The organism is Streptomyces monticola, from assembly GCF_042665355.1.
In the GTDB taxonomy this organism is placed as follows: Bacteria; Actinomycetota; Actinomycetes; order Streptomycetales; family Streptomycetaceae; genus Streptomyces; species Streptomyces monticola.
The window spans coordinates 454644-566304 of record NZ_JBHTCF010000002.1 but is presented as its reverse complement, the minus strand read 5'-3'; the positions used below and the strand labels follow the sequence as shown (position 1 = coordinate 566304).

Below are 111661 nucleotides of genomic sequence, written 5' to 3'. Positions count from 1 at the left end.
GTAGATCGTCAGAGTGAGTCCGGGTTCGCAGCCATCTCCAGGCCCTCGTAGGCGAGGGTGAGGTCGCCGACGGCCTGGTGGTGGAAGCGCTTGGTGCCGGTGCCGTGATGGCGCACGTTGCGAGCGCCCCAGCGGGTACGGAAAGCGTCGCTGCGGGTGGACAGCTCGCCGACGAGGTCGTGCAGGTCCTTGTCGTGGGGGTTGCGGCCGGCTTCGGTACGCAGGATGGCGACAGCGATGTCGGCGGCCTGCTCCCAGTCGGGGTAGAAACGCCGGGAGGCGGGATCGAGGAAGTTGAACCGGGTGAGGTTGGCCTGGTTTGCGGGGGTCGCGTAGACGTCGGCGTAGAAGGCCCGCGCAAGCTGGTTGGCGGCGAGGATGTCCATGCGGCCGTTGCGGATGAAGGCGGGTCCTGCGGTGACCGCGTCCAGGGTCCACTGCAGGCTGGGGTGCGGACTCCACGGCCGGGCGGTACGGCGGCGGGGCCGGGCCAGGACGTCGGAGCCGTCGGCGGCCTGCGCCAGCCGAAGCAGATGCGCGCGCTCGGCGTCATCGAGCTGGAGGGCACAGGCGACGGCCTCCAGCACTGAGGGCGAGACACCGGCGAGGTTCCCGCGTTCGAGCTTGGCGTAGTACTCCACGCTCATGTCGGGGGTGCACCGCGCCGCTTCGACTACGACCTGTCGGGCGCCGCCACCCACCGCGACGCGCAGCTGCGCCACGCCCTGACCCGCCTGTTGCACTGGGCCAAAGCCACCGGCGTACAGGCCATCGCGATCGAAGACCTCGACTTCACCGACTCCAAAACCCGCGAGAAAGACGGCCGCAACAAGCGCTTCCGCAAGCTCACCTCGGGCCTGCCCACCGGCCAACTCCGCGCCCGCCTGCTGTCGATGTGCGCGGAGAGAGACCTCGGCGTGATCGCCGTCGATCCCGCCTACACCTCCCAGTGGGGCGCGCAGCACTGGCAGACTCCGCTGACCACCCCACATCACAAGACCAGCCGACACGCGGCCGCCTCGGTGGCCATCGGCAGGCGCTCCCGCGGACACCGGATCAGGCGACGGACGACACCGCCCCGCCGGCACCAGAGCGATGCCGGCGGGCATCGGACCATCCAGGCCCCATCCGGCATCCCAGGAAGCGAGGGAAACCGCCCCCGCGTCCCCGGACCACGGACACGATCCGCTGGCGCCGGACGCGGCAGGAACGCGGTCGACCAGAACACTCAACACCGTTCGGAGTGTTCGGCCGAGCACGAGTACTGGAAACAGGACTCACTACCGCTCAGCCCCTAGGAACGGTGTACCGGCAGTACACCCTTTGCTGGTGACTCGCTGCGAGTTGCTGCGTACCCTCGGCCGCCCGGGAGCGGGAGGCGCACGATCTCCCCAACTCCCGTGATGGTGGCTCCGGTTCAACGACTGTTCCTCGCCCCGGCCCGCACGCCGAGTACGCCGAGTGTCCCGAGTACGCAGAAAGCATCGCCCTGCCCGGCGGGACCTTCCGGATGGGCAGCGAGGACGAGGACGCCAACCCCGGTGACGGCGAAGGGCCCGTGCGCGCCGTGTCGGTATCACCCTTCGCCATCGACGCCTACGCGGTCACCAACGCCCGCTTCGCGGCCTTCGTCGAGCAGAGCGGATACCGCACCGAGACGGAGGAGTTCGGCTGGAGCTATGTATTCGCGAAGTTCCTTCCCGGCCCTCTGCGCAACACCGCACCACGCCCGCCGGGAACCCCCTGGTGGTGCGGCGTCCAAGGCGCCGCGTGGAACAGGCCGGAAGGGCCGGGCAGCGGGCTCGACGGCCGCTGGGAGCACCCCGTGGTGCATGTGACGTGGCGGGACGCGGCCGCTTTCTGCCGGTGGGCCGGTGGGCGCCTGCCCACCGAGACGGAATGGGAGTACGCCGCACGCGGGGGCCTCGACCAGGCCCGCTATCCCTGGGGGGACGACCTCACGCCGGGCGGGGAGCACCGGTGCAACATCTGGCAGGGCACCTTCCCGTTCCGCAACACGGAAGCGGATGGCTTTGCCGGTACCGCTCCGGTGCACGCCTTCGCCCCGAATGGCTTCGGTCTCCACAACGTCGCGGGAAACGTCTGGGAGTGGTCCGCCGACCGCTGGCAGGCCGACGATCCCGGCCGTCGCGTCATGCGTGGCGGCTCCTACCTGTGTCACGACTCGTACTGCAACCGGTATCGCGTCGCCGCCCGCACCGCGAACACCGTCGACAGCTCGACAGGCAACCTCGGCTTCCGTATGGCCCGGGACCTCGGCTGACAGCAGCAGCCCAGCCGGAACCCAGCCCCGGCCCGGACCGGCTCGGCCCGGATCGGATCGGATCGGAGGAGACCGGATGGCCACGCTCTGTCAGCCGGCGTGCAGGACCCGAAAGCGCCCGGGTTCCCCCGGATCCCGGTCGACGACCTGGATGGGCGCCGCCGCCCATTGCCACACGCTGATGCCCGGCGTGCGGGTGAACTGGATCCGCCCGCGAGTGCCTTCGACGTCGACGTGCGGCCAGGCCTCGGCGACGCGCGCCCGGTCCGTGCCACAGGTGCGCAGCACATCGGCGAGCACGGCGATCGTGTCGTAGCCCTCGAAGGCGACGAAGGAGGGTGCTTGGGCGAGGCGTGCGCGCAGGGCCGCCTCGACGCGGTCGCCGAGTGCGGTCAGACGCTCGGGCAGGTAGCGCAGGAACGGGACCGCCGCGCCGTCGGCGCCCAGGAGCGTGGCCCATTGGGCGAACTCCGGCTGCCCGGCCGGAGCGCCGATCAGGATCTCCGCGAGGCGCTGGTCGCGGCGGACCGCCTGGACGATCGGCACGGCCGGCTCGGGGTGCCCGGCCAGCAGGAGAAGGGCTGTCGCGCGATGGACGACGAGTGCGTCGCACAAGGCGGCCGGGGTGAGCGCGCTCGTGTCGAGTTCGGTGACGGTGGCGCCGCGCGGAGCGAGGTGGTCCCGCAGGATGCGGGTTCCCGTTGCCCAGTAGACGCTCGCCTGGGCTGCTACGGCGATACGGCTGTGGCCCGCGCTGAGGAGGTGGTCCGCGTAGAGCTGCCAGCCGCGTGACTGCGGCGGGGCGAGGCGCGCGACCCAGTCCGTCGGCTGCTCGGTGAGCGCGTCGAGCACCGCTGACGAGCAGAGGAACGGCAGGCCGAGGGCATCGGCCCTGGCGGCAGCGGCACGGCCGACGACGCTGTGGTACTCCCCCGCCAGAGCGGTCACACCCAGGCGGGCCAATTCCTCCACGGCCGCCTCGGCCCTCTGCGGATCGGCCGCGGTGTCGCGGACCACGAGCTCAAGGGGTGTTCCGGCGATCCCGTCGGCGCCGTTGACGTCACGGACGGCCAACTCGAGTCCGGCGAGCAGGTGTTGGCCTGCTTCGACCCAGCCGGGCCGAGTGAGCGGCACGAGAGCGCCGATCCGGACGGAAGGTCGGTCAGTCCGCTGCACTGCGGGCGGCGATGGCACTGCAGATGGCGATGGCGGCGTACTCATACGTGGGCGTCTCCCGAGTGACGATGCGGCTGCGGACTGCCGTGATCTTGCCGGACATTGCATCGACCACCATCGCCGGCGGGCAACCGATTATCCGTCCGCCGAGCTGCGCACCGTAGGGCACCTCCGATCACGTCGGGGCCAGTTGAGCAGCCCCCGGAAGAAGCCGCGGATGTCATCGACGAACAGTGCGGGAACTTCGAACGCGGGGAAATACCCGCCTTCGGTGTGCTCCCCGAAGAAGGCGGCGCTGTCGCCGGATACGATCCGATCATGGTGGACACGGCCCGGCCCGTCCGCGCGGCACGGAACATCAGCCGGCCCGCGGCATCGGCCCGCTCCCGGACAGCAGCCGCGACCCGGCCGGGCGCCGCCGCCTGGTCCAGGTCCGCCGTCTCGTCATGGCGCCCGTGCCTCGGTTGATTCGGCGACAGGAGAGTCCTCATGGCCACAGCCCTTCCGCAGCCCTCCCCGATCCATGTCCCCGACTCCGTCCTCGACGACCTCAACACCCGCCTTCAGCAGGTGCGTTGGCCGGATGACGTGGGCAACGACGACTGGTCCTACGGAGTCGGCCGCGGCTATCTCCAGGAACTTCTCGCGTACTGGCGCGACGGCTACGACTGGCGCCGGGCCGAGGCCGCGATCAACGCCTACGAGCACTACCGGGTGCGCGTGGACGGGGTGCCCGTGCACTTCCTGCGCAAGGCGGGCACCGGACCCGCGCCCACCCCGCTGATCCTCACCCACGGCTGGCCCTGGACGTTCTGGCACTGGGCCAGGGTCATCGACGCGCTCGCCGACCCCGCCGCCCACGGCGGCGATCCGGCCGACGCCTTCGACGTGATCGTGCCCTGCCTGCCCGGCTTCGGCTTCTCCACCCCGCTGCCCGACCATCCGGACATGAACTTCTGGAAGGCCGCCGACCTCTGGCACACCCTGATGACCGACACCCTCGGCCACGAGAAGTACGCCGCGGCGGGCTGTGACATCGGCGGGCTGATCTCCGGGCAGCTCGGCCACAAGTACGCCGACGCGCTGTACGGCATCCACATCGGCTCCGGTCTGCGCCTGGACTTCTTCAATGGCGAGCGGGCCTGGGACCTGACCCGCGGCAAGCCCCTGCCCGACCACGTCCCGGACGACATCCGGGCCGGCATCATCACCCAGGAACGCCGCAACGCCGTCCACTTGAGCGCGCACATGCTCGACTCCAGCACCCTCGCCTACGGCCTGACCGACTCCCCCGTCGGCCTGCTCGCCTGGCTCCTGGAGCGGTGGGCGAGCTGGAGCGACAGCCACGGCGACGTGGAGAGCGTCTTCACCAAGGACGATCTGCTCACCCACGCCATGATCTATTGGGTGAACAACGCCATCGGCACGTCCATCCGCTACTACGCGAACGCCAACCGCTACCCCTGGACGCCGTCCCACGACCGCTCCCCCGTCGTCGAGGCCCCGACCGGCATCACCTTCGTCGCCCACGAGAACCCGCCGGGCGTCACCACCGCGGGGCGCGTCGAGAGCTGGCTGGCCACCGACCGCGCCGCCTGGTACCGGCACACCAACCTCACCGCCCACGACCGCGGCGGCCACTTCATCCCCTGGGAAGTCCCCGACGCCTGGATCGACGACCTGCGCCGCACCTTCCGCGGCCGCACACCGGCCACCTCCAAGTAGCGGCGCCGCAGCACCCGTTGACGGCCGGAGCGGCGCGCCGCGTCACCACCTCACCGGCAGCGCGACGAGACCGCCGGTCAGCACATCGCCCCGGACGCGGAGTTCTTCCACAGGTACGGCAAGACGCATGCGGGGGAAGCGCGGGAGCAGCTGCGCGAAGGCGCTCCGGAGCTCGATGCGGGCCAAGGGTGCGCCGATGCAGTAGCGGGCGCCGTGCCCGAAGGCGAGATGTCCGCTCGCCTGTCTGGTGACGTCGAGTTCGTCGGGGGCGGGGAAGGCGGTCGGGTCGTGGTTGGCGGCGCCGGTGTCGAGCATGACGAGGTCGCCGGCCTTGATGGCGACTCCGGCGATCTCGAGGTCGGTCCGGGCGTAGCGGGGAATGCCTCCGCCGCCTTTGCCGGGGGCGCGCAGGATCTCTTCGACGGCGCCGGGGATGAGGGCCGGGTCGGCCAGCAGGGCCTTCCACTGGCCGGGGTGGGTGAGCAGGAGCAGGGCGCCCAGGCCGAGTTGAACGACGGTGGTCTCGTGGCCGGCGAACAGCAGGGCCATGGACAGCATGGCGATCTCGTCGTCCGCCGGGGTGTCGTCCTGGCAGAGGCGGGAGATGATGTCGTCTGCGGGTTCGGACCGCTTGCGGGCGACCAACTCCTTTCCGTAGCCGAAGAGTTCACCGATGCCGTTCTCCGATCGGGTGCGGTCGCGGATGTCGGCGGCGGCCCGGGTCCAGGCGCGGAAGCGGGTGCGGTCCGCGTACGGCACGCCGAGCAGTTCGCAGATCACCAGGATGGGCAGGGGTAAGGCAACCGCCGTGTGCAGGTCGGCGGGTTGGGCCTGCCGGGCGAGGTCGTCGAGCAGTTCGGCGGTCAGCGTCTCCACCCGGCGGCGCAGGGCGCGCATGCGGGCCGGCGAGAAGTGCGGCTGGAGCAGAGCGCGCATCCGGCGGTGGTCTGCCTTCTCCGTCGCGTAGTTGCCGAGCGGGCCGCCGAACAGCGCTGATGCGCCGGAGCGTGCAGCCGTCCCGGGATGCGCATGGGAGCGGCCGAGACGATCGTCGTCGAGGAGCCCGCGCACCTCTTCGTAACCGGTGACGAGCCAGGCGTCGTCGCCGACCTGGGTGCGAACCCGGTGAACGGGCGCTTGCGCTTGCAGTTGCCGTTGCAGGGGCGGGACTTGCAGGGGGTGCGATTGCGCGAAGGGCAGCCGGACGGTCATGGCGCCTCCTGGTGACTGCAACGTAACTGCACTTTGTATACTCGTACTTCTACAACGCTACTTGTACACTTCGGAGTTCACAAGGGATTGCGTCCGGGGCAACTTCGGGGAGGCTGGGACTCGATGACTCCAGCGGCGGCTTCCGGCGGCGCACCGCCGGTGACGAGGATGCGCAAGGCCGAGCGGCGGGAGCAGATTCTCGCCGCGGCCACACGGGCCTTCGCCGCTGCCGGGTACGCCGCCACGGGCCTCGACGACGTCGCGGTGGAGGCGGGCATCACCAAGGCGTTGCTCTATCGCCACTTCGAGTCCAAGGCCGACATGTACCGGGCGGCCCTGGAGCGGGCCTGCGCCCGGCTCGCAGAGAGCGTGGGAAGCGATGACTTCGACGAGGGGTCGATCCCTGCCCTGGTCCATGCGGCCTCAACCAACCCCGACGGCTTCCGGCTGATGTTCCAACATGCCGTCCGTGAACCGGAGTTCCGTGACCTCGTCGACGCCCTCGGCGCCGCATCCGCCGAGGTCGCCCACCGCAACCTCGCCAAGCTCATCCCCGCAGGCCCGTGGCTGGACTGGGCGGCACACGTCATTCCCGCCCTGACCACTGACGCGGTCATCGCATGGCTCGATGCCGGCCGGCCCGATCCGGAGCTGGCCGCCGAGCGCATCAGCCACGCCGTCCACGGGGTCATCCAGGCGGCTCAGATCTAGGATCCAGGACGCTCCGCGGGAAGTCCGGTGCGTTCACTGTGCCCCAAAGCGGCGCGGGCTGCGCCGATGCGGACGTGTCCGGACGGTTCGTCACCAGACGTACAGGGTACGGCAGTTACCCACGCAATCGACTTCCAGGTTGAGCCCGTGGCCGACTGGTTAGTATCGCTGGCGTGGGACGAACGGGGGCGTCTGCGCTCCCGGTTGAGGGACGACGGGAGCGGTGCGGTTTGCAGCACGGGGAGATCGACTTCCGGGAGAACCGGGCCGGTACGGTGCGTGTGCGTATAGGTGGTGACGAGTCGTCCGCATCCGATTGCGGCGACGAGGTCGCCGAGCTGACCGGCGGTTTCGCGGACTGGCTGGCGCAGGACCGCGGCGTGGGGCCCCACCTGAGCATGAGCCGTGTCCGTTCCGCCCCGGCCGACGGGGCGATGTCCGGGCAACTGCTCGAGTGGATCAGCCTGACCCTGGGCAGCGGATTCTCGGCCGCCGGCCTGATCTACGCGCACCTGAACTTTCGTGCTTCCCTCCCGCCGCGCCGGCGGCGTGCCGCCCGGATGGTGATCGAGCGCAACGGTGTCCGCCTGGTGATCGAGGACGGCACCGAGGAGGAGACCGCCCGCCTCGTCCGCCTCCTGGGAGGCCTCCCGGACAGTGACGGGGATACCGACGGTGACGGGGATACCGACGCCGAAGGCGAGGCAGCCGGGGACGGTGATGGTGGCGATTCCTGACCCGGGCAAGAGCCGCGCGGTACTGATCGGAATCGGCGACTACACACACCCCGCACTGTCAGCGATGCCGGCGGCACCGGCCGGAGCCCAGCACCTGGCCGGCCTGTTGCGCGATCCGTCGATATGGGGCCTGCCCGAGGAACACATCACGGTGATCGGCTCCACCACCTCGGTCGAACAGGTCCTTGGAGCGGTCAGGGATGCCGCGCTGGGCGCCCAGGACACCCTGTTGGTGTACTTCGCCGGACACGGGCTCCGGGACCGCGATGAGCAGCTCTACCTTGCCCTGGCAGCCGCCGACGTCGACTATCCACAGGTCGGTGCCCTGCCCTACGGACAGTTACGTGACGTGGTGCGGCGCAGCGGTTACCGCGCCAGGCACCGTGTCACGGTGCTGGACTGCTGCTACAGCGGCATAGCCGGCGGCATGTCCGGTACGGCTGCCCCCACCCGTACGGAACTGGCGCGCGCCCTGGGCGAATCCGAGGACGCCGGCGGCGCAAGCGACGATCAAGAGGGGGCCGAGGACCACCGTTACGGGGACTGTGTCCTGACCTCCGCCCCGCCGACGAGTCTCTCCTTCGTTCCCCAGGGCGCGCGGTTTCCGGAGTTCACGGGCGAGCTGATCGACGTCCTGGAAACCGGAATTCCCGGGGCGGACGTCACTGTAAGCCTGGAGACGACGTGGCGAAGAGTCCGTGACCGCCTGCGCCGACGAGGCAGCCCGGAACCACAGCAGTTCGCCCAGAACGCTGTCACCCGCCATCTCCACCTCCGCAATCGCGCCGTCCCGTTCGGCCCGGAACCGGAAGCCAAAGCCGAGCCGGATCCCTCGACCCAACAGGCCGCAGAGGCCCCCGACCCGTACTCCTGGAACAGCAGTGGCACCGACCAGACTCCGTTCGCCGCAGACGCGTTGCTGCCCCGGAGGTTCACCAACGACAGGGGCATCGAATTCGCCCGGGTGGCCGGGGGCCTGCATTCCTGCGTCGATGCGGGCGGCATGGACGTGGTCGCGGAACTCGCCGGCCGTGGCTGCCTGCGGGTGCTGACCGGGGTCTATCTGGAGCAACCCGGCCCGTACGCCACCCCCGAGAATCCGGTCCTGGTCTCCGTCCAGGTCTTCGCGTTCCCCGACGCGGTGACGGCCAACGACATGAACAACCTCCTGAGCGGCGACGCGCGATGGCGTCTCACCGTCTGGTGCACGCAGAGCGGGGTCGGCAACAATCCCTGCTCAGGTGACTTCGACGGCAGTCGCAGCTTCGAGCATCACCGGGCGTTCCACCGGTACGTGATCGCCGCGAGGTCGGTGCGCACCGACCTCGCTGACGACACCACCATCGACCCCTGGCTCAACTCGGCCGCCCACGAGGCCGTCATGTCCTGCGGCCCGCAGAATCACCGCGGCGACGCCCGCCGGACACCGCCCTTGCCGGAACCTGTGGCCTGGCGCGGTCCCTCCTGGGACAGCAGCAGCAGCGACCTCACCCCGTTCACCGCAGAGGCGTTGCTGTCCCGGAGGTTCACCGACAGCAAGGGCATCGAGTTCGCGCGGCTGGCCGGGGCGCCGCAGCCCTGCGACCAGGCGGGCGCCGTCGACGTGGTCACCAAGCTCATCGGTCGTGGCTGCCTGCGGGTGATGACCGGGGTCTTCCTGGAGCAACTCGCCCCGCACGGCGCTCCTCCCGCCCTGGTCTCCGTCCAGATCTTCCCGTTCCCCGACACGGCCACAGCCGTCGACATGGAGAGCTATCTCGGCGAAGCACGCTGGCGCCTGGCCATTTGGCACGCCCCCACCGGGGACGGTCACACCCCCCGCGCCGCCGGCGTCGAGTGGCATCAGTGTTCTCGCTGGCTGATCGTGCGGCGCAGACACCGCTACGTCATCACCGCGCTGGCCCTGCGTACCGACCTCGCCCTTGACGACGGAAGTGACCCCCAGGTCGTGCCTCGGCTCATCACAGCCGCCGAGGCGGCCTTGGATGCCTGTGGGCCGCACATCTACCGCGGCGACTGATCGATGACGGCGTCACCCAGCTGGTACAGCTCGGGCACCGACACCTTGATCGGCTCCTGTGTGGTCCGGGCGATCACGACGACCGCGGGCTCGTTCGGGTCGGGGTTCTCCTCGCGGTGCGGGACGAACGGCGGCACGAGAAAGAAGTCACCCGGGTTGCCGGCGAGCCGTACCTCCTGCGTGCCGTCGTGGTAGACGAACACCGGGTGTCCGCTGACCACGTAGATCCCCGCCTCCGAATCGCCGTGATGGTGGTTGTCCGTCGCACTCAGCGGCGGGTTCTCCACCATGCCCATCCACAGTCGCTTCGAGCCGACCGTGCTGCCGCTGATGGCGGCGAAACCGTCCAGCTGACCGGAGCCGACATGGTGGACGCGATTGTTCAGCGGCGCGTTGTCACTCGTACCCGGTGCGGTTCCGGCGCTTTCTTGAGTCGTCATCGTGCTGCCTCTCTGGTTCGGTTGCCTGCCGGACCAGACTGCAGCTCTCCTGTCAGTTACGGCAATCGATCTTGCCGTTACAGCAAATCGCGCGGTCACCCCTGGCGAGACGTAAGGGTTTGGTCATCTCGATCCCGGCGACAGACCCGCTCGCCGTCTCGTTGAATGGGGACGAAGCAGGTAGTACCGGGAACTGAAGGAGTGGGCGCATGCGAGGGCTGACGAAGAAGCCGGTGCTGGTGGGAGTGCTGGTGGCCGCGGTACTGGCCGTCGGTGTGGGCCTTTACTGGTTCCAGCCGTGGAAGCTGTGGCAGGACGAGACCGTGCACGACGCCCTGCCCACGGCCGATGCGGCGGCAAAGCCCTCGAAGGCGGCCCCTTCGGAAACCGCCCCCGACGAGCCCGCCGGCCCGAAGACCCTCGCCAGGGGGGACTTCATCAGCCATGAGCACACGACCACCGGCACGGTGAAGGTCATCCAACTCCCCGATGGCTCACGGACGTTGCGCCTTGAGGGACTCGACACGAGCAACGGGCCCGATCTTCGGGTGTGGGTGACCGACGCCCCGGTCAAGGAAGGCAAGGCGGGCTGGGGTGTGTTCGACGACGGCAAGTACCAGAGCCTCGGCAAGCTCAAGGGCAACAAGGGCGACCAGAACTACGCCCTGCCCGCGGACCTCGACCTCGGCACGTACACGAGCGTGAGCATCTGGTGCGACCGCTTCAACGTGTCCTTCGGCGCGGCCGAACTCGCCGCCGCCTGACCCCAGGCAGTCCAGCCGCCTGACCCCAGGCAGCCCGGGGTCAGGCGGCGGCGCGGCACCGTCAGGCCAGGGAGACCAGGTCCCGGTACTCCTCGCTCCACAGATCCTCGTCCGCGTCCGGCAGCAGCAGCACGCGCCCGGGGCGCAGGGCGTCGATGGCGCCCTCGTCGTGGGTGACCATCACGATCGCGCCCGGGTAGGAGTCGACCGCGGCCAGGACCTCGGTACGGGAGGCGGGGTCGAGGTTGTTGGTGGGCTCGTCCAGGAGCAGCACGTTCGCGCTGGAGTGGACGAGCCCGGCCAGCGCCAGACGGGTCTTCTCCCCGCCGGACAGCACTCCGGCCCGCTTCTCGGCGTCGTCCCCGGAGAACAGGAACGAGCCGAGGACTCTGCGGACCTCGCCGTCACTCAGGTGCGGGGCGGCCGCGGCCAGGTTCTCCCGGACCGTACGGTGCGTGGCGAGGGTGTCGTGTTCCTGGGCGAAGTAGCCCAGACGCAGCCCGTGTCCGTGCACCACCCGGCCCGTGTCCGGGCTCTCCTGGCCTGCCAGCAGACGCAACAGCGTGGTTTTTCCCGCCCCGTTGAGGCCGAGGACGACCAGGCGGCTGCCCCGGTCCACGGCCAGATCCACACCCTCCAGTACCTGGTGGCCGCCGTACCCCTTGGACAGGCTGATGGCGCCGAGCGGCATCCGTCCGCACGCGGCGGGCTCGGGCAGCCGGATCTTCGCGACCTTCTCCGTCCGGCGGGTCGGCTCCAGGTCCGCCAGCATCCGGTCCGCGCGGCGGGCCATGCTCTTGGCCATGACAGCGGTGGCGGAGCGGGCCTTCATCTTGTCGGCCTGGGTGTGCAGGGCCGCTGCCTTGCGTTCGGCGTTGGCCCGCTCGCGGGTGCGGCGCCGCTCGTCCGCGTCCCGCTGGGTGAGGTAGGTCCGCCAGCCGGTGTTGTGGATGTCGATGGTGGCGCGCTGCGGGTCGAGGTGGAAGACGCGGTTGACCACGTCGGCGAGCAGCGCGGTGTCATGGCTGATCACCACCAGGCCGCCTTGATGGCCTTGGAGGAAGGTGCGCAGCCAGGCGACGGAGTCGGCGTCCAGGTGGTTGGTCGGCTCGTCGAGCAGCAGCGTGCCGTCGTGTCCGGCGAACAGGATGCGGGCGAGCTCCACCCGGCGCTTCTGGCCGCCGGACAGGGCGCCGACCGGCTCGCCGAGGACACGTTCCGGCAGCCCGAGACCGGCGGCGACCCGGGCGGCATCGGCCTCGGCCGCGTACCCGCCGCCGGCCTGGAAGGCGGCCTCGGCGCGGGTGTAGGCGCTCATCGCCCGCTCCAGCGCGGCGGGCCCGGCCGCAGGGCACTGGGCGGCGTCGGCCATGGCGGCCTCGGCGGCGCGCAGCGTGTGCAGGGCCCGGTCCAGGCCGCGGGCCGACAGGATCCGGTCGGTCACGGTGACGTCCGGGTCGGCGGCGCGGGAGTCCTGGGCCAGGAGACGGACCTGACCGGTCCGCGTGATCGTCCCGGCGGCGGGTGCGGTCTGCCCGGCCAGGGCTGTCATCAGGGTGGTCTTGCCCGCGCCGTTGCGGCCGACCAGGCCGATGCGGTCGCCGGGGGAAACGGAGAAGGAGATGTCGGAGAGCAGCAGGCGGGCGCCCGCGCGCAGCTCGACACCACGAACGGTGATCATGGGGAAACGCTCCGAGAAAGCTAAAGGACACACTTCTGGCGTGGAAGCGGGTCCTCAGCTAGGAAACTCGGGGCGTAGACATGCCCCCACTTTAAACGACACCGCCGCCGGGGCCGACTCCTTATCGGATCCCGGGCAGCACGACGCCGGAGGCCCGGCCGGTGTCGCCGGTGACGTCGTCGTTGTTCTGCACCTGCGCCGTTCTGGAGGCGACATGGCCGACGAGGCCAAGGACCAGGAAGACCACGACGAGCACCTTGGCCCCGGTGCCGAGGAGCAGCGGACGGGTGGCGGAGCGTACCGGCTCCCGGCCGGCTGAGGATGCGGCCGAGACCTCGGCTGAGGACGCGGCCGGGACCTCGGCTGAGGATGCGGCCGGGATCCCGGCTGAGGACGCGGCTGCGGATTCGTCGCCGAACAGCCGCTTGGGGTAGGAGGGGGTGAGCATGGTGATGTACGCGGAGCAGCGCATCCGGAAGCGGGCGACCGCGGCACTGGCCGCGAAGACCGGCTCGGGCAGCCGGCCCAGGAACAGCGCGGCGAACCATCCCGCGACCATCACGAAGAACGCCGCGATGGCCAGCACGAACACCACCAGGTACTGCGGAGTGAGCAGCAGCCAGCGCAGCAGGATCGTCCAGCGGCGCTGGCGACCGGGCGCGGGCACATCGAGGCCCGGCAGCCACTCGCCGCTGTGAGCGGCGGCGGAAGGACGGTGATCCCAGCCTGCAGTCATGGTCGCTCCAGACGTCCTGGCCATTCCGGTTTTCCGGTTGTTCCGGACACGGCCATCGTCCTGGCCTACGGCCACGCACGCCCGGCCGGAGAGGGCCACACGGAGTTCCGCCGGCGCCCGTGCAGTGCCGGTATTTGCGTGAGCCTCAGTCAGGACATGCTGCCGGTCCGGTGACCAAGGTCCCCTTTGTCCCGTGACCATCGGGCGGGGGCTGAGGACTCTTGCAGGGCCGGGGTGCCGGTCCGGGCCGCATACGTTGATCGACGTAAAGCGGGCGTAAGGCGCGGAACGGGCTACCCCTCGGCGGCCCTCTCGATGGCCCCCTCCGCGGCCCCCTCTCCGTCTCCGCTCACTGCCACTGACATCCCGTATTTCCCCGGTTCACCGAAGGTTTTGTATGAAGCAGCGTGTCCTGATCGGCGCCATCGCCCTTGCCGGCATGGCCGGTTCGATGCTGGTGGGCGCCTCCGCCGCCCACTCCCACGGCTACATCACGAACACCGCGACAGAAGGCGAGCTCACCGCTCGTGTGGCGATGGACGAGAACAAGCCGCACCTGGGCGACATCCAGTACGAGCCGCAGTCCGTCGAGGGCCACGGCGACGAGGGCGGGGCGCCGCTCTCCGGCCTCACCGACGGCAAGATCGCCTCCGCGGGCGTCGCGATGGCCGCCGGCCTCGACAAGCAATCGGCGGACCTGTGGGCCAAGCAGGACGTGAAGACCGGCCCCGTCAAGGTCAACTGGAACTTCACCGCACCGCACAAGACCGACTACTACGCCTACTACATCACCAAGCAGGGCTGGGACCCGGACAAGCCGCTCAAGAAGAGCGACTTCGAAAAGGTCACCCACATCGAGAGGAACGGCGAGATCCCCGCGCTGGGCGGCGCCAACGCCCCGCAGACCCTCAACATCCCCGCCGACCGCTCGGGTTACCACGTCATCCTGGGCCAGTGGGAGATCGACGACACCCGCATGGCGTTCTACAACGTCATGGACGTGAACGTGCAGGGCAAGGGCGTCGAGGACACCGAGGCCCCCTCCGTCCCCGGTGACCTCGCCGCCTCCAACGTCACCCACAACTCGGCGCGCCTGGACTGGCGGCCCTCGAAGGACAACGTCGGCGTCACCGGCTACGACGTCTACCGCGACGGCACGAAGGTCTCCACCACCGAGGGCACCTCGTTCACCGACAAGGGCCTCAAGGCCGAGACCGCGTACACCTACCAGGTCGTCGCCCGCGACGCCGCCGGCAACACCTCGGACAAGTCCACGGTTCTCAAGGTCACGACCAAGGCCGTTCCGGCGGACACCGAGGCCCCCACCGCCCCGGGCCATCTGCACGCGCACCACACCACCTCGTCCGAGGTGATGCTGATGTGGTCCGAGTCCTCGGACGACGTCGCGGTGACCGGCTACGAGATCTTCCGCGACGGCAAGAAGACGGGCGCGGTGCAGGACGCGACGACGTACACCGACAAGAGCGTCGAGCCCGGCACCACGTACACGTACAAGGTCCGCGCCCTGGACGGCGCCGGCAACACCTCCGAGTTCTCGAAGAGCATCGAGGTGAAGGTGCCCGCGTCGGACGGCACGGAGATACCGGAGTGGGACCCGAAGGGTACGTACGAGAAGGGCGACAAGGTGACCCACAAGGGCACCACGTACGTCTGTGTCCAGAGCCACCAGGGCAACGGCGACCCGAACTGGATCACTGCCCTTTCCCTGTGGCAGCAGGCCTGACCGGATCCGGGCCGCGGCCCGACAACTGAACCCGGCTGCTGACCATTTCCAGCGCGGGGCTTCCCATCCCACGGGAAGCCCCGCGCTGTACTGCTGCCGCCGCCGTCATCGCCGCCGTCGCCGTAGTCAACATCTCGCGTTCAACACCGCGCGTCATACGTCCAGTTGCGCGCGGATGAGCATGTCGATGCGCCGCCATGCCGGGGACGCGGCGTTGACCGTGCCCTGGATGAGGTCCGGGATCTCGGAGGCCGCGTCCAGCTGGGGCAGTTCGGCGTCCGCGTAGCGTTCCCGGGTCGCGTCGGTGATCCGGCGGGCGAGGTCGTCGATACGGGAGTCGTCGGCGTCGAGGCCGTACGCCTGGTCGTAGTCGAGGAAGAGCCCGCGCAGCGCGGGGTCGGTCAGGCTCTCGGCCTGGTCCCGGAACAGGGCGCCCGCCCGGTCCGGGTGGGTGGCGAACACGAGGATCCACAGGTCGCGTTGGAGCTCCACCCACCGGGACGTGAATCCCCATCCGGCCAGGTCCTCCAGATGGGCGAGGACCTCGGCGGGCAGCGGTGTCAGATCACCGGCGGCGAGCCGCCGCAGGCGCGCTTGTGTGGCCTGCAGGCCGCGCACGCGCTCGGTGAGCTCGTCGTCGATCTCGCGCAGTGCCTGCCGGAAGTCTTCCTCGGGCGCCGATCTGAGGTCCCGGATACGGGCCAGCGGGACGCCGGCCTCCGCGAGCGTCCTGATCTTGATCAGGTCGATGGCGTCCGCGGCGTCGTAGCGCCGGTAGCCGGACGCGTCGCGGTCGGGCTCGGGGAGCAGTCCCTTGTCGTGATAGACGCGGATGGTCTTGGTCGACACTCCGACGTACCTGGCCAGCTGCCCGATGGTGATCACGACGTACATCGTTCCACTTGACCTTGCCCCAGGGGCAGGGCCGCACCATGGCGTCATGGCGAACACGAATATCGACCGGGACACCCTGCGCGAGCTGGCCGACGAGGGCAACGAGACGGCCCTGGACCGGCTGGCCGATCTCGCCGACGCGGCCGGAGAGGTCGAGGAGCTGAGCGAGCTCCTCGACGAGGGATGCATGCGCGCCGGGTTCCTGCTCACCCGGCGTGCGACCGCGTCCGGCGACCTGCGCGAGCTGCAGCGGATCAGCGACGCCGGCTACGAGGAGGCCGGCGGCGAGCTTGACCGGCTGCTCAAGGCGCCGGCAGCTGAGTACCCCGACTCATGACAGCTGCGGTCCGGGGCGGGAAACTCTGCCCATGCCTCTCAGACGTTCCGCCACGGCCGCCGCAGCCATCACATCCGCCGTACTGGTCGCGATCACGATGACCGGCTGCGGAAGCCAGCGGGGCGGACAGGCGCAGTCGGCCACTCCCCTGCCTTCCTCGACTCCCCGGCCTTCCTTCATTCCGCGGCCGAAGTGCGCGGAGCCTGCCGAGGTGCCCACGGAGCTGCCGTCGTCTTCCGGTCCGAGCGCGGGCGGCACGCGTCAGGGAGACGGCGACGGGGACGGGGACGGGGGCATCAACGAGGACCGTCCGCCGCACTATGCCGAGAACCACGCCTACCAGATGCAGTTGCCGATGACCGCGGGCCAGCGTGCTCGGGGCGAAGCGTCGGCGAAGCTCATTCGCAAGGAGCTGGAGCGGGTCCGGCGGGAAGGCGGCACCGGCCGGTACGGCGTCTTCGGTGCGGAGCGGATCGCGGCGGCGCTGAAGCGTCTTGGCTGCGGCGAGGAGCACGGGGTCTACATCGCGCAGGGGTTCTACAGCGTTGACACGGGCGGCGCGTGCGTGTCCGGTCGCGTGACGAAGGACGCCCTGACCAGCAAGGTGCATGGCGTCTACGCCGAGCCTCAGCCCGGAACGGGGCCCTGTGTCAAGAACCAGGGAGGTCATTGAAGTGGGCCTGCTGCAGGGGCCGTTGGGCCGGGCGGCGAAGCGCCGGTCTCACCACGTCAGGGTGAGTGAGCCGCCGGTCGGCAGCTGGTGCCAGCGCTCGGCGTAGTCGTCGAAGCGGGCCACGATGCGGTCGACCACGGCAGGGATCTCCCCCGCGGTCACATACGCGGGCAGCTCCTGCGCGTGGCCGTGGCGCACTTCCCATACGGGTACGCAGATGCCCGCCAGCTCCTCGGACCGGGCCATGTCCGCCTGGGCCTCGGGAGTGGGCTTCACCGGCTTGGACTTGCGGCGCCGGGCGGCCTTGGCGCGCTGGGCGGGGTCGGCGGGCCAGAACATGCCGTTGTCGCCGGTGGCCAGGCGTCCGTAGACCCCGAGCCTGATACCCGCCTCCGCCTCGACGAGGAAGTGCACCAGATCGTGCGGCAGATACGGATGGCCGCCGGGTCCGTTGCGCGGGGCGAGCGCGGCCCCGGTCTCGCGGTGCACCGCGATGTGGTAGCTCGTCCCGGGGCCCTTGGTGAAGACAACGTGCATGCCGGGAACGGTAGGAGACGGCCGCGGGTGGACGCACGCGGTTTTCGGGCGGGCGCGGGCACGTGTGGCGTCGTCTGTGCTCGACGCCTACGCGTTGGTCACTCGACGCCTACGCGTCGGTCAGTTGCGGGCCGCTGTCGCGCGGCCGGTGGAGCGTGGCGGCAGTTGCTGCGGTCGGCTTCGTCCTGCGCGAGGACGGAGAGCAGGGACGCGACGGTCAGGCCTGCCTCGGCCGGGTGGCGCAGGATCTTGCTGGGGTCTATCTCGTAGGTGTTGCCGCGTCCTTGGCGTGTGTGCGAGAGGTAACCGTCCTCCTCCAGGTCGGAGATGATCCGCTGGACGGCTCGTTCGGTGAGCTGGGAGTGCGCGGCGATGTCGCGGATGCGGGCCTGGGGGTTGCCGTCGATGGCCGCGAGAACGCGCGCGTGGTTGGTGAGGAATGTCCATCCGGTGTGTGTTTCAAGCTGTCCCTCCATGGCAGGATTCTACGACCGCACCTTCACGCATCGAAAGACACGTACTGAATTTCAGGTATTCGTTGACGTGTTGAGGGGTGGGACGCCACTCTGTTTCAGGAACCGGGGGCAGTGCCGGAGGGAAAGGCGGGTCATGCCAGAGTTCGCGCACAACTCACCCGCGGTCACCGCGCAGGTTGCGGACGAGGCGGAAACCAGTACGACGGTGGGACCGATGCGCACCGTACTGGCCGTGGAGTTCTTACCCGACAAGGATCGCGAAGTCGTCGTGGTGCGTGGGGAGGTGGACCTCGCCGCCGGCCCTCAGCTGCAGCACGTGCTGCGCATGGCCCTGTCCCGCTCGGCCCTGGGGATCGACCTCGACCTGAGCGGCGTCGGCTTCTTCGACTGCTCCGGGCTCAACATCCTGCTCGGCGTGCGCAAACGGGCCCTCGACGACGCCAAGACCGTCCGCATCCGCGCGGCAAGTCCCGCCGTCACACGGCTCCTTGCCCTGGCCGGGGCGGAATCCCTGTTCGACAGCGCCTCCCCCGACCGCCCCGCGGCACCGGCCGCGGACGGCGGCGATGGGGCGCAGGACGGGGCCACCGAGCAGGATCTGCGGATCGAGATGGTGCAGTTGCGGCGGGCTCTGCAGACCCGGCCCACCATCGACCTGGCCCGCGGCATCCTGATGGCCTCTTTCGAGCTGAGCTCCGACGAAGCCTGGCAGGCGCTGGTGTCGGTCTCCCAGAACACCAACACCAAGCTGCACGGCCTGGCCCAGGTCGTGGTCGACACCATCAAGGGCGACGCCCTGCCCGAGCACGTCATGCGCCATCTGTCCGCGGCCATCTCGACGGTCCAGACGGAGCCGCCGCCACCGCAGCCCCCGCCCGCCGCCGACGGCACGCCCGCGGCTTCCTGAGCTGTTCAGGACTGTGCGCGCAGCGCGGCGAGCGCACGGTCGGCGTGCACGCTCATCCGGATTTCGCTGCGGATCACCTCGATGACCGTGCGGTCCGTGCCGATGACGAAGGTGACACGCTTGGTGGGCGCCAGGGAGAAGCCCCGGGCCACGCCGAAGCGGCCTCGCACCACACCGTCGGCGTCGGACAGCAGGGGCATACCGAGGGTGTGCTGCTGCGCGAACTGCCGCTGGCGCTCGACCGGATCGGAGCTGACCCCCACGGGGCGGGCGCCGACGGCGGCGAACTCCGTGGCCAGATCACGGAAGTGGCAGGCTTCCGCGGTACAGCCGGGCGTCAGCGCGGCAGGGTAGAAGAACAGCACCACGGGCCCGTCGGCGAGCAGCTCCGAGAGGGTGCGCGCGGTGCCGGTCTCGTCGAAAAGGGTGAAGTCCTCGACGCTGTCGCCGACTTCGATACGACGACTCACGCCCGCCCCTCCTCGCTCTTCGCCACGCTCAGGGCCCAGCGCACAAGCGGCACCTGCAGCGGCAGCCGCGCCAGTGCGGCCGCCTTCAAAGGCGCGGGGCGATGCCACCAGTCGGCGGCCATCTGCACGTTGGCCGGGAACACCGCGACGAAGAAACCCGCCGTGGCCAGAGCGGCGGCACGGCGGGTGCGCGGCACCGCAAGACCTGCGGCCAGCGTCAGCTCGACGGCGCCGCTGGCGTAGGTCCACGCGCGCGGCGAGCCCGGCAGGGCCCGCGGGATGGTCGCGTCGAACTGCTTGGGGACGACGCAGTGCGCCACCGCTGCCCCGGCAAGAAGTCCGGCCAGATACAGCGGGGATCGAGACGATCGGCTTGACGGTGACATGGCGCCTCCTTCGGTGACGCCGCCACCTTACTCGACAGTAAGTCGCCGTCACCGCTCTGCACGATCAGCCGGACGGCCCCTGCTCCGACCGGCCCCCGTCAACTCTGCTCATGCGACGAGGCCGCCGTGCGGGTGATGTTGCGGGCCATGCCGCCGAAGAGGACGGCGTGGAAGGGCGCCACGCTCCACCAGTACAGGTGGCCGAGCAGCCCGTGCGGATGGAACAGCGCACGCTGGCGATAGCTGACCCGGCCCTCTTCGTCCTCATGCACCCACATCTCCAGCCAGGCGAGACCGGGCAGCCGCATCTCGGCACGCAGGCGAAGCAGCCGGCCACGGTCGATCTCCTCGACCCGCCAGAAGTCCAGGGTCTCCCCCACTCTCAGCCGATGGGCGTCGCGCCGTCCACGGCGCAGGCCGACCCCGCCGACGAGACGGTCGAGCCAGCCGCGCACGGCCCAGGCGTACGGCGACGAGTACCAGCCGTTCTCACCGCCGATACCCTCGATGACCCGCCACAGCTGCTGCGGCGTGGCCTCGACGTCCCGGCGGCGGCAGTCGGTGTAGAGGCTGCCGCCCGCCCAGTCGGGGTCGGTGGGCAACGGGTCACTGGGGGCGCCGGGGACGGCCGCGGAGGACCAACGGGTGGCGACCTGGGCGCATTTCACGCGCTGCAGCGCCAGGGACAGGGCCGTGGGAAAGTCGATGGGGCGGCCCGGCTCGTCGGGGGCGTAGCGGCTGATGTCGTGTTCCCCGCAGACCACTTCGTGGCGCAGCGATTCGGCCAGGGGCCGGGCGATCGACCGGGGTACGGGCGTCACCAGGGAGACCCACTGGCTCGACAGGCCGGGGGTGAGCATCGGGACGGGCAGGATCAGCCGGCGCGGCAGCCGGGCGACACGGGCATAGGTCCGCATCATGTCGCGGTACGTCATCACATCGGGGCCGCCCACGTCGAAGCCGCGGTTCACCTCCGCCGGCATCCGCGCGCCGGCCACGAGGTAGCGCAGGGCGTCGCGTACGGCCAGGGGCTGCAGCCGAGTGCGCACCCAGCTGGGGGTGACCATGACGGGGAGGCGTTCGGTGAGGTAGCGCAGCATCTCGAAGGACGCCGAGCCCGAGCCGATGATGACCGCGGCGCGCAGTACGGTCGCGGGCACGGCCGACTCCAGGAAGATCCGGGCGACTTCCGCGCGCGAGCGCAGATGCGGTGACAGGGAGCGTTCCGGGATGCCCGCGGGGGTCAGCGCCCCCAGATAGACGATCCGCCGCACGCCCGCGTCCTCGGCGGCGGCCGCGAACACCTGGGCGGCCTCGCGGTCCTTCCGCTCGAAGTCGCGGCCGCTGCCCAGGGAGTGCACCAGGTAATAGGCGACGTCGACGCCGCGCATCGCCGCCGCCGCGGAGTCCGGGTCGCAGACATCGCCCTGCACCACCTCGACGCGCTCCGACCAGGGATAGTCGCGCAGCTTGAGCGGCGTACGGGCCAGACACCGCACGCGGTGCCCGGCCTCGAGCAGTTCGGGCACGAGGCGCCCTCCGATGTAGCCGCTCGCTCCCGTCACCAGGCAGTGCAGCACCTCGGGAACGCCATCGTCTCCGTCTTCGCCGGCCATCACACGACTCCTCGGACCTGTCGACCTGCCTTGCGGGCCGCGTGCGATCCGCGCCGCCGGAGTGCGTACCGGACGCGCGCCGATCGTTCGCGTTCCCCCAGGTTTCGTCGTCCGCGCCCGCATCGGGGACAGCCACGCCGCAGATGGGGGTGGCTGCGAGGCATCCGGGCGTAGTCGTGGCCGAGCCGCATGAACAGCCCATGCGCCCGGTGCGTGAGGCGGCGGCGACCGTGCTGGTCGCGGCCATCAGCGGATGGCTGTGACTGACGGTGGTGGGGCACGAGGGTGAAACCGGGCGGGGCCGCGACGATGACGCAGGAAAGCTCCCTGCCTCTGGCTAGATTCGGCTGAATGTCTCCCACTTTGATGCGTACCGGAAGTGATCTGTTCCTCGGTGTTCCGGGCCTCCAGCGCGCGGTGCGCGCCGCCGCCCTGCAGGGACTGCTGCCCCGCCAGGTATGGGGTCGCCTGCACCCCACCGGGGGCTGGACCCTGCGGGCGCCGGACGGCCATCCGTTCCGGTACATCAGCAGCAAGGACGACATCCTGGCCCGCAGCCTGATCTGGACCAATATGCGGCACTGGGAGGAGACCACCATCCCGGTCTTCTACGCCCTGGCCCAACAGGTCCGCTGTTTCGCCGACTTCGGCGCCTTCTCCGGCATCTACACCCTGCTGGCCTGTCGGGCCAACCCCTCTCTGCGGGCCGTGGCCGTCGAACCCAACCCCGGCGCGGCCGCCATGCTGCGGCGCAACATCGAGGCCAACGACCTCACCGGCCGCGTCACCATCAGCGACCACGCCCTGTCGGACTCCCCGGGCCGCACCCACCTGGGCATCCCGGCCGACACCACCGCTGCCTCGCTGCTGGCCGCACCGAACGCCACGCATACCGTGGAAGTCGAGGTCACCACCGGGGACGAGCTATTGAAGGGCCTGCCCGTGGACCTCGTGAAGATCGACGTCGAGGGACTCGAGCCGCAGGTCCTGCGCGGCATGGCACGGACCATCGCAGCCCACCATCCCGCGATCATCGCCGAGTGCCTCAGCAAGCAGGCCCTGGACACCCTCTGCGAGACCGCCCGGGAGCTGGGCTACCACCACATCCACCATCTCAGCAGCACGGGCCCGGTCCCGGTCACCGACGATCTCGTACCACCCGACAGCTACGCCAACTTCCTGATCACCTACGAGCCGATGCGGCTCACGCACGTCCGCTGAGCGCTCCGCGGGGAAGTCCGGTAGAGCACCTGCGGGTGCGTCGTGGCTGGTCGCGCAGTTCCCCGCGCCCCTTTGGGGCACGACGAACCGCACCGCACTTCCCCCGAGCCGCTCAGAGGCCCTGGTCCAGTTCGCCGTGCAGGACCCCGAGCAATCGGGCCACCTCGGTGGCGACGGCGTCGCGGGCGGGGCCGAGGTATTTGCGGGGGTCGGCGGTTTCGGGGTGGGACTCCAGATAGGTGCGGGCGGCCTGGGTGAAGGCCTTGTTGAGGTGAGTGGAGACATTGACCTTCGTCATGCCGGACTTGACGGCCCTGGCGAGGCCCGCGTCCCCCACTCCTGACGAGCCGTGCAGGACGAGCGGCACGCTCACCGCGTCGCGCAGCCGGCTGATGAGGGCGAAGTCGAGGACCGCGTCCCGGGTGAGCATGGCGTGCGAGCTGCCCACGGCCACCGCGAGGGCGTCGACGGCGGTGGCGGCGACGAAGTCGCTCGCCTCGCCGGGGTCGGTGCGTACGCCGGGGGCGTGTGCACCGTCCTTGCCTCCGACCTCACCGAGTTCCGCCTCGACCCATATGTTCCTGGCGTGGCAGTGCTCCGTGATCTCCCGGGTGGCGGCCACGTTCTTCGCGTACGGGAGCTTCGAGGCGTCGAACATGACGGAGGTGAAGCCGAGTTGGACGGCCTCGTGCACCAGGTCGGGGGACTCGGCGTGGTCGAGGTGGACGGCGACGGGGGCGCGCGAGGCGCGGGCGACGGCGAGGGCGGCGACGCCGATCGGCTCCAGGGAGCCGTGGTAGCGGACGGTGTTCTCGCTGATCTGCAGGATCACGGGCCGCCCCGCGGCCTCGGCCCCCCGCACGATGGCGACGGCGTGTTCGAGCTGCACGACGTTGAACGCCCCGACGCCGACGCCGCCTCGGGTCGCGGAGCGCAGGATCTCGCCAGTGGGCGTGAGCGGCATGGACTTCCTCCACGGTTACGGCGATACAGGCGGTATGGGCGGTACGGAGACGGCGGTCGGCGGTAGGTGCCGGCGTCGGGGGCGATCACGCTGCGGTGCCCGCTGTGTTCCTCGGGCCGGGTGCTCGGATTGCTCAGGCGTGGTGTTCGAGGACGACGGACCGGGTCAGGTTGCGGGGCCGGTCGGGGTCGTGGCCGCGGGCTTCGGCGAGCAGGACCGCGAGCCGCTGGACGCGGATGAGGTCGGCGAGCGGGTCGAGGGCCGGGCCTGCGCCGGTGGAAGCCGGGACGGAAGCCGGGTCCGAGGCGGCGACCAGGGTGCCGCCGACGCGTGCCACGTCGTCGGCCAGGCCGGCCGGCAGGGGGCCGAACGCCCAGGTGACGCGGCCGGGTCCGGTGATGCTGATCGGTCCGTGGCGGTACTCCATGGCCGGGTACGCCTCGGTCCAGGCACCCGCGGCCTCGCGCATCTTCAGTCCGGCTTCCAGGGCCAGGCCGTACGTCCAGCCGGTGCCGAGGAAGGTGAACTGTTCCGCTCCGCGCACGGCGGCGTCCAGCGGCTCGGCGAGGGCCTGTTCGGCGTCGCGGATGGCGGCGTCGAGGGGTTCTACGTCGGCCGGCAGGGCGCCCTGCTCCTCCAAGTGGGCGCGCAGCAGGGCGAGGGTGGCGGTGGCGAAGCGGGTCTGGACGACGGACCCCTCGTCGGCGAAGTCCAGGACGACGGCGGCGTCGGCGGCATCCATGACGGGGGTCGCGCCGTCGGCGGTGATCACGGCGGTCGGTGTGCCGCCCTTCACCCGGTGCAGCAGGTCGAGGACTTCGGTGGTGGTGCCGGACCGGGTGATGGCCAGGACGCTGTCGTAGCGGCGGCCGTGCGGGAACTCGGAGGCGGCGAACGCGTGGGTCTCGCCGTGGCCGCCGCTCTCCCGCAGGGCGGCGTAGGACTGGGCCATGAACCACGACGTTCCGCAGCCGACGACGGCGACGCGCTCCCCCCGGCGGGGCAGGGCCTCGATGTGCCGGGGCAGCGACTGTGCGGCGCGCAGCCATACGGCGGGCTGCGAGGCGATCTCGGCCGAGGTGCGGGAGGAACTGTTGGCGGACAAAGCGGCGTACTCCTTCGGGAAGGACGGTCAGCGGCCGACTGCCGCCCCACCGTCATCCTCGGTTGCGTGAACTTGCGCTATCCAGCGGCATATTGAGCACTTGTGAGCACTCATTGTGGTGCGCAGTATTCAGCAGGAGGGAACGCCGAGTCCAGGGGTTGTTACGCGACCGTTGCCGAGAAGCCGACGCCCTGCATGGATACGTCTGCGCGGGCGGCGCGCCTTTCGATCAGTTCCGCGCACTCCGCCGCCCTCGTTCCCTGCTCGTTCACGCATCCCTTAACGTGTCGAGAGCGCAGGACCGATGCCCGAAGGAGCCCGACACATGTCCAAACATGAGCGGTGGAGCCGACTGCTGGAGTTGCTGGCCGCCGAGGGCAGGTTGGACGTCGAGGACGCGGCGACGACGCTCGAGGTGTCACCCGCGACCATCCGACGGGATCTCGACGAACTCGACGAACAGCAGATGCTGGTACGCACCCGGGGCGGCGCCGTCGCGCACGGTGTCTCCTACGAACTGCCCCTGCGCTACAAGTCCTCCCGGCACACCTCGGAGAAGCAGCGCATCGCCGCGGCCGCCGCCGAACTCATCGGCGAAGGCGACGTGGTGGGCCTCAACGGCGGCACCACGACCACCGAGGTGGCACGCGCACTCGCGCTGCGCGCGGGCAGCGGCCGCCGGGACACGTCGGACACAGCGGCCCCCTCGTTCACCGTGGTCACCAACGCGCTCAACATCGCCGGGGAACTCGCCGTACGCCCGCAGATCAAGATCGTGGTGACCGGCGGGGTCGCACGCCCCCAGACATACGAACTCGTCGGCCCCCTGACCGTGGGGGTGTTGAACGAGGTCTTCCTCGACGTGGCCGTCCTCGGGGTCGACGGCGTCGACCCGCAGCTGGGCGTGATGACCCACCAGGAGGACGAGGCCAGCATCAGCCGGCTCTTCGCCGAGCGGGCCCGCCGCGTCATCGTGGTCACCGACTCCTCGAAGATGGGCCGGCGCGCCTTCGCGAGGATCTGCGGCATGGACCGCATCGACGTCCTGGTGACCGATGCGGCCCTGCCCGCCGACATGGCCGCCCAGCTCACCGAGGCGGGCATCAAGGTCCACATCGTCTGACCCGCCTCCGGCCAGATTCCCTGCCGCGACCCTCAGGCCACCGGAGGCATCTCGGACTTACGCGAGTCCAGGCCCGGGCGCTGATTCACCCAGGAGCCGCGGGTGAAGTCCGGCATCTCGACCGGACGGCCGCCCGCAGCAAGGGACTTGACGCTCAGCGGCACCGGCGAGCACCAGGTTGCGGAGTCGTAGACGTCGATGTCGGGGACGAGCCCGGCGCGCATCAGCTGGACGGTGCGCCACTGCAGCACGTAGTCCATGCCCCCGTGGCCGCCGTTCTCGGCGTCGTCTCCGATCTCCTTCCAGATCCAGTGGTCGAACTCCTTGCCGTAGGTGTCGAACGGCTGCCAGGCATGGCCGCTGTGGTCGGGCTCGAGGTAGACGCGCCCGCCGTCGGTCGCGTTGACGCCCGCGTAGTCCTCGAAGATGCCCCGGCTGCCGGCGAGGGTGTTGATCCGGCTGTACGGCCGGGGCGAACTGACGTCGTGCTCGGCCCTGATGACCCGGCCCTTGTCCGTGTCGATCAGGCAGGTGACCAGGTCACCGTTGATGTAGGTCTCTTTCCACGAGGGGTGCGACTTCGGGATGAACCGCTCCCGGTAGTCGGCCAGGCCCCTGGGCTCGGTCGCGGTGGCCCGCAGCACCGTCATCCGGTCGCCGCGGTTGATGTCCATGGCCGCGGCGATCGGCGCGAGGCCGTGCATCGGGTAGAAGGAGGCGGTGCTGCGGGTGTGCCACAGGCGACGCCAGGAGTCGGTGTAGTACGTGTCGGAGAAGAGCAGTTCGCGCAGGTCGTGCAGATAGCCGCCGTGCCCGTTGGTGACGTCGCCGAACAGTCCCTCGTGCGCCATCCTCAGCATCGCCAGCTCGTTACGGCCGTAGGAGCAGTTCTCCGAGAGGATCAGATGGCGGCGGGTGCGCTCGGAGGTGTCGACCAGGTCCCACAGCTCGTCGAGCTCGGTGGCGATGGGCAGTTCGACGATGACGTGCTTGCCCGCCTCCAGTGCGTCCTTGGCCTGGCGGTAGTGGAACTCCCAGGGGGTGGCGATATAGACGAGGTCGATGTCGTCGCGCCGCAGCAGCTGCGCGTACGACTCGTCCGAACCGCCGAGCTCTGCGGGGCGCGGCTTGCCCTTCGCGACCAGCTGGTCCGCGGTGCGCTTGACGCGGTCCGCGCGTATGTCACAGACGGCGGTCACCGTACAGCCGGGAATGATGGACCAGCCCTCGCACATGGGACCGCCCCGGTTGCCGAGCCCGATCACGCCGACGCGGACGGTCTTGTGGACCTCGAAGGGCACGTTGACCATCGACTTCTGGCCGGTCCCGCGCCGGGGCGCTGGGGCCGGCACCGCCCCGGCCCGCTCCAGCGGCGCCGCCTGCGCGGAGCCGCCGCCGGCCGCCAGCGCCCCCGTCGTGGCCAGAGCGCCGCCCAGAAGCAAACGGCGTGAGACTGCGGGGAATTCGGGCATCAGGGAACGCTCCTCGGGTCCGCGATTCGGCATCACTGCGGCACGACTCTGGTGGGATCGACGCAGGCATGTCAATAGTTGCTTGCAGAGGCGCTGTTGCGAACAAGACCGAACATCAGGGTCGATTGGGCTCCGCTTCCGCCACCGGCCATCCGGGCCCCCGGCACGGCGGCTTCTCGGCAGCAGCTTGCTTGAAGCTGCTCTCAACTCCCCTCTTTCACGCACCCGTTGACACCTCATGCCGGGTGCGCTGCACTGTCAGCCATGCGTCGAGCAGCCCCCGTGGCCCCCCTGTCCGCCGCCGCCCTCCTGGCCGCCGCGCTCAGCACTACGCCCGTCGACGCCGGAGCGGCCGAGGCCCGCAATCCGGCGCCCGTGACCGTCCCGGAGATCCGCAACTGGCAGGGCAGCAGCGGCAGTTGGCAACTAGCCGCACAGAGCCGGATCGTCCTCTCCCCCACCGACAAGGCCGCCCTTGCCGAGACCGCGACCATGCTCGCCACCGAACTGCACCAGCAAGAGGGGGTCCGGCCACCCGTCGTCACCGGCACCCCGCGGACGTACGACATCGCGCTCACCCTGAGCCAGCCGCCCGGCGTCAACTCGAAGGAGGGCTACCAGCTCTCCTTCGACGAGACCGCCACAGTCCGGGCCGGCACCCGCCAGGGCGTCCTGTACGGCACCCGCACCCTGCTCCAGGCGCTGCGCACCGCCGCGACACCCCGCACCGTCGTCCGCGGCACCGCCACCGACTGGCCGACGCAGGGCTCACGCGGCCAGATGCTCGACGCGGGCCGCAAGTACTACCCCGTCGACTACCTCAGGCAGCAGATCCGCCAGACCGCCTGGTACAAGCTCAACACCTTCCATCTGCACCTGTCCGACTGGAACGGTTACCGGATCGAGAGCACGAAGCATCCGGAGATCGTCTCCGAACAGCACTACACCAAAGCGGAGTTGAGGGACCTCGACGCCTACGCGGCGCGCTACGGGGTGACGATCGTGCCCGAGATCGACCTGCCGGGCCACGCAGCCGCCATCGGCAAGGCCCGTCCCGACCTCGCCTTCGCCTGCGAGCCGATGTCCCGGCCCGACAACAACTGGGAGGGCTCGGACCAGGGCCACTGGACCCTCGACTACACCAAACCCGAGACCCGCGCCTTCGCCCGTGACCTCGTCGCGGAGGTCGCCGGCATCTTCAGCGGCCCGTACGTCCATGTCGGCACCGACGAGGTGCCGCTCACGCCCGCGCAGCAGGCCTGCCCCGAACTCGTCGCGTACCAGAAGCAGAAGGGCTACCCCCACCCCGGTGACGTCCTGGTGGAATTCATCAACGACCTCGACGCGGCGGTACGCGCCCAGGGCAAGACCACACAGATCTGGCAGTGGTGGGACTACGAACAGCAGACCAGCATCGACCCGGACCAGCGGATCGTCGTCAACGAGTGGCTCTCCAGCCCCGAGGGCCGCGCCGCCCAGGGCTACCCGGTGATCGGCACGCAGGACGGCCCGCTGTATGTCAGCCCCGGTCTCGGCTCCAAGCCCGGCAGTTACGGCTTCTTCGACGTCCGCACGACGTACAAGGACTATCCGTTCACGGCGCAGGAGGGCATTCTCGGCTACCGCGTGGCCCGCTGGTCGGACCGTACCCAGAAGCTCCCGGTCGGCTGGGTCGACTACTTCGCGCGCCGCCCCCTCGCCGTGGTCGCCGACCGCACCTGGGCCAAGCCGGCCGGTTCGGATGTACGCCCCTTCCTCAACCGCTACGACCAGGTGGGCGACGCCCCGCCGGTGGCCGCGGCCGACCCGGCCGACCTCGGCTCGCAGATCGGCGCCAACCCGGGGATGCTCGGCCAGGACGGCTGGACGGCAACCGCGAGCAGCGCCGAGACGGCGGCCGAGCCGGGCGCCGCGGGCCGGGCCGTGGACAACGACCCGTACACCCACTGGCACAGCGCCTATTCCGCGACGCTCCCGCAGCAGCTCTCCGTGGACCTGGGCGGCACGCGGCGCATCGCGGGCGTGCGCTACATGCCGCGCCAGGACGGCGGGGTGAACGGCGTGGTCAAGGGCTATGAGGTCCTCGTATCGGACGACGGGACCGGCTGGCGGAAGGTGGCCGAGGGCGGCTTCCCCGCCGACCGCACCGAATACGTCGTCCCCTTCAAGGCGGTTTCCGCGCGGCACATCGCGCTGCGGGTGCTGAGCGAGCACGGTCCCGAGGGCAGGTACGCGTCGGTGGCGGAGCTGGACGCGGTACGGGCGCGCTGAGGCTCACCCTCCGGGGCGCGGGACGGCGGTGTGCCGGCCGCCTCCGGCCGCCCCGCTCCTCAGCCCCTGGCCACCGCGATCGCCCCCGAAAGCCGCTCGCCCGCCTCGTACACCATGTACGGCACGCCATGGTCGGTGCCGAAGCTGGGTGAGGCGGCGCGACCGTTCTCGGGGGCGGTGGCGCGGGAGTTGTAGAAGACGCCGAGGTGGTCGCGGCGGGTGAAGTCGTTGCCGACTTCGGTGATGAGGATGTCGCCGCCGCTCTCCTTGTCCGTGTTGCAGACGACGTACGCGGAGCCGTCACGGGTCAGCAGGTGCGGGCCGCCGACGTTGACGGCGCCCACCGCGGCGTGGTCGATGAGCGGCTTGGGGTCGATGGTCCACTTCCGTCCGTCCGCCGACCAACCCCAGCCGATGTCACGGTGGTTGGCGGTGGTGTTGCGCATGAACAGAATGACGTAGGCCGCTGCGCGGGCCGGCAGGTCGTGCCGGAAGACCCGGGCGTAGGAGGTCTCGGTGGTGCCGGCCGGGAGCATGGCCGTGCTCAGCACCACGGAGTCGTAGGTGAAGTTGATGCCGTCGCGGGAGCGGGCCAGGCGGGTGGTGGTGTTCTCGCCGTGGAAGTACAGCCACAGCTCCCGCAGGCCCGCATGCCACATGACGTGCGGGGAGGAGACATGGCTGACGGAGTAGTGCGGCTGCCAGTTGTTCGACACGATCGGGTTGCCGGGGTGTTCGGTGAACGGCCCTTCCAGGGAGTCCCCGTAGGCGAGGCAGATTCCGCCGGGGGCGTCGTGCGGCGCGTAGTAGAGGTAGTAGCGTCCCAGCGGGTCGGGCAGCTTGTCGTAGACCCCGCGGATACAGGGGAAGATGATCTCCCCGGTGGGGTTGTACGCGAGGTCCTCGGGGCGCAGCAGGGTCCGCTGGTAGGTGTAGTCGGGGAAGCCGCCGGGGGCGGCGAGCGCGGGGCGGGCAGCCGCTTCGCCGAGGGCGAGTGCGGCGCCGGACGCGGTGGCGGTGCGCAGGAGAGCGCGGCGGTCCATGGCCATGGAAGGTCTCCTTACAGGTCGTTGTGGGGCTTGCAGGTTGGTGGAAGCGCTGGTCGTCACCGGCCCTACAGGTAAGTGGAAGCGCTGGTCGTCACCGGCCCTACAGGTAAGTGGCGGCCGTGACGCACATGCCGCCCAGGCACACGCACCACACGTACGGCATGGTGCGGAGCATCACTTGGTGCGGGCTGACGCCGGAGTACTGCGCGGCCCACACGGTCTGCGTGCTGGTCGGGTCGGCGACGCCGAAGACCTGGTTGTACGAGGTGGTCATGCCGAGGACCGCGACGGCCGGGTAGATACCGGCGGCGATCAGGACGCCGGCGATGCCCGCGCCCAGGCCGTAGACGTTCAGCGGCCCGCGGTACAGACACAGCGGCGCGAGGAGCGTGAAGACCAGGACGAAGACCACCGGGTGGTGCGGAGTGACGGCCTTGACCAGCGGCTCCAGGGCACTGATGGACTCGGGCAGTTTGACCGCGGCGAGCAGGATGCCGATCGCGAGGAAGAGCACGATGGGCGGCGCCGCGACATCGAAACCGGCGTAAAGGGTGCGCAGCATGCGCTTGTTCATCTGCCGGGGCCTGGTCGTGGTCACGAGGGCGTACAGCACACCTGCCAGCAGCGACGGGATGATCGCCAGCTCGAATCCGAGGGCCAGGATCAGCGGTACGGCGGGGGCGAGCAGCGCGTACCAGGGGGCGTCACCGAGCCGTGCGGCCCGGTTCCGCTTCGCCTTCGGCGCGGCGGCCGAGGTGAGTGACCAGGCGTGCTCGACGCCCTTGCGCCGGGTTTCGATCAGTACGTACGCCACGGCCGCGGCCAGGGCGAACGGGAACAGCTTCAGCATGAAGCTCTTCACGGTGGCGATCGGCAGATCGAGTGCGGTGGAGAAGAACTGCCAGGCCGGCAGCTCGAACGGCACACCCACGGCGATGCCCATGAGGATCGTGCCCGCCGCGGTCACCTTGGGCACACCGACCGCGATCATCGCGGGGATGCCGATGATGCCGGCGAGCATCGCGGCCGGCGCGGAGCCGGTGACGGTGCCGACGAGGGCGGAGACGGCGAGGACGCCGAGCGCGACGACCGTGGGCCGGTCGCCGCCGAATTCGACGATTTTGCGGACCAGGGTGCCGGCGATGCCTGTCTCCTCGAGGAGCTTGCCGAGCCAGGAGCCCATCAGCACGGCGAGCATGGTGGCCGCGAGCATCACCGAGCCCTCCTGGAGCACGGTGTCGATGATGCTGTTCTTTCCGGTGAGCGGGGCGCCGGTGACGGCCGCGACGGCGAGTGCCACCAGGACGAGCGCGAAGGCCGTGGGGAGCTTGCGAGCAAGGATGAGCCCGACCCCGGCCAGCATGAGCAGCAGGATGACGATTGCCATGACGGGCCTCAGTTCTCTCTCAGGGTCTCGGCGGCGCGGGCGAGCGCGGCGGTGAGCAGGAGGGGGGTGCGGGGCAGGCCGAGGGTGGCCTGGGCGGCGGCGTGGGCGACGAGTTCACCGGCGCCGGCGACGTGGGCGGGCAGCCGCCACACGGTGTGTCCCAGGCGGCACTTGAGCGCGGCGCGCGCTGCCTTGTCGTGATGCAGGAGGTCGTGTGCCTTCTCGTGCGCCACGGCTGCCGCGCGTGCGGTGCCGGGCGGGAACCAGGCCTGCCAGCCGAGGAGTTGGACGGCTGCTTCGGCGAGCGCGAGGGTGTCGGTGAACAGCTCGACCGTCGGGGTGGGGCGGGTGCGGTAGCGGGCGAGCAGCAGCCGGTCGGGGTGCAGCCCGCCGGTGCTCTCGCGAATGGTCACCGCGGCCGGGGAACGGCCGCGGTGCGGCCCGGGGCCGGAGGTGTGGTGGACGCGGTGCTGCCCGGGGCCGGGGCTGTTGTGGCCGTGGTGCTGCCCGGGACCGTGCGTGGCGGCGAGTTCCGCGCCGAACCCGGTGGCGGCCGCGGCCCATCGTCGTAGCACCGCGGGATCGCGTCCCTCATGCGTCGGTGTGTTCGCCAGCAGTCGTACGCCGAACTCGACGTCGTCCAGGGCCGCCAGGCCCTCGCCTTCGGCGCGCAGTGCGGCCCGCCGGTCCGCCGCGAGTTCGCTGAGGCCGCCCGTCCGGGCGACGGCCCTCATGTGCGTACCTCGACAACCGCCACCACCGGCTCGTCGGCCGCGCGTGCGCGCAGCTCGCTGCGGGCGAGGGCGAGCAGCGGATCCGCCTCCAGGACCCCGGACAGATCCGCGATCCGCGAACCGAGCAGGAGCCGCAGCGCGGGGGCGCGGACACCGCCGTCGCCGTACGAGGTGGCATGGCGCACCAGCTCCGCCAGCACCTCCGGGGCCTCCCCCACGGTGGTCACGGTGACGCGTGCGTCGGCCGCGTGCAGCCGGACCACGCCGTCCGCGTCTAGCACCCGCACCGGGTGCAGGGGTTTGCGGAAGCGGCGCCGGCGCTGCGCCCCGTACACGGTGTGCGCGGGCGTCGACGCCAGTACCTCCACCGCCGCTTCCGGGGACTTGAGGCTGGCCGCGGCTTCGGTCAGCCGCTCCGCGGCGTCCGCCCGGTGGGCCCGGTCCTGGGTGCGCAGTTCGGTGGCGCCGGTGGCGATGGCGCGGACGGTGTTGGTCTGCGGGTCGACGGTGACCTCCACCTCGACGGCCGCCGGTGCCGCGCCCTGCTCGACGACGGCCGCATCGGCCTCGTTGCGTACGCCGAGGATCTGCTCCTGTGTGGCGCCCGGGATGATCCGTTCGACCTGCTCACGGACGAGGGCGAGCGCGACACCGATCGGGCTGATCACCTCGGCGTTGGCGGCGATCCGGCCGGTGAGTCCGGCGGCCGCGGCGAGGTGCGGGGTGACCGCGGCCGCGCCGCCGCCACCGCCGACGAGCAGCGCCGCGTCCTTGTCGAGGCGGTAGTCGCGGATCATGGTGTCCACGGTCTTGTGCACTTCGCGTATGCCCGCGTCGAGGACCTGCGTGGCAGCTCCCGCGATGTCGGTGCCGAGTGCGTCGGCGAGCGGCTGCAGCGCGAGGCGTGCCGAGGCCGGGTCGCAGGCGGCGAAGTCGCCCTCGGGAACGCGGCCGAGGGCGTTCGCGGCGCAGGTCATCGTCACCGCGTAGCGGCCGCCCGCGGCGTCGAGGACCGCGTAGTCGGCGGGGTCGCCGTCCAGGGGGCTCACGGTGGTCAGTTCGGCGCCCGCCAGGTCCGCCGGGGTGGCGTAACAGGCGTACGGCAGCCCGGCGATGTGCGCGCTGCGCGGCCCCGCCGCGGTGACCTTGCCCGCGCCGACGCGCACCATCGAGCCGCCGCCGACGCCCACGGTCCGCACGTCGAGGGCGGACAGGTACGACGGCTTGCCGAGGATGGTGGCGTGCCGGACCGCGACCTTGCCGCGGCGGATGACACTGATGTCGGTGGACGTGCCGCCGGTCTCCAGGAACACCCCCTCGCTGACCCGCTCCTGCATCAGCGCCCCGGCGACTCCGGCCGCGGGGCCGGAGAGGACGGTGAGCAGCGGACGGCGCCGCATCTCGTCCAGGGACATCACGCCGCCGTCGCAGCGCATCACCATCAGCGGCGAACTCACCCCCGCCGAGGCGATGCTGGAGTCCACCAGATCGGCCGTGGCCAGCATCTTCGGCAGGATGGCGGCGTTGACGACGGCGGTACGGGTGCGCTTGCGCAGCCCGTACAGCGACGTGATCTGGTGCGCGGCCGTCATCGGAAGGCCGTACGCCGCGGCTTCCGCGAGCACCGCCTCCTCTCCCGCGGGCACGTCCACGCTGAAGGGCTCGCTGGCGACGAGCACCTCGGCGCCCTGCTTGCGCACCTGCTCCACGGCCGTGCGCACGGCCGCCGCATCGTCGGGCTCTGCGATGTGCGCGTAGTGCAGCGGCAGCCGCTTGCCCGGGGCGAGTTCGAGGTGCGCGAGGCCCGCGAGGCGGCGGGTGGGCACGGCGCCGGGCCCGGTGCCGATGCCGAGCAGTCCGACCGGGGCGACATCGCCCTCAAGCAGGGCGTTGGTCGCCTGGGTGGTGCCGTGCGCGAGGAAGGCGACGTCCTCGGCTGCGCGGCCGGTTTCCTTGAGGAGCCGGTCGAGCGCCTCCACGATGCCGTGCGCGACACCGTCCTCATGATGGTGGCTGGTGGGCACCTTGACCTGGCCGACGAGCTCCAGGGTGGCGGAGTCGACGGCGACGGCGTCGGTGAAGGTTCCGCCGACGTCGATGCCGACGCGGATGCGGTGCGTGGTCATGGCTCGGGACACCTCCTCGTGTCGTAGGGGTGGAACAAGGGGTACGGGTCGTGGGGGCGAGCGCGGGTGCTGGTGCTGGTGCGGGTGCTGGTGCGGGTCAGTAGCCGCGGACGTCCGGCCAGTGGCGCTGGACGCCGGCGCGGTCGAGTACGCGGCCGAACTCCTCGAACCGCTTGTCCTCGGCCTGCACTTGGTGCGGCTGCACGCCCTCCTCCAGGCAGTGCGCGGCGAGGGTGCCGGCGACTTCACCGGCGTTCCACTCCACGGGGTGCAGCCGGAAGCAGCCGTTGGTGATGTGGGTGGTGCCGAGGTTCTTGCCGGCCGCGAACAGGTTGCGCACGCGGCGCGGGATGAGCGCTCCGAGCGGGATCTCGAAGGGGACGGAACCGATGTCGATGTAGTTGTCGCCGCCGGTGGACGGGTGCAGGTCGATGCGGTAGGCGCCGACTCCCACCGAGTCGCGGTGCTTGGTGCCGCCGTACGGACCCACCAGGTCGATGGCCACGTCGTGTTCGGTGACGGTGGTGACGGCCTTGATACGCCGGGACTCGCGCACGTAGGGGGCCTTGGCGAGGCCGTCCTCGGTGCCGGTGATGTCGGGGCGGATCCGCAGGCCGGGGAAGCCGGTGCCGCCGTCCGGGCGCGGGGCCTCGGTCTGCAGCCAGTACAGGACGGAGAGGGACAGTTGCCGGGCCTCGGCCACGGCCTGCGCGGCTCCCTCCTCGCCGGCGCCGATCAGCGGCTTCAGCCAGTAGTCGTTCAGGGGCCAGTTGACCAGTGTGATGTCGGAGTCGAAGGCGCCGGGGCGGTGCAGCCTGCGGGCCAGGATGCGGCGGAAGCCCCACAGTTCCTTGTCACCGGCGTCGGCGCTCTGGTCGGCGTTGACGTCGAGCGGATCGACGTCCGGGTTGGGTTCGAAGGTGCGCGCGACGGCTTCGAGGGTGCGCGGGTCGGGGGCGAGGAAGCCGAGCAGCGGCCCCGGCCAGAAGTCCGGCCGGTGGGCGCGCCAGAAGCCGTAGTCGGCCGGGCGGTCGATGGTGTGGTTCTCGCCCTCGTGGTGGGAGAGGGCGAAGCAGGCCGTGATGCCCTGCTGGTTGAGCGGGTCGGCGGCCTCGGGTGCGTGCGGCTCGTCGTACTCGGCCCGGGCCTCGGCGCCGAGCGCGTGCTCCACGTCGGCCAGGTCGGTCAGCTCGCCGGTCTCGGTGGCGTCGATGACATAGCGGGCGGTGATGGTGTGCCGGGCCCCGTCCCGTACGTCCTCGATGGTCACCGCCCGCACGATGTCACCGTCGGTCTCGGCCGCGACGGGGCGCTGCTCGGTCAGCACCGTCAGGCGGCCGGCGGCGCGGTGCGGTGCGAGCATCGCCTCGAGCACGGCGAGGGCGACGCGCGGCTCGTGGCAGAGCTTGCTGACCCGCCCCGCGCCCGGGTTCAGCTGTCCCGGCTCCAGCGCTTCGGCGCGCAGCGGATACCACTGGCGGTAGTACGCGCGGATGCCGTCCCGCAGCGCGCGGTACGAGGCCGTGGTACCGAACTGCTCCACCCAGGGGTGCTCGTCGGGCGGCACCGCCTGGGAGGTGAGCTGGCCGCCGATCCAGTCGGTCTCCTCCGTGAGTACGGCGGTGCGGCCGGCCCGGCAGGCGGCGAGGGCCGCGGCCACGCCGCCGAGCCCTCCGCCCACGATGAGGACTTCGGTCTCGGCCGGGACGGCGGGGGAAATGGGCATACGGGCATGACTCCTTGGCGGTTGTACGTGAGGTGTGTCGTGGGTCGGGTTGGGGTCAGGGTGAGCCGAGGCGGTCCGGGCGAGGCGCAGGGCTCAGGGTGAGCGCGGCGGTGCGCCTGCCGTCACGCCCGGCCGGAAGGCGCAGGTGACCAGCGGCTCGGCCCCCTGCCGCGCGCAGAGCAGCGAGGTGAGCAACCGCACGGCGGCGGCGCCGAGTTCGGCGCGTGGCACGTCGAAGCCGGTGGGCTCGGGGTGGCCGGGCCCGTTGAGGTCGGCGGGCGGTGAGCCGAGCAGGCCGAGGGAGAGGTCCCGGGGCGCCTCAAGCCCGGCCGCCGCGACAGCTCGGTACAGGGCGCGCCAGGCGGCACCGGTGTCGGTCTCCTCGGCGACGAACGCGGTGACGCCCTCGTCGCGCCGGGCCCGCACCCACTCGGCGGTGATGTCCGTGGCCGGGCGGGCGCTGCGTACCACTCCCCCGTGCACGCCCGCCCCGGCCGCCGCGTCACGGAAGCCCTGTTCGCGGTCGGTGGAGGCGGGGGCGTCGTCGTCCTCGCGGACGTAGGCGATCCGGTGGTGGCCGAAGTCGGCGAGGTGGCGCACCACTTCGGCGGCCGCTGCCGCGTAGTCGACGCCGACCCAGGCGAGTTCGGCGAGCTCGTCGCGGCGGCCGATGTGCACCGCCGGGTAGCCGTGGGCGACCAGTTTGCGCAGTTCCTGTGCCGGGATGTGGCGGCCGAGGAAGAGGCAGCCGTCGGCGAGGCGGACCCGGTCGAGGGCGCCGGGTGCGGCGGCCCTGCGGCCGGCGCTCGAGCCTGTGAAGAGCACCAGGTCGTAGCCCTGAGCAGCGGCCTCCTGCTCGACGCCGACGAGGATCGGGTAGTACGAGTGCTCGACGGCGGTGGGGAAGGTCGTGGTGAAGCTGAAGACGCCGAGCAGGTTGTTGCGGGCGGCGGCGAGCCTGCGGGCGGCCGGGTCCGGGACGTAGCCGAGTTCGTCCGCCGCCTGCAGCACGCGCCTGCGGGTGTCCTCGTGGATGGCTATGCCCTGCTTGTTCCCGCCGAGCACCAGCGACACCGTCGTCTGCGAGACCCCGGCAAGCCGGGCCACCTCGGCCTGACGGGGCCGGCCACGACGGGCACGCACAGGTTGATTTCCGGCCACGGGTGATCCCTTCACTAATACGCATTAGCCGAAGGGTCGGCTCGGGCGGCTCAGGGCTAATGCGGATTAGCCATGACTCTGCGCCCGGCACAACACACCGTCAAGACGCTCGCGTTGACTAATAGCTGGCTAATTTCGTGCAGGTCGGGGCGGGGCTGCGGCCGGGCACGGCGGGGCTGTTCCGGCTCAGCTCGCAGTGACCTTGAGCGAACGCTCGACAGCCGTACGTGTGCGCCGCCCGGCTCGGCATGCGACACTGCCCGGCCACGCTTGGCGTCGAGGGATGCGGACCTGGCGCGCGCCTGACTGGTCCCGCGAGGGATGGTCGCAGCCGGATGGCTTGAAGGGTGAGCGAGTGATGACGGGCATACGACACGCGCGTACGGCGCTCCGGACGACCGCATCCCTCACGGCAGCGGCCCTCCTCGCCGCCGGATGCGCCGCCGGGTCCACCGGCGCGCACGAGCGCGAGGTGCGCGAGGTGCGCGAGGTGCGCGAGGTGCGCGAGGTGCGCGAGGTGCGCGAGGTGCGCGAGGTGCGCGAGGTGCGCGAGGTGCGCGAGGTGCGCGAGGTGCGCGACGACGAGTTGGCGGCGGTCGCCAAGCGTGCCGGTGACGCCACCCCGGTCTCCGACGATGTGCTGCAGGTCCCGAAGGACTGCAAGAGCGACGGTGACAGCGGCTGCCTCACTTCCGAGCAGCTGCGCACCGCGTACGGCATCGACAAGCTCGCCGGCCAGGGGCTGACCGGCAAGGGCCGCACCATCGCGGCCATCGGCCCGGTCGGCTCGCCCAACGCCCGCAAGGACTTGGAGACATACAGCCAGAAGATGGGCCTGCCCGAGCCCGATCTCCAGGTGGTGCAGCACAAGCCGGACGGCGGGTCTGCTGCACCGTTCGACTGGAAGGACAAGGACGGCATGGTGGGCGACACCCAGGGGACCGCCCTCGACCTGCAGGCCGCACACGCCATGGCTCCCGACGCGAAGCTGATCCTGCACCAGGTCGGGCTCACGCACCAGGACGAGGACGACCCCCTGGACCCGAAGGCGTTCGCGACGACCCTCCGGTGACACCGGCGCCTTCGACAACAACGACGCGCCCGACGACAAGACCCAGGTCCGCACCGTCGACTGGCCGTCCGGCGACCCGAACGTCCCCGCGGTCGGCGGCACCCGGCTCTCCGTGGACGACAGCGGCCACCGGACCGAGCCGGACGTGGCGTGGAACGACAAGGGCGGCGCGGGCGGCGGCGGCCGCTCCTCCGTGTTCCCGCGCCCCGACCACCAGTCGTCGGTGGCTGCGGCCGCCGGGAACCACCGCGCCGTCCCGGACATCTCGATGGCGGCGGCCGACGGCAACAGCATGCTCACGTACTTCACCGACGACACCGGCGGCGACTGGATCGCCCAGAACGGCACCAGCCTCGCGGCCCCGCTGTTCGCGGGCGTGGCGGCGCTCGCAGCCCAGAAGAAGGGCAGCGGCCTCGGCAACGTCAACCCCCGCTTGTACGCCCTCGCCCCCGACAGCGCCAAGTCCGGGATCCTGGACGTCACTTCGGGCACCAACGGCAAGGGCGGCTACCCGGCCGGGCCCGGCTACGACTTGGCCACGGGCCTGGGAACGCTCGACGGCGCGGTGCTGGTACCCAAGCTGGCCACCGGTTAGGCCGGGCCCTCCAGGTCTCCGCGGACACCGCGGCGGCACGCGCAGGACCACCCCGAGCCGTCCTGGAGATCCACCGAGGCATCAGGCGACGGTCAGTGGCCGCAGCGCGCCGAGCAGCGACCCGACGCAGATCTCCCGCAACTCCTCGCGGCTGAAAGCGGGTTCCTGAAGCCACTCCACGCACAGCACACGGACGAAGACCAGCCAGCTCATGACGACGGCACCGACGGCCTCCCTCGGCGCGCCCCCGAGCGTGCCGCCGTCGAGGAGGCGGTCGCACATCACCTCCAGCTCGTCGGCCATCATCGCCTGGATCGTGGCGTCGCCCGCGAGGACCCGGTTGGCGGCGAGCACGGCGTGCCGGTTGGCCGTGAAGTAGTCGAAGTGCGCGTCGAGTCCGTCCCGCAGCTGCTGTTCAAGGCCGACTGCGGGGTCGAGCCGGACCGTGTCGATGAGCTGGTCCGTCGCCTGCCGGTAGACGGCCGTGAACAGGTCCCGTTTGTTCGGGAAGTACCGGTACAAGAGCGCGCGGGAGACCCCGGCGCGCGCCGCGACCTGGTCCATGCGCACCTCGTCGTACGGCAGTTCAGCGAACAACTCCGCTCCGATACCGAGGAGTTGGCGGCGGCGGTCGGCTGGGGCGAGTCTCTGGCGTCGGCTCGGTGTCACCCCGCCACCCTACTTGACACACGTCTACTAGTGGACTTGGCTGCCGCCTATTGGACACGTGTCCACCAAGGTGCGTGTCACCCACGCCGAAGGGGCGGTACGTCGTGACGAAGGCCGGTTGGCTCAAGGGGCTGGCTCTGCTGATGGGTTACTCATGTGTGGCCATCGGGCTCTTCCACGTGGTGCTGGGCATCGCGTCCGTGCCGGGCGAGGAGTCGGCGGGCGCCACCGTCGACAGCCGGGAGCGGTTCTACAACGCGATCTTCCTCGGGTTCGGGCTCGCCTGGATCTGGGTCGCCCGGCAGTCACCGATCCCCGCGCGGATGGTGCGCGGGCTCGCCGCCGTGTTCCTGCTCGGCGGCGTGGGCCGACTGCTCTCGATGGCCGTACACGGCCTGCCGCACTGGTGGCAGGTGCCGCTGACGGTTCTCGAACTCGTCCTGCCGCCGCTGTACCTCTGGCTGGCGCCGGCCGACGAGCGCGCCTCAGCGGACCGCGCGACAAGCGCGCAGGCCAAGCCGTACCCGTAATTCCCTTCCGCCTCCGCGGCACCCGGCAGACCGTCAGGGCGTCAGGGCGTCAGGGCGTCAGGGCGTCAGGGCGTCAGGGCGTCAGGGCGAACGATGTGTTCTTACGGAAACGGCCTGGCGGCCGGCCGCACAACGAGCCCGGCGTCCGGGCCGCCGCCGGGCCGGACCGGCGAATGCGCCGCGCCCTGGCCGGCTGCCGCCCGGAGCGCCGCTACCACCGCTCCTCAACTCCGTTCACGTGCCGAGCAGTTCCAGACCCGGGCCGAGCCCCAGCGTGTTCACGCGCTGCTGGAACGCGTCGTAGGCGAGGCCCGCCGCGTCCCCGCTCCCGCTCCACATCTTCTGCGCGAGCACGCCCAGCGTCTTGTTCACGAGGCCGTGTACGTCCAGTTCGGTGTACGTCTCGTGCACGAGGTCGTTCCAGACGGCGAACAGCGCGCCGTGCAGCGCCGGGTCGAACGGTTCGACGCTCTGCCCGTCCGGGAAGACGTGCGGGGCCCACTCCTCGTAGAGGTAACGCCCGTCCAGGCCCTGCCCGTGGTAGTAGTCCGCGAAGGGGACGATGTAGAGGGTGACGTCGTTGATGTTGACGAACTCGAAGCCGTCCCTCTTGATGGCCTGCGGGCCGTACCAGCCGTTGTTCCAGCTGTAGATCCGCGCGTCCTTGTCGTAGCCCTCGGCCGTATTGCCGATCCGGGCCAGGCTGCCCCAGGCGGCGGGCTGTTTGTCCAGGTCCTTCAAGTGTGCGGCGAGCGCGTTGAAGTAGCCCTTGTACTGGTCGACGGGGCCGCCGTACTCGTCGACTCCGTAGTGCACGACCGGGCTGCGGAACCACGGCACGAAGTGGGTGAACAGGTCGCGCATGAACTGCGTGGCCGCAGGTTTGGCGAGGTCCAGATGGTCCGAGTTCCCGCCGTCCAGGCCGATGTCGGGACGGAACTTCACGAACGCGCGGGAGTGCGCCGGGGCGTCTATCTCGGGGGTGAGCCGCACGGCATGCGTCGCGGCCAGCTCCTCGAAACCGTCCCAGGTGGAGCGGTCGTACGAGCCGTCGCGGGCCGCGAGCCCGGCCCACTTGGGGTCGTCGCTGGCGAGCCGGAACGCGGACTGGGCCTTGCTCCAGTCGCCTTCGGGCGGCTTGATCTCGTTGTCGTTGAGATGGATCTGGAAGTCGTTGAACTTGAACCAGCTCAGGGCGCGGATGTAGTCGCGGATGAACTCCGGTGTGAAGTACCGCCGTCCGACGTCCAGCATGAAACCGCGCCGCGCGTAGTCCGGCCAGTCCGCGGCCGTTCCGGCGGGCACGACGCGGCGCTCGTCCTGTACGAGGATCTGGAGGAGGCTGCGCGTCGCGTGGAAGGCGCCCTCGTAGGTGGGAGCGGTCACGGTGATGTGCTGGGCCGTGACGGTTGTTGTGCTGCCCTCCTCGCGGTAGCGGGCCCCGCCTTCCGGGTGGCTGGCGGACGGGTCGAGGAGGAGCCGTATCTCGCCCTCGTCGGCACGGCCGTTGTCCACGAGAGGTTCGAGCAGCCGTATGCCGGTCAGTTCCACCAGCTCACCGGTGAGCGTCCGCGCGAGCTTCAGCAGCCGCGCGTTTCCCCGGGAGACGACGACGCGGCTGTTCGCGCCGAGCCTGAACTCCCCCTCCCCGCCCTGCCATCGCTGAAGCGCGGGGACCACGAACGGGGCTCCCTCCGGTGCGCGGCGCGCGAACGCGGCGCCGCTCCCCAGCGGTACGGAAAGGCCGCCGGCGGCCAGGGCGGCGAGGCCGGACGTCACGGCGCGTCTGCTGGGTCGGAACTTCTCGTTATCCGTCATGGGGGGCCTCTCGGAGGGGACGGGATTGGACGGAATTCCCATGCTTCAGTGGTGTGTCCGAGGTGTGTGCCGGTGGCAGGTACGCCGGTGCCCGTGCCGTAGGCGCGCATCAGGTGAGATGACGTACGGGACGGGCACAGCCGATGCGGCAGGCAGAGGCCTCAAGCGCGCACGGGATCGCCGGGCGCTTGCACCAGGATTGGACTAAACCACTTCCCCGAAGCCTGGGGGCCGATGCCCCGAGTCGTCAAGCATCCGAACCAAGAGTCCAACTCGACCCGAACCAAGAGTCCAACTCCAACTGAGCGCCCGGGCGGCGTTGGATGCCGACGCTCCAACGCCGCCCGTCTCTCGGCTCCTTGAGGAACAGAAGCTCTGTGTCAGCTCTGTGTCAGCTCAGTGTCTTCAGGGCCGCCGCGTCGTACGGCTTCAGCTCCTCGGTCCGGCCGGCCAGGATCTTCGCCGCCCACTCCGGGTCCTGGAGCAGGGCGCGGCCGACGGCGACCATGTCGAACTCGTCGCGCTCCAGGCGGTCGAGGAGGTTGTCGATGCTGCCGACCACCGCGCCCTCGCCCGCGAACGAGCGGATGAAGTCCCCGTCGAGGCCGACCGAACCGACGGTGATGGCGGGCCTGCCGGTGAGCTTCTTGGTCCAGCCCGCCAGGTTGAGGTCGGAGCCCTCGAACTCGGGGAGCCAGTAGCGGCGCGTGGAGGCGTGGAAGGCGTCGACACCCGCCGCGGCGAGCGGGGCCAGGATCGCCTCCAGCTCCTCCGGTGTCTGGGCGAGCCTCGCGTCGTAGGCCTCCTGCTTCCACTGCGAGTAGCGGAAGATCACCGGGAAGGCGGGCGAGACGGCGGCGCGGACGGCCGCCACGATCTCCGCCGCGAACGTCGTGCGGGCCACCGCGTCGCCGCCGTAGGCATCGGTGCGGCGGTTCGTCCTCTCCCACAGGAACTGGTCGAGGAGGTAGCCGTGGGCGCCGTGCAGCTCGACGCCGTCGAAGCCGATGCGCTCGGCGGCCACGGCGGCCTCGACGAAGGCGGCTATGACATCGTCCAGGTCGGTCCGGGTCATGGCCCGCCCCGTGCCCTCGGTGCCGTCGACGCGGATGCCGGAGGGGCCGACGGCGGGCGCGTCGGCGAAGGGCGGCTCGCCCTGCTTGCGCACCATGCCGATGTGCCACAGCTGCGGCACGATCGTGCCGCCCGCCGCGTGCACGGCCTCGGCGACCTTCGCCCAGCCCGCCAGCTGCTCTTCACCGTGGAACCGCGGCACGCTGTCGCTCTGACCGGCCGACTCGTGCCCGACGTAGGTTCCCTCGGTGACGATCAGGCCGACGCCCGCGGCGGCGCGGCGGGCGTAGTAGGACCGCACGTCCTCACCGGGCACGCCGCCCGGCGAGAACATGCGCGTCATGGGCGCCATCGCGATGCGGTTCGGGACGGTCAGGCCGTTCAGCGTGACGGGTCGGGACAGGATGTCGGCCGCGCGGGAGGCCGAAGACGTTGTGACGCTCACGGAGGTGCTCCTCGTAGAAACTTGCCAACTTCGATGCTTGATGAACTCAAGTAATGGCCCGACGGTAGATCTAAATATTTGAGATCGTCAAGTTTCTGAGTACAGTGCTACGCATGGCAGGCACCCCCCGCACCGACACTGAGCAGCTCATGGAGCTGCTCTCGCAGTCGCTCAGCGCCTACTACGGCGAGTTCACGATCGCCGCGGCGAGCGAGAATCTCACCGCGAGCCAGGGGAAGGTGCTGACCGTGCTGCGCCGGGGGCCCGCCGCGATGCGCTGCCTGGCCTCCACACTGACCTGCGACGCGTCGAATATGACCGGGATCATCGACCGCCTCGAGAAGCGCGCCCTGGTCCGCCGCGAACCCAGCGCCTCCGATCGACGCGTCAAGAACGTCGCCCTCACAGCCGAGGGCGAACGCGTCACCGACGCGATCCGCGCGAAGATGCACGCCACCCGCGACGGCCTGGACCGCCTCAGCGACGAGGAGCGGGACTCTCTGCACGCCCTGCTGGAACGCGTCTTCATCACGCCGCCCGCGTCCTGACTTCGGGGAGGGCTCGTAGCGCTCGGCTCACCTGGGACGCCGGTCCGAGTTCGCGACCGGGTCCGAGTTCGCGGCCGAGTCCAAGTTCGCGGCCGAGTCCAAGTTCGCGACCGGGTCCAGGTTCGCGATCGAGTCCAGGTTCGCGATCGAGTCCAGGCCCGCATCCGGCTCCGAGTGCGAGGCGCCGTCCTTGTTCCGCGAGGCGACGGGCGGCAGTTGCAGCAGGCTGCGCAGTGTTTCGTAGGAGTGCTCCCAGGACCAGCTCGTACGCACCCACTGCTGGCCCGACTCCCCCATGGCGCGGGCCAGTTCGGGGTTGCGCAGCAGTCGGGTGAGGCGGTCGGTCACCGCGGCCACCGAAGTGCCGTCGACCACGTGGCCGGTGATGCCGTCGCGCACCGTGTCCGGTGCGCCTCCCGAGTCGCCCGCGACCACGGGCAGCCCGGCGGCCGACGCCTCCAGGTAGACGATGCCGAGGCCCTCGATCTCCAGGCCCGCCTTCCGGGTCCGGCAGGGCATGGCGAAGGCATCGGCCGCCGCGTAGAAGGGCGGCATCTCGGCGTGGGGCTGTCCGCCCGCGAAGACCACGGAGTCCAGGACGCCTTCCTGCGCGGCGAGTTGGCGCAGGTCCGTGGCGTACGGTCCGTCGCCGACCAGGAGCAGCGCCGCGTCCGGAATCGCCCTGCGCACCCAGGGCAGCGCCCTGATCAGTGTGTCCTGGCCCTTGCGGGGCACCATGCGGGCGGCGCACAGCACCACGGGCCGTTGGCCGAGGCCGTACCTCCGCCGGACCTGTGCCGCCTGCGCCTGCCACCGGTGCCCGCTGAACAGCTCCGCGTCGACCCCCGGGGCCAGGCGGGCCGTGCGGGTGCCCGGGGCGAGCGCGGCCCGCAGCGGACGGCGGGTGCTCTCGCCCAGGTACGTCACCACGTCGACCCCGGCTCCGATGCGCCGCAGCAGGCCACGGGCGCCCGGGGTGCGGGCCCACCACACCTCGTGCCCGTGGGTGGTGGCGACGGCGGTGCGGATCCCGGCCGTGCCTCGCAGCCGCGCCGCCATCAGACCGAGCGGTGCCGCCGCCCCGAACCACACCCGGTCGCAGCCGTGCCGCCCGGCCACGGCCACGGCGTGTGCGGTGGCCCTGGGCGTGGGCAGCAGCGTGCGGGCGCGGTCGCGGATCACGGGATACGGCAGGGCGCCGTCGGCCTCCTCCGCGCCCGCCTCCGCCGAGGTGAGGACCACGACGTCGTCCGGCGGGAAGCGGTCGGCCAGCTGCCGTACGAAGGTCTCGATACCGCCCTGGCGGGGCGGGAAGTCGTTGGTGACGATCAGGGTGCGGCCGGTGGGCGCGGTGCGCCCGGCGGGCGAGGTAAGCGCGGGCGGACGTCGGTCGCAGCTCATACGAGGGCCTTCCTTCGGATCGAGTGCTCGCGCTCGGGCCCGGTCGTGATGTCGGCCAGGGGCCCGGTCTCCAACTCGGCCGCGGACACGGCCGCAACCTCGACCCGGGGCCCGATCCCGAACTCGGCCCCGGACAGGGTCAGTTCAGGCAACGGTCGCGAACGGTCGGGTGTGCCCGACGCCATGACCCAGAGCACGACGGGGTACACGAGATAGCCGAAGCGCGTCGCGGGCATCAGGCACATCGCCAGGGCAAGGCCCAGGGCGAGGCGGTGTGCCGCAGCGGTGGCCGTCGCCGGCGGCCGCACCACCAGCGACACCGCGAGCAGCAGCGCGGACCCGGACAGCAGGACCAGGGCGATCATCCGGCCGCCCGGGACGAATGCCGTGAGCAGATGGCCGGGCAGCGGGCTCGCCGCGGGCGACACCGTCTCGGTCAGGCCGAGGGGGAAGGCGACGACGTTGGCGTAGAAGGCCGAGGGGTGGGTCAGGGCGAAGGGCAGCACCACTGTTCCGGCGGTCACGGTGGCCACGGCGGCGTAGCGCAGGGCGGGGCCGCGCCCCTGGCGCACGGCGATCAGGGCGAGCGCCACCGGCAGCGCGGGCCAGGCCGTCCATTTGAGAGCGGAGGCCGCGCCGAGCGCGAGACCCGCGACGGCGGGACGGTCACGTCCGGCGAGTGCGAGGCCGAGGCAGAGCAGACCGGCCACCGGCAGATCGATCCCGCCCACGGCCAGCGGCAGCGCGACCAGGGGGCTGGCGATCAGGGCGCATGCGATCAGGTACAGAGGGCGGTGGGTGCGCCGCGCCGCCGCCTGCGGTGAGTCCGGAATCATGTGCGCGACCCGCTGCCCGGCCCATCCACCCGGCCCCCTCCCCCGGCCGCGCCCCGCCACCACCACAGCACCGGCCAGCGTCGCGGCGAACATGCCGCCCAGCCACCAGCGCGCATCGCCCGGCAGCACGCCGAAAAGTGCCATGCCCGGCAGATACGGATTGAAGTCGGCGACGGCGGAGGGGTTGTCGACGTAGGGACTTCCGGTGGTGAGCAGCAGGTGGGCCGACCGCTCCACCACCGTGACCTCCAGTTGCCGCAGCCCGAGCGCCACCAGGGCGATGAGCGGAAGGGCCACGGTGCCGAGGAGTGCGATCACCGCGGGCACGGCCGACGGTCGCGGGCGGCGCCGATGCCGATGCCGGTGCCGTAGGGCTGCAAGCGCCGCGGCCGCGTATCCCGGCGCGGCGACCAGGCCCCATACGCGATGCGGCAGCAGGTCCGTGAGGGTGGCCAGGGCGAGCGCCACGGCTGCGCAGAGTGCCCAGGCGTGCGGTTCGTAGTGTCGGGGGTCAGCTGTCGGCAGCCGCCTGCCCAGCTGTTGGCCCAGCCGTTGGAGCGGCCGCTGGCCCCGCCGTTGGAACGTCGTCCTCGTCATGCTGTACGAGGCTAGAAATCCGCAGGTCAGGGGGCGTCAACCGAGGGGTCGCAGCTGCGGTTCAACCCGTGGTACTACGTCCGCGCTCAGTCTCCACCCGTACGGTGACGCGCACCGCCCCGCACACATCGCACCATGGACGGCATGAGCACGTCCGTCCACCAGCGACACGAACGACAGGAGCGGCACCACCGGTACCGCTCGTGGCACCAGCGACTCCGCGGCCGGATCGCCGCGCCCGCCTTCCCCTGGATCAGCGGCGGTGCCCTGACGCTCGGCGCGGTGGCAGAGCTGATCGCCTACCCCGGGTCCGTCACCACGACCGTCGGGGTGCTGCTCTCGGCAGCCTCGTTGATGTGGCTGCGCGCCTGCCCGCCCGTCGCGGTGCTCACGGTGGCCGCCGCTCTGGTCGGCTTTGCCGGTGATGTGAGCCTGTACGTGTCCAGCATCGTCAGCGGACTGATCGGCCTCTACACGCTGGGGCGGCACCGGGTGCGCCATCCGGCGGTCGTCGTCGCGGGCGGGGTACTGGCCTCCGTGGCGGTGAACCTCGTTCACATCAACACGTGGGCGGGTCTCGATCTGCCGGTGCCCGCGCTGGGCGAGAAGGGGTCGCTCGGGCTGTTCGCCGAGGCGTTCATCCTCAGTGTGGCGATTCTGGGAGCGGTCTCGATGGGTGACGCGGTGCGTGCCCGTGCGGAGACCCGGCACGAACGTCACCGCGCGCAGGCCCAGTTGATCGCGATGGAGCGGCAGCAGGCGGCCCAGGCCGAACGGGCGGCGATCGCCCGCGAGTTGCATGACATCGTCGCGCACTCGGTGTCGATGATCGCGGTTCAGGCGGAGAGCGCGACGTACACCACCGAAGGGCTCACTCCCGCAGCGCGTGCGGGGTTCCAGGAGATCGCCACAACCGCCCGGGCGTCGATGGCCGAGCTGCGGCGGCTGCTCGGTGTGCTGCGCGCACCGCAGAGCGACGGCGCGGCGCTCACCTCTCCGCAGCCGACGCTTGACGGCCTGCCCGAACTTCTCGGCCAGCACCGCGCGGTGGGCGGTGCCGCCGAGCTGAAGGTCACCGGAGAACCGGTCGCCCTGCCGCCCACCTGGGAGTTGTCGGCGTACCGGATCGTGCAGGAGGCGCTCACCAACGTACGCAAGCACGCGCCCGGGGCCCGTACCGTAGTGAAGATCGACTACGGTGCCGGCCGGCTGCTCTCGCTGTGCGTCACCGACGACGGTCCGGGTCCGGCCAGGACGCCGGGCACCGGGCACGGGCTTGCCGGGATGCGCGAGCGGGCGGCTCTGGTCGGGGGGCGGCTCAGCGCGGGCTCGGGCCGGGACGGAGGATTTGTGGTGGAGGCTGAACTCCCTTGGTGAACACGGCGAACGGGGCAAGCGGGGAGAGCAGAGTGAGCGGGGCGAACGGAGCGAGCGGGGCGAACGGTGTGAGCGGGGCGAACAGAGCGAGCGGGGCGCACGGTGTGAGCGGGGCGAACGGAGCGAGCGGGGCGAGCGGGGCGAGCGGGGCGAACGGTGTGATCAGGGCTCTGATCGCGGACGACCAGGCCGTGGTGCGGACCGGTTTCGTGAACCTGCTCTCCACGCAAAGCGACATCGAAGTCGTCGGCGAAGCCGCGGACGGCACCGAGGCGGTGCGGCTCGCCGCCCGGACACGGCCGGACCTCGCCCTGCTCGATATCCGCATGCCGCACAAGAACGGTATCGAGGCGGCGCGCGAGATCCTCGCCGCGTCCGACGGGGCGACGAAGGTGCTCATGCTGACCACCTTCGACCTGGACGAGTACGTGTACGACGCGCTGGCCGCCGGAGCCGGAGGCTTCCTGCTCAAGGACGCGACGTTCCCCGAACTCCTGCACGCGGTACGGGTCGTGGCGGCCGGTAACGCCCTGCTCGCCCCGGAGGTCACCAAGCGGCTCGTCGCCCAGTTCGTGCACAGCAGGCCCAGCGCCCTGCCGACGGCCGCGGCGGACGACCTCACGGCGCGGGAGGCACAGGTGCTCACGCTCATCGCGCGCGGCCTGTCGAACGCGGAGATCTCCGAGCGGCTCACCATCACCGACCACACCGTGAAGACCCACATCAACCGGCTCTTCGCGAAGCGGGGCCTGCGCGACCGGGCCCAGGCCGTGATCCTGGCGTACGAGACGGGACTGGTACGGGCGGGCTGCGACGAGCGCTGCTAACTCCGGGCCGTGCCGTGGGTCAGATCGGCCAGTCGTTCCGCGTCCGAGGTGCCGGGTTCGGCCGACCAGAGCACGAGTTGCTGTTCTGGTGCACCGGCGTAGCGGAAGGTGTCCCAGTCGAGGGTGAGTTCGCCGACGAGGGGGTGGGCAATGCGCTTACGGCCGAAGTCCTGGTGCGCGACGCGGTGCTCGGCCCACCAGACCCGGAATTGCTGATCGGCGACGGCCAGCTCGCCCACAAGAGCTGTAAGGGCTGGATCGGTCGGATTCATTGCGGCTTCCATCCGCAGGACTTCGACGCATGTGCGGGCCACGTCTTCCCACTCCGGATAGATTTCGCGCATCACCGGGTCGGTGAAGACCATGCGGACGTAGTTGCGCTCGGACTCGGGCACAGCCGCGAAGTCGCACAGCAGCTCTGCTGCCAGGGGGTTCCACGCGAGGATGTCGAGGGGCTGCCGGAGCAGGCTGATGCCGAGACCCCCGCCCCGACGGCTGAGCTCGTCGACTACTACAAGACGCCCCGCGGCAGGCACCCGCGCTCCACCGGGGACATGGTCGTGCGCAGCGCGGATCTCCTCGACCAGTTCGACTCCTTCGCCGACGTCGCCAAGGTCGCGCCCCGCCCGCTGCTCATGATCGCCGGCACCGAGGCGGTGACCCGGGGGTTCTCCGAGAAGGCCGTCGCCGACAGCCCTGGCAACGCGGAGCTGTTCCTCGTCGAGGGTGCCACCCACGTCGATCTGTACGACCGCGACCAGTACGTGACTCCTGCCGTCGCCAAGCTGGTCGAGTTCTTCAGCAAGCACCTCGCCTGAGTCGGCAGGCGTGAGCGGCCATCCGGCGGACGCCTCGTCGGCGCTGCGGGTTGAACCCTGGTCAGGTGGGACGTCCCCGGCGCGGGTCAGGCTGCCACATGACGCGAAGGTGCTGCTCGCAGCCCCTCTCCGATGGCTGCGACCAGCACCACGGCCTTGTGGCGGACGGAAAGCCTGTCGTATCGCGTGGCGACGATTCAGTTGTGGTTCTCGTCGATGGTGACGGCGATGCCGTGGTCGACCTTCACGGCGACGCTGACGCCGTCCTTGGCGGCGGCCTCGAGCTCGTCCTCGCTGCACTGCTTCATGTCTTCACGGTCGCCGCAGATCCAGCCGGCCCCGTTGATGACGGTCTTGTCGGAGGTGACGAAGGCCCACTCGCCTTCGTCGTTCACGACGGAGTACTTCCCCGGAGCCAGGTACGCGAGCTTGCCGCTCCACAGGCCCGACGTCTTGTCGCCGTCGTCGCTGCCGGAGCGGTCCTCGACGACGCTGACGGCGATGCCGTCCTTGAGCTTGACCGTGGCGGAGACGCCGTCCTTGGCGGCGGCCTCGAGCTCGTCCTCGCTGCAGGGACTGGCGGCCTGGCCGGCCGCGTCGCCGCAGATCTTCCCGGCTCCCTGGATGTCGGTGTCGGTGGACGTGAAGAACTGCTGCTGGGTGTCCTTGAGATCGGAGACGGTGTACTTGCCGGGAGCGAGGTAGGAGACCGTCCCGAACCACGTACCGGTCACCTTGCCGCTGCCGGACTTGCTCTTCGCAGTGTCGTCGGCCGGCGCCGTGCCTCCACCAGAAGCAGCGGTGTCGTTGCCGGAGCCCTCCTTCGCCTCCGAGGCCGAGGGGCCGGAGGAGGGCACCTTCTTGCCCTCGGTGTCACCGTCCTGACAGGCCGTGAGCAGTGTCGTCGTCGCTATCAGCGCGGCGGCAGTGAGGACGGTCTTACGGTGGCTGCGAAGCATGCTGTATCTCCCCCTGGTGATACTGATGTGCGGCCGGTCGGCGGGGCCCGGCGGGTTGGCCCGGCTCGGCTGTGCGGTCTGCCGATGGGCCCGGCCCGGCCTCGTGCCTGGTCGATCAACACCCTGCCTGCTGCGGCGATCACGGGGGAAGGGCGGTTACGAGGTGATGACAGGCCTGACGTGACCGCGGAACGTTCGGACCCAATACGGGCACCAACTGCCCCTGTACGGGCACCATCTGCCCCTGTACGGGCACGGCTCCCACCCGGCTGCGGCCGCCCGCTCCCTCTCCGAAGGGATCCGCCCGGGTCACCACGCCACGCGGCCAGCAGGCCACCAGGCGGCGAACGCGCAGTGGACCGTCGATGGACACTCCATGGACTCTCCGCGCCTCCTACAACCACGGCCCTCGACCCGTGTGTCGAACCCCGTGCCGGTACCAACGCCGGCGCGACCTACGACACCAACGGAGTTCACGCGCCCATGCGTTCACCTCTAGCGGCCACCCGACTGGCCGTCATCGCCGTACTCGTCCTGGCCACCAGCCTCGCCCTCGGAATGCCGGCCGCCCACGGAGCGCAGAGCGCACTCGCGCCGGGCGAACCGCCGCAGCCCGACTTCGAGGTGTCCATCTCCAGCAGTCCCGCGGAAACCGACTTCGGCCGTCGCACGGTGGACCTCGCCGGAGCGGTGACCCGCGCCGACGGCATCCCCGTGGCGGACGCCCCGGTCCAGCTGACCAAGAGCGTCCTGTACGACACGTGGAATCCCTGGGGCGATCCCATCGATCCCACCGAGCGGGAGACCCTCTCCCTTGGCACCGTGCACACCGACGCCGAAGGACGGTTCACACTCTCCGGCGTGACGGCGGACCGCTGGCAGAACGAGCCGAGCATCCACCTTTTCCCCCGTCACCGAGTGGAGTTCGGCGCGCTCTATGACCCCGGCGACCCCACGGACCACTACGCCTTCTTCGGGGACACCACGGTGGCGGTGCAGCCGGTCACCAGCACCCTCACCTACAAGGTCAGCCGGACCAAGGTGCGCGCCGGTGACACCCTCGTCGTCGTCGGCCAGGTCACCTGGCCCGCCGGGCACGGGCCGGTCGCCGGCACCCGGGTGCTGCTGCGGACGTACTTCGAGTCCGCGTACAACGCCAGGGCCACCACCGACGCGAACGGCAGGTTCGCCATCCGCGTCAAGATCCGTTCCTACGACCGCGAGTTCGTGGTCTTCTCCGCGCCCGGTGACTACTACATCGCGGGCGCGAGCCACGTGCTGCCGGTCAAGAACGTCACTCCTTGACTTCCGCAAGGGTGAGTTGACCTGCCCGGCGTGGTCCGAGCGCGCGCTCGGGCCCCGTCGGCGGCGAGTGCGGCGGCCGACCGCAAGACCGTGTTACCGGCCAACTTGTGATATGGCGTGGAAAAGCCCCGTAAATGACATGACCCCATGCCTACGGTGACTCGGCGCCGCTCCTCGTGGCCTCGCCCGCTTCCACCACCCATGACGTCCACCTGTGAGGTCCACCCGTGGGATCGGTGCCCACGACCGAAGTCCGTACTCAGGTGCTCAGGGAAGGGGAACCATGGTCAGGGTGACCACGTCCGCGATCTGGCAGCTCGTGATGACGGTGCCGGAGAATGTGCAGGGGTACCGCACCGACCACATGACCTGGGCAAGCCCGACGCGGACAACCGCACCGCGGGACTGAGGTTCACCGGCACCACCACCGAGGCGCCGCTGGACGGCCACGGCTTCACGGTCGGCCAGGTCACGATCGACAACTTCGTACGCGAACAGGCCACCCCCTCGATCACTTCCCGCTGCGCCTCGACATCCGTCTGGAGGCCGAGGGCGGGCCCGGCTCGACGCTCACCCCCTACCTCGAGTACTTCGCCGTCAACGACCAGGACCACGACAGCCCCGACATCCTCCAGGCGCACCGCGGCGGCGCCGCCGGAGACCGGATCACGCTCGACGGCGCCGCCTACGGCCTGGTCGTCACCGGCTTCCCCACCGGCCGCGACGAACCCCCGCCGATTCCGTTCACGTCCCGGAAGGACAGAGCGTCACCGTCGAGCTGAAGGCGATGCTGGTAACCATCAAGCCCGCCGACGTCGCGATCCGCACCGTGCAGTTCAAGGGCGGGACCGCCGGACTTCTGGGGGACGAATACATCGAGATCGTCAACCGGTGCGGCGCCCCCGTCGCGGTGGACGGCTGGGTCGTCAACGACGGTGACGTGGGGCAGGACTTCACGTTCCCCGCGGGTACCACCCTCGCGCCCGGCGTCCCCGTCAGGATCTACACCAACAAGGTCCACCCGGCCTGGGGCGGCTACTCCTTCAACAGCATGACGGGGGTCTGGCACGACCTGGGCGACACCGCCGAGATCCGCAACAAGCAGGGCCGAGCGATCGCCCGCTACGCCTACGGCAACGCCGCACTCTGAGCACTCCGCGGGAAGTGTCCGGTACGCCACCTGCGGGCTGACCGGCCCCTCGACAGCCGGGCGCCCCCGCCCGGCACGCACGATCAGCGCCTGTTTCCTGCGCGCAATCACGCCGAAACACGCTCTGCCTACGGTCGGGTGCACGTCGGTCATGGCTGCTAACGGCCGACGGGCGACCGGGGTCTCCTGGCGCGAACCAGCCGTCTTCCACCGCGTTTTGAGGGAGGAACGATGGCTGTGGACACGCATGCCACGGCGCCGGCGGGGCCGCACCCCGTCGACGTACGGCCGCCGCTGCACCGGATGGTGCCGCTGAGCCTTCAGCATCTGCTGGTCGCCTACTCGGGCATGGCCACCATGCCACTGCTCGTGGGGGTCGCCCTGGAGCTGCCCGAGGACCGTATACGGCTGCTCATCAGCGCCAATCTGCTGGTGAGCGGAGTGGCGACGCTGCTGCAGACCCTTGGCTTCAAGTGGTTCGGGGCGCGGCTTCCGATCGTCATGGGCTCGACGTTCACGGCTATCACTCCGGCCGTGCTCATCGGCCAACAGCACGGTCTGGCCGCCGTGTTCGGTGCGACGATCGTCGCCGGGCTCCTGACGGTGGCTGTCGCGCCGTGGTTCGGGCGGCTCCTTCATCTCTTCCCGCCGCTGGTCACCGGCACGGTCATCGCGGTCATCGGGTTCTCCCTGGTGCCGTCGGCGGCCGGGCTCATCACCGGGCACGGCGGCCACGGCGAGGACGGCAGCGGGGCGCGGGGGCTCGCGCTCGCCGCCGTGACGGTGCTCCTCGTCGTCCTCGTGGAGCGGCTCGCCCCACCGGCCGTCGCGCGCTTCTCCGTGCTGCTCGCCCTGGCCGCGGGCACGCTGCTCGCCGTTCCCTTGGGCCTGTTCGACGGGGCGGAGGTGGGCGCGGCGCCCGCCGTGAGCGCGCCGGATCCCACCGCGTTCGGGGCGCCGGTGTTCGTCGTCCCGGCGATCGTGGCGATGCTCGTCGTCCAGCTGGTCAACATGGTCGAGTCCGTGGGCGACACCCTCGCCGTGGGCCAGATCGTGGGGCGCGGCGACGACGCTCCGACCGTGGTCCGGGCGCTGCGCGCGGACGGCGCGGCCACCGTGGTGTCCGGCGGGTTCTCCTCCTTTCCCATCGTGACCTTCGGGCAGTCCGTGGGGCTCGTCAGCGTCACCAGCGTGATGAGCCGTCATGTCGTCGCGCTGTCGGGCGGGTTGATGGTGCTGCTCGCCTTCGTACCGGCCCTCGGAGCCGCGGTGGCCGCCGTGCCGGGGCCCGTGCTCGGCGGGGTGTCGCTGGTGATGTTCGGGACCGTCGGCGCGGTGGGCCTTCGCATCCTGGCCCGCGCCGACCTGTCCGACGGCCGCAATCTGCTCACCGCCGCGCTCGCCGTCGGGCTCGGCATGATCCCCGTCGGGGCGCCCGAGTTCTACGCCCCGCTGCCCACGTATCTGCGCACGGTCCTGGACAGCGGCATCGCCGTGACCGGCCTTGTCGCCTTCACCTTGAACCTGCTGTTCCACCACGTGGGGCGCCGCCACCGGGAGGATTTCTGATGTCCAACGACACATACGCCGACGCCTCCGCCGGCACGTGCGCCGACAGGCACGTCGACACGATCACCGATGCCTGCGTGTGGAGCGGCGGACAGTGGCTGCAGGCGCAGGACGTGCACCTGGCCGACGGCCGTGTGCGCGCGATCGTGCCGGCCGGTCAACTGCCTCGTGGTACGCGGGTGTTGGAGGCGCGCGGCGGTCACCTCATTCCCGGCTTCGTCAACACCCACACCCACCTCTACCAGGCCTGTCTGCGCGGTATCGGTGAGGGCGAGCCGCTGCTGTCCTGGCTGCGCACCGTCGGCGAGGAGACCGTCGCCCTCACCCCCGAGCGGGCGTACGCGGCAGCGGCGGCCGCGGCGACGGAGGCGTTGCGCAGCGGCACCACGACCCTGGTGGAGCACATGTGGCCGCACCCGTCGGCCGAGATCCACGACGCCGTGGTCCGTGCCCTGCGGGACGCGGGCATGCGCGCCGTCCTGTGCCGGGGCGTTGCCGACCGCGCCGACCCGTCCCGCAAGTGGGGCTTCGATCCCCGCCTGATGCAGCCCCTGGAGGCCGCCCTCGCGCACACCGACAAGCTGGCGGCCGCCACCGCGGGCACCAGGATCTCGACCGGTCTCGCCGTGCCCAACCCGCGCTGCCTCACACCGGAGGGCATGCGGCAGGTGAGGGCGTACGCACAGGAGCGTGAACTGCCGGTTTCCATCCACCTGTTGGAGACTCCGACGGATGATCTGATGTGCCGCGAGCACACCGGCCAGGGTGCCGTGGAGTATCTGGAGGCAGCCGGTTTTCTGTGGGGGCGGCTGCTCGCCGTGCACTGTGTGGAGCTGGACGCGGCGGGCCGTGCGACGCTCGCGCGGCACGGTGTCGGTGTCTCCTACAACCCGCTCAGCAATATGCGCCTGGGCAGCGGCATCGCCCCGGTGCCCGCCATGCGCGACGCCGGGCTCCGGGTCGGGCTCGGTGTCGACGGGGCCGCGAGCAACGACACCCAGGACATGCTGGAGACGATGCGGATCGGGGCGTATGTGCAGCGTGCCGCGCACCGGCAGGCAGATCTGCTCGGCTTCGCGGAGATGCTGCCGATGGCGGCGGGCGGCGCCAACGAGGTCCTTGGTCTGGAGAGTTACGAGGGCGGCGTCGCGCCCGGCATGACCGCCGATCTCGTACTGCACCGCTTCGAGCGGGACTACGCCTGCCTTCCGGTGCGCGATCCGGGGGCGACGCTGCTGACGTGCGCGTCGAGCCGGACCGTGGACTCGGTGCTTGTGTCGGGCGAGGCGGTGGTGCTCGACGGGCTCAGCACACGCCTTTCCGATGAGTTCCTGGTGGACGTCTTGTCGCGGTAACAGAGCCGGTTCACACACGAAACACGGTGCCGTCAGGCTGACTCCATCGCGCACGGCCCTTCCGTAGGGCCGGTGCCAGCCCACGGCGGCGGACCCGATGACGGGTCCGATGACGGCCGTGCCCGCGGACCTCTGCGTGTCCGCGGTGGGGATGCAGGGGCGGTGACTGCATCCCGTACGACACATCTCCCCTGCACACAGGAGCAGATACCGCGATGCACGACAACACCACGTACAGCCTCGCCGAACTCGACCGCGAGACCCGCATGGGCGGGGCCGGCACCGAGACCGGCAGCCGCGAGATCCGCCGGATCGACCTCGGCGACTTCGAGAACCGCAAGGCCGAGATCGCCGATGAGCTGTGGGCGGCGGCCACCGACATCGGTTTCTTCCAGCTCGTCCACCACGGCATCGAACAGGACCTGGTCGACGCGGCGTTCGCGAACGCCGAGGACTTCTTCGCCCTGTCCGGCCACCTCAAGGCCCGCCACGCCCTGAAGAAGGGGCTCAACTCGGGCTGGGAGTCCATGACCCAGGTCAGGCCGTCCATCGGCACGCCGGACCAGAAGGAGTCGTATCAGCTCACCCGGCCCCACATGGACGGCCTGTGGCCCGATGACGTGCTTCCCCACTTCCGGCCGCGCGTGCTGGAGTTCGAGGCGCGCTGTCGTGAGGTGGCGATGCGGGTTCTGTCCTGCTTCGCGGACAAGCTGGGCTTCGACAGCGACTTCTTCGCCCGTGCCCACGACCCGGCGAGCGCGCAGTACCAGTCCACGCTGCGGCTGCTGCACTACTTCGCGCTGCCCGCCGACGCCGAGTTCGACCCGGATGTGTGGCGGGCCGGTGCGCACACGGACTTCGACTGTCTGACGCTGCTGTTCCAGCGGGACGGGCAGGGCGGGCTGCAGGTGTGTCCCGGCAAGGAGGCGGAGGCGCAGGAGTGGACTCCGGTCGTGCCGTCGGCCGAGGTGATCACCTGCAATATCGGGGACATGCTGACGCGGTGGAGTGACGACCGGCTGCCGTCCAACTTCCACCGGGTGAAGTCGCCGGGCCCGGACGACGACCGAGGTGCCCGCTACAGCATCGCGTTCTTCGCGCAGGCCGACCGTGACGTGGTGATCGAGGGCCCGGAGGGCCGCTATCCGCCGATCACGGCGGAGCGGTACATCCAGGAGCGGATCGCGGCCAACTTCGCGCAGGCCGGCCGCGCGCAGGCCAACTCCACACAGAAGTAAGGGGGTTGCCGTGATCTCCGTGATCATGCCCAAGGACAGCGGCCGGGGTGCGCCCTTGGGGAAGCTGGCCGTCCTCGGTCTGCAGCACGTTTTGGTGATGTATACGGGCTGCGTCACCGTGCCGCTGGTCTTCGGCGCCGCCGCCGGGCTCGATGCCGCGACGATCGCCGTGCTCATCAACGCCGACCTGCTGGTCGCGGGCATCATCACGGTGATCCAGGGCGCGGGCGTCGGGCGCGTGCTCGGCGTCCGTATGCCCGTCATGGCGGGCGCGGCGTTCACCGCCGTGACGCCGATGATCCTGATCGCGGGCGAGTACGGCATCCAGGCGGTGTACGGCTCGATGCTCGCCGCGGGTGTCTTCGGGCTCCTTGTCGCCTGGCCCTTCGCCAAGGCCGTAAGGTTCTTTCCGCCCCTGGTCAGCGGCATCGTGATCACGGTGGTGGGGCTCGCCCTGATCGGCGTCGGCGTGGACCTCGTGGTCGGCAGCGATCCGAAGGCCCCGGACCACGCGGCGCCCTCGCGGCTCGCTCTCGCCGCCTTCGTGGTCGTGGTGATCCTGCTCGTGGCCCGCTTCGGGCGCGGTTTCCTCGCGCAGAGCGGTGTGCTGCTCGGGCTGCTCGCCGGCACCGCGGTCGCCGTGCCGCTCGGGCTCGTGGACTTCTCCACGGCCCGCACCGCCGACTGGCTCGGCGTGAGCGCGCCGTTCCACTTCGGCGCACCCGAGTTCCCGCCGGTCGCCGTGCTGTCGATGTGCGTGGTGATGCTGGTGCTCTTCGCCGAGTCCACGGCCGATCTGATCGCGGTCGCGGAACTCACCGGCAAGGAACTGACCAGCGCGGACATGGCACGGGGCCTGGCCGCGGACGGCCTTTCGGGGGTGCTCGGCGGCGTCATGAACGCCTTCGTCGACACCGTGTTCGCGCAGAACGTCGGCCTGGTGACGATGACGAAGGTACGCAGCCGCCATGTCGCCACCGTCGCGGGCGCGATCCTCGTCGTGCTCGGTCTGGTGCCGAAACTCGGTGCCCTCGTCGCGGGGCTGCCCGAGCCGGTGGTGGGCGCGGCGGGGCTCGTGATGTTCGCGACGGTCGCCGCCGTGGGCATCGGCACCCTGCGCAAGGTCGAGTTCGACGGCACGAGCAATCTGCTGATCGTGGCCGTGTCGATCGGCGCGGGCCTCGCGCCCGAGGTGGCGCCCGACCTCTACTCGCGCTTTCCGGACGGGGTGCAGATCGTGCTCGGTTCGCCGGTGACGAGCGCAACGCTCGTGGCGTTCGGCCTGAACCTGGCGTTCAACGGGACCGGTGGCCCCAGGAACGCCCCGGGCGCGCCCGCCCCTTCACCCGCTCCCGCACTGGCCGCCTCCGGCTCCGGCTCCGGCTCCGAGTAGGCAGCGTCTTGCTTCTCGCGCTTCTTCCCCTCATGATGAACGCAGGTTCATGAACGTGCGTTCATTACGAGGGGGAGAATCCGATGACCGGCATCGTCAACACCGCCCAGGCCGAGGCGTGGAACGGCTACGAGGGTGAGCACTGGGCCACGCACGACGACCGCTACGACGCCGTGAACAGCGGCTTCAACGACTTCGTCCTGGACGCCGCCGGCGTCGGCGAGCGCGACCGGGTCCTCGACATCGGCTGCGGCAACGGGCAGTTGACCCGTCTCGCGGCCCGCCGCGCGCGGCTCGGCGAGGTGTCGGGGGTGGATCTGTCAGGACCGATGCTCGCCACGGCGCGGGCCCGTACGCAGGCCGAGGGCCTCGGCAATCTCTCGTTCGTACAGGCTGACGCGCAGGTCCACGCCTTCGCGCCGGGCTCCTTCGACGTGGCGATGAGCCGCTTCGGCGTGATGTTCTTCGCCGATCCGGTGGCGGCGTTCACCAATATCCGCCGGGCGCTCGCCCCGGCGGGGCGGCTCGCCTTTCTGTGCATGACCGACCTCGACGGCACCGACCTCGGCCGGGTCTTCGCCGCGATGGAGCCGTACCTGCCGCGCCCCACCGGCCAGGACGGCACCGGGCCGACCTCCTTCGCCGATCCGGCCCGCAGCCGTGCGGTGCTGTCCGGCGCCGGCTTCGGGGACATCGGCTGCGAGCGGGTCGAGGCGGATCAGATCTGGGGCCGGGACGTCGCGGACGCGGCCGGGTTCATGGCGGACTGGGGACCGGTCAAGTACCACCTGGGCCTGGTCGACCCCGAGGCCGCGGCCCGCGCGCGAGGCGCCCTGGAGACGGCACTGCGCCCATTCGCCGGACCCGACGCCGTGCGTTTGCGCGGTACGGCCTGGCTCGTCACCGCGGTCGCGCCCTGAGGGCCAAGTAAGTCACACCCCGAGGGCCGGGCACTGCGGGCATCCAGGACCATGTGCGGGAGAGGAACAGGGAGTTGGCCCCACGAAAAGCGGCGGCGCTGCGCCAGGGCGACGGCCGTTCGCTGCGCGAGCATCTGATCGCCACGGCGGAGCAGCTGGTGTCGGCGCGGGGCACAGCCGGGCTCACGGTGCGCGCCATCGCCCGCGAGGCCGGTGTCGCCGACGGCGTGCTGTACAACCACTTCTCCGACAAGGAGGAGCTGCTCGCGCATGCGTTGCGGGCCCATGTGCGTTCCGTCGAAGGCACGTTGGGTGCACTTCCCGAGCCCGGTGTCGGCACGCTTGAGGACAACCTCCGCACGCACCTCCGCTACGGCATGGCCCTGCACCGGGCGATCCTGCCCGCGTTCACGGGACTGCTCGCCCAGCCCGCTGTCCTGGCCAGGTTCGGGGAGCTCGACGGCCCCGGCCGGGACTGGCGGGACCGGCTTCGCGGATATCTGCGCGCCGAACGGGAGTTGGGCAGACTGGCCGAGGGTGCACGGACGGACGCGGCGGCGGCGCTGCTGGTCGGCATCTGCCACGAGACCGTACTGTCGGCGCTGTTCCCGCACACCGCGCACGACTCCCCCGCGGAGGATGACATCATCGCGGCGGTACTGAACGGCATCACTGCCTGACGGGGTTTGCTGCCTGACGGAGTTTGCTGCCTGACAGGGTTTGCTGCCTGACGGAGTTTGCTGCCTCACCCGTACAGTCTTCGCCTTCTCGTCACTCCAAGTTGTTCCCTTCCGCGGTCCGTCGTGCTGAGATCACCGGTGTGCTGAACTCCGTACTGACTGCCAAGAGACTGCTGACCAGGCCGTCGCGGCGCATACGCCGGGGCGCCGTGCTGCTCACCGCCGTTGTCGCCTCCGCCGCGCTCACCGCGCCCTCGGCGGTGCCCGCACCCGCGGACTCCACGAGGGCCGAGTCGGTGCGGGTGCTGGCGTGGAACATCTTCCACGGCGGCAAGAACGACGGCCTGGGCGGCGAGAAGAACTTCGCGCTCCTCCTGGACCAGCTGGCCGACATCGCCCCCGATGTGTTCTTCTCCGTCGAGACGTACGGCTCCGCCGAGGAGATCAGAGCGGCCCTGAGCGAGCGTGCGGGCAAGGGCGCGTACCACGCGGTGCGGATCACCGACGCCGCCAACGACAACCTGTGGGTCTTCACCCGCTACGACGTGGTGACGACCTTCCCGAACCCGACCGGCACCACCGTCACCGACTTCAACATCGGCGGCGCGCGCGTGCGGCTTCCCGGCGGGCGGCAGCTCAATCTCTTCGACACCTGGACGTCGTACACGGAGCCCTGGATCGGCGACATGATCGACACCAACGCCAAGGACGTACAGGCGGGCCGCCCGCCCACCTACAGCCCCAAGCAGGTGGCCGACGCCGAGAAGGGCAAGCAGATCCCCCAGGTCACGGACATCGTGCGCAAGCAGGTGCCGCGCATGCTCGCCGGGAACACCGACCCGGTCCTGCTCGCCGGTGACCTCAACACGATCCCCGCCGCGGACTGGACCGACCGGTGGGCCGGATGTGCCCACCACTTCGGCCTCGGCTACGACCTGGCCGCCACCGACATCCTGACCGACGCGGGCTACACGGACACCTACCGGGCCGCCCACCCCGACGTGTGCGCCGATCCGGGCCGCACGTGGAGCCCGCACCCCGACTACGCGGGCATGGTCACCAAGGACCGGATCGACTTCGTCTTCGCCAAGGGCCCGCAGATCCAGGTGAACGACGCGCACGTCATCGACGAGCGCCTGCCGCAGCACGAAAGCGGGCCCTTCTACTCGGATCACGGCGCGGTGGTCACGGAGCTCACCGTCCGCTAAGCGGCTTGGGGCAAGTCCGGTGCGGTTCGTCGTGCCCCAAAGGGGCGCGGGGAACTGCGCGACCAGCCACGACGCACCCGCAGATGTCTTGCCGGACTTCCCGCGGAGCACTTGGCCGCCGGGAAACTCAGTGGCGCGACCGGCCGCCGTGGACGACCATGCAGCGCATGAGTGACCAACCCGCGCGATGGACCCAGGCGACCGTCTACCCCGACATGTGGGCGGACCCGGACGACGACCCCCGCAACAGTGAGGGCAACAGCCCGGACGGCGAGCTGGCGACGCTGCAGGACTTCCTGTCGGGCTACCGCTTGACCCTGCGGATGAAATGCGAGGGCCTGGACCCGGAGCAGCTGGCCCGTCGTTCGGTGCCGCCGTCGACGATGTCGCTGCTCGGCCTGCTGCGCCATATCGCCGAAGTGGAGCGGGACTGGCGCAACTGGATCAGCGACGGTGATCCGCTGCCGACGCTGTACGACAAGGACGACGGGGACTTCAACGGGGCCGTCGCCGACCAGGCCGTGGTCGACGCCGCGTACGCCGACCTGGAGCGCGAGCAGGCCGCCACCGACGCCGCCCTTGCCGCGCACCCGGACCTGGGTGAGCGTCTGGGCAAGGACGGCACGGCGGTGCGGGAGTTGCTGGTGCACAGGATCGAGGAGTACGCCCGTCACTGCGGGCACGCCGATCTGCTGCGCGAGTGCATCGACGGCAGGGTGGGCCAGTGAGGTGCGCCGGGGTACGTGGTGGTGTCAGCGCAGTTCGCGGGGCAGGGCGAAGTGCTGGTGCTCGTCGGCGGCCGTGACGACGTCGACGTCCTCGAAGCCGCGCCGCGCCAGCCACTGAAGCACCTCATCGACCAGGGTCTCGGGCACTGAGGCGCCGGAGGTGACGCCGGCCGTGCGCACGCCGTCGAGCCAGGTCTCGTCGATCTCGTCCGCGGTGTCGACGAGGTGGGCCGCACGGGCCCCGGCGTGCCTGGCGGCCTCGACAAGGCGCTGGGAGTTGGAGGAGTTCACCGAGCCGATCACGATCACCAGGTCGGCCTCGGCGCCCAGCTGCTTCACCGCTTGCTGCCGGGTTCTGCGTCGCGTAGCAGATGTCGTCGCTGGGCGGCGAGGTCAGCTGCGGGAACTTCTCCTTCAGGGCGCGAGCGGTCTCCATCGTCTCGTCCACGCTCAGGGTGGTCTGGGACAGCCAGACCACCTGCGAGTCGTCGCGCACCTCGATCTCCGCGACGTCGTCGGGGCCGTCGACCAGGGCGATGCGGTCGGGGGCATGCCCGAGGGTGCCGATGACCTCCTCATGGCCCTCGTGCCCGATCAGCAGGATGTCGTAGCCCTCCCGCGCGTACCGGACGGCTTCCTTGTGGACCTTGGTGACCAACGGGCAGGTGGCGTCAACAGCGTTGAGATTGCGGGCGGTTGCGGCCTCGCGGACCGCGGGGGCCACGCCGTGCGCGGAGAACAGCACCACCTGGCCCTCGGGCACTCGTCGGTGTCCTCGACGAAGACGGCGCCCTTCTTCTCCAGCGACCTGACGACGTACTTGTTGCGGACGATCTCATGCCGGACGTAGACGGGCGCCCCGTGCAGCTCCAGGGCCCGCTCCACCGCCTGGACGGCGCGGACGACGCCGGCGCAGAAGCCCCGCGGGGCGGCGAGCAGCACCCTTTTGTGCGGGCGCCGTTGAGGTGCAGAGCTCATGTGGCCCTCCAGGCGGCCTGGTCGGCCAGCTCGCTCAGCCGGTCCCGGGCCTCGGTGGGCAGAGGTGCCTTCTCCAGTGCGTCCAGGGCCTGTTCGTGGCGCTCGCGGATCATTTCCTCGACGGCCCGGCAGGCTCCGCTGGCCTCGATCAGGTTGCGTACGGTGGCGGCGCCGTCCTCATCCAGGGCGGGGTTGCCGTACAGGGTGCGCAGCAGCCTTGCCTGGGTGGCGTCTCCGTGGCGCAGGGCGAGGGCGATCAGGGCGGTGGGCTTGCCTTCGCGCAGGTCGTCCAGGGCCGGCTTGCCGGTCCTGGACGGTGTGCCGGTCCTGGACGGTGTGCCGGTCCTGGACGGTTTGCCGGTCCTGGACGGTGTGCCGAAGACGCCCAACAGGTCGTCGCGCAGCTGGAAGGCCTCGCCAAGCGGCAGTGCGAACCGGCTGAGGGCGCGCGGGAGTTGGTCGTCGGCGGTGGCGAGGGCGGCACCGATGTGCAGGGGGCGTTCGATGGTGTATTTGGCGGTCTTGTAGCGGATGGTGCGCAGGGCGCGGTCGAGGTCGGGGGCGGGACTTGCCATGGCCATGACGTCCAGGTACTGGCCGTAGAGGACTTCAGCACGCATCGCGTCGGCCAGCGGCAGCAGCCGCTGCAGTTGGCCGGGGGTGAGGGCGGCGGTGTGCAGCAGTTCCGCGGCCCAGGCCAGCGCGAAGTCCCCGACCAGGATCGCGCCCGACTCCCCCAGCTGTTCTGCAGCTGCGGGACTTCGCCCTGCGGCACGGCAGCCCGCGAGGGTCCGGTGGACGGTGGGCCGGCCACGGCGGGTGGCGGAGCGGTCCATGACGTCGTCGTGGATGAGGGCGAAGGCGTGGAACATCTCAAGGGAGGCCGCCACCTGCAGCACGGGGCCCAGGTCACCGGGTGCGCCCGCGGCGTACCAGCCCAGCACGCACAGCTGGGGCCGGATGCGTTTGCCGCCCGCCACCAGGAACTCCCCCAATACCCGGGGCACCTCGGCCGGCAGTCCGGCGGCATCGGCCGCGGCCTGTTTGCGTACGACGAACTCCGCCAGCTCCTCCTCGACGCACAGGCATACCTGGTGGCTGTCGGGCAACTCCTGCCTGCCCGCTCGCTGTTGCGCCGGTGACGGCCACGGCTCATACGCGGCGACTGTGGGCGGCAGGACCGTCATGACGTCACCGTCCTCACCGCATGGCCCGCATCCGTATCCGTATCTGCGTCCGTATCCGTATCCGTATCCGGTACGTCGATGTCCTCGTCCTTGGCGGATTCCTGCTCGATCAGGGCAAGGGCTTCTTCGAGGAGGGTTTCCACGATCCTGGATTCGGGGACCGTGCGCAGGACTTCGCCGCGGCGGAAGATCTGGCCTTTGCCGTTGCCGCAGGAGACGCCGAGGTCGACCTCGCGCGCTTCACCGGGGCCGTTGACTACACAGCCCATGACCGCGATCCGCAGCGGATGGGGGAAGTCGTCGAAGGCGGCCTCGACCTGCGCGGCGAGTTCATGGATATCGACCTGCAGACGGCCGCAGCCCGGACAGGAGACGATCTCCAGCTTGCGCGGGCGAAGACCGAGCGAGGACAGGATGTGACAGCCCGCCTTGGCCTGCTCCCCCGGCGGGGCCGAGAGGGATACGCGGATGGTGTCACCGATGCCCTCGCCCAGCAGGACCGCGAAAGCGGCAGCCGATTTGATGGCGCCCTGGAAGGCCGGGCCTGCCTCGGTGACACCCAAGTGCAGCGGGTGGTCGCACTGCTCGGCGAGCAGCCGGTTCGCGGCGATCATCGTGAGCGGGTCATGGTGCTTGACCGCGATCTTCAAGTCACTGAAGCCGTGTTCCTCGAACAGGGAGCACTCCCACAGCGCGGATTCCACCAGGGCCTCGGGAGTGGCCGAGCCGTGCTTGGCCAGGAGGCGCTGGTCCAGCGAACCGGCGTTGACCCCGATCCGGATCGGGGTGCCCGCCGCGGCCGCGGCCTTGGCGATCTCGCCGACCTTGTCGTCGAACTTCCTGATGTTGCCCGGGTTCACCCGGACCGCGGCACAGCCCGCGTCGATGGCGGCGAAGACATAGCGGGGCTGGAAGTGAATGTCGGCGATCACTGGGATCGGTGACTTCCTGGTGATGGCGGGCAGCGCCGCCGCGTCGTCGGCGGAGGGGACGGCGACCCGGACGATGTCACAGCCCGCCGCGGTGACCTCGGCGATCTGCTGCAACGTGGCAGCCACGTCGGCGGTGTTGGTGGCGGTCATCGTCTGTCCGGAGATGGGTGCGCCGCCGCCCACGGGCACCGACCCGACACTCAGCTGACGGGTAGGGCGGCGGCGCACCGGACCAGGAGCGGACGGCAACGCGGGCAGGCCAAGATCGATCGTGCTCATCGCGCCCTCCGGGCTGCGGTCGTGGGTGCTGGTGCGTAAGTGGCCGTGGGCTCGGACGTGGTCACGCGCTCGGACTCGGACGCGGTAGTGGTCGCGGGCTCATGCTCGTGCTCGGCCGTGGCCGTGGGCTCGGGCGTGGCCGTGGCCGTGGCCGGCGAAGGGTGCGTGCGGGGGTGTTCGCCGGTGGCCCGCAGGACGGTTCGGGTGATGCCCGCGGCGTCCAGGCCTTCCTGGGCGAGCAGCGCCGCGCGGGTGCCGTGCTCGATGAAGGCACGGGACAGCCCCAGATTGATCACCTTGCTGCTGATCCCGGCGTCCTGGCAGGCCTGGCCGATGGCGCTGCCCATGCCGCCGGTGCGTACGCCGTCCTCCACCGTGACCACCAGCCGGTGGCGCGCGAGCAGGGCCGGCAGCGCGGCGTTGACCGGGAGCACCCAGCGCGGGTCCAGGACGGTGCAGCCGATGCCGTGCTGCTCCAGTTCGCGGGCGGCGTCGAGGGCGGGCTTGGCGAGGGGGCCCGCGGTCACGAGTGCGACATCAAGAGGCCGTGAGGTGCTGCGGTGCAGGATGTCGATGCCGTCCATCCGGGCGAGCGTCTCGATGTCCGGGCCCGTGGTGGCCTTGGGCAGCCGGAGCATGCTGGGCCCGTCATCGATCGCGGCGGCCTCGCGCAGCAGTACACGCAGCCGGGCCGCGTCCCTCGGGGCCGCGATGCGCAGTCCGGGCACAGTCGCCAGCTGGGACAGGTCCCACATGCCGTGAGGGGACGGCCCGTCGGGTCCGGTGATGCCGGCCCGGTCGAGGACGAAGGTGACCGGAAGGCGGTGCAGCGCGACATCCATCAGCACCTGCTCGAAGGCCCGGTTCAGGAACGTGGCGTAGATGGCGACGACGGGGTGGTAGCCACCCATCGCCAGACCGGCCGCGGAGGTGACGGCATGCTGTTCGGCGATACCGACGTCGAAGACCCGCGCGGGAAACTCGCGGGCCATCGAGTGCAGGCCGGTGGGGCGCAGCATGGAGGCGGTGACGGCGATGACATCCTCGCGCTCGGCGGCCAGCTCCACCAGCTCCTGCCCGAACACGCCGGTCCATGACCTGCTCGCGCCGCTCCCGTTCGCCTGCGGAGCCGCGGGCGGCCGGCCGGTGGCCGGGTGCACGGCGCCGACGGCGTGCAGGCAGTCCGCCGTGTCGGTCTCGGCCGGCTCATAGCCCTTGCCCTTGACGGTGCTCACGTGCACCACCACCGGGCGGTTCAACTTCTTGGCCCGCCGCAGCACTTGTTCCAGTGCGGCGGTGTCGTGGCCGTCGACGGGGCCGAAGTAGGTGAAGCCGAGGTCGGTGAAGAGATTCCGGCACACCGCCGCGCCGTCTTTGTGCCGCAGCAGTTCCAGATGACCGGCGAGAGCCCCGGTCGTAGGCGCGTAGGAGCGGCCGTTGTCATCGAGGACGATCACGACCGGGCGCTCGGGTGCGGCGCCGAGGTTGTTCAGCGCCTCCCATGCCATCCCGCCGGTCATGGCCCCGTCGCCGATGACCGCGACCACGGCCCGGTCGTGGTCGCCGCTGAGGGCCCGGGCCTTGGCGAGGCCGTCGGCGTAGGACAGGGCGGTCGAGGCGTGCGAGTTCTCCACCAGGTCGTGTGCGGACTCCTTGCGGGAGGGGTAGCCGGACAGGCCCCGCGCCTGCCGCAGCGTGTCGAACTCCCGCTCCCGGCCGGTCAGGAGCTTATGGACGTACGCCTGGTGGCCGGTGTCGAAGACCAGCGCGTCCCGTGGCGAGTCGAAGACCCGGTGCAGGGCCATCGTCAGTTCCACCACACCGAGGTTCGGCCCCAGATGTCCGCCCGTCGCGCAGACCTTCTCGATGAGCAGGGAGCGGATGTGCGCGGCGAGGTCCGGCAGCCGGTCCGGTGGCGTGCCGCGCAGTTTCCGTAGATTCACCGGGCCCACCGCAGCGGGGGCGGACGTGGCAGCAGCCATGCCGGACACCTCGGCCTTCCCGCCCCGTCACCGCACCCATTCGGCCTGAAATGCCGTGCCATGGCAGGGGCATGATGGATCGTCACCATTTTCGGAATGCGGGGTGCACAGCGGTACGCCGCCCGAGAAGTAGGGGTGTCGTCCGCACCTTCCCGCCACTTAAGCTCACCGCGCGACCGCCTGCGGGACAACCCTCGGCCGAGGTACGGAGCGTGAATGCGTTGAACGATTGCACATTTGCGAAGTGCGCCGGAAGGGAATTCGGACGAGGGCTGAATTCCTATGCGGGCGGCGGCACTTCATAGCGTCGCCGACTGCTGTCATCACCGGAAAGCCCGGCGAGGGGCGGCCTGAGCGCGACCGCCCCCCTGGAGCCAGTCCTACGAGTTCTGCCAGACCTGGCCGGCCCTGTCAGCCCTGCGAGTCCGGCTTCCACTCCTGGGCGAGGAGCCCGAGCAGTACCTGGTCCAGGAACTCCCCGAGGACCCAGGCAGAGGAGCGCAGTACACCCTCGCGGACGAAGCCGTTGCGCTCGGCGGAGCGCAGCATCGCGTGGTTGTCCGCCAGCGTCTCGATCTGCAGCCGCTGCAGGCCACGTACGACGAATCCGTAGTGGCACAGCGTCGCGACCACGTCGGTGCCGTAGCCCTTGCCCCGGGTGGAGGGCAGCAGCCCGAGGCCGATGTGCGCGGAGCGGTGGTGATTGTCGATGCCCCACAGGTTCGCGGTGCCGACCAGCGTGCCGCCCTCAAGCTCCACCACGGAGAACGGGACGAGCCCCTCCGCCTTGTCGTCCACCACGAGCCGCGGGTCCTTCGAGCCGGGCGTGATCGGCCGCCACGGCGCGCCTTCGGCCCGCGAGCCGTTGACCACGTCGTCGTAGAGCTCGGCCCGCAGGATCGGGATGTCGTCCTCGTGCCGGGCCCTGAGCCCGACCTTCTTCCCCTTTAGCATGCACGCTTCATATCCGACCCGGGTCACACGCGGCAAGCCAATCGGCGCACGTCACAGGCGGGCCGCCACTGTTTCACAAGGGCGCAAGCATGCAACACGTACATCAAGGGCGACAGGAGCAACTCTGTCGCACCATCACTTTCTGAGCTTCTCTGGAAATGCGCGCCGCCTGGCGAAAATACGGAGGCGCGAATGATGGAGTTCGATTCCAAGAACCCCTGTGAGTGCGGGATACCGGCGAAGCATCCGACGTAACCCGGCCTGAGCGCAGGCGAGTTGGATTCCTGGACTGTCGAACTGCGCGCGTGACCCCGGATGCAGGAGCCCGCCCGAGCCCATTTGAGCCCATCGGAATTGCTGAACAGAGGAGTGTGCTCGTGGCTGTGCTGTGCCGTCCGGCGGTGTGGTTGCCGGAACATACTCTTTCGATGGAGGAGACTCTCGCGCTGGCCCGCCGATTGCATGCCGGGCACGAGAAGCTGCCGCTGGTACTGCGACTGCTCCGCAACACGGGGGTGGCGAAGCGGCATCTGATCCAGCCGCTGCCTCTCACCCTCAAGCATCCGGGGCTCGAGGCGCGCAACCGTGTGTATGTGCGCGAGGCACGGTCGCGGATTCCGGCTGTGGTCGATCAGGCCCTGACGTCGGCCGGGGTGACGGCGCGGGACAGCGACGCGATCGCGTGCGTCCCCTGCACGGGTTCACGATGCCGCCGCTCACCTCATGGATGATCAACGCGCTCGGGTTCAGATCCGATACGCGGCAGCTCCCGATCGCACAACTGGGCTGCGCGGCCGGAGGTGCGGCCATCAACCGGGCGTACGACTTCTGCCGGGCCTACCCGGAGGCGAATGTCCTGATGGTGGCCTGCGCGTTCTGCTCACTCGTCTACCAGCCCGACGACATCGATGTCGGCTCGCTCATTTCCAACGGACTCTTCGGGGATGCGATCGCGGCGGCGGTGATGCGGGGCAGCGGCGGGGAAGGCATGCGCATCCTGGGCAACGCCTCCCACCTTGTGCCGGACACCCTGGACTGGATCGCCTACGACGTGAAGGCCACCGGCTTCCACTTCCGCCTCGGCAAGCGCTGGCCCCCCTGGGCGCGGACGAGTTCACCGTCCTCGCCGAGGCCGACACCGCCGTCCACACCACCTTCACCCTGCCCACGGGTCAACGCGCCCTCGTACCCGCGTACTTCATGGTTCTGCGCCGACGGCCCACGTGAACGGGCCCGTACCTCCGCCCCCCAACGGCCGCGTGATCCGCATCCGCGATTCCGCCCCCTGAAGCAGCCGTCTGGACTACTTTCGTCGTGTGGATCAGTTGATCGCGGAAGACCCCGCCCGCATAGGCGCCTACCGCCTGATCGCCCGCCTGGGCGCCGGCGGTATGGGCCTGGTCTACCTGGGCCGCTCCGAGGCCGGACGGACCGTGGCCGTGAAGGTCGTGCAGGAGGAGTACGCCCAGCACCACGAGTTCCGCCGCAGGTTCGCCCGGGAAGTGGCGGCGGCCCGGCGCGTCGGCGGGTCCTGGACCGCGGCCGTGCTCGACGCCGACACCCAGGCGCCCGTGCCATGGGTGGCGACGCAGTACATCCCGGGGCCCGACCTGCAGACGGTCGTGGCCGATGACTTCGGACCGCTGCCCGAGGACTCGCTGCGGGTCCTCGCGAACCGTCTCGCCCTCGCCCTGGAGGCCGTGCACCGGGCCGGCCTGCTCCACCGCGACCTCAAGCCCTCCAATGTCCTGGTGACGGTGGACGGACCCCGGCTCATCGACTTCGGCATCGTGCGCGCCCTGGACAGCATCTCCGGGGACAGCCTGCACACCCGTACCGGCATGCTGATCGGGTCCCCCGGTTTCATGTCGCCGGAGCAGGTGCGCGGGCACCAACTCACCCCCGCGTCCGACGTGTTCTGCCTCGGCGCCGTCCTTGTGTACGCGGCCACCGGGCGGCTCCTCTTCGGCGCCGGGGACACCGCGCTGCATGCCCACCTCTTCCGGATCGCCGAGGACGAGGCGGACCTGAGCGGCCTGCCGGCGTCACTGGCCGAACTCGTCGCCGCCTGCCTGCACAAGGACCCGGCCCAGCGGCCCACCCCGGCGCAGATCGCCGCCCGCACCGACGGGGACGACGGCAATGTCTGGCTGCCGGGCGAAGTCCTGGCCCAACTCGGCCGCCATGCCGCGCAGTTGCTCGACTTCGCCCCCGAAGTGCGGGCGGGGGCCGCCACCGCGGCGCTCGCCGAAAGCCCCGCCGAAGGCCCAGCCGAGAGCCCTGCCCACAGCCCCGCCGAAAGCCCCACTCAGAGCCCCGCCGCACAGCCGGACACCCTCATCGCCCCCGCACAGCCCGAGGCGCCCGCCCACACGCCTACGGTCCCGGCGCAGTCGGGCCCGGCCCGGGACGAGGGGCAGGTCCCGGCCGCCGCCCCGGCGCGCAGCCGCAAGTGGGGCCTGGCGGCGCTCGCCCTGGCACAGCTCATGGTCCTGGTCGACGCGACGACGTACACCCTGGCGACGGAGAGTCTGGGCGGCGGGTCGGCCTCGAACCGCGAGTATCCGCCCGTCTACGCCCATCTGCTCGCGTTCGTCGGGCTATTGCTGCTCGGCGGGCGCCTCGTGGACCTCGTGGGGCGCAGACGGATCCTGGTCATCGGCCTGTCGGGGTTCGCGGCGGCCTCAGCTGTCGGCGGCTCGACCGGCTCCTACGACGGAGACATGCAGGTGGTGACCCGCGCCCTGCAAGGCGGTTTCGGCGCGCTGGTCACCGCGTCCGTACTGGCCCAGGTGCTCACCGGCAGCGCCGACCGGCAGGAGCGCCGCAGGGCCCTGGGGGTCTACGCCGCGGTCGTCGGGAGCGGTTCGGCCGTCGCGCTGTTCGTGGACCAGCAACTGGACCTGCCCTCGTCGTACGTCCCCCACTACACCAACGTGCTCCTCGCCGCGATCGCCCTGCTCGGCCTGCGGGCCCTGCCCCACGATCCCCCGCGCCGCACCGGCCAACGCCTCGACATGACGGGCGTGCTGCTCAGCGCCCTGGGACTTGCCTCCTTCGTCTACGGCTTCGTCAAGGCCGGGTCGTTCGGCTGGAGCCATCCCTTCGTCCTGGGCATGTTCGCGTCCGGCAGCACCCTGTTCGCGGTCTTCCTGTGGTGGCAGACCAAGACGTCGAGCCCACTCCTGGCGCCGCACATCATCAGGGACCGCCACCGCCTCGGCGGGCTGCTCACCCTGGTTCTGGTCCAGGCCGGAATCAACGCCGGGTTCGTCATCGACACGACCTCCCAGGACGTGGCCCGCCTGAGCCTGCTGCTCATGATCGCCGCGACCGTGCTCGGCACGAGCCGTCTCCCCGCCCGGCTGCTGCCTCACGACACGCCCCGCTTCCTGACCGTGACGGGCGTGCTGACGACGGCACTCGGGCTGGTGGTCCTGTGGGGCTCCTTCGGGACATACACGGTCTACACCGCCCAGTTGCTGCCCGCGATGTTCGTCACCGGGCTCGGCACGGGCCTGACCTTGAGGTCACTGTTCGCCACCGCGACCGCCGGGATCGCGCCGGAGCACGTCGGCGCGGCCTCGGCGGCCGTCTTCGTGGCCCAGCAAGTGGGCGAGGCGATCGGTTTGGGATTCCTGGAGCGACACGGTCACGTGCTCAACTGGATGCTCCCGGGCCTGCTGCTCGCGGCGCTGACCGCCGCCCTGATGCTCAGAGCCCGGGGCGCCGAGAAGCCTTGATCTCGCCGGCCGCCAGGACCCGCCGCCGGGCCCCGCTGCCGGGCCCGGCTCACCGGCCGCCTGCAGCGAGCAGTGTCTGCGACGGGGGCTCACCAAAGCGCCTGCGGTACTGGGCGGCGAACCTCCCCAGGTGGGTGAAGCCCCATTTATGGGCCACGTCCCCTACGCGTACGCACGACGGATCCGCGACGCGCAGCTCTTCGTGGACTTTCTGCAGACGCACCATGCGCAGATGCTCACCGGGCGGCATGCCCACATAACGGCGGAAGCCCTCTTGCAGCCAGCGCACACTGACGCGGGCCACGGCGGCGAGCTCCCCGTTGGTGAAGGGATGCTCCGGGCGGTCATGGATGGCGTTCAGGGCCCGCTTGACGGGGGCGGGCCGCAGGGCCAGTGGGGGCTGGTCCAGGTCGTCGCGGTAGCGGTGGTCCGCGACGCGCAACATGCCTGCGATCAAGGCCTCTTGAAGAGGTCCGGACACCAGTGGGTGGCGCAGTTCCTGTGAGTCGAACAGGCTTCGGGCCGCGGCCCGGGCCACGCCCGCCCAGTGCTCACCGGGCCCGCCGGAGACGTCGAAGGTCGGCGTGAACCGCAGCGGGCCGCGTGGTGCTCTGCCCAGCTGCAGTTCGAGCTGCCGGTAGATCTCCCGCTCGTCGATCTTCAGAGACAAGGTGCGGCAGTCACCTGTGCGCCGCTCGACGTCTATGTCCCCCTCGGGATGGAACACCATGGCCCGTCCCACGCCGGCGTTCTGCGGCTCCCTGCCACCCTGGCGCCAGGCCATGCTGCCCTGAAGGACGAGGCCTACGTGGAAAGCGCCCAATTCCCCGACGTGCATACCCACATCGGTACCGAAGGACAGCCGGGCGACCGTGGTGGCGGACAGCGGAAGGAAGTCGAAGGAGGCAAGGAAGTCGGAACTCGGGCCGAGCGGGCGCATTTGGTTGGCGTAGAGAGCCTCGCTGAAACTTACGCGCGCTTCGTCAACATCTGCGGTGCGCAGCGACGTTGGATTCCCCAGCAACTGTTCTCTCCAGAAATCGTGCATCTGGCCGTGCGTTGGCGCTTGCTCTTTTCCGAGGGCTCCGGTCACGCCGCTGACCGGCCCCGCTCAGCAGCAGCTTCACACGGAGTACGGGGAACTGGCAGACCCACCTGGACCATTCCTCCTGCCGCCCGGGCAGAGCCCCGGCCCGATCGTCATATCGCGACCGAGGTGGCCGGCAGGGCTCTAGCGTCTTGATATGACGCGCGTCAATGGCTCAGCGGGATGATCAGCCATGGCCCGCATGGTGACTTCACCCCAGGACGGGTCCTGACGCCAGCACCGGCACCGGCACCCGGACACGGACCAGCGCACCAATGTCGGAAATACCTGTTTCAGAGGACAGTTCGTGATCTGGACGGTCAGCGCACATGACGGATCGTTCATCTCATTTGGGCGGCGCATCCTGGGGTGTGCTCTCTCGCCGTGGGAGGGCCACGACGGCACGGGGACGAACAGGCCCCTGCCCCATGCGAGGTCGCCATGGCACGCGGTGCACCCAATCGCCGGCTCGCGGCCCTGCTCGCCGAAGCGGACTGGACCCGTGGCGAGCTGGCCATCACCGTCAACGCGCTCGGCCCGCAGGGATCTGCTGCAGGTCTTCCTGCGCCCGGACGCGGAGGTCCGCCAGGAGGTCATCGACGAGGTCCTGGCCCGCACACTGTGGCTGGCGCCCAACCTCATCGGTGTGCAGGTCGCGGACGGTGTGGTGACACTGTCCGGGAAGCTGGAGCGGCGCAGCGAGATCCCGGTGGCCGTCCGTATGACCCACCAGGTGGACGGGGTGGTCGCGGTCATCGACAAACTCACCTACCGCTACGACGACTCCCATCTGCGGCCCACCGACCCGGCGCTGCACGGGGTGGCCGACGACTGGCTGCGGAAGCTGTGAGGTGGCGGCGATGACGCTCAGGATCCTGGTCGCGTACGGCTCCAGGTACGGCTCCACCGCCGAACTCGCGCAGGCCGTCGGTGCGGCGCTCCGGAAGTCCGGCCTGGAGGTGGAGGTGGCCCCGGCACGCCAGATCCTCGACCTCACCTCCTACGACGCGGTGGTGATCGGCGGCGCGCTGTACGCGGGCCGCTGGCACCGCGACGCCCGGCGCTTCGCCCGCAGGCACGGGCGCGCGCTGTCCCGCCGTCCGGTGTGGCTGTTCAGCAGCGGCCCGCTCGACACGACCGCGTCCGACCGGGACATACCTCCCGCCCCGGGAGTACGCCGGCTCGCTCACCGCCTCGGGGCCCGCGGCCATGTCACCTTCGGCGGCTGCCTCGACGAGCGCGCCCGCGGCCGCATGGCCCGCATGATCGTCAATTCCGGCAAGGGCGGCGACTTCCGCGACTTCCCCGCGGTCGACGCCTGGGCCGAGGACCTGGCCCGCACCCTGGCCGCGGATCCCCCCCCATACACAGTGGACGTAGTGGATGCGCTAGACGTTGACCCCGTGGTCCCAGGCGATGCCCCGCAGGCCCGTGGTGAAGCCCTGGCCGATGGCACGGAACGACCAGGCGTCGTCGTGGCGGTAGATCTCGCTGAAGAGCACGGCGTGTTCGGTGGAGGCTTCCTGGAGGAATTCGTAGCGTGCCGTCTCCCGGTTGCCCCACGGGTCGATGAGACGTGCGCACAGATGGGTGAGGCCGGCGAAGGTCAGCTGTCGGCTTTCGGCGTCGTAGATCGAGGCTGCGAAGACGACTCTCATGGTCTGGGCCGGCAGAGCAGACAGGTTGATCTTGATTCTTTCGACGCCGAGGACGTCTCCCACAGTGAGGTGTTCGACCGAACCGTCCGTGCTCCTGGGGTTGTTGAAGAACACGAAGTGCCCGTCGGACAGCACCCTGCCGTCGGCGCCCACCAGCAGTGCGCTGGTGTCGACATCGAGACCCGGCCCGTCCGGGTCCCGCAGACCCCAGTTCAGCTCGACCATCGCCACCGTCAGAGGCGGTGCCCCGTGGGTCAGCGGGACCTCGCCGCCCCTGTGGAGCAGCGCGCTCGCGCCCGGAGACGGTGTGCGGGTGCCGGCCGGCGCGATCAGGGTCGTGGCGTCCTCCGCGCCAGGGCCCGGGGCAGGAGTGAGCATCGCCAACGCCTTCGCGGCGGTGGGGCGTTGACCGGGGTCCCGTTCCAGCAGACCGGTGATCAGCGGGGTCAGGCGGCCCGCGCGGCACGGTGGGCGCGGCGGTTCGGTGAGCGCGGCGGTCGGGTTGCCCCTGGGAAACGGGAGCACCCCTTCGACGGCCTCGTAAAGAGTCACCCCGAGGGAGAACAGATCCGCCCGGCCGTCCGCGCCCGCTCCCTGCAGGCGCTCGGGCGCCATGTAGGCGGGCGATCCGACGACCATGGCGTCGGCCGTCAGCCTCGTGTCCGTGTGGCCCACGGCGATACCGAAGTCCGCGAGCAGCACTTCCCCCTCCAACGTGCCGAGTACGTTGGCCGGTTTGACGTCCCGGTGCGTCACGCCCGCCCGGTGGGCCGCGTCGAGGGCGCGCAGCAGAGCCTCGGCGACCCGGCCGGCCCGCTCCACCGTCAGCGGACCCTGTTCCCTCAGCTCGTCCGCGAGCGAGCGGCCGTCCACCAACTGCATGACGATCCAGGGGACTTCCTCCACCTCGATGACGTCGTAGACGGTGACGATGTGGGGATGGTCCCGTAACCGCGCCGCGTGGCGGGCCTCCCGGGCGGCACGCGCAAGCAGCATGGCCCGTTCCCCTTGCGGCACCTGGCTGTTGAGCAGCACCCGCTTGACCGCCACGTCCACTCCGAGGAGCCGGTCGTATGCCTTCCAGACCTGGCCGAAGCCACCGGCTCCCAGCGGACGGCTCAGCGCGTACCGTCCACCGATCACCGTTCCAGGACCTACGCCGTCCACCATCGCCCCGCCCTCCCGCGATCCAACATGCCGCGTACCCATTTGAGGGCGTACGCATCGTGGCTTGAACTGGAGACGCGGACTTCCCCCGGTCGGGTTCCGGCGGACAGGGAAGCCTGCCCCGGCCGGGGAGCAGGCCACCCCAGTGCGTCTCAGAGTGTCATCAGCTTGCCCCGCTTCAGCCGGACGATCTCGTCGGACGCGTCCGCCACCTCCCGTGAATGGGTCACCAGGATCACGCACTTGCCGTCGTCGTGCGCCAGCTTCCGGAACACCTCGATGATCCCGTCAGCGGTGTCCTGGTCGAGGCTGCCGGTGGGCTCGTCGGCGAAGAGGATGTCGACCTCGCAGGCCAGCGCCCGGGCGATGGCGACGCGCTGCTGCTGGCCGCCGGAGAGCTCCAGGGTCTTGCGGTGCTGGTCCTCGTCCTCCACGCCGAGCAGGCCCAGGAGTTCGACGGCGCGGCGCTTCTTGTTGCGGCCCTTCACTCCGGTGATCTCCATCGCGGAGGTGATGTTCTGGACGGCCGTCATATACGTGAGCAGGTTCAACGACTGGAAGACCGTGGCCACATGGCGGTTGCGGTACCGGCCGAGGCCGATCTCCGCGACGTCCTCGCCCCGGAAGCGGACGGTGCCTCTGGTGGGTGAGTCGAGTCCGCTGGCCAGGGAGAGGAGGGTGGTCTTGCCGCTGCCCGAGGGGCCGATGACGGAGTACATCCGGCCCTGCTCGAAGGAGTAGTTGACGTCCTTGAGGGCGGTGCGGCGGCCGTTGCCCGACTGGTAGGCGCGGCTCACGCCGGTGAGCCGGAGGATCGGGGCGGCCGTACCGGCGGATGCGGTGCCGTCGGCCGAGGTGTTCGTCCCGGTCGCGCTGGACGCGTCGGTCGCACCGGACGTGTCGGTCGCGTGGGGCGTGTTGGTCGTACGGGACGCGTCGGTCGGGGAGGCCATGTCAGTCGCCCTTCGTGAGGATGTCGCGCGGGTTGAGGCGGAGGATCCGGGTACCGGGGACGACCGTGGCCAGGGCCGCGATACCGAGCCCTGTGACGCCGACCTTGGCGATGTCGCCCGCGCCGAGCTTGATGTCGATGGAATCGATGGGGTCGGTCTTCGGGGTGTCCTGCTTGTTGGCGCCGCCGGTGGGGTCGGAGGGGTCACGCCCGCCCGCCTGGTCGGCGGCCGAGCTCTCGGCCGATGAGACCTCGCTGGAGAGCAGCCGGTCGCCGATGGCCTGGGCGAGCATCTGGCTGCCCGCGGCGGCGAAGCCGATCGCCAGGACGGCGCAGGCGACCACCTCCACCAGGTGCTGGCCGAGCAGCTTGGGCTTCTTCTCGCCGAGGGAGAGCAGAATGCCCATCTCCTTGCGGCGTTCGCGCATATTGGAGGCGATGATCAGGGCGAGGATGACGGTGCCCGCGGCCGCGACCAGCCAGACCGTGAGGGAGGCGAAGTCCGCGGTCTTGTTGATGGGGCCGACCAGGGTCTTGTACTGCTTGTCGTTGACGCTCAGCGGGAAGATCTTGAGGTTCGCCCCGGCCGCCTTCGCGTCCTGCTTCAGCCGGTCGAGGTCCTTGGGGCTGTGCAAGGTGAAGGTGGCCGAGCGCAGGGTCGCCCCGTCACCGCTCGGGTCCTTGCCGAGCAGGCGGGTGCCGCCGTTGGGCGTGACGTAGATCTGGTTGGCGGGGTCCGCCATCGCCGGTACGTACGAGCCGGTGTCGCGGGTGTTGTTCTTGTAGATGCCGCCGACGGTGAACTCGACCATCTTCTTGCTCATACCGCCCGCGACGGGGTCTATCTGGCCGACCCTGAGCTTGACCTTGTCACCCACCTCGAGACGGTTCTTCTTGGCCACCCGCTCCTCGATGACGAGCATGTCGTCCTTGCTGTCCTGCGTGATCCCGGAACCCGAGATGATCTTCGAGTCGCCGTTGCGGAAGTCGGGAACCGAGTCGAGGTCACGGACGCCCTCCCCCTTGAAGAGGTCCGTGCCGAGGGTGTCCTGGCCGGCCGGCGGCGGTACCGGCTGGTGCAGCTTGAAGCCGTCGCTGGGGGCTGCGCCGGTCTCCACGGTGTAGTTGCACTGCGCCACGGCGGACGACTTGCAGATCTTGTCGACCAGGTTGCTGTGCAGATCACCGCCGGGGCCGATGGTGCCGCCCTGGCTGCCTTCGGGCTTGCTCGCCTGACCCGAGGCGATCAGCGCGTCCACGTCCAGCTGCATGGTGGCCACCACACCCACGCTGTTCTTGGCCGACTCGGCGGCACGGGCCGCCGCCGACTGGATCAGGAACCCGGACAGGACCAGGGTGCAGATGACGAAGAACAGGCCGACGAGCATCACTGTTTTGCCGAGATGGGCCCGCAGCCGCCACCAGGCTCGCTTGAACAGATTCATGAGCGTCACGCTATGGAGGCGGCGTTTTGAGTGGTGTTTGCGAGTTCGCGCCGTGCCAGGAGTCTCATACACGGATCAAAGACGACCTTTGATAAGACGGACCCGGTAAAGACCCGCAAGGAGCGGCGGCACGCCGGAAACGCCTCCGCTGAATTAATGAAAAGCAAAGGTTTTCGCGCGTGCGCGTATTGGTGGTCGAGGACGAGCAGTACATGGCGCGGGTCCTGGAGATCGGACTGCGCCGTGAGGCCATCGCGGCCGACGTGGTGCACGACGGCGCGACGGCCCTGGAGCGGGTCACCGTCTACGACTACGACGCGGTGATCCTGGACCGCGACCTGCCCGGCGTGCACGGCGACGAGGTCTGCCGCCGGATCGTCGCGATGGACATCGGCTGCCGCATCCTCATGCTGACCGCCGCAGGGCGCCTCGGCGACAAGGTCGAGGGCCTGGGCCTGGGCGCCGACGACTATCTCGCCAAGCCCTTCGACTTCCCCGAGCTCGTCGCCCGGCTGCGGGCCCTGTACCGCCGCAGTCCCATGGCCCACTCCCCCGTCCTCACCTTCGCCGACGTGCGCCTCGACACCCACCGCCGCCGGGTCACCCGCGCGGATACCGAGATCCGCCTCACCCCCAAGGAACTCGCCGTCCTGGAGCTCCTGATGCGCGCCGAGGGCGGCGTGCTGAGCGCCGAGTACCTCCTGGACAAGGCCTGGGACGCCCACACCGACCCCTTCACCAACGCGGTTCGCCTGGTGGTGCACACCCTGCGCAAGAAGCTCGGCGAGCCCCGCCTCGTGCAGACGGCGATCAGCGCGGGCTACTACCTGGGCACGGAGTGAAGCGGCCCGGCACCGGCTCACCGCGACGCCGGACGCTGAGTATCCACGGCCGTCTCTTCCTCGGGTTCGGTGCCGCGCTCGGCGTGTGCGCCGCCCTGATGGTCGCGATCATCTACGTCGGGATGCGCTTCCTGCCGACGTACGACTTCGCCGACACCGTGGTCCTGCCGGACGGCTCCCACCAGCCCGGTCAGATGGTGTCCCCCGCTCCGACCCCGGAGCCGGAGCCCGCCCCGACCCCGACCGCCGGGCCGCTGCCCTCGGGCACTCAGGGCCCGGAGTATCTGCCGGGCCGGCAGGTCGAGCACCCGGGCAGCATCTCCAGCAAGGAGGACGTCTGGAACACGGTGCTGCTGGTGTCCATCGGCGGTGTGCTCCTGGTGATGACCGTCGGCCTCGGCGCCGGCTGGCTGCTTTCCAAGCGGCTGCTCGCACCCCTGCACAGCATCAGTGAGGCCGCGGCGAAAGCGGCGGACGGCAACCTCAAGGAACGCATCGGCGCCGAGGGCCCCGAGGACGAACTCAAGCAACTGGCCGACACCTTCGACACGATGCTGGCGCGCCTGGAGGAGTCCTTCGCCGCGCACCAGCGGTTCGCCGCCAACGCCTCGCACGAGCTGCTCACCCCGCTGGCCACCACCCGGGCCGTCCTCCAGGTCGCCGCCGACGATCCCACCGGCGAGGAGTTCGCCGAGCTCGCCCCGATGCTGCGGGAGACCAACGAGCGCAACATCAGCGTCGTACGGGCCCTGCTCGACCTGGCGGGCGCGGATCACGCCCCGGTCGACCCCGACCCCGTGGACCTCGCGGACCTCGCCGAACGGGCCGCCGCCGAGCGCGCCGACTTGGCCGCGGCACACGGGGTCCGCCTGCGCGCGGACACCGGGCTCGACTGCGAGATCCCCGGAAACGCCACCCTGCTGCGGCAGTTGGTCCTCAACCTCCTCGACAACGCCCTCACCCACAACGTCCCCGAGGCGGGCTCCATCCGCCTCGCCGTCTTCCGTACCCGTGACGACCGCGACGACAAGGGCGAGGTGGTGGTCCTGGAGGTGGAGAACACCGGCCCCCATGTGGACGAGACCGTGGTGGACCGCCTCTTCGAGCCCTTCTACCGCGCCCAGTCACGGGTCGGCAGCGACCGCTCGGGCCATGGCCTCGGCCTGGCGATCGTCCGCTCGATCACCGCGGCCCACCACGGCACGGTCACGGCCCGCGCGAACCCGCAGGGCGGGCTCACGGTCAGGGCCGAGTTCCCGGCACCCCTGTGACGAGGACGACGGCACCGCTACTCCCGTGGGAGTAATCCCGCGCCCGGGTCACCCCGCGGAGTACGCCGTAACTCAGCAGTGCGCGCGACGTATCGGCCTGCCGTCGCCGGGAGTGTGGTGCGTGTCAGTCACCCGCCCTGGAGGGGAGCGCCGTTGTGTGGGCCGAGGCCGGAAACGAAGCGGGCAAGAGTGAGGAAGCAGGCAGGAGAAAAGGGAGCGGTGCGGGGCGGCGGCGCGTGGTGCCCTGGGCGGTGCTGGTGCTCTGGGTGGCCGTGCTCGCCCTTGCCGCCATGCCGTTCGCGGGCAAGCTCGGGGACGTACAGCAGGACCGTGCCGTGGACTATCTGCCGGACGGCGCGGACTCCACGCAGGTCGCCAGGATCCAGGACTCGCTGCCGGGCGGCGAGGCCACCGAGGTGGTGCTCGTCTACCAGCGCGCCGCCGGTCTGACCGGCGCCGACCGCGCGGCGGCACAGCGGCAGGTGACCGAGATCGCCTCGGCACACGAGCTCACCGGCGGTGCCCCGAAGGGCGTCGCGTCGAAGGACGGTACGACTCTGATGGTCCCGGTGGCGAGCAACGAGCCGGGCACCGACGAGGAGGCCAAGTCCGCCTTCGTCGAGGACATCCGCGAGAAGGCCGGCGGCGGTGACGGGCTGAGCGTCGAGGTCGGCGGGCCGGGCGCGCTCCAGGCGGACATGGGCGAGGTCTTCGAGTCCATCGACGGCACCTTGATGATCGCGACCGCCCTGGTCGTCACGGTGCTGCTGATCCTCACCTACCGCAGCCCGTTCCTGTGGCTGATCCCGCTGATCGGTGTCGCGGCGGCCGCGCTGTCCTCAAGGGCCTTGGTCTACGGGCTCGTTCAGGGTTTCGACCTGACCGTCACCAGCCAGGGCGCCGGCATCATGACGGTCCTCGTCTTCGGCGCGGGCACGGATTACGCCTTGCTCATCGTCGCCCGCTACCGCGAGGAACTGCGCCGCATAGAGCGGCCGTACGACGCGATGCGTGCCGCGTTGCGCGGCTGCGGCCCTGCTGTGCTCGCCTCGTCGGGCACGGTCGCGGCCGGACTGCTGTGTCTGCTCGCCGCCGATCTCAACAGCAGCAGCGGCCTCGGTCCCGTGGGCGCCGTGGGGGTCGTGTGCGCGCTCGCCGCGATGATGACGCTGCTGCCCGCCGTGCTCGTGCTGCTCGGCCGCCGGGTGTTCTGGCCGCTGATTCCCGCGTACGGCAGCCAGCCCAAGGCGCGGCGTTCACTGTTCGCCGTGATGGGCAGCTCGGCGGGGCGGCGGCCGGTCGCCATCCTGGTCAGCGGTGGCGTGCTGCTCGGCGCCCTCGCGCTCGGCGCCTTCAACCTGCCGGGCAATCTCTCGCAGGAGGACTCGTTCACCAGCAAGCCCGAGTCGGTGGCCGCCATGGAGACCCTCGCGGAGGCCTACCCGGAACGCAGCAGCCAGCCCATCACCGTCCTGGCCCCCACCGGCCGGGCCGACGAGGCGCTGGCGACGGCCCGGTCCACCGAGGGTGTCGTGGGCGCCGAGCCCGGCCGCAACGGCGACGGCTGGACCGAGATCGCGGTCTTCGCCAACGACGCCCCGGAGACGGCAGGCGAACGGTCCACCATCGAGCGGCTCCGCGCCGAACTCGACGACAACGGAGCGTACGTCGGCGGTCCCAGCGCCCAGCAGATCGACCTGGAGGACACCAACGCCCGTGACCGTGCGATCGTCATCCCCCTCGTGCTCGCCGCGATCCTGCTCATCCTCGTCGCCCTGCTGCGCAGCCTGGTCGCACCGCTGCTCCTGGTCGTCGCGGTCGTCGCCGTGTGGGGTGCGGTGACGGGGCTCGGCGGGCTGCTCTTCGAGCCGGTCTTCGGCTTCGCGGGCGTCGACCCGTCGATGGCGCTCCTGTCCTTCGTCTTCCTGGTGGCACTCGGCGTGGACTACGGCATCTTCCTGATGCACCGCATGCGCGAGGAGGCCCTGTCCGGCGCCGAACCCCGTACGGCGGCGCTCACCGCCCTGCGCACCACAGGCGGCGTCATCGCCTCCGCGGGCATCGTGCTCGCGGCGACCTTCATGGTGCTGATGACCCTGCCGCTGGTGATGCTCCGCGAGCTGGGCTTCCTGATCGCCGTCGGGGTCCTGCTCGACACCTTCCTGGTCCGCACCTACTTGGTCACCTCGGCCGCCATGCTGCTGCGCCGCAAGGTCTGGTGGCCGGGGCCGCTGTCGCGCGCGCCGCGACCGGACGGGGAGCCGCACCGGGAACCCCGTGTCCCCGAACCGGCGGGCCGGGGAAAATAGCGCCGTGAACCCGTCAGCTCCCGGCCGCCCGCGCTTCGCCGACCGCGTCATGGCCGCGGTGAGCCGTGACCCGGTCACCGCGGCGAACGCCCTGCGCAACGACGCCTTCATCGCCGCCGGTGCGACACTGCTCGCCGTCGCGTTGGCGCTGTCCACACAGGACGGGCGGCGCCCCGACGCGGTCGGCTGGGTGCTGCTCGTGGGCAGTGCGGTGCCGCTCGTGTGGCGCCGCCGGCATCCGGTCCTGGTGCTGCTCGCCGTGGTGGCCTTCATCTCTCCGTACCACGGCAATGACTTCAACCACCTTGCCCCGCAGCCCAGTTCGATGATCGCCCTGTACACCGTGGCCACCATCTGCCGCCCGCTGCACACTCTGGTGACCGGCGGCGCCGTCATCGCCTTGTCCGTCTCCGTCATGAGCATCGTCGGCGCCCACCAGGGCCTGCAGACGCTGCGTACCTCCGGCTGGATCGTGGCCGTGCTCTTCCTGGGCGTGGACGTCCGTGTCTACCGCCGCTACATCGCCTCGGTCGTGGAGCGCGCCGAGCGGGCCGAGCGCTCCCGCGAGGAGGAGGCGGCCCGCCGGGTGGCCGAGGAGCGGCTGCGGATCGCCCGCGATCTGCACGATCTCCTGGCGCACTCCATCACGCTCATCGGAGTGCAGACGTCGGTGGCCTCGCATGTGCTGAGCGTCGACCCGGACCGGCTCGACCGGGCCGCGATCTCCAAGTCCCTGGACGAGATCGCCGAGACCTGCCGTACGGCGCGCGGTGAGCTGCGCACCACCTTGGAGGTCCTCAGGGCCGGGGAGCAGGACTCGGCCCGCGGCCCGCTGCCCGGCCTCGACGGGCTGCCCGAACTGGCCGCCGCGGCCCGGGCGTCGGGCGCGAAGGTCGACCTGTCGGTGGCTGCGGGCCCCGCGGCGCTCGCGCCCGCCGTGGGCGCCGCGGTCTACCGCATCGTCCAGGAAGCCCTGACCAACGCGGTCCGGCACGCGGGCCCCGACGTCGCGGTCAGCGTGGAGATACGGGAGCGGGCCGGGGCCCTGGAGGCGTTGGTACGCAACGACGGCCGCACTGTCGAAGCCACGCCAGAAGACCCGTCCACACCGCCCGGTTACGGTCTGATCGGTATGCGGGAACGGGCCCGCAGTGTCGGCGGCACCCTGGACGCCGGGCCGCTGCCCGAAGGAGGTTTCACCGTCACCGCCGTACTGCCGACGCCGCCCCCGCAGCCCTCCGCTCAAGCCTCCCCGCAGCCCTCCGCTCAAGCCTCCCCGCAGCCCTCCGCTCAAGCCTCCCCGCAGGAAGGGAACCGTTGACCACGATCCGCGTCCTCCTCGCCGACGACCAGACCCTCGTCCGCGCCTCCTTCGCCATGCTCGTGGAGTCGGCCGCCGACCTTGAGGTCGTGGGCCAGGCGGGGACCGGGCGCGAGGCGTTGGAGCTGGCGCGCAGCGCGCGTGCGGATCTCATCGTCATGGACATCCGGATGCCCGACCTGGACGGCATCGAGGCCACCCGCCTCATCGCCCAGGACGAGGACCTGGCGGGGGTCAAGGTCCTCGTCCTCACCACGTACGACACCGACGAGCATGTCCTCGAAGCGCTGCGGGCCGGCGCCTCCGGCTTCCTGGTCAAGGACACCCGGCCCGCCGAACTCCTGGACGCCATCCGGACGGTGGCGGCCGGTGAGGCCCTGCTCTCCCCCGGGCCCACCGCCCGGCTCATCGCCCGAGTGCTGCGCACGCCCGTCCACGAAACGCCCGCGACGGGCGGCCCCGACGGGCTGTCCACCCGGGAGCGCCAGGTGCTCTGCCTCGTCGCCCGCGGCCTGAGCAACGCGGAGATCGCCGACGTCCTCGAGCTGAGCCCGCTCACCGCGAAGACCCATGTCAGCCGCATCATGGGCAAGCTGAGCGCACGCGACCGGGCTCAACTGGTCATCGCCGCCTACGAGTCGGGCCTGGTCACGCCTGGCACCACGTGAGCGGGGCCCGGCACCGGCTCCGCCTGCGGCCGGCCCTTTCGCAGATCCATTAGGCCCCGAAGTCGCGAAAAGACGCTTTCCTCCGCAGCTCACATCAGAAATCCCGCCATGACCCCCGCCTCAACATCTTTGTCCCTATCGAGGAAGAAGGCGCGAAAGCAGCAGCGAAAGGGGTTACGTGAACGGACGAAGCCCGCTAACTTCCGTGACCTGAAACGGCGTTGGTCGGTGCGCGGCCGAGGAACTGAGGCTGCGCACTCCGTGTCCGAAGGCGCGATGTCACGCGTCTTCGCCTTCCTCGCACTCGCTCGCTCCGGCATGCCCCGTTCCGGCCGTCGGCTGCCCCCGCCCCATGGGAGTCACCCATGCGCGAAACCCGTCACAGATACAGATCCCGATCCAGCCGCCTGGCCGGGATGGCCCTGGCCGTCGTGCTCGGGGCGCCCGTCGTGGCGCCGACCGCCTCGGCGGCCGAGCCCGCACGCTCCGCCGCGGAGTTCCAGCAGATCACTCTGGCCAAGGGGGTCGCGGAAACGGGCGAGCCGATGAGCATGGCGGTGCTCCCCGACCGTTCCGTCCTGCACACCTCACGAGACGGCACACTCCGCCTCACGGATGCCGCCGGAACCACCAAGGTCGCCGGCACGCTGCCCGTATACAGCCACGACGAAGAAGGCCTCCAAGGCATAGGCGTCGACCCGGACTTCACCAGCACCCGGGCGATCTACCTCTACTACGCCCCCAGACTCTCCACCCCCGGCACGGACGCCCCGGCCAATGGCTCCGCCGCCGACTTCGCCCCCTTCGACGGTGTCAACCGCCTCTCCCGCTTCGTCCTGAAGCCCGACGGCACCCTGGACACGACCAGCGAGAAGAAGGTCCTGGACGTACCGGCCTCGCGCGGTCTGTGCTGCCACGTCGGCGGCGACATCGACTTCGACAAGGACGGCAACCTCTACCTGTCGACCGGGGACGACACCAATCCCTTCGCCTCCGACGGCTACACGCCGATCGACGAGCGCGCCAACCGCAACCCCGGCTACGACGCCCAGCGTTCGGCGGCCAACACCAACGACCTGCGCGGCAAGATTCTGCGGCTCAAGGTGAAGGCCGACGGTTCCTACACCGTCCCCGCGGGCAACCTGTTCGCTCCCGGCACCGCCAAGACCCGGCCCGAGATCTACGCGATGGGCTTCCGCAACCCGTTCAGGATGAGCGTCGACAAGCCCACCGGGACGGTGTACGTCGGCGACTACGGCCCGGACGCGGGCACGGCGAGCGCCACCCGCGGGCCCGCGGGGCAGGTCGAGTTCAACCGCATCACCAAGGCGGGCAACTACGGCTGGCCGTACTGCACCGGCAAGAACGACGCCTACAACGACTACGACTTCGCCACCAGCACCTCGGGCGCGAAGTTCAACTGCGCCGCGCCCAAGAACACCTCGCCGCGCAACACGGGCCTGACCGACCTGCCGCCCGCGCAGCCGGCCTGGATTCCCTACGACGGCGGCAGCGTGCCGGAGTTCGGCAGCGGCTCCGAGTCCCCGATGGCCGGCCCCGTCTACCGCTACGACGCGAACTCCGCCTCGGCCGTGAAGTTCCCCCAGGGGTACGACGGGGACTTCTTCGCCGGAGAGTTCGGCCGCCGCTGGATCAAGCGGATCGAGCAGGGCGCCGACGGCACCGTGCAGTCCATCAACGCCTTCCCCTGGAGCGGCACGCAGGTGATGGACATGGCCTTCGGCCCGGACGGAGCGCTGTACGTCCTGGACTACGGCACCGGCTACTTCAACGGCGACGAGAACTCGGCCCTGTACCGCATCGAGCACGTCACGGGCGGTCTCTCCCCCGTCGCCCAGGCCAAGGCGGACCGCACATCCGGCAAGGCGCCGCTGACCGTGGCGTTCTCATCGGCGGGCAGTTCGGACCCGGACGGCGATCCGCTCACCTACGCCTGGGCGTTCGGCGACGGCGCCACCTCGACGGCCGCGAACCCCTCGCACACCTACACGGCCAACGGCCAGTACTCCGCCACGCTCACCGTCAAGGACAGCACCGGCAAGACGCACTCCGCCTCCGTGCAGATCACCGTCGGCAACACCGCGCCGACCGTGAAGCTGGAACTGCCCGTCGACGGCCGCATCATCGACCCCGGCACCGCGGTCCCGTACAAGGTCACCGTGACCGACCCGGAGGACGGCACCATCGACTGCTCCAAGGTGAAGATCACCTTCATCGTCGGGCACGACAGCCACGGCCATCCGCAGACGTCCAAGACCGGCTGCTCCGGCACCGTGCAGACCCTCGCGGACGGCGAGCACGACCCGAACGCCAATATCTTCGGCGTGTGGGACGCGGAGTACACCGACAAGGGCGCGAACGGCCAGCCCGCGCTGACCACCCACGACGAGCACATCAGCCAGCCGAGCCACCGCCAGGCCGAGCACTTCGGTGACTCCCAGGGCGTCCAGATCGTCAGTCACGCCCCGGCGCACGGCGGCAAGACGGCCGGCTACATCGAGAACGGCGACTGGATCTCCTTCAAGCCGTACGCCCTCGACAACACCACCCGCTTCACCGCCCGGGTCTCCTCCGCGGGCTCCGGCGGCACCATCGAGGTGCGGGCAGGCTCCCCCGGCGGGACACTCCTGGGCACGGCGACCGTGCCGGTGACCGGCGGCTGGGAAACCTTCACGGACGTCAGCGCCGCCCTCTCCGGCCAGCCAACGGCGCCCACGACGCTCTTCCTCGTCTTCAAGGGCGGCAGCGGTTCCCTCTTCGACGTCGACGACTTCGCCTTCACTACGACGAGTGCGGTGCGCGCGGGTGCGGTGAAGGGCGTGGGCGGCAAGTGCATGGACGTCGCCGGCGCCGACTCCGCCGACGGCACCCAGGTCCAGCTGTACACCTGCAACAACACCGGCGCCCAGCACTGGACCCTGCCCGGCGACGGCACGATGCGCGCCCTCACCAAGTGCCTCGACGCCAAGAACGGCGGCACCACGGACGGCACCCGGGCCCAGCTCTACACCTGCAACGGCACCGGCGCCCAGCAGTGGATACCGCAGTCCGACGGCACGATCCGCAACCCCAACTCCAATGAGTGCCTGGACGCCTCCGGCAGCACCTGGGGCGACGGCACCCCGCTGCACCTGTGGACCTGCCACGCCAGGTCCAACCAGCAGTGGATCCTGCCCTAGCGGCCCGTAACAAGTGAGGTTCTCTGAGGGACGGGCAGGTCCACGCCTGTCCGCCCTCTGCCGCGCTGCAACGGAGGGGGTGGGATCATGGAGTGATGGAGCACCCGCCTGCGATCTTGCCCTGTCCCCGTGCCGAGCTGCGCCGCTGGCAGGTGGACGACATCGACGCAGTCGCGCGGGCGATCAAGGAGTCCCATGACCATCTGGCCGCCTGGTCCACGCTGGCGATGGGTGATCCTCATGAGGTGGCGAGCGAGCTGGTCACCACGGCTGTACGGGAGTGGCAGCGGGGCGAGTCGTACAAGTACGCCATCACCGTGGACGGCTTGGTGGTGGGCGGGGGCGGGCTGATGCGCCGGATCGGCCCCGGCGGCCTTGAGGCCGGCTACTGGCTGCACGGGGACTGGACCGGGAAGGGCCTGGTCACCGAGGCCGTCGGCGCGCTGGTCGCGGCGGGTTCCGCGCTTGACGGCATCGACCGGATCGAGATCCGCCACGACGCGGCCAATGCCGCCAGCGCGGCGGTGCCCCGGCGGCTCGGTTTCACCGAGGTCGGGCGTGGCCCCGCGCCGGAAGGGCAGCGGCCACGGATGCCGGGCGAGTCGGGGACGGTCGTGGTCTGGCGCAAGACTTGTGGGCCGTCGGCGACGGCGTGAGCCCGGACCTGCTCCGCCAACGCGCAACCCTCACCCCGCGCGTCTGCGGCCGTTGACCGCCGTCTTGTCCACGTCCGGGCCGCCAAGCGTTCCGCTGGTGACGAGGCCGAACTTGAGAGCGGCCACCGCTGCCTCGGTGCGGTGGGTCACGCCGAGTTTGCGGAAGACGGACTGGAGATGGGCCCGCACCGTGTGGTCGCTGATACCGAGGCGGGCGGCGATCTGACGGTTGGCGAGTCCGGTGACGAGGAGCCGCAGGACTTCGTACTCCCTCGCGGTGAGCGGGTCTTGCGATGTGTCCGCAGCCGGAGCCACCCGGGCCGCCCGCTCCCCGTCGACGTCGCGCAGCGCGTCCAGCAGGCGCTGGATCGACACCAGTTGGAGGCGGGTGGACGCCAGGAGGTCCTCGAGCGCTCGGGGCAGCGCCTCGGGGTTCTCGGCCAACGATGAACTCGCCATGCGTCCTCCAGTTCTGCCGACGTGATCCTTCCCCATTGACCCAGGCGTCCACTTCATGCTGACGCAGAGCGGGAGCATTCATCCCAAAGGAGAGGCGCACAACGGCGGTCGCCTGCTCCCCGGCATGCGCCGATCCACGCCCCCGCGAACACGGCGCGACCTCTCCCGTGCGCATTCCGGCCCGCCCCCGGCCGACCGGTCCGGGCCCTTTGTGTGACAGACAAAGCGACTATGGCGCGCAGATATATGCGCACATCATTGAAGGGCGCCGGCGCCTCGCCCGATCCGGCGCTTCATGTTTCGTTCTCGAATTTCCACGCGCGGACTCACCGGCCGTCGTCGATATAGGCATCGGCATTGGCATTGGCATTGGCATTGGCATCGGCACCGTCATCGGTCTACCGCGTCGTTCCTCCCCGTCACATTCAGGAGAGAGTCATGTCCGTTCTCCCGCAGTCCTCCGCATGGCAGTGGCATGGCGCCGGAAGGACTTCAGCCCCGCTCCGCCACCGGCATTCCAGGACCTCGAATGAGCCGGCTTCGTACGCCGGGGAAGGCGCGCGGGGAGTTGGCGAAGTAGTGCTGGGTGGTGCCGCCCACGCCGGAGCACGGCAGGGCGAAGGAGTGCTGCGGCAGTTCGCGGACCCAGGCGCCGTGCCGGCGCTCGGCCGGGCCGAACCGCAGGAAGCCGGTGAGGGGGTGGTCGGCGTCGTGCTCGAAGTGGGTCCACTCCGAGCGAGGTGCGGCGTGCCGGGGTCCGGCTTCCAGCAGGAGTACGTCCAGGCCCTGGGCGGCGAGTTCCTCGGCGACGACGGGACCGCCGCCGCCCGCTCCGATCACGATGACATCACGCATCTCCGGCGGCCTCCTCGCGCCCCTGGTAGTAGCCCTTGAAATCGGGGAGCCCGTCCACGCGGCCCTCGTACCCGGTGAGTCGCCAGCCGACGGGCCGGGCCGTCAATTTCTTGGTGGCGGGGTCGTAGACCGCGTACTCCCCCAGCGCGGCGAAGAGCGCGAGGGTGAGCAGCGCCCCGCCCACGAACTTCAGCAGCCCCGAGACCGATCCTGTGAGCGGTTCGGGGAAATGCACGTCGAGCAGGGCCACCAGGTCGGAGTCGGTACGTTCGAGGAGTTCGAAGGCCTTGGCCTTGCGGGCGTACGACAGCCGCGGCAGCGGAGTGAGGAAGGGGCCGACGAGCGAGGCGGGGGCGGCCTGGGTGGCGAGCAGGTTGAGCAGGGCGGCCGCAAAGGCCGACAGCGGGATCTTCTCGTTGCCTTCGAGGAGGGTGCCGAGGGCGTCCTCCAGGGTGGTCAGCGAGCCGGGGCCGGTGTGGTCGTCGGGCAGCGGGATGCCGAGGCCGGCGCCGCCCGTCGCGAAGGCCATGGCCACCGGGCGCGCCAACTCCTGGCAAACGGCAGGTAGTTGTCGAGAGTGTCGAGGAGGTTCTCGGCGGCCTCGGCCGCGACACCGCCGGGACGGGTGCGGGGTGTTCCCTGGACCACGGAGTACCGATCGGAGCCGGGCAGCACGAACGCGGCGAGACCGCGGAGGGTGTCAAGGGCCAGATGCCGCAGCGCGGTGCCCAGGAGATCGGCCCGGGCGGCGGGCCGCGCCTGCGCCTCGGTGGCGCGCAGGCCCGGAAGGTCGAGGAGCCCACCGGCGACAGCCGCGCCGACCAGACCGGTGCGGGCGAGGAAGACACGGCGGGGCAACGGGATGGCCGGGTGCGGAAGTTCGGAGGACATACGGGGCCTCCACGACCGTCATGGACCTGACAGTAAGGTCAGGAGAGACGGTAGAGAATGGGCGACCACGGCTCAACCAGAAGCCACATCTCCGACCCGTGCAAGGACTGTTTCAGCTGGAAATCGCCGCCGCCGCGCGCCGCCACCCGAGGCCGGGTCAGCTAAGGCTTGTTCAGGTGAGGCTTGTTCAGGTAGGCGAGCACGGCGCGCACACGGCGGTTGCTGTCTTCGTCGTTGGTGATGGCGAGTTTCCCGAACAGCGAGGTCGTGTATTTGCTGACGGCGCCCTCGCTGAGAAAGAGGCGGCGACCGATGGCCTGGTTGGACAGTCCCTCCGCCATGAGGCCGAGGACGGAGTACTCGCGTTCGGTGAGCTGCTCGAGTCCTCGGCTCGGAGTGCTGCTGGACAGCAGCTTCGCGATCACGGCCGGGTCCATGGCGGTCCCGCCGCCCGCGACGCGCTCCAGGGCGCCGATGAACTGCTCGGCGTTGAACACGCTCTCCTTGAGGAGGTAGCCGACGCCGCCGGAGCCGTCGGCCAGGAGCTCACGGGCGTACAGCTGCTCGACGTGCTGGGACAGGATCAGGACGGGCAACCCGGGCATCTCAGCGCGGGCGGCGAGCGCCGCGCGCAGTCCCTCGTCCGACTGGTCCGGCGGCATCCGGACATCGATGACGGCCACATCCGGCCGCCAGGTCCGCAGCGCCTGCAGCGTCTCGGGGCCGGTGGCCGCCGTCGCCACCACCTCATGGCCGCACGCCTCGATCAGGCGGACCATTCCGTCACGCAGGAGGTACAGGTCTTCGGCTACAACGATTCGCATGGCACCGTAATCCTCACACGGGTCGGTCCGCCCGGCGGACTGGTGATCTCCAGAGTGCCGTCGAAGACCGCGAGGCGGCGGCGCAGGCCCGCGAGTCCGCCACCGGCCCGGACGTCGGCCCCGCCCCGGCCGTCGTCGTCAACCTCGGCGATGACACCGTTCTCATCCCGTCCGAGGGAGATGTACGCCCGGGACGCCTGAGCGTGCCTGACCGCGTTGGTCAGCAGTTCGGCGACGGCGAAGTAGACGGCCGACTCGATCGGCGGGTCCAGGCGCAGCGAGGTGCCGGCGCTCACCGTCACGTCGAGGGGGGCGTCCAGGGCGAGAGCGCGAACGGCGTCGATGAGCCCCCGCTCGTTGAGTACCGGCGGGCTGATCCCCTGGATGAGCCCGCGGAGTTCGGCCAGCGAGGCGGTGGCACCGGCCTGCGCGTCCCGCATCAGTGCCCGCGCCTGGTCGGGGTCGCTCTCCATCAGGATCTCCGCGGTCGCGAGGGACAGGCCGAGCGCGACGAGACGGGCCTGCGCTCCGTCGTGCAAATCCCGCTCGATCCGGCGGATTTCGGCGGCCTGCGCGACCGTCGCATCCGCGCGCTGCGCGGTCAGGTCGTCCACCCGGTCCGCCAGCTCCATCGCGAGCGACGGCCGCAGGAAGCGGACGGCCACCGGCTCGACCGGCCGCCAGGCGTACGGCGATGTGGCGACGGCCACCACCACGCCGAGGGCCCCGACGAGGCGCGCGGCGGGCCCCGGCTGTGCGAACCCGAGGACCGCCACGGCCACCCCGGCCGGCGGAAGGGCCGCGGCCAGTCCCGCGGTGAACGGCACGATCCCCGTGAAGCGCAGATCCCGCCAGGTGGCAGGGTCGCTCCACCAGATGCGCCGCTTCTGATCCAGCAGGGCGTCGCGACGGCTGCGCTCGTAGGTGAAGCCGTTCCACCAGAACCCGGTGGACATCCGCGTCACCGGCCCGGCCCGGCGGTATCCGGCGGAGATCACGGTGCCGGTCCACCGCGCGACGAGGTGGCGGACGATCCGGCAGACCGGGCGGCACAGGGCGAACGTGCCCACGCACACCAGCACCAGCGGCCCCACCCATGACCACGGGTTCCCAGCCCCCCACCAGATCCCCCACGCGACGGCCGCGGCCCACACGACGGGGACCAGCATGCTGACGGCCGCCACGACACACGCCCGCACGAACCCCACGCCGGCGCGCGCCGTCCACGATCCCAGCTGTCTCATGACGCTTTCCTTCACTCCCGCTCCGCTCCCGTCCGATCGTCCGGTGCTCCCACTGTGCACCTCGCGGAGCCCGCTGCGGCCCAGGTCAGCCCTGGAGTGGGGCTGGCCCCACCCACCCGTGGGCCCAGACCGATACCGCCTCCGCCGAGCGCTTCGTAGCGTCGCTGAGCATGGAAACCAACACGCACACCACGCCCGGCGCGGCACTCCTCAGCACCCCCCGTACGCAGGCCGCCTTCGACACGGCGAAGGCTGCCGTCAAGGTCTACGGCGCACTGGGCGCGATCGCCCTCCTGGCAGTCATCGTGCTGTGGGGCAGCGGTCATTCGGTGAATACGTTCATGTGGGTCCGGGCCGTCCTGCTGCCTGTGGTCGCCGTCCTGCTCCTCCGGATGACCGTCTCCGCCTCCCGGGGATCCCGGCGGGCCTTCGAGCGCGTGAGCACCCTCGCGGTCGTCATGCCGGTCGCGATCATCGGCGTCGACCTGATCCCGGGCGTCTGCCCGCCGTGGTACGCCGTGCTGCAGACCGTCTGCATGCTCCCCGTCATCCGCCTCGCCTTCCTCACCCGCGGCCACGCGCTGCGCGCGGCGTTCCCCAAGGGGCGCTGACCGGGCCGCGAGGCCTGCCGCGTCAGCGCAGGTCGAGCCGCATCAGGACACGCGGATGTCCGGCCAGGACCGAGGTGGTGTCGGCGGCGTGGGTGAACCCGGCGCGCTCGAAGTTCTTCCGGATCCCGGCGTAGGCCATGGTGAGGTCGACCTTGGCGTCGCCGTTGTCGAGGGGGTACGCCTCGATCGCCGGGGCGCCGTGTCCGCGGGCGAACGCGACCGCGCCGGCGATGAGGGCATGCGAGATGCCCTGCTTGCGGTGACCGGGGCGTACCCGGATGCACCACAGTGACCAGACCGGCAGATCGTCGATATGCGGGATCTTCCGGTTGCGCGCGAAGGAGGTGGCCGAGCGCGGCGCCACGGCGGCCCAGCCGACCGGTTCGTCACCGTCGTAGGCGAGCACTCCCGGAGCGGGGTCGGCTCGGCACAGCCCGGCGACGTACTCGCCGCGGGCCGGTCCGCGCAGTTCGTTGTTGAGCTTGGACGGGATCCGGTAGCTCAGGCACCAGCAGACGTTGGCCCCGGGGGACTTCGGGCCGATGAGCGTACGGACATCCTCGAAGGCCGATGCCGGGCGCACCTCGATGGTCATGCCGCCACGATGCCACGGCGCACGCGCCGACACCGCCCGGTCCCGGGTGACCGCCATATCCACCCCTTGCCCCGGTCTGCGCCCTAACCTCCGAACTGTCCGCAGCGATGCTCGCACGCGAGCATCCGAAAAGAACGAGCAGCAAGGGCAGCCATGAGCCTCAGCGTCCGCAATCAGCTTCCCGCCACCGTCACCGCCGTCAACGTCGGACAGGCCATGGCAACCGTGAAGGCTCGCCTGGCCGGTGGACAGGACATCACCGCAGCGATCACCGCGGACGCCGTGCGTGACCTCGGCATCACCGAAGGGACCGAGGTCCGCGTACTGGTGAAGTCCACCGAGGTGTCGCTGGCCACGGCCGCGGTCGACGGCATCAGCATCCGCAACCAGCTCGCGGGCACCGTCACCTCCCTGGCCAAGGGCCCCGCCATGGCCACGGTGAAGGTCGGTGTCGAGGGCGGACAGCTGACCGCCGCCATCACCCGCGAGTCCGCCGAGGACCTCCAACTCGCCGAGGGCGCCCGTGTCGTGGCCCTGATCAAGTCCACCGAGGTCGCTCTCGCGCTCGCCTGAACCTGTCTGCACGGCTATCCGCTATCCGCCCAAGAGGACCCAGGGGCGTCGGGTGCGGCGGTCAGGACGACTGGACCTGGTCGAAGAGGGCGAGGGCTTCGGCCGGGTCCGGGCTCACGAGGCGTTCAAGACCGGCCGTCGTGAACGTCGCCCACCTGCCGGCCCGTTGCCACATCCGTTCCTCGAAGGCGCGGACGGCATCGTCCAGATCTCCGGGGCCTCCGGGGCCGGCGGCTATGGACTCGGCGAGCTCGGCGCCTTCCAGCAGCGCGAGGTTCGCCCCCGCCCCCAACGGCGGCATCAGATGGGCGGCGTCGCCAAGGAGCGTCACCCCGGGGACATGCGTCCAGGCGTGGGACTCGGGCAGGACGTAGAGGGGCCGATGGACGAAACCGGTGCCGCGGCGCAGGAGTTCGAGGACGGGATCGGCCCAGCCGCCGAACAGCGCCAGCAGACTCGACCGCACGGCCTCGGCGTCGGCCAGGTCCAGATTCAGGTTCGTGTGCCAGTCCAGCGGCGCGCGGAACTGGGCGTACACCTTGACGTGGCCGCCGCGGTTGCGCTGGGCGACGAGAGCCCGGTTCACGCCGTACACAGCCAGGGAACCGTCACCGACCAGCCGGGCGAGGCCGGGGTGGCGGGTGTCCACGTCGTCCAGGGACGTCTCGACGAAGGTGACGCCGGTGTAGTGCGGCGTCACCGGCGAGACGGCCGGGCGGACCCGGGACCAGGCTCCGTCCGCCCCGACCACGAGATCGAACGTCTCCTGTCGCCCGTCCGCGAAATGGACCAGTACGCCATCCCGCGTTCCCGGCACGACCTGCGTCACCCCCTGCCCCCAGCGCACATCGAGAGAGCCGAGCAGCAGGTCACGGAGCTGCCCGCGGTCGATCTCGGGATTGGCCCGGTCCTGCGGACGCGGCCGCCAGTCGCGCAGGACGGTCCCGTCCACGTCGAGGATGCGCATGGCCTGCCCCTCGGGACGGGACAGCGCCTGGAACTCCGCGAGCAGCCCCGCCTTGTCCAGCGCACGCTGGCCCAGGCCTTCGTGCAGGTCAAGGGTGCCGCCCGGCGGGCGGGCGTCGGGGGCGGCATCGCGTTCGAGGACGGTGACCGGGTAGTCGTGGCGGTGCAGGACACGGGCGAAGGCAAGGCCGGCGGGGCCGCAGCCGACCACGGCGATACGTTGTCTCATGTCGATACACCGTATCGCATCGGATACGGTGTCCCGCATGACTGTCTGGGACCGTCCCGAGCCACCCGCCCGCCCCGTGCCGCTCGACCGGGAGCGGATCGTCGCCGCCGCCCTCGCGCTGGCCGACGAGGGCGGCCTTGAGGCGGTGTCGTTGCGCAAGGTCGCCGCCCGGCTGAACGCCGGCCCCATGCGGCTGTACGGCTATATCTCCACCAAGGAGGAGCTGTTCGACCTCATGGTGGACGCCGTGCAGGCCGAGATCCTCCCCGAGGAGCGGCCCGGCGACTGGCGGGAGGCGCTGAGCGTTCTGGCCCACCGCACCCGGCAGGCCGCTCTCCGTCACGAATGGCTGGCCGACCTGCTCGGCGGCCGTCCGGCCATGGGCCCGAACGGCCTCGCCGTGGCCGAGTCCACGCTGGCCGCCCTCGACGACCTCGCCGACATCGACACCGTCATGCGCGCCGTGGAGACCGTCAGCGCCTACTGCACCGGCGCGATCAGACGCGAGATCACGAACCTGCGGGCCGAGCGCGCCACGGGCCTGTCCAAGCACGACTGGCAGCGCGCCAACGGCCCGCACATGACGCGCATGCTGGCCACGGGCCGCTTCCCGGCGCTGAGCAAAGCCGTGTACGACGGCGCGGACGTGGACGCCGAGGAATCCTTCGCGACCGGCCTGGACTGGGTCCTCGACGCCGTGGCCGCCAAACTCACCCGGCCGCGGACGTGACGCTCAGCGCTTGCCGTTATCGAGCGAGGAGATGAGCGAGAAGGCAAGCGAGGACGGGCCCGGGCGAACGCGCGGCCCCGGCCTCATCCCTGCCCCTCGCCGCCGGACGCGTCAGGAAGCAGGGGGAACAGCCGAGCGATGAGGGCGACCGGGCGAGCGCCGTCGGGCCGGGCCAGAGGGCGTTGTTCGCGGTCCTGGTAGGGAGCGAGCGCCCGTCGGATCACCTCCGCGACCCGGCTCATCTCGTCGGGTGTCAGATACGCGACGGCGCTGAAGGCCTCGTCATGGCGCCATGAGGGCGGGACCTCGTCCCGCTGGGACAGCCAGCGCTGCCAGCTTTCGTCCTCAAGACCCCGGGCCAAGTCACCGAATTGCTGCTCGGCGGCCGCGGGCCCGTCGGCCGCAGGGGTCTGCCGCCTCAGGCGCCAGGGGCGGGCACGGCCCCCGCTGTGCGGGGCCTCCTCGATGTAGCCGTGACGTGCGAGCTGGCGCAGGTGGAACGAACAGAGGCCGGAGCTGTGGCCGATGCGGGCGGCGGCTTCGGTCGCCGTGACGGTGCCGACTTCGGCGAGCAGGTCGAGCAGAGCCGTACGGACCTCGTGCTCCCGCAATTCGCTGCCGGCTGCCTGGCCGCCCGGTGCATTGAGGTCATCTTCAGTCACTTTGCAAAGTCTGCTACTTTGCAAAGCCGTTGGCAAGGGGCAGTCGAGCAGTCGGGGCGGCAGCGCCTTGGTGACGCGTCAGCAGAGTGCGCAAGAGGGAAGACAGGGGAGACAGCCATGTCCGTTGGTCACGAGCGGCCCGGCGCCACGGACCGTCGGGTCCGCCTGCAGGGCAGCCCCGTTGACGACTGTCCGGCGCTGCCGCCCGAAGCGGACCGGGGCGCGGTCCGCAGGATCACGGTGGTGGGCGAAGAGGTACTGAGCCGTCCGTGCCGCGAGGTGAACGAGTTCGGGACTCCCGGGTTGTCGGCGCTGATCGACGACATGTTCCTGACCATGTACGTGGCCGACGGCGCCGGCCTTGCCGCCAACCAAGTCGGCGTGGACCTGCGCCTGTTCGTGTACGACTGCCCGGACGACCAGGGCATCCGGCATGTCGGCCACATCGTCAACCCCGTCCTTGAGCTGCCCGGACCGGGCAGCCGCCGCCTCGTGGACGACTTCGAGGGCTGCCTGTCCGTGCCCGGAGCCACGATGACGGTCCCCCGCACCGACCGCGCCGCCGTGCGCGGGTTCGACAAGGACGGCAACCCGCTCCTCATCGAGGGAACGGGGTACTTCGCCCGCTGCCTGCAGCACGAGTACGACCATCTCGTGGGCCATACGTACCTCGACCGGCTCTCCGCACGGGACCGCAAAGACGCGCTGCGGCAGATGGCCGAGCGCAGCGACGACGTCTTCGCCCAGCGCGCGCACAAAGCCGCGGGGGGCCGACTCCGGCGCCCGAGCTGAGCGGAGAGCCCCCTCGCGACCCGCCTCAGGGCCACCGCACCGATTCCGCCCAGCGGCTCAACTCGCCCAGGACGGCACGGCGTTCGTCCGGAGTGGACGAGGCCCCGGTGACCAGCGCGAAGTGCACGTCGCCGGGGTCCCGGCCGACCGCGGAGAGCAGCAGGCGGCGCGCGTTCGTGCCGCCGGGTTCGGCCGCGATGGCGCCTTCGCCCAAGTCGGAGACGACCGTGGACGTCTCCGGGTCGAAGCCGCGCGGCAGATGCAGCTCGGTCGGGGCTCCGTCGCTGTCACCGCCGCGCCACACCAGTACGCCGTAGGGCTGGCCGGAGGAGCCGAGCAGACGCTTCAAGTGCGGCATGTCGGCGGGCAGTTGGTTCCAGCTCGTGGCCTTTCCCTCCTCGCGCGAGCGGTCCTCGTACACAAAGGCCAGCGTGCGGCCCGCGACGGCGCTCGGGTAGAGCCGGTCGATCAGCCGGTGGTCCTGGCGGAGTTCGGTGCGGCCCTGGCCGTCGAGGCGTACGGCGGACAGGTCCTCGCCGTTCCACGCGTCGCCCTCGGTGAGGGTCTTGTCCGGGTTGCCGTTCATCTGCTCCCGGTGGCGGCCGTTGTAGAGGTCCCACTGCCACTGGGTGGAGGACAGGACCGGCCCCGACCCGGCCGGTTTCCGCCACCAGTCCGCACCGCTCAGGGCGCTGTCGAGCGCCTGGTACTCGCCCTTGACGACGGAGGGGGCCTTGTCGGACGAGGTGCCGGTCAGGGGATGTCCGAACTCGCTGACCACGGCGGGGGTTTCGAGGGACCGCGACCTGTCCCGTACGAGATTGAAGTCGCCGTTGTACTGCCCGTCCTTCGCCTTGTCGAGCTTGAAGAAGCCAGACATGGTCTGCTGGTCGTAGAAGTGGGTGTTGAACACATAGCGCGGGCCGAGGCCGCCCACGCCCTGGAGGCCGCCGGGCTGCTTCATGAAGAAGAGGTTGGAGTTCCAGAACATGCCGGGCTCCACGAAGGCGGGCTTCGCGCGCCAGCCCGCCGCGTCCATCCGGGCCCGGAACCTCTCGTAGAACGGCCAGAGGCGGTGCTGCTCCCAGGACTTGTTGTCCTCACCCTTCGCGTACTGTCCGGCGTAGGGCTCGTTGTACGGGTCGAAGCCCGCGACGCCCGCGAACTCCCGCGCGTCGAGGTGTCCGGCGAGATACGCCATGGTCTTCTGCGCGGTGTCGAGGAAGGCGTCCTGGACGCCGATCGTCCCGTTCTCCGTGGTGAGCAGGCGGTTGTGCCAGAAGTCCCGGGCCGCGTTCTTGACCGCCTGGTTCTGGGTGATGTTCTGGCCCCAGTGGACGCAGATCCCGCAGAACTCCTTGCCGTAGCCGCCCGCTTCGATCACCCAGCGCGGCGCGCCGTCGCCCTGGTACCAGCTGCCCTTGCCGAACAGGTGCTGGGAGAACAGGTCCTGGTGGAAGTCGGGGAACACCCTGAGGCCCACCTTGAGGAACTCCCGTATCTGGGCGGTCGCCTGCCGCAGATACGTGGTGTCCACGCGGCCCGGTTCCGGCTCGGCCGCCGACCAGGACAGCAGGAACCGCACCGTGTTGGCGCCGCCCTGTTCGCGCAGCGCGCGGGCCGACTTGCGGGCGTCGGCGACGGAGGCGAAGGGCAGGCCGCCGTTCTCGGCGAGCTTGGTCTCGCCCGAGACGTTGAAGCCCCGCAGCACCACTTCACGCCCGTACCCGTCGACGAACCGCGCGCCCCGTACGGACACTTCGGTGGCCGCGCTGTCGTATGCAACACCACTGCCGCCATCGGCCGTCCCCCACTCCGCCGCGGCCACCGGCGCTCCCCCGTACAGGCCGGAGACGAGCACGGCGAGCGCGGTGCCGCCCATGACGGCGGTACGGATCCTGGGCCTTGTCACACGTGTCGTCGCTTCCGTTGCCATGGGCGCACGATTTCCGTGGGCCCGCGAAGGGTCAAGAGAAGATGCCGACGGAGGGCGTGAACGTATGGGCGGCGTGCGGTGAAGGCGGGGGAAACTGCTACGAACGGGGCGAGGGGTGACATGGACAACACGCCAAGGCCTGATCGGCGATCGCGTTGCCCAGTTCGCTGAACAGCGGGAAGAAAAGTGAAGGACGCATGACCGAGCACGGATTCGACCTGCCGCCAAAAGCCCCGCCGGAGGTCATAGCCCAGCGCAACGCACTGGCCGACCAAGCCTGCCACGCACTGGCCCAAGCCGGGATTCCGGTTCACCGGATCGTCCTTGGCGGCGAGTCCGAAGGCAGGCCCGGGGCGGAGGTTCATGTGGACCCGCTTGCCGACGGTGGGGTGCTGGTGGAATGGAATACGAGTCCGGAACTGGCAAGAGCAGCTGTGAACCTTCTGGCGGGCGGAGTTGATCCTTCAGATCCGCCCTTTATGCTTCGCCATGCCGGAACTGTCCAAACCTGTATGCGGGCCGCTCTTCTGGAAATTCTTGCCTCGGCGCGATTCCACGTCGAAGAGGCGGATGGGCATACCTACGGGAGTGCTGTTCACGTATGGGGCTTCCGGCCCTGATCCCACCGGTCAGGCCGCGTCGATGCTGAACCATCACGGCGTCGACGCGGCCTGACGCCGAACTCACCGCCGCAGGGCGCCGAACCCCTGACCGGCAGGTGTCGTCGGCCCGGTGTCGCATACCTGGAAGGTCACCGCCAAACCGAACGGAAGTAGCCTTGCCGCCACCCCCCGCATCTGCTTGACTCCGCGCCCCGAAACCCCACCCAGCAGCGGGAGTTGCGCCATGGAGATGACCCGCAGAGGCCTGTTGTCCGCCCTGTCGGCCGCGGGGCTGCTCGCCGTGCTGCCGGCGTGGCCGGCCGGTGCCGCCGACCGGTCGCGGCTGCTCGCCAACACCGTGGCGCTGTTCGCGGGCACCGCAGCGTCCAACTCCCGGCCGGAGACGGCCGCCAAGCGGGCCGCGATCACCAGGACCGCGCAGGCGAACATCGCGGAGCTGGATGCCGCCGGTCCGGACGAGCTGTTCGCCGGCCTCCCCCTCGGCACCAGCGACTCCAACCTCAACACCACTTACCGCAAGCTTTACGAGATGGCCCTGGCCACACGCACGCCCGGCACGCCGGGCCCCGCCGAGGGCGGCCTGTTCGGTGACGTCTCCGTGCAGCGGCGGGTGATCGACGGTCTGGTCCTGCTGCACGAGCGGTACTACGGCGACCAGTCGAAGGGGTACTACGGCAACTGGTTCTTCTGGGAGATCGGCATCTCCCAGCACATCAGCAGGACGCTGGTCCTGCTCGCCGACGAGACAGCCGCGTACCGCCCCGCCCTGATCCGCACCTACGTCGCCTCCATGGACGCCTATCTGCGCAACGGCACCGACGGTGACGTGAATCTGGACTCGCGCTTCCACACCGGCGCCAACCTCGCGGACATCACCACCAACCGGATCCTGCAGGGCGCTCTCCTCGACGACGAGGCGCGGGTCCGCAAGGCCCTGACCGACCAGCTGACGGTGTTCGTCACGATCGACCCGTACGACCTCAAGCACGGTGTCACGGACGGCCATTACGCCGACGGCTCCTTCATCCAGCACTCCTCTGTCGCCTACACCGGCTCCTACGGCAAGGGTCTCCTGACCCGGGTGGTGCAGACCCTGAAGATCCTCGACGGGAGCGGCTTCGCGCACGGCGAGAACCTGGTGCCGACGATCGTGGGCTGGGTCCGGGACGGCTTCGCACCGCTGCTCTTCGAGGGCTGGATGATGGAGATCGTCAAGGGCCGGGCGGTGTCGCGGCCGGACTCCGGCTACGTCGACGCGGCGGTGGTGGTCGAGGCCGTCGTCGACCTCTCCGTCCTCGCGGGCGGGGCCGACACACGGGCCCTGCAGAGCTACGTCAAGCACATCCGGGCCACTTCGCGCGCCGCCCTCGACCCATCGGTCTTCGTCTCGCCGCTGAGCATCGTGGCCTACGCCGACATCCTCGCCGACGCATCCGTCCCTGCCGCCGATCTCAACGCCGCCTCGCGCAGCATCGCCTTCAACGCCATGGACAGGGCCGTGCACCGCCGCGCGGGCTATGCCTTCGCGCTCGCCCGCAGCTCCGAACGGATCAGCAAGTACGAGTACATGAACGGCGAGAACCTGATGCCCTGGTACCAGGGCGAGGGCGCGTACTACCTCTATCTGTCGGGCCAGGACCAGACACAGGCGTACGGCGTCGACTACTTCACCACCGTCTCCCCCTACGGCCTCGCCGGTGTCACCGCCCCGGTCGAGCGGCGCCGCACCGTCCCCGACCTTTACGGCAAGCCCTTCTACGACAACCCGGACCATCCGCTGCACTTCACGTCGTCATCGGAGTCCCAGAACAAGTACGTCTACTTCCCGCGCGGCACCGCGGCCCACTCCGGTGGTGTCGTCCTCGGTGCCTACGGCGCGGCCGCCATGGTGCAGTCCGACGACGCCGCCTGGCGCGACCGGGCCCTGCTGCCGGGCGACTTCGTGGTGTACCGCAACGCGACGGCCACCAAGTCGTGGTTCATGTTCGACGACGAGATCGTCGTGCTCGCGGCCGGTCTCGGTGACCGGGCACAGCGGGCGGTGACCACCACGCTCGACGCCCGTACCGCCCTGCCGGGCGACGCGGTCACCGTGACCGGGGAGTTGGCCGACGGGCGCCCCTGGAACCCCGGTACCAGCGGCAGCGGCAGCGGTACCGCCGACCTGCGCTGGCTGCGCTACGCGAACACGACCCGTGCGGCCGCCGTCGGCTATGTCCTCCTCGACGCCCCGCCGGTGACGGTCTCTCTGGGCGAGGTCTCCCGCAGCCGCCGTGTCGTACGCACCGCGAACCCGGACACGACCGTCACCAGGACCGTGTTCGGCGTCACGGCCGCGCAGCCGGCGGGCGCCCGACTCTCCCGGCTGGCCTACGCGTTGGTGCCGCATGCGAGCGAGCGGCAGCTGCGCTCCTACCGGCACGGCCGGCTGCGCGTCCTCGCCAACAGCACCCGTCTGCAGGCCGTGACCCACGCGGGCCTGGGCCTGAGGGCCGTCAACACCTTCACGCCCGGCCGCCACGAGGTGGCGGGTCTCCGTGTCGACGGGCCGGCATCCGTCCTCGTTCGGGACGACCGTCGCGACCGCCTCTCGCTCGCCGTGTCGGATCCGACGACGCACCGCGACACCGTGACCCTGCTGCTCCGGGGCCGACACCACCTGACGGCGGTCGAGGCGGACGACGCCGTACGCGTACGCCCCGTCCCCGGCGGCACCCAGGTCGAGGTGCGCACGCACCATGCCTACGGGCGCGGCTTCACGGCCGTCTTGAGCGGCTGAACCAACGAGGACTGTTCCTGGCCTATATGCGCACTAGCGTCGGCCGCGTCACTCACACAGGGCGGGACACAGGGCGAAGGAGCACACGATGAGCCAGGTCAGCCGGAACCAGCCGCTGGGCACACCCACCTGGATCGACCTCGCGGTCACGGACGTCGACGCCGCGAAAGCGTTCTACGGCGCCGTCTTCGACTGGGAGTTCGCCACCACCGCGGGCGGCACGCACTGTTTGCTGAACGGTCTGCCGGTCGCGGGACTGCGTCAGGCCGACGACGAGGCGGAAGCGGGTCACGGCTGGATCGCCCACCTGGCCACGGACGACTGCGACGGCCTCGCCAAGCGGGTCACCGCCGCCGGGGGCACGCTGCTCGACGCCCCTCATGAAGTCGGAGACCTCGGGCGCGCGGCCCTGGCCGTCGACCCGACCGGGGCACGGTTCGGGCTCTGGCAGGGGCGTGCGCGCCCCGGCTGCCGGCTGGTGAACGAGCCCGGCACGCTCGTCCGCAACGACCTGGTGACCACCGAGCCGGGCGCCGCACGGGCCTTCTACAGCGCCGTCTTCGACTTCACCCTGGACGGCAACGAGGACCTGCCCGGGATGGACTTCACCTTCCTGCGTCGCCCGGACGGACACGAGATCGGCGGCATCCTCGGCCTGCCCGACGCCCCCGCATCGGCCTGGGCGACCACCTTCGAGGTGGCCGACACGGACGAGACCGTGGCCCGGGCCACGGCGGCCGGGGTCTCCTCCGTCACCCGGGAGGAGACCCCGTACGGCCGTTCCGCCACCCTCACCGACCCGTTCGGAGCGGAGTTCTCCGTGATCGCACGCCCTTGATCCCGGCGCTTCGGCGATCCCTGCGCATCGGCGATCCCGGTGCTTCGGCGCTCAGCCGCCTCGGTGCTCAGCCGCTTGCGACACTCAGCCGCCGTTGACCCGATGGTCGTCGGCGAGGGTGAGTTCGAGGGCGTCGAGCACGCTCGCCGGGGCGATCTCGTTCTCGGCCGCACCGCGCAGGCAGGCCAGGACGTGGTCGATCATCGCGGTGTACTGGTCGGCGGGCGGCAGTTCGAGGTCACGGGCGCCGTCGGCGGTGTACGCGGTGACGGTGCCGGCCGGTTTGCCGTCGAAGCCCATGGACGCGGAGGCTTCCAGGACGCCCTCGCTGAAGGTGGCGGTGTAGCCGCCGCGGGCGCCCCACGCCATGGGCACCAGCGAGGAGACAGAGGCAGTTCGGCGTCGCGCCGCGTCGAGCCGCACGCGCTGGTGGCCGCCGGAAACCACTGGTACTTCGTTGCGTACGACCTCCACAAAGAAGCCTGGCGCACCTTCCGCGTCGACCGCCTCACCGGCCCGGCCGCCACCGGCCACCGCGTCCCCGCACGCGAACTGCCCGCGCCCGACGCCGCCGCCTATGTCGCGGCCACCATCGCGACGGCCCCTGCCCGCCACACCGCCCAGGCCACCGTGCCGGAGCCCGCCGAGACGGTCCGCGCCCGCACCGGCGCCCTGCCCCAGCGCGTCCGCCCCGTCGACGACAAGCACTGCACAGTCGATCTCGCCGCCGACGACCCCCGCCACATCGCCGTACAACTCCTGCTGCTCGGCCCGCAAGCGGCGGTGCGCGGGACGCCCCAACTCGCCCCGCATCTCCGATGAGCCGGGCGAACGACTGCTGCGCGCCGCCGAAGCGCTCGAAGCGGCGGACTGACCGGGAAAGGGCCGAGCCGGACTACTGATCATTGTCGCGGGAGTCGGGTTCCTCCCATGAGCCGGAACGGGGCTGCGGCTCCTGCGGAGGGCTGGGGCGCTCTTCCACATTGCGCCGCCCTCTCCAGAACAGGAACAGCAGAACCGCGACGATCACAACACCGATGATCACGAGCAGCAGAGACTTCCCGCCGCCCGCCGCGAGCACACTGGCAAGTGGAGTCATCTACTCCACCTGCCTCCGCCAGGCGCACAGGACACCCTCGGCTCGCGTTCGACCACTCGATCGGCCGACACCATGGTGCACTCGGCACAGCCGGGTGTACCGGGTGCACCCCAGTCCCTTCCCGTGGCGCAAACGTGGCCGGCTGGCGCCGCTCCAGGGCCCGTATCCACCCCTCGCGCCCAACTCCCTTCCCCCCGCGCGGAGTTCCCCACGAAAGGGCCCGGAACACAGCCGACCATGTGCAACAGCCGATACGGGTGTCACAAGTGACACAGGTGACAGTCGAGGCCCGAGCACCCGGACAGGGGCGAAACGGTCCCCGGCATGCCCCGCCGCCAGCGCGTTTTCGGCCACTCATATGCTTGCCCCGCTAAGCCGATCGTGCGCCAGTTCCCCGCCCAACTGAGCAGGCGCGATGGGGGAGATCGACCACAGGAGACTGTTGTGTCCCGCAGTATGTTCAGCCGTACGTCCACCCGCAGCGCCCGCCGTACCCGTGTGCTGCGCGCCGCCGCGCCCGTCGCGGTCCTGGCCCTTGCCCTCACCGCTTGCGGGGGCTCCGACTCCGGCGGCAAGTCGGACGACAAGGCGCAGCAGGGTGCGTCCAAGCCGAAGGGCGACGAGCCCGAGGAGGCCCAGGAGGAGTCCGGCCCGATGAAGGCCGGCGAGTCCGCCACCGCCTCCTTCAAGGAGGACGACGCGAAGATCACGTACGAGATCGCCGCGCAGAAGATCGACCTGAGCACCGAGGCCGAGGCGCAGAAGATGGTCGACGACCCCAAGGACGCCAAGGGTCTGGTCGCGGCCACCGCCCACGTGAAGTTCACCAACAAGTCCGGTGGCGTGGTGGAGAGTTCACCCAACGTCGGCATGGAGACCGAGATCTACGCGGACGGCGCCCGCGGCGGTCTGCTGATGTTCGCCTCCGAGGACGCGGCCGGCTGTGAGGACACCGTCGACATCGAGAACTGGAAGGCCGGGGAGAGCCACACCATCTGCCAGACCTACATGGTTCCGGCGGGCGCCAAGGAGCTCGAGGTCCGCTGGCCCGAAAAGGGCGGCGCGACGCACAGCTGGGCCTTCGCCGCCAAGTAACCGGACCGGTTACCCGGTGACCACGTACGCATCCTCCTGCGGACAGCCGCCCGCAGGAGGATGAGTGCGTCAACGCCCCGCCGGGCGACAACATCGGCCTAAGCGGCGCCGAAGCGCAGGAAGCCGGCGATCCGCGGGGAGAACGTGAGCGAGCTGTGCTCGCCGAGCGCCGCGCGCACACCTGCCGCCACGTCGGCGTCCGGCTCGCCGAACACCTCGAAGTTCTCCACCGTGCAGTGCTCCATCACGTCCTGGATATACGGGTCGGCGAGCTTCCAGTGCAGCCGGACCGCGTCGGAGTCCCGGTAGAGCTGGAAGCTGTGCGCGAGCATCCGCTCCTCGTCTACGAACGTCTGCACCATCAGCTGCGGCCCGTGCTCCTGCGCGAACTCCACCGCCCGGGCGATGGCAGCGCGGAAGCCCTCCAAGTGACCGTCGGTTATGCGCATGGTGTTTCGGAAGAGAAGAACCGCGTCGTCCTGCGTGGTCATGGGTCACCCTTTCTGGTCGTGCGCCCAGAGCGGAACGTATCAACGATCAGGGGCAAGATCTCAAGTCATCAGGGACGTCACGGGAGTTCAGAGAAGCCCGCGGAGTCGAGGAGTCCGTGAAGTCAGGCAGTGCCGACGTCAGGACGTCAGCGAGTCCACCGTCCGCACATCAGCCCCCATGTTGCGTTCCATCATGCGCAACGCGGCCTCGGCGAGGTCGGCTTGGATGTGTGCCACCGCATCGCGGACCACGGTCACCTTCAGGTGCCGGATGTGGGCGTCCAACGCCGAGTACAGGACGCACTGTTCGGTCACCTGACCGCACAGGATCACGTGGTCGACTCCCAGTTGTGACAGGAGATAGCTCAGCGGGGTCTCGAAGAAGATCGAGTGCCGTGCTTTGACGACGAAGAGGGACTTGTCATCGGGGCGGATGGGTTCGACCAGGTCGGCATGAGGGCCCGCGAGAGCGGTGGCCAGGATTTCGCCGTGGTGCGAACGCCACTCGCCGAAGTTGTCGTTGGCGTAGATGACGGGAGTGCCCTGCCGGCGGGCCGCCTCGATCAGGCGGACCACGGAAGGAAGGGCCGCTCTCGCGGCGGGCAGAAGCTGGTCGGCGTCGTCATGGTCGTATGTGTTGATCATGTCGATGACGATGACCGCGGTCTTTCCCATGGCGCCAAGGCTGCACCCGTACCGGCAGTGGTGTGGAGTGCGTCGACAGCGTGTTGCCGATCCCTCGCCGGGGGCGTGTCGGCTGGTGGACTGGCAGGTACCCGCATCCCCGAGACGAGGAGGCCACGACCGCCGTGGACGCGTTCATCGACCGCCTGGACTATCCGCTCTACGTAGTGACCGCCGCGGCCCACGGGGAGCGTGCGGGCTGTCTGGTCGGTTTCGCCTCCCAGTGCTCGATCCGGCCGGTCCGTTTCACCGTCTGGCTGTCCAAGGTGAACCACACCTTCCAGGTCGCGCGGGCGGCCGGTCACCTCGGGGTGCACACGCTGGGGCGTGACCAGGCTTGGCTCGCGGAGCTGTTCGGGGGCGAGACGGGCGACCGCGTCGACAAGTTCGCCCGCGTTCCGTGGAATCCGGGGCACGCCGCGGTCCCGGTCCTCGACGCCGCGCCCGCGTGGTTCGTCGGCCGGATCGAGCAGCGCACCGACGGGGGCGATCACGTCGGGATGCTCCTCAGCCCGGTCGAAAGCGGCGTCAGCCGGGCCGGAAGCGGCGCCCACGGTCCGCACGCCGGCACCGAAGACGAAGCCAATGCCGAAGCCGGAACCGAAGCTCCGGTTCGTCCTGCGCTGCGTCTGCGCGACACGGGCCACATCGCCCCCGGCCACCCCGTCGACTGACGTGATGCGCGTGGAATGGTGAGTCAGCCGGGCGCGACCGGGAACCCGTGGCCCGAAGGAGCGTCGCGGCATCGCATGCCGTGAACGTGGACAAGGAGAGCGTTATGCCGGTAGCCGAGTACTGTCTCGTGGCCCTGGACTGCCCCGATCCGCCCGCCCTTGCGGGCTTCTACGCCGGCCTCCTCGGCGGTGAGATCAAGCGGTACGACGACGACTGGTACGACCTGTACGTACCCGGCGGGCACCGGATCGCCTTCCAACGGGTCCCGCACCACCGCCCGCCGCAGTGGCCGCGCGCCGATGACAACTCCCAGCAGCTGCACCTGGACTTCAACGTCACCGACATGGCGGACGCGGAGACCGAGGCCCTCGCGCTCGGGGCCATGCCGCTGGATCTCGACGACCAGGACGGGAAGCGCGGCTGGCGGGTCTATGCCGACCCGGCGGGCCACCCGTTCTGCCTGTGCAAGGCCTGACACGGCGTCCGTCACTCGGCTGTGCGGGCCTCGGCACCGTGGCTGCAGCCGTCGCCGTGGTGCGTCGCCGTGGTGCGTGGCCGTGGTGCGTGGCCGTGGTGCGTGGTTTCAGCTCACGCACCACGGTTACCCACCCCCGTACTGCTGCGGACGCGGCCCGAGTCGCGGTCCGCCACCGAAGTGCCCACGCTGGTCATGACGGAAGTGGCCACGCCAGCTCACCGGAGGACTCCCCCATGAACCCGGACCCGCTCCAGGCCCCTGCCACCGGCGGTCACCCCGTCACCGTCCTGGTGAGCAACTGCGGCCCGCACGACGCGCGCACCGTCCTCGGCCGCCTCGCGTCCGTGTTCCCCGAGCGTGCCGCCGCCGACCAGGTCGCGGTGCCCGCCGAGGACTCCCCCGCGCCCGGAGCGTCCGAGCGGCCCACCGTATGGACGGCGGATCTCGATGCCGGTGCCTCGGCCGAGCCGCCCGCGTCGGGAGCGCCCCCGCAGGCGGCGAAGGAGGGGATCGAGGGCACGGTGGACGTCTCCGTACAAGGAGCGCCGCAGGACGTGGCGACCGTGCGCGCGGCGCTCGCGGACGCGTTCAGTGTGCGGGACTCGCGTGCGGCCGCCGGTGACCAGGAGCAGGACGTCGAGTTGCGTCTCGGCCCGCACTGACACGGTCACGGCCGGCCACGGCCGGGCGCATACGTGGGTCAGCGGGACCGGTGTCCCGTGAGCACGCGGTAGATGATCAGCACGAGCACCGAGCCGGCGATCGCGGCCACCCAGGTCGACAGGTGGAAGAAGCCGTTGATCGAATGGACTCCGAAGATCACCTTGCCGAGCCAACCGCCGAGCAGCCCGCCCACGATGCCGATCAGCATCGTCACCACACAGCCCCCGGGGTCCCGGCCGGGAGTCAGGGCCTTGGCGATGGCGCCGGCGATGAGGCCGATGAGGATCCAGGCGATGATGCCCACGAGTGTCCCTTTCCGTTGCGTTCCCTTGCGCGGACGAGGGCACATGTTCTGGCTGCCCGCCGCTCACAGGGATGTCCGTTCGCCCTGAGGGTTGTCCGTTCACAGCCGGTCCACACGGGACCAAGGTCCTTTCTCACGTCCGGTCTCACGTCCGGCGACCACGGAAAAGAAACAGGAGGACACCATCCGTCACCAAAGGCCACCATCCGTCACGGCTCAAGTGGTGCCCGTCCGCGAACGAGCGGAGGCTGGAAAGGGCGCCTCTCTGGTGCCGTCCGACGGGGATGCCACATGAGCACACAGACGCGGACACCGACACCAGCGCGGGCCCATCCGCCGGCACCGGTTCGCCGGGCCCGTCTGCTCACCCTGCCGGGCGTGTACGCGCCCCAATACGACACCGAGTTCCTGATGCGCGCCCTTCGCCGTGAGGACATCGGCGAGGGCGACGCGGTACTGGACCTGGGCACCGGCTCCGGGGCGCTGGCCGTGGCGGCGGCGCGGACGGGCGCACGCGTGACGGCGGTGGACATCTCCTGGCGAGCCGTGCTGACCGCGCGGCTGAACGCGTTCCTGTCCCGGCAGCAGGTCACCGTCCGCCACGGCACCCTTTCCGCCACGGAACCGGCGCCGGAGCGCGCGTACGACCTCGTCGTCAGCAACCCGCCGTACGTACCCTCTCCCCCGCTGACGCCCAGACGCGCCGCGGCACGGGCGTGGGAGGGCGGGGCGCGCGGGCGCACCGTCGTGGACCAGGTCTGCGACACGGCTTCTCGCGTACTGCGGCCCGGCGGCGTCCTGTTGATGGTGCACTCCGGCCTCAGCGGCGCCCAGGCCAGTATCGACAGGCTCCAGGGCCAGGGCATGCGCGCCGAGGTCGCCGACCGCACCTACGTCCCGTTCGGTCCTGTGCTTCGCTCCCGCCGTGCCTGGCTGCGCGAGCAGGGACTCCTGGCC

General features: G+C 70.6%; 102 protein-coding genes and 6 pseudogenes (2 of these 108 only partly in view). 55 read left to right on the top strand and 53 right to left on the bottom strand.

Annotation, left to right across the window (positions count from 1 at the left end):
• Positions 1-702, bottom strand: a pseudogene (locus tag ACFQVC_RS08070) (MmyB family transcriptional regulator); its annotated part reaches 108 nt to the left of the window's first position; the annotation flags it as partial.
• Between the two features lie 35 nt (positions 703-737).
• Between ACFQVC_RS08070 and ACFQVC_RS08065 the strand changes: the two are divergent.
• On the top strand, positions 738-1298 hold the full coding sequence (locus tag ACFQVC_RS08065) for a hypothetical protein (RefSeq protein WP_381828088.1): 561 nt from the start codon (positions 738-740) through the stop codon (positions 1296-1298).
• Positions 1299-1483: 185 nt separating this feature from the next.
• Positions 1484-2284 carry a formylglycine-generating enzyme family protein gene (locus tag ACFQVC_RS08060; protein WP_381828331.1) on the top strand — a complete coding sequence of 267 codons (801 nt, stop codon included), beginning with the start codon at positions 1484-1486 and terminating at the stop codon, positions 2282-2284.
• A gap of 90 nt (positions 2285-2374) precedes the next feature.
• Here the strand turns inward: ACFQVC_RS08060 and ACFQVC_RS08055 are convergent, their stop codons facing one another.
• Entirely contained in the window at positions 2375-3505 is a 1131-nt protein-coding gene (locus ACFQVC_RS08055; protein WP_381828086.1) for an ABC transporter substrate-binding protein, read from the bottom strand.
• The gene (locus tag ACFQVC_RS08050) at positions 3447-3578 is read right to left on the bottom strand and encodes a hypothetical protein (protein WP_381828340.1); all 132 of its coding nucleotides are present in this window, start codon (positions 3576-3578) and stop codon (positions 3447-3449) included. The genes ACFQVC_RS08055 and ACFQVC_RS08050 overlap by 59 nt, the downstream gene beginning before the upstream one ends.
• 371 nt (positions 3579-3949) lie before the next feature.
• Between ACFQVC_RS08050 and ACFQVC_RS08045 the strand changes: the two genes are divergently transcribed.
• Positions 3950-5185, top strand: a complete 1236-nt coding sequence (locus tag ACFQVC_RS08045) for an epoxide hydrolase family protein (RefSeq protein ID WP_381828083.1) — start codon at positions 3950-3952, stop codon at positions 5183-5185.
• Positions 5186-5227: 42 nt separating this feature from the next.
• Here the strand turns inward: ACFQVC_RS08045 and ACFQVC_RS08040 are convergent, their stop codons facing one another.
• On the bottom strand, positions 5228-6397 hold the full coding sequence (locus ACFQVC_RS08040; RefSeq protein WP_381828081.1) for a cytochrome P450: 1170 nt from the start codon (positions 6395-6397) through the stop codon (positions 5228-5230).
• A gap of 123 nt (positions 6398-6520) precedes the next feature.
• Here ACFQVC_RS08040 and ACFQVC_RS08035 point away from each other — a divergent pair, with 123 nt between their 5' ends.
• From ACFQVC_RS08035 to ACFQVC_RS08025, 3 genes are all read left to right on the top strand, one after another.
• Positions 6521-7108 carry a TetR/AcrR family transcriptional regulator gene (locus ACFQVC_RS08035; RefSeq protein WP_381828079.1) on the top strand — a complete coding sequence of 196 codons (588 nt, stop codon included), beginning with the start codon at positions 6521-6523 and terminating at the stop codon, positions 7106-7108.
• Positions 7109-7338: 230 nt separating this feature from the next.
• On the top strand, positions 7339-7845 hold the full coding sequence (locus ACFQVC_RS08030; RefSeq protein WP_381828076.1) for an effector-associated constant component EACC1: 507 nt from the start codon (positions 7339-7341) through the stop codon (positions 7843-7845).
• The gene (locus ACFQVC_RS08025) at positions 7829-9865 is read left to right on the top strand and encodes a caspase family protein (RefSeq protein ID WP_381828074.1); all 2037 of its coding nucleotides are present in this window, start codon (positions 7829-7831) and stop codon (positions 9863-9865) included. Before ACFQVC_RS08030 ends, ACFQVC_RS08025 begins: the two co-directional genes overlap by 17 nt.
• On the opposite strand, the gene ACFQVC_RS08020 is transcribed toward ACFQVC_RS08025, so the two are convergent.
• Positions 9850-10305: a cupin domain-containing protein gene (locus ACFQVC_RS08020; RefSeq protein ID WP_381828072.1), complete on the bottom strand. Its 456-nt coding sequence runs from the start codon at positions 10303-10305 to the stop codon at positions 9850-9852. The two genes, ACFQVC_RS08025 and ACFQVC_RS08020, sit on opposite strands and share 16 nt — an antisense overlap.
• Positions 10306-10514: 209 nt before the next feature.
• Here ACFQVC_RS08020 and ACFQVC_RS08015 point away from each other — a divergent pair, with 209 nt between their 5' ends.
• Positions 10515-11069 carry a DM13 domain-containing protein gene (locus tag ACFQVC_RS08015; protein WP_381828069.1) on the top strand — a complete coding sequence of 185 codons (555 nt, stop codon included), beginning with the start codon at positions 10515-10517 and terminating at the stop codon, positions 11067-11069.
• A 61-nt stretch (positions 11070-11130) separates the two neighbouring features.
• On the opposite strand, the gene ACFQVC_RS08010 is transcribed toward ACFQVC_RS08015, so the two are convergent.
• Positions 11131-12750, bottom strand: coding sequence for an ABC-F family ATP-binding cassette domain-containing protein (locus ACFQVC_RS08010; protein WP_381828067.1), 1620 nt, complete (start codon positions 12748-12750; stop codon positions 11131-11133).
• A gap of 121 nt (positions 12751-12871) precedes the next feature.
• Positions 12872-13486: a DUF4389 domain-containing protein gene (locus tag ACFQVC_RS08005; protein WP_381828065.1), complete on the bottom strand. Its 615-nt coding sequence runs from the start codon at positions 13484-13486 to the stop codon at positions 12872-12874.
• Between the two features lie 397 nt (positions 13487-13883).
• On the opposite strand from ACFQVC_RS08005, the gene ACFQVC_RS08000 reads away from it, so the two are divergent.
• Positions 13884-15230, top strand: a complete 1347-nt coding sequence (locus ACFQVC_RS08000) for a lytic polysaccharide monooxygenase (protein WP_381828063.1) — start codon at positions 13884-13886, stop codon at positions 15228-15230.
• Positions 15231-15383: 153 nt separating this feature from the next.
• On the opposite strand, the gene ACFQVC_RS07995 is transcribed toward ACFQVC_RS08000, so the two are convergent.
• Entirely contained in the window at positions 15384-16115 is a 732-nt protein-coding gene (locus tag ACFQVC_RS07995) for a MerR family transcriptional regulator (RefSeq protein WP_381828060.1), read from the bottom strand.
• Positions 16116-16170: 55 nt separating this feature from the next.
• Here ACFQVC_RS07995 and ACFQVC_RS07990 point away from each other — a divergent pair, with 55 nt between their 5' ends.
• Entirely contained in the window at positions 16171-16461 is a 291-nt protein-coding gene (locus ACFQVC_RS07990; protein ID WP_381828059.1) for a hypothetical protein, read from the top strand.
• A 211-nt stretch (positions 16462-16672) separates the two neighbouring features.
• The gene (locus ACFQVC_RS07985; protein WP_381828057.1) at positions 16673-17134 is read left to right on the top strand and encodes a hypothetical protein; all 462 of its coding nucleotides are present in this window, start codon (positions 16673-16675) and stop codon (positions 17132-17134) included.
• 48 nt (positions 17135-17182) lie between these two features.
• Here the strand turns inward: ACFQVC_RS07985 and ACFQVC_RS07980 are convergent, their stop codons facing one another.
• Both ACFQVC_RS07980 and ACFQVC_RS07975 read right to left on the bottom strand, forming a co-directional pair.
• A complete protein-coding gene (locus tag ACFQVC_RS07980) occupies positions 17183-17671 on the bottom strand; it encodes a hypothetical protein (RefSeq protein WP_381828054.1) in 489 nt (162 codons plus the stop codon).
• A gap of 98 nt (positions 17672-17769) precedes the next feature.
• Positions 17770-18147: a helix-turn-helix transcriptional regulator gene (locus ACFQVC_RS07975; RefSeq protein WP_381828052.1), complete on the bottom strand. Its 378-nt coding sequence runs from the start codon at positions 18145-18147 to the stop codon at positions 17770-17772.
• A gap of 133 nt (positions 18148-18280) precedes the next feature.
• Between ACFQVC_RS07975 and ACFQVC_RS07970 the strand changes: the two genes are divergently transcribed.
• A complete protein-coding gene (locus ACFQVC_RS07970) occupies positions 18281-19054 on the top strand; it encodes an ANTAR domain-containing protein (RefSeq protein ID WP_381828049.1) in 774 nt (257 codons plus the stop codon).
• A gap of 5 nt (positions 19055-19059) precedes the next feature.
• Here ACFQVC_RS07970 and ACFQVC_RS07965 read toward each other — a convergent pair whose 3' ends face one another.
• From ACFQVC_RS07965 to ACFQVC_RS07955, 3 genes are all read right to left on the bottom strand, one after another.
• Positions 19060-19524, bottom strand: coding sequence for a peroxiredoxin (locus ACFQVC_RS07965; protein ID WP_381828046.1), 465 nt, complete (start codon positions 19522-19524; stop codon positions 19060-19062).
• On the bottom strand, positions 19521-19910 hold the full coding sequence (locus ACFQVC_RS07960) for a DoxX family protein (RefSeq protein WP_381828044.1): 390 nt from the start codon (positions 19908-19910) through the stop codon (positions 19521-19523). The genes ACFQVC_RS07965 and ACFQVC_RS07960 overlap by 4 nt, the downstream gene beginning before the upstream one ends.
• A gap of 98 nt (positions 19911-20008) precedes the next feature.
• Positions 20009-21526 (bottom strand): SDR family oxidoreductase, encoded by a 1518-nt coding sequence (locus ACFQVC_RS07955; RefSeq protein WP_381828042.1) that lies wholly within the window; start codon positions 21524-21526, stop codon positions 20009-20011.
• A 351-nt stretch (positions 21527-21877) separates the two neighbouring features.
• Here ACFQVC_RS07955 and ACFQVC_RS07950 point away from each other — a divergent pair, with 351 nt between their 5' ends.
• Entirely contained in the window at positions 21878-22747 is an 870-nt protein-coding gene (locus ACFQVC_RS07950) for an FkbM family methyltransferase (protein WP_381828040.1), read from the top strand.
• 112 nt (positions 22748-22859) lie between these two features.
• Here the strand turns inward: ACFQVC_RS07950 and ACFQVC_RS07945 are convergent, their stop codons facing one another.
• Both ACFQVC_RS07945 and ACFQVC_RS07940 read right to left on the bottom strand, forming a co-directional pair.
• Entirely contained in the window at positions 22860-23711 is an 852-nt protein-coding gene (locus ACFQVC_RS07945) for a class II fructose-bisphosphate aldolase (RefSeq protein WP_381828038.1), read from the bottom strand.
• A gap of 133 nt (positions 23712-23844) precedes the next feature.
• Complete coding sequence (locus ACFQVC_RS07940; protein WP_381828035.1) at positions 23845-24816, bottom strand: SIS domain-containing protein; 972 nt, start codon at positions 24814-24816, stop codon at positions 23845-23847.
• A gap of 325 nt (positions 24817-25141) precedes the next feature.
• On the opposite strand from ACFQVC_RS07940, the gene ACFQVC_RS07935 reads away from it, so the two are divergent.
• Positions 25142-25939 carry a DeoR/GlpR family DNA-binding transcription regulator gene (locus ACFQVC_RS07935; RefSeq protein WP_381828032.1) on the top strand — a complete coding sequence of 266 codons (798 nt, stop codon included), beginning with the start codon at positions 25142-25144 and terminating at the stop codon, positions 25937-25939.
• 32 nt (positions 25940-25971) lie between these two features.
• Here the strand turns inward: ACFQVC_RS07935 and ACFQVC_RS07930 are convergent, their stop codons facing one another.
• Positions 25972-27411 (bottom strand): Gfo/Idh/MocA family protein, encoded by a 1440-nt coding sequence (locus tag ACFQVC_RS07930; RefSeq protein WP_381828030.1) that lies wholly within the window; start codon positions 27409-27411, stop codon positions 25972-25974.
• A 264-nt stretch (positions 27412-27675) separates the two neighbouring features.
• Between ACFQVC_RS07930 and ACFQVC_RS07925 the strand changes: the two genes are divergently transcribed.
• Positions 27676-29682, top strand: a complete 2007-nt coding sequence (locus tag ACFQVC_RS07925) for a family 20 glycosylhydrolase (protein ID WP_381828028.1) — start codon at positions 27676-27678, stop codon at positions 29680-29682.
• Between the two features lie 59 nt (positions 29683-29741).
• On the opposite strand, the gene ACFQVC_RS07920 is transcribed toward ACFQVC_RS07925, so the two are convergent.
• The 6 genes from ACFQVC_RS07920 to ACFQVC_RS07895 form a co-directional block, all read right to left on the bottom strand.
• Entirely contained in the window at positions 29742-30731 is a 990-nt protein-coding gene (locus ACFQVC_RS07920; RefSeq protein WP_381828026.1) for a glycoside hydrolase family protein, read from the bottom strand.
• 100 nt (positions 30732-30831) lie between these two features.
• Positions 30832-32118, bottom strand: a complete 1287-nt coding sequence (locus ACFQVC_RS07915; protein WP_381828024.1) for a transporter — start codon at positions 32116-32118, stop codon at positions 30832-30834.
• Positions 32119-32126: 8 nt separating this feature from the next.
• Complete coding sequence (locus ACFQVC_RS07910) at positions 32127-32852, bottom strand: hypothetical protein (protein ID WP_381828022.1); 726 nt, start codon at positions 32850-32852, stop codon at positions 32127-32129.
• A complete protein-coding gene (locus tag ACFQVC_RS07905) occupies positions 32849-34978 on the bottom strand; it encodes a hydantoinase/oxoprolinase family protein (RefSeq protein WP_381828020.1) in 2130 nt (709 codons plus the stop codon). Before ACFQVC_RS07905 ends, ACFQVC_RS07910 begins: the two co-directional genes overlap by 4 nt.
• A gap of 97 nt (positions 34979-35075) precedes the next feature.
• Positions 35076-36704 carry an FAD-dependent oxidoreductase gene (locus ACFQVC_RS07900; RefSeq protein ID WP_381828019.1) on the bottom strand — a complete coding sequence of 543 codons (1629 nt, stop codon included), beginning with the start codon at positions 36702-36704 and terminating at the stop codon, positions 35076-35078.
• A 93-nt stretch (positions 36705-36797) separates the two neighbouring features.
• Complete coding sequence (locus ACFQVC_RS07895) at positions 36798-37811, bottom strand: LacI family DNA-binding transcriptional regulator (protein ID WP_381828329.1); 1014 nt, start codon at positions 37809-37811, stop codon at positions 36798-36800.
• A 412-nt stretch (positions 37812-38223) separates the two neighbouring features.
• On the opposite strand from ACFQVC_RS07895, the gene ACFQVC_RS07890 reads away from it, so the two are divergent.
• Together ACFQVC_RS07890 and ACFQVC_RS07885 are read left to right on the top strand one after the other, a co-directional pair.
• Positions 38224-38937 (top strand): S8/S53 family peptidase, encoded by a 714-nt coding sequence (locus tag ACFQVC_RS07890; protein WP_381828017.1) that lies wholly within the window; start codon positions 38224-38226, stop codon positions 38935-38937.
• A gap of 43 nt (positions 38938-38980) precedes the next feature.
• Positions 38981-39532: pseudogene (locus ACFQVC_RS07885) on the top strand (S8 family serine peptidase); the annotation flags it as partial.
• An 81-nt stretch (positions 39533-39613) separates the two neighbouring features.
• Here the strand turns inward: ACFQVC_RS07885 and ACFQVC_RS07880 are convergent.
• Complete coding sequence (locus tag ACFQVC_RS07880; RefSeq protein WP_381828015.1) at positions 39614-40201, bottom strand: TetR/AcrR family transcriptional regulator; 588 nt, start codon at positions 40199-40201, stop codon at positions 39614-39616.
• A 104-nt stretch (positions 40202-40305) separates the two neighbouring features.
• Here ACFQVC_RS07880 and ACFQVC_RS07875 point away from each other — a divergent pair, with 104 nt between their 5' ends.
• Positions 40306-40731 carry a DUF4345 domain-containing protein gene (locus tag ACFQVC_RS07875; RefSeq protein ID WP_381828013.1) on the top strand — a complete coding sequence of 142 codons (426 nt, stop codon included), beginning with the start codon at positions 40306-40308 and terminating at the stop codon, positions 40729-40731.
• A 234-nt stretch (positions 40732-40965) separates the two neighbouring features.
• On the opposite strand, the gene ACFQVC_RS07870 is transcribed toward ACFQVC_RS07875, so the two are convergent.
• Positions 40966-42549, bottom strand: a complete 1584-nt coding sequence (locus tag ACFQVC_RS07870) for a family 20 glycosylhydrolase (protein ID WP_381828011.1) — start codon at positions 42547-42549, stop codon at positions 40966-40968.
• A gap of 391 nt (positions 42550-42940) precedes the next feature.
• Entirely contained in the window at positions 42941-44068 is a 1128-nt protein-coding gene (locus tag ACFQVC_RS07865; protein WP_381828009.1) for an NADH:flavin oxidoreductase, read from the bottom strand.
• Positions 44069-44181: 113 nt separating this feature from the next.
• Between ACFQVC_RS07865 and ACFQVC_RS07860 the strand changes: the two genes are divergently transcribed.
• Positions 44182-44616 carry a MarR family winged helix-turn-helix transcriptional regulator gene (locus tag ACFQVC_RS07860; RefSeq protein ID WP_381828007.1) on the top strand — a complete coding sequence of 145 codons (435 nt, stop codon included), beginning with the start codon at positions 44182-44184 and terminating at the stop codon, positions 44614-44616.
• 27 nt (positions 44617-44643) lie between these two features.
• On the opposite strand, the gene ACFQVC_RS07855 is transcribed toward ACFQVC_RS07860, so the two are convergent.
• Together ACFQVC_RS07855 and ACFQVC_RS07850 are read right to left on the bottom strand one after the other, a co-directional pair.
• Positions 44644-46017, bottom strand: a complete 1374-nt coding sequence (locus ACFQVC_RS07855) for a glycosyltransferase family 4 protein (RefSeq protein ID WP_381828005.1) — start codon at positions 46015-46017, stop codon at positions 44644-44646.
• Positions 46014-47321 carry a glycosyltransferase 87 family protein gene (locus tag ACFQVC_RS07850; RefSeq protein ID WP_381828003.1) on the bottom strand — a complete coding sequence of 436 codons (1308 nt, stop codon included), beginning with the start codon at positions 47319-47321 and terminating at the stop codon, positions 46014-46016. The genes ACFQVC_RS07855 and ACFQVC_RS07850 overlap by 4 nt, the downstream gene beginning before the upstream one ends.
• Positions 47322-47594: 273 nt before the next feature.
• Here ACFQVC_RS07850 and ACFQVC_RS07845 point away from each other — a divergent pair, with 273 nt between their 5' ends.
• Together ACFQVC_RS07845 and ACFQVC_RS07840 are read left to right on the top strand one after the other, a co-directional pair.
• Entirely contained in the window at positions 47595-48827 is a 1233-nt protein-coding gene (locus ACFQVC_RS07845; RefSeq protein WP_381828001.1) for a sensor histidine kinase, read from the top strand.
• 158 nt (positions 48828-48985) lie between these two features.
• The gene (locus ACFQVC_RS07840) at positions 48986-49654 is read left to right on the top strand and encodes a response regulator (protein ID WP_381827999.1); all 669 of its coding nucleotides are present in this window, start codon (positions 48986-48988) and stop codon (positions 49652-49654) included.
• Here the strand turns inward: ACFQVC_RS07840 and ACFQVC_RS07835 are convergent.
• A complete protein-coding gene (locus tag ACFQVC_RS07835; RefSeq protein ID WP_381827996.1) occupies positions 49651-50190 on the bottom strand; it encodes an MmyB family transcriptional regulator in 540 nt (179 codons plus the stop codon). The genes ACFQVC_RS07840 and ACFQVC_RS07835 overlap by 4 nt on opposite strands.
• A gap of 24 nt (positions 50191-50214) precedes the next feature.
• On the opposite strand from ACFQVC_RS07835, the gene ACFQVC_RS07830 reads away from it, so the two are divergent.
• Positions 50215-50472 (top strand): alpha/beta hydrolase, encoded by a 258-nt coding sequence (locus tag ACFQVC_RS07830; protein ID WP_381827993.1) that lies wholly within the window; start codon positions 50215-50217, stop codon positions 50470-50472.
• Between the two features lie 197 nt (positions 50473-50669).
• Here ACFQVC_RS07830 and ACFQVC_RS07825 read toward each other — a convergent pair whose 3' ends face one another.
• Complete coding sequence (locus ACFQVC_RS07825; protein WP_381827991.1) at positions 50670-51431, bottom strand: hypothetical protein; 762 nt, start codon at positions 51429-51431, stop codon at positions 50670-50672.
• Between the two features lie 483 nt (positions 51432-51914).
• Between ACFQVC_RS07825 and ACFQVC_RS07820 the strand changes: the two genes are divergently transcribed.
• The 10 genes from ACFQVC_RS07820 to ACFQVC_RS07775 all read left to right on the top strand — a co-directional run bounded on the left by ACFQVC_RS07820 (position 51915) and on the right by ACFQVC_RS07775 (position 62977).
• A complete protein-coding gene (locus tag ACFQVC_RS07820) occupies positions 51915-52736 on the top strand; it encodes a transthyretin-like family protein (protein ID WP_381827989.1) in 822 nt (273 codons plus the stop codon).
• Positions 52737-53523: 787 nt separating this feature from the next.
• Positions 53524-53886: a lamin tail domain-containing protein gene (locus tag ACFQVC_RS07815; RefSeq protein ID WP_381827987.1), complete on the top strand. Its 363-nt coding sequence runs from the start codon at positions 53524-53526 to the stop codon at positions 53884-53886.
• 231 nt (positions 53887-54117) lie between these two features.
• Positions 54118-55455: a uracil-xanthine permease family protein gene (locus ACFQVC_RS07810; RefSeq protein WP_381827985.1), complete on the top strand. Its 1338-nt coding sequence runs from the start codon at positions 54118-54120 to the stop codon at positions 55453-55455.
• Positions 55455-56810, top strand: a complete 1356-nt coding sequence (locus ACFQVC_RS07805; protein WP_381827982.1) for an amidohydrolase family protein — start codon at positions 55455-55457, stop codon at positions 56808-56810. Before ACFQVC_RS07810 ends, ACFQVC_RS07805 begins: the two co-directional genes overlap by 1 nt.
• 215 nt (positions 56811-57025) lie before the next feature.
• Positions 57026-58048, top strand: a complete 1023-nt coding sequence (locus ACFQVC_RS07800) for an isopenicillin N synthase family dioxygenase (protein WP_381827980.1) — start codon at positions 57026-57028, stop codon at positions 58046-58048.
• Between the two features lie 25 nt (positions 58049-58073).
• Positions 58074-59441: a nucleobase:cation symporter-2 family protein gene (locus ACFQVC_RS07795; RefSeq protein ID WP_381828325.1), complete on the top strand. Its 1368-nt coding sequence runs from the start codon at positions 58074-58076 to the stop codon at positions 59439-59441.
• A gap of 83 nt (positions 59442-59524) precedes the next feature.
• Entirely contained in the window at positions 59525-60361 is an 837-nt protein-coding gene (locus tag ACFQVC_RS07790) for a class I SAM-dependent methyltransferase (RefSeq protein WP_381827977.1), read from the top strand.
• Positions 60362-60435: 74 nt separating this feature from the next.
• The gene (locus tag ACFQVC_RS07785; protein ID WP_381827974.1) at positions 60436-61041 is read left to right on the top strand and encodes a TetR/AcrR family transcriptional regulator; all 606 of its coding nucleotides are present in this window, start codon (positions 60436-60438) and stop codon (positions 61039-61041) included.
• Positions 61042-61181: 140 nt separating this feature from the next.
• Complete coding sequence (locus ACFQVC_RS07780) at positions 61182-62249, top strand: endonuclease/exonuclease/phosphatase family protein (protein ID WP_381827972.1); 1068 nt, start codon at positions 61182-61184, stop codon at positions 62247-62249.
• Between the two features lie 158 nt (positions 62250-62407).
• On the top strand, positions 62408-62977 hold the full coding sequence (locus ACFQVC_RS07775; protein ID WP_381827969.1) for a DinB family protein: 570 nt from the start codon (positions 62408-62410) through the stop codon (positions 62975-62977).
• A gap of 24 nt (positions 62978-63001) precedes the next feature.
• Here the strand turns inward: ACFQVC_RS07775 and ACFQVC_RS07770 are convergent.
• The 5 genes and pseudogenes from ACFQVC_RS07770 to ACFQVC_RS07750 all read right to left on the bottom strand — a co-directional run bounded on the left by ACFQVC_RS07770 (position 63002) and on the right by ACFQVC_RS07750 (position 69289).
• A pseudogene (locus tag ACFQVC_RS07770) lies at positions 63002-63955 on the bottom strand (4-hydroxy-3-methylbut-2-enyl diphosphate reductase).
• The gene (locus ACFQVC_RS07765; RefSeq protein WP_381827967.1) at positions 63952-65142 is read right to left on the bottom strand and encodes a polyprenyl synthetase family protein; all 1191 of its coding nucleotides are present in this window, start codon (positions 65140-65142) and stop codon (positions 63952-63954) included. The pseudogene ACFQVC_RS07770 and the gene ACFQVC_RS07765 overlap by 4 nt, the downstream one beginning before the upstream one ends.
• Complete coding sequence (ispG, locus tag ACFQVC_RS07760; protein WP_381827965.1) at positions 65139-66353, bottom strand: flavodoxin-dependent (E)-4-hydroxy-3-methylbut-2-enyl-diphosphate synthase; 1215 nt, start codon at positions 66351-66353, stop codon at positions 65139-65141. Before ispG ends, ACFQVC_RS07765 begins: the two co-directional genes overlap by 4 nt.
• Positions 66350-68335: a 1-deoxy-D-xylulose-5-phosphate synthase gene (locus ACFQVC_RS07755; protein ID WP_381827963.1), complete on the bottom strand. Its 1986-nt coding sequence runs from the start codon at positions 68333-68335 to the stop codon at positions 66350-66352. The genes ispG and ACFQVC_RS07755 overlap by 4 nt, the downstream gene beginning before the upstream one ends.
• A gap of 411 nt (positions 68336-68746) precedes the next feature.
• The gene (locus ACFQVC_RS07750) at positions 68747-69289 is read right to left on the bottom strand and encodes a GNAT family N-acetyltransferase (protein ID WP_381827961.1); all 543 of its coding nucleotides are present in this window, start codon (positions 69287-69289) and stop codon (positions 68747-68749) included.
• A gap of 377 nt (positions 69290-69666) precedes the next feature.
• Between ACFQVC_RS07750 and ACFQVC_RS07745 the strand changes: the two are divergent.
• Both ACFQVC_RS07745 and ACFQVC_RS07740 read left to right on the top strand, forming a co-directional pair.
• Positions 69667-70385: pseudogene (locus ACFQVC_RS07745) on the top strand (type III polyketide synthase); the annotation flags it as partial.
• 220 nt (positions 70386-70605) lie between these two features.
• On the top strand, positions 70606-73032 hold the full coding sequence (locus ACFQVC_RS07740) for a bifunctional serine/threonine protein kinase/MFS transporter (protein ID WP_381827960.1): 2427 nt from the start codon (positions 70606-70608) through the stop codon (positions 73030-73032).
• A 49-nt stretch (positions 73033-73081) separates the two neighbouring features.
• Here ACFQVC_RS07740 and ACFQVC_RS07735 read toward each other — a convergent pair whose 3' ends face one another.
• Entirely contained in the window at positions 73082-74080 is a 999-nt protein-coding gene (locus ACFQVC_RS07735; RefSeq protein WP_381827958.1) for an AraC family transcriptional regulator, read from the bottom strand.
• Between the two features lie 577 nt (positions 74081-74657).
• On the opposite strand from ACFQVC_RS07735, the pseudogene ACFQVC_RS07730 reads away from it, so the two are divergent.
• Positions 74658-74969 (top strand): annotated as a pseudogene (locus ACFQVC_RS07730) (BON domain-containing protein); the annotation flags it as partial.
• Between the two features lie 10 nt (positions 74970-74979).
• A pseudogene (locus ACFQVC_RS07725) lies at positions 74980-75378 on the top strand (flavodoxin domain-containing protein); the annotation flags it as partial.
• Between the two features lie 129 nt (positions 75379-75507).
• Here the strand turns inward: ACFQVC_RS07725 and ACFQVC_RS07720 are convergent.
• The 3 genes from ACFQVC_RS07720 to ACFQVC_RS07710 form a co-directional block, all read right to left on the bottom strand.
• Positions 75508-76947 carry a TerD family protein gene (locus ACFQVC_RS07720; protein WP_381827956.1) on the bottom strand — a complete coding sequence of 480 codons (1440 nt, stop codon included), beginning with the start codon at positions 76945-76947 and terminating at the stop codon, positions 75508-75510.
• A gap of 149 nt (positions 76948-77096) precedes the next feature.
• On the bottom strand, positions 77097-77897 hold the full coding sequence (locus tag ACFQVC_RS07715; RefSeq protein WP_381827954.1) for an ABC transporter ATP-binding protein: 801 nt from the start codon (positions 77895-77897) through the stop codon (positions 77097-77099).
• Between the two features lies 1 nt (position 77898).
• Complete coding sequence (locus ACFQVC_RS07710) at positions 77899-79341, bottom strand: ABC transporter permease (RefSeq protein WP_381827952.1); 1443 nt, start codon at positions 79339-79341, stop codon at positions 77899-77901.
• A 179-nt stretch (positions 79342-79520) separates the two neighbouring features.
• Between ACFQVC_RS07710 and ACFQVC_RS07705 the strand changes: the two genes are divergently transcribed.
• The 7 genes from ACFQVC_RS07705 to ACFQVC_RS07675 all read left to right on the top strand — a co-directional run bounded on the left by ACFQVC_RS07705 (position 79521) and on the right by ACFQVC_RS07675 (position 89608).
• Positions 79521-80183 (top strand): response regulator transcription factor, encoded by a 663-nt coding sequence (locus tag ACFQVC_RS07705; protein ID WP_381827949.1) that lies wholly within the window; start codon positions 79521-79523, stop codon positions 80181-80183.
• The gene (locus ACFQVC_RS07700; RefSeq protein WP_381827947.1) at positions 80180-81454 is read left to right on the top strand and encodes a sensor histidine kinase; all 1275 of its coding nucleotides are present in this window, start codon (positions 80180-80182) and stop codon (positions 81452-81454) included. The genes ACFQVC_RS07705 and ACFQVC_RS07700 overlap by 4 nt, the downstream gene beginning before the upstream one ends.
• Before the next feature lie 239 nt (positions 81455-81693).
• Positions 81694-83763, top strand: a complete 2070-nt coding sequence (locus ACFQVC_RS07695; RefSeq protein WP_381828323.1) for an MMPL family transporter — start codon at positions 81694-81696, stop codon at positions 83761-83763.
• Positions 83764-83812: 49 nt separating this feature from the next.
• Positions 83813-85084, top strand: coding sequence for a histidine kinase (locus ACFQVC_RS07690; RefSeq protein WP_381828321.1), 1272 nt, complete (start codon positions 83813-83815; stop codon positions 85082-85084).
• Positions 85081-85752: a response regulator gene (locus ACFQVC_RS07685; RefSeq protein WP_381827944.1), complete on the top strand. Its 672-nt coding sequence runs from the start codon at positions 85081-85083 to the stop codon at positions 85750-85752. The genes ACFQVC_RS07690 and ACFQVC_RS07685 overlap by 4 nt, the downstream gene beginning before the upstream one ends.
• Positions 85753-86168: 416 nt before the next feature.
• Positions 86169-88952, top strand: a complete 2784-nt coding sequence (locus ACFQVC_RS07680) for a PQQ-dependent sugar dehydrogenase (protein WP_381828318.1) — start codon at positions 86169-86171, stop codon at positions 88950-88952.
• A gap of 116 nt (positions 88953-89068) precedes the next feature.
• Positions 89069-89608: a GNAT family N-acetyltransferase gene (locus tag ACFQVC_RS07675; protein WP_381827942.1), complete on the top strand. Its 540-nt coding sequence runs from the start codon at positions 89069-89071 to the stop codon at positions 89606-89608.
• A gap of 30 nt (positions 89609-89638) precedes the next feature.
• On the opposite strand, the gene ACFQVC_RS07670 is transcribed toward ACFQVC_RS07675, so the two are convergent.
• The 6 genes from ACFQVC_RS07670 to ACFQVC_RS07645 form a co-directional block, all read right to left on the bottom strand.
• On the bottom strand, positions 89639-90067 hold the full coding sequence (locus ACFQVC_RS07670) for a response regulator transcription factor (protein ID WP_381827940.1): 429 nt from the start codon (positions 90065-90067) through the stop codon (positions 89639-89641).
• 492 nt (positions 90068-90559) lie between these two features.
• The gene (locus tag ACFQVC_RS07665; protein WP_381827939.1) at positions 90560-90922 is read right to left on the bottom strand and encodes a lycopene cyclase family protein; all 363 of its coding nucleotides are present in this window, start codon (positions 90920-90922) and stop codon (positions 90560-90562) included.
• The gene (locus tag ACFQVC_RS07660) at positions 90915-91457 is read right to left on the bottom strand and encodes a hypothetical protein (protein WP_381827937.1); all 543 of its coding nucleotides are present in this window, start codon (positions 91455-91457) and stop codon (positions 90915-90917) included. Before ACFQVC_RS07660 ends, ACFQVC_RS07665 begins: the two co-directional genes overlap by 8 nt.
• Positions 91379-91813 carry a hypothetical protein gene (locus ACFQVC_RS07655; RefSeq protein WP_381827935.1) on the bottom strand — a complete coding sequence of 145 codons (435 nt, stop codon included), beginning with the start codon at positions 91811-91813 and terminating at the stop codon, positions 91379-91381. The genes ACFQVC_RS07660 and ACFQVC_RS07655 overlap by 79 nt, the downstream gene beginning before the upstream one ends.
• A gap of 161 nt (positions 91814-91974) precedes the next feature.
• Positions 91975-92637, bottom strand: coding sequence for a response regulator transcription factor (locus tag ACFQVC_RS07650; protein ID WP_381827933.1), 663 nt, complete (start codon positions 92635-92637; stop codon positions 91975-91977).
• Entirely contained in the window at positions 92622-93881 is a 1260-nt protein-coding gene (locus ACFQVC_RS07645) for a sensor histidine kinase (protein WP_381827931.1), read from the bottom strand. Before ACFQVC_RS07645 ends, ACFQVC_RS07650 begins: the two co-directional genes overlap by 16 nt.
• 170 nt (positions 93882-94051) lie before the next feature.
• Between ACFQVC_RS07645 and ACFQVC_RS07640 the strand changes: the two genes are divergently transcribed.
• A complete protein-coding gene (locus ACFQVC_RS07640) occupies positions 94052-94492 on the top strand; it encodes a hypothetical protein (protein WP_381827929.1) in 441 nt (146 codons plus the stop codon).
• Positions 94493-94514: 22 nt separating this feature from the next.
• Here ACFQVC_RS07640 and ACFQVC_RS07635 read toward each other — a convergent pair whose 3' ends face one another.
• A complete protein-coding gene (locus ACFQVC_RS07635) occupies positions 94515-95087 on the bottom strand; it encodes a GNAT family N-acetyltransferase (protein WP_381827927.1) in 573 nt (190 codons plus the stop codon).
• Between the two features lie 153 nt (positions 95088-95240).
• Between ACFQVC_RS07635 and ACFQVC_RS07630 the strand changes: the two genes are divergently transcribed.
• Complete coding sequence (locus ACFQVC_RS07630) at positions 95241-95660, top strand: TOBE domain-containing protein (protein ID WP_381827925.1); 420 nt, start codon at positions 95241-95243, stop codon at positions 95658-95660.
• Between the two features lie 61 nt (positions 95661-95721).
• On the opposite strand, the gene ACFQVC_RS07625 is transcribed toward ACFQVC_RS07630, so the two are convergent.
• Complete coding sequence (locus ACFQVC_RS07625) at positions 95722-96855, bottom strand: FAD-dependent oxidoreductase (RefSeq protein ID WP_381827923.1); 1134 nt, start codon at positions 96853-96855, stop codon at positions 95722-95724.
• 37 nt (positions 96856-96892) lie between these two features.
• Between ACFQVC_RS07625 and ACFQVC_RS07620 the strand changes: the two genes are divergently transcribed.
• Positions 96893-97585 carry a TetR/AcrR family transcriptional regulator gene (locus ACFQVC_RS07620; protein WP_381827921.1) on the top strand — a complete coding sequence of 231 codons (693 nt, stop codon included), beginning with the start codon at positions 96893-96895 and terminating at the stop codon, positions 97583-97585.
• An 83-nt stretch (positions 97586-97668) separates the two neighbouring features.
• On the opposite strand, the gene ACFQVC_RS07615 is transcribed toward ACFQVC_RS07620, so the two are convergent.
• Positions 97669-98247 carry a winged helix-turn-helix transcriptional regulator gene (locus tag ACFQVC_RS07615; protein ID WP_381827918.1) on the bottom strand — a complete coding sequence of 193 codons (579 nt, stop codon included), beginning with the start codon at positions 98245-98247 and terminating at the stop codon, positions 97669-97671.
• Positions 98248-98364: 117 nt separating this feature from the next.
• Between ACFQVC_RS07615 and def the strand changes: the two genes are divergently transcribed.
• Positions 98365-99039 (top strand): peptide deformylase, encoded by a 675-nt coding sequence (def, locus tag ACFQVC_RS07610; RefSeq protein ID WP_381827916.1) that lies wholly within the window; start codon positions 98365-98367, stop codon positions 99037-99039.
• Between the two features lie 25 nt (positions 99040-99064).
• Here the strand turns inward: def and ACFQVC_RS07605 are convergent, their stop codons facing one another.
• Positions 99065-100921, bottom strand: a complete 1857-nt coding sequence (locus tag ACFQVC_RS07605) for a cellulase family glycosylhydrolase (protein WP_381828316.1) — start codon at positions 100919-100921, stop codon at positions 99065-99067.
• Between the two features lie 251 nt (positions 100922-101172).
• On the opposite strand from ACFQVC_RS07605, the gene ACFQVC_RS07600 reads away from it, so the two are divergent.
• From ACFQVC_RS07600 to ACFQVC_RS07590, 3 genes are all read left to right on the top strand, one after another.
• On the top strand, positions 101173-101595 hold the full coding sequence (locus tag ACFQVC_RS07600) for a hypothetical protein (protein WP_381827914.1): 423 nt from the start codon (positions 101173-101175) through the stop codon (positions 101593-101595).
• Between the two features lie 226 nt (positions 101596-101821).
• A complete protein-coding gene (locus tag ACFQVC_RS07595; protein ID WP_381827912.1) occupies positions 101822-104377 on the top strand; it encodes a polysaccharide lyase family 8 super-sandwich domain-containing protein in 2556 nt (851 codons plus the stop codon).
• Positions 104378-104465: 88 nt separating this feature from the next.
• Positions 104466-105215 carry a VOC family protein gene (locus ACFQVC_RS07590; RefSeq protein ID WP_381827909.1) on the top strand — a complete coding sequence of 250 codons (750 nt, stop codon included), beginning with the start codon at positions 104466-104468 and terminating at the stop codon, positions 105213-105215.
• An 84-nt stretch (positions 105216-105299) separates the two neighbouring features.
• Here the strand turns inward: ACFQVC_RS07590 and ACFQVC_RS07585 are convergent, their stop codons facing one another.
• Positions 105300-105584 (bottom strand): hypothetical protein, encoded by a 285-nt coding sequence (locus tag ACFQVC_RS07585; protein WP_381827906.1) that lies wholly within the window; start codon positions 105582-105584, stop codon positions 105300-105302.
• Between the two features lie 60 nt (positions 105585-105644).
• On the opposite strand from ACFQVC_RS07585, the gene ACFQVC_RS07580 reads away from it, so the two are divergent.
• Positions 105645-106037 (top strand): helix-turn-helix transcriptional regulator, encoded by a 393-nt coding sequence (locus ACFQVC_RS07580; RefSeq protein WP_381827903.1) that lies wholly within the window; start codon positions 105645-105647, stop codon positions 106035-106037.
• A 73-nt stretch (positions 106038-106110) separates the two neighbouring features.
• On the opposite strand, the gene ACFQVC_RS07575 is transcribed toward ACFQVC_RS07580, so the two are convergent.
• Positions 106111-106314: a DUF6479 family protein gene (locus ACFQVC_RS07575; protein WP_381827901.1), complete on the bottom strand. Its 204-nt coding sequence runs from the start codon at positions 106312-106314 to the stop codon at positions 106111-106113.
• Positions 106315-106758: 444 nt separating this feature from the next.
• Here ACFQVC_RS07575 and ACFQVC_RS07570 point away from each other — a divergent pair, with 444 nt between their 5' ends.
• Positions 106759-107409 (top strand): hypothetical protein, encoded by a 651-nt coding sequence (locus ACFQVC_RS07570; RefSeq protein ID WP_381827899.1) that lies wholly within the window; start codon positions 106759-106761, stop codon positions 107407-107409.
• 98 nt (positions 107410-107507) lie between these two features.
• On the opposite strand, the gene ACFQVC_RS07565 is transcribed toward ACFQVC_RS07570, so the two are convergent.
• The gene (locus ACFQVC_RS07565) at positions 107508-107900 is read right to left on the bottom strand and encodes a hypothetical protein (protein ID WP_381827896.1); all 393 of its coding nucleotides are present in this window, start codon (positions 107898-107900) and stop codon (positions 107508-107510) included.
• Positions 107901-108038: 138 nt separating this feature from the next.
• On the bottom strand, positions 108039-108575 hold the full coding sequence (locus tag ACFQVC_RS07560; RefSeq protein ID WP_381827894.1) for a cysteine hydrolase family protein: 537 nt from the start codon (positions 108573-108575) through the stop codon (positions 108039-108041).
• 134 nt (positions 108576-108709) lie between these two features.
• On the opposite strand from ACFQVC_RS07560, the gene ACFQVC_RS07555 reads away from it, so the two are divergent.
• The 3 genes from ACFQVC_RS07555 (at position 108710) to ACFQVC_RS07545 (ending at position 110399) form a co-directional block, all read left to right on the top strand.
• The gene (locus ACFQVC_RS07555; protein ID WP_381827891.1) at positions 108710-109258 is read left to right on the top strand and encodes a flavin reductase family protein; all 549 of its coding nucleotides are present in this window, start codon (positions 108710-108712) and stop codon (positions 109256-109258) included.
• A gap of 104 nt (positions 109259-109362) precedes the next feature.
• Entirely contained in the window at positions 109363-109734 is a 372-nt protein-coding gene (locus tag ACFQVC_RS07550) for a VOC family protein (RefSeq protein ID WP_381827889.1), read from the top strand.
• Positions 109735-109970: 236 nt separating this feature from the next.
• Entirely contained in the window at positions 109971-110399 is a 429-nt protein-coding gene (locus tag ACFQVC_RS07545) for a hypothetical protein (protein WP_381827887.1), read from the top strand.
• Between the two features lie 38 nt (positions 110400-110437).
• Here the strand turns inward: ACFQVC_RS07545 and ACFQVC_RS07540 are convergent, their stop codons facing one another.
• On the bottom strand, positions 110438-110704 hold the full coding sequence (locus ACFQVC_RS07540; RefSeq protein WP_381827884.1) for a GlsB/YeaQ/YmgE family stress response membrane protein: 267 nt from the start codon (positions 110702-110704) through the stop codon (positions 110438-110440).
• A gap of 291 nt (positions 110705-110995) precedes the next feature.
• Between ACFQVC_RS07540 and ACFQVC_RS07535 the strand changes: the two genes are divergently transcribed.
• Positions 110996-111661: the 5' portion of a HemK2/MTQ2 family protein methyltransferase gene (locus tag ACFQVC_RS07535; RefSeq protein ID WP_381827882.1), read on the top strand. It continues 51 nt past the right edge of the window; the window shows 666 of its 717 coding nt (coding positions 1-666); the start codon lies at positions 110996-110998; its stop codon lies off the right edge, out of view.

Excerpts from the sequence above, each read along its gene's own strand:
- ACFQVC_RS07690 (WP_381828321.1), top strand. The coding sequence starts at position 83,813 with ATGGCCGCGGTGAGCCGTGACCCGGTCACCGCGGCGAACGCCCTGCGC.
- ACFQVC_RS07990 (WP_381828059.1), top strand. The coding sequence starts at position 16,171 with ATGGCGAACACGAATATCGACCGGGACACCCTGCGCGAGCTGGCCGAC.
- ACFQVC_RS07955 (WP_381828042.1), bottom strand. The coding sequence starts at position 21,526 with ATGGCCGGCGAAGACGGAGACGATGGCGTTCCCGAGGTGCTGCACTGC.
- ACFQVC_RS07975 (WP_381828052.1), bottom strand. The coding sequence starts at position 18,147 with ATGGAGGGACAGCTTGAAACACACACCGGATGGACATTCCTCACCAAC.
- ACFQVC_RS08045 (WP_381828083.1), top strand. The coding sequence starts at position 3,950 with ATGGCCACAGCCCTTCCGCAGCCCTCCCCGATCCATGTCCCCGACTCC.
- ACFQVC_RS07665 (WP_381827939.1), bottom strand. The coding sequence starts at position 90,922 with ATGCGTGATGTCATCGTGATCGGAGCGGGCGGCGGCGGTCCCGTCGTC.
- ACFQVC_RS07855 (WP_381828005.1), bottom strand. The coding sequence starts at position 46,017 with ATGAGCTGCGACCGACGTCCGCCCGCGCTTACCTCGCCCGCCGGGCGC.
- ACFQVC_RS07810 (WP_381827985.1), top strand. The coding sequence starts at position 54,118 with ATGGCTGTGGACACGCATGCCACGGCGCCGGCGGGGCCGCACCCCGTC.
- ACFQVC_RS07925 (WP_381828028.1), top strand. The coding sequence starts at position 27,676 with ATGCGTCGAGCAGCCCCCGTGGCCCCCCTGTCCGCCGCCGCCCTCCTG.
- ACFQVC_RS07805 (WP_381827982.1), top strand. The coding sequence starts at position 55,455 with ATGTCCAACGACACATACGCCGACGCCTCCGCCGGCACGTGCGCCGAC.
- ACFQVC_RS07625 (WP_381827923.1), bottom strand. The coding sequence starts at position 96,855 with ATGAGACAACGTATCGCCGTGGTCGGCTGCGGCCCCGCCGGCCTTGCC.
- ACFQVC_RS07655 (WP_381827935.1), bottom strand. The coding sequence starts at position 91,813 with ATGTCCTCCGAACTTCCGCACCCGGCCATCCCGTTGCCCCGCCGTGTC.
- ACFQVC_RS07630 (WP_381827925.1), top strand. The coding sequence starts at position 95,241 with ATGAGCCTCAGCGTCCGCAATCAGCTTCCCGCCACCGTCACCGCCGTC.
- ACFQVC_RS07565 (WP_381827896.1), bottom strand. The coding sequence starts at position 107,900 with ATGACCACGCAGGACGACGCGGTTCTTCTCTTCCGAAACACCATGCGC.
- ACFQVC_RS07545 (WP_381827887.1), top strand. The coding sequence starts at position 109,971 with ATGAACCCGGACCCGCTCCAGGCCCCTGCCACCGGCGGTCACCCCGTC.
- ACFQVC_RS07825 (WP_381827991.1), bottom strand. The coding sequence starts at position 51,431 with ATGCTTCGCAGCCACCGTAAGACCGTCCTCACTGCCGCCGCGCTGATA.
- ACFQVC_RS07915 (WP_381828024.1), bottom strand. The coding sequence starts at position 32,118 with ATGGCAATCGTCATCCTGCTGCTCATGCTGGCCGGGGTCGGGCTCATC.
- ACFQVC_RS07950 (WP_381828040.1), top strand. The coding sequence starts at position 21,878 with ATGTCTCCCACTTTGATGCGTACCGGAAGTGATCTGTTCCTCGGTGTT.
- ACFQVC_RS07980 (WP_381828054.1), bottom strand. The coding sequence starts at position 17,671 with ATGCACGTTGTCTTCACCAAGGGCCCCGGGACGAGCTACCACATCGCG.
- ACFQVC_RS08005 (WP_381828065.1), bottom strand. The coding sequence starts at position 13,486 with ATGACTGCAGGCTGGGATCACCGTCCTTCCGCCGCCGCTCACAGCGGC.
- ACFQVC_RS07910 (WP_381828022.1), bottom strand. The coding sequence starts at position 32,852 with ATGAGGGCCGTCGCCCGGACGGGCGGCCTCAGCGAACTCGCGGCGGAC.
- ACFQVC_RS08055 (WP_381828086.1), bottom strand. The coding sequence starts at position 3,505 with ATGAGTACGCCGCCATCGCCATCTGCAGTGCCATCGCCGCCCGCAGTG.
- ACFQVC_RS07600 (WP_381827914.1), top strand. The coding sequence starts at position 101,173 with ATGACCGAGCACGGATTCGACCTGCCGCCAAAAGCCCCGCCGGAGGTC.
- ACFQVC_RS07930 (WP_381828030.1), bottom strand. The coding sequence starts at position 27,411 with ATGCCCGAATTCCCCGCAGTCTCACGCCGTTTGCTTCTGGGCGGCGCT.
- ACFQVC_RS07795 (WP_381828325.1), top strand. The coding sequence starts at position 58,074 with ATGCCCAAGGACAGCGGCCGGGGTGCGCCCTTGGGGAAGCTGGCCGTC.
- ACFQVC_RS07800 (WP_381827980.1), top strand. The coding sequence starts at position 57,026 with ATGCACGACAACACCACGTACAGCCTCGCCGAACTCGACCGCGAGACC.
- ACFQVC_RS07960 (WP_381828044.1), bottom strand. The coding sequence starts at position 19,910 with ATGTCACCGTCAAGCCGATCGTCTCGATCCCCGCTGTATCTGGCCGGA.
- ACFQVC_RS07720 (WP_381827956.1), bottom strand. The coding sequence starts at position 76,947 with ATGGTGGACGGCGTAGGTCCTGGAACGGTGATCGGTGGACGGTACGCG.
- ACFQVC_RS07640 (WP_381827929.1), top strand. The coding sequence starts at position 94,052 with ATGGAAACCAACACGCACACCACGCCCGGCGCGGCACTCCTCAGCACC.
- ACFQVC_RS07790 (WP_381827977.1), top strand. The coding sequence starts at position 59,525 with ATGACCGGCATCGTCAACACCGCCCAGGCCGAGGCGTGGAACGGCTAC.
- ACFQVC_RS07620 (WP_381827921.1), top strand. The coding sequence starts at position 96,893 with ATGACTGTCTGGGACCGTCCCGAGCCACCCGCCCGCCCCGTGCCGCTC.
- ACFQVC_RS07635 (WP_381827927.1), bottom strand. The coding sequence starts at position 95,087 with ATGACCATCGAGGTGCGCCCGGCATCGGCCTTCGAGGATGTCCGTACG.
- ACFQVC_RS08025 (WP_381828074.1), top strand. The coding sequence starts at position 7,829 with ATGGTGGCGATTCCTGACCCGGGCAAGAGCCGCGCGGTACTGATCGGA.
- ACFQVC_RS07845 (WP_381828001.1), top strand. The coding sequence starts at position 47,595 with ATGAGCACGTCCGTCCACCAGCGACACGAACGACAGGAGCGGCACCAC.
- ACFQVC_RS07595 (WP_381827912.1), top strand. The coding sequence starts at position 101,822 with ATGGAGATGACCCGCAGAGGCCTGTTGTCCGCCCTGTCGGCCGCGGGG.
- ACFQVC_RS07710 (WP_381827952.1), bottom strand. The coding sequence starts at position 79,341 with ATGAATCTGTTCAAGCGAGCCTGGTGGCGGCTGCGGGCCCATCTCGGC.
- ACFQVC_RS07905 (WP_381828020.1), bottom strand. The coding sequence starts at position 34,978 with ATGACCACGCACCGCATCCGCGTCGGCATCGACGTCGGCGGAACCTTC.
- ACFQVC_RS07750 (WP_381827961.1), bottom strand. The coding sequence starts at position 69,289 with ATGCTAAAGGGGAAGAAGGTCGGGCTCAGGGCCCGGCACGAGGACGAC.
- ACFQVC_RS07585 (WP_381827906.1), bottom strand. The coding sequence starts at position 105,584 with ATGGCGTGGGGCGCCCGCGGCGGCTACACCGCCACCTTCAGCGAGGGC.
- ACFQVC_RS07920 (WP_381828026.1), bottom strand. The coding sequence starts at position 30,731 with ATGGCCATGGACCGCCGCGCTCTCCTGCGCACCGCCACCGCGTCCGGC.
- ACFQVC_RS07820 (WP_381827989.1), top strand. The coding sequence starts at position 51,915 with ATGCGTTCACCTCTAGCGGCCACCCGACTGGCCGTCATCGCCGTACTC.
- ACFQVC_RS07870 (WP_381828011.1), bottom strand. The coding sequence starts at position 42,549 with ATGACGGATAACGAGAAGTTCCGACCCAGCAGACGCGCCGTGACGTCC.
- ACFQVC_RS07590 (WP_381827909.1), top strand. The coding sequence starts at position 104,466 with ATGAGCCAGGTCAGCCGGAACCAGCCGCTGGGCACACCCACCTGGATC.
- ACFQVC_RS07735 (WP_381827958.1), bottom strand. The coding sequence starts at position 74,080 with ATGCACGATTTCTGGAGAGAACAGTTGCTGGGGAATCCAACGTCGCTG.
- ACFQVC_RS07715 (WP_381827954.1), bottom strand. The coding sequence starts at position 77,897 with ATGGCCTCCCCGACCGACGCGTCCCGTACGACCAACACGCCCCACGCG.
- ACFQVC_RS08035 (WP_381828079.1), top strand. The coding sequence starts at position 6,521 with ATGACTCCAGCGGCGGCTTCCGGCGGCGCACCGCCGGTGACGAGGATG.
- ACFQVC_RS08000 (WP_381828063.1), top strand. The coding sequence starts at position 13,884 with ATGAAGCAGCGTGTCCTGATCGGCGCCATCGCCCTTGCCGGCATGGCC.
- ACFQVC_RS07550 (WP_381827889.1), top strand. The coding sequence starts at position 109,363 with ATGCCGGTAGCCGAGTACTGTCTCGTGGCCCTGGACTGCCCCGATCCG.
- ACFQVC_RS07680 (WP_381828318.1), top strand. The coding sequence starts at position 86,169 with ATGGCCCTGGCCGTCGTGCTCGGGGCGCCCGTCGTGGCGCCGACCGCC.
- ACFQVC_RS07945 (WP_381828038.1), bottom strand. The coding sequence starts at position 23,711 with ATGCCGCTCACGCCCACTGGCGAGATCCTGCGCTCCGCGACCCGAGGC.
- ACFQVC_RS08040 (WP_381828081.1), bottom strand. The coding sequence starts at position 6,397 with ATGACCGTCCGGCTGCCCTTCGCGCAATCGCACCCCCTGCAAGTCCCG.
- ACFQVC_RS08020 (WP_381828072.1), bottom strand. The coding sequence starts at position 10,305 with ATGACGACTCAAGAAAGCGCCGGAACCGCACCGGGTACGAGTGACAAC.
- ACFQVC_RS07560 (WP_381827894.1), bottom strand. The coding sequence starts at position 108,575 with ATGGGAAAGACCGCGGTCATCGTCATCGACATGATCAACACATACGAC.
- ACFQVC_RS07970 (WP_381828049.1), top strand. The coding sequence starts at position 18,281 with ATGCCAGAGTTCGCGCACAACTCACCCGCGGTCACCGCGCAGGTTGCG.
- ACFQVC_RS07605 (WP_381828316.1), bottom strand. The coding sequence starts at position 100,921 with ATGGGCGGCACCGCGCTCGCCGTGCTCGTCTCCGGCCTGTACGGGGGA.
- def (WP_381827916.1), top strand. The coding sequence starts at position 98,365 with ATGTCCGTTGGTCACGAGCGGCCCGGCGCCACGGACCGTCGGGTCCGC.
- ACFQVC_RS07645 (WP_381827931.1), bottom strand. The coding sequence starts at position 93,881 with ATGAGACAGCTGGGATCGTGGACGGCGCGCGCCGGCGTGGGGTTCGTG.
- ACFQVC_RS07890 (WP_381828017.1), top strand. The coding sequence starts at position 38,224 with ATGACGGGCATACGACACGCGCGTACGGCGCTCCGGACGACCGCATCC.
- ACFQVC_RS07935 (WP_381828032.1), top strand. The coding sequence starts at position 25,142 with ATGTCCAAACATGAGCGGTGGAGCCGACTGCTGGAGTTGCTGGCCGCC.
- ACFQVC_RS07650 (WP_381827933.1), bottom strand. The coding sequence starts at position 92,637 with ATGCGAATCGTTGTAGCCGAAGACCTGTACCTCCTGCGTGACGGAATG.
- ACFQVC_RS07815 (WP_381827987.1), top strand. The coding sequence starts at position 53,524 with ATGCTGGTAACCATCAAGCCCGCCGACGTCGCGATCCGCACCGTGCAG.
- ACFQVC_RS07860 (WP_381828007.1), top strand. The coding sequence starts at position 44,182 with ATGGCAGGCACCCCCCGCACCGACACTGAGCAGCTCATGGAGCTGCTC.
- ispG (WP_381827965.1), bottom strand. The coding sequence starts at position 66,353 with ATGAGCACGATCGATCTTGGCCTGCCCGCGTTGCCGTCCGCTCCTGGT.
- ACFQVC_RS07575 (WP_381827901.1), bottom strand. The coding sequence starts at position 106,314 with ATGACTCCACTTGCCAGTGTGCTCGCGGCGGGCGGCGGGAAGTCTCTG.
- ACFQVC_RS08050 (WP_381828340.1), bottom strand. The coding sequence starts at position 3,578 with ATGGTGGTCGATGCAATGTCCGGCAAGATCACGGCAGTCCGCAGCCGC.
- ACFQVC_RS07755 (WP_381827963.1), bottom strand. The coding sequence starts at position 68,335 with ATGGCTGCTGCCACGTCCGCCCCCGCTGCGGTGGGCCCGGTGAATCTA.
- ACFQVC_RS08015 (WP_381828069.1), top strand. The coding sequence starts at position 10,515 with ATGCGAGGGCTGACGAAGAAGCCGGTGCTGGTGGGAGTGCTGGTGGCC.
- ACFQVC_RS07900 (WP_381828019.1), bottom strand. The coding sequence starts at position 36,704 with ATGCCCATTTCCCCCGCCGTCCCGGCCGAGACCGAAGTCCTCATCGTG.
- ACFQVC_RS07670 (WP_381827940.1), bottom strand. The coding sequence starts at position 90,067 with ATGGCGAGTTCATCGTTGGCCGAGAACCCCGAGGCGCTGCCCCGAGCG.
- ACFQVC_RS07765 (WP_381827967.1), bottom strand. The coding sequence starts at position 65,142 with ATGACGGTCCTGCCGCCCACAGTCGCCGCGTATGAGCCGTGGCCGTCA.
- ACFQVC_RS08010 (WP_381828067.1), bottom strand. The coding sequence starts at position 12,750 with ATGATCACCGTTCGTGGTGTCGAGCTGCGCGCGGGCGCCCGCCTGCTG.
- ACFQVC_RS07775 (WP_381827969.1), top strand. The coding sequence starts at position 62,408 with ATGCAGCGCATGAGTGACCAACCCGCGCGATGGACCCAGGCGACCGTC.